101 protein-coding genes, 5 tRNA genes and 1 pseudogene (1 of these 107 running past the window's edge) are annotated in these 114,968 nt (G+C 70.5%); 55 read left to right on the top strand and 52 right to left on the bottom strand.

What is annotated here, in order from left to right:
- Positions 1-44 precede the first annotated feature (44 nt).
- Positions 45-1,178 carry an IS701 family transposase gene (locus BA062_RS24430; RefSeq protein WP_110337431.1) on the top strand — a complete coding sequence of 378 codons (1,134 nt, stop codon included), beginning with the start codon at positions 45-47 and terminating at the stop codon, positions 1,176-1,178.
- A 337-nt stretch (positions 1,179-1,515) separates the two neighbouring features.
- Here BA062_RS24430 and map read toward each other — a convergent pair whose 3' ends face one another.
- Positions 1,516-2,319, bottom strand: coding sequence for a type I methionyl aminopeptidase (map, locus tag BA062_RS24435; RefSeq protein WP_110340634.1), 804 nt, complete (start codon positions 2,317-2,319; stop codon positions 1,516-1,518).
- A 221-nt stretch (positions 2,320-2,540) separates the two neighbouring features.
- Here map and BA062_RS24440 point away from each other — a divergent pair, with 221 nt between their 5' ends.
- The 3 genes from BA062_RS24440 to BA062_RS24450 are packed head-to-tail and all read left to right on the top strand — an operon-like array spanning position 2,541 to position 7,450.
- Entirely contained in the window at positions 2,541-3,962 is a 1,422-nt protein-coding gene (locus BA062_RS24440) for a hypothetical protein (RefSeq protein ID WP_110340636.1), read from the top strand.
- The gene (locus BA062_RS24445; RefSeq protein WP_110340638.1) at positions 3,962-4,921 is read left to right on the top strand and encodes a glutamate ABC transporter substrate-binding protein; all 960 of its coding nucleotides are present in this window, start codon (positions 3,962-3,964) and stop codon (positions 4,919-4,921) included. The genes BA062_RS24440 and BA062_RS24445 overlap by 1 nt, the downstream gene beginning before the upstream one ends.
- 21 nt (positions 4,922-4,942) lie before the next feature.
- Positions 4,943-7,450 carry a serine/threonine-protein kinase gene (locus tag BA062_RS24450; protein WP_110340640.1) on the top strand — a complete coding sequence of 836 codons (2,508 nt, stop codon included), beginning with the start codon at positions 4,943-4,945 and terminating at the stop codon, positions 7,448-7,450.
- Here BA062_RS24450 and BA062_RS24455 read toward each other — a convergent pair.
- The 4 genes from BA062_RS24455 to BA062_RS24470 form a co-directional block, all read right to left on the bottom strand.
- Complete coding sequence (locus BA062_RS24455; RefSeq protein WP_110340642.1) at positions 7,443-8,600, bottom strand: metallophosphoesterase; 1,158 nt, start codon at positions 8,598-8,600, stop codon at positions 7,443-7,445. The genes BA062_RS24450 and BA062_RS24455 overlap by 8 nt on opposite strands.
- On the bottom strand, positions 8,600-9,178 hold the full coding sequence (locus BA062_RS24460) for a PaaI family thioesterase (RefSeq protein WP_210406985.1): 579 nt from the start codon (positions 9,176-9,178) through the stop codon (positions 8,600-8,602). The genes BA062_RS24455 and BA062_RS24460 overlap by 1 nt, the downstream gene beginning before the upstream one ends.
- A gap of 9 nt (positions 9,179-9,187) precedes the next feature.
- Positions 9,188-10,585 carry an MFS transporter gene (locus BA062_RS24465; RefSeq protein WP_110340646.1) on the bottom strand — a complete coding sequence of 466 codons (1,398 nt, stop codon included), beginning with the start codon at positions 10,583-10,585 and terminating at the stop codon, positions 9,188-9,190.
- Positions 10,586-10,727: 142 nt separating this feature from the next.
- Positions 10,728-11,942 (bottom strand): L,D-transpeptidase, encoded by a 1,215-nt coding sequence (locus BA062_RS24470; RefSeq protein WP_245959983.1) that lies wholly within the window; start codon positions 11,940-11,942, stop codon positions 10,728-10,730.
- Between the two features lie 454 nt (positions 11,943-12,396).
- Between BA062_RS24470 and BA062_RS24475 the strand changes: the two genes are divergently transcribed.
- The gene (locus tag BA062_RS24475) at positions 12,397-12,600 is read left to right on the top strand and encodes a cold-shock protein (protein ID WP_009156738.1); all 204 of its coding nucleotides are present in this window, start codon (positions 12,397-12,399) and stop codon (positions 12,598-12,600) included.
- 87 nt (positions 12,601-12,687) lie between these two features.
- On the opposite strand, the gene BA062_RS24480 is transcribed toward BA062_RS24475, so the two are convergent.
- Complete coding sequence (locus BA062_RS24480) at positions 12,688-13,131, bottom strand: hypothetical protein (RefSeq protein ID WP_110340648.1); 444 nt, start codon at positions 13,129-13,131, stop codon at positions 12,688-12,690.
- 489 nt (positions 13,132-13,620) lie between these two features.
- Between BA062_RS24480 and BA062_RS24485 the strand changes: the two genes are divergently transcribed.
- From BA062_RS24485 to BA062_RS24500, 4 genes are all read left to right on the top strand, one after another.
- A complete protein-coding gene (locus tag BA062_RS24485; RefSeq protein ID WP_110340650.1) occupies positions 13,621-13,869 on the top strand; it encodes a hypothetical protein in 249 nt (82 codons plus the stop codon).
- A 361-nt stretch (positions 13,870-14,230) separates the two neighbouring features.
- Positions 14,231-14,303, top strand: a tRNA-Glu gene (locus BA062_RS24490).
- Positions 14,304-14,316: 13 nt separating this feature from the next.
- Positions 14,317-14,393, top strand: a tRNA-Asp gene (locus BA062_RS24495).
- A 28-nt stretch (positions 14,394-14,421) separates the two neighbouring features.
- Positions 14,422-14,498: transfer RNA gene (locus BA062_RS24500), tRNA-Phe, on the top strand.
- A 112-nt stretch (positions 14,499-14,610) separates the two neighbouring features.
- Here BA062_RS24500 and BA062_RS24505 read toward each other — a convergent pair.
- Positions 14,611-15,333, bottom strand: coding sequence for a trypsin-like serine protease (locus BA062_RS24505; RefSeq protein ID WP_110340652.1), 723 nt, complete (start codon positions 15,331-15,333; stop codon positions 14,611-14,613).
- A gap of 251 nt (positions 15,334-15,584) precedes the next feature.
- Here BA062_RS24505 and BA062_RS24510 point away from each other — a divergent pair, with 251 nt between their 5' ends.
- The 3 genes and pseudogenes from BA062_RS24510 (at position 15,585) to BA062_RS24520 (ending at position 17,518) form a co-directional block, all read left to right on the top strand.
- The gene (locus tag BA062_RS24510) at positions 15,585-16,412 is read left to right on the top strand and encodes a maleylpyruvate isomerase family mycothiol-dependent enzyme (protein ID WP_110340654.1); all 828 of its coding nucleotides are present in this window, start codon (positions 15,585-15,587) and stop codon (positions 16,410-16,412) included.
- Positions 16,405-16,975: pseudogene (locus BA062_RS40605) on the top strand (sugar O-acetyltransferase). Before BA062_RS24510 ends, BA062_RS40605 begins: the two are co-directional and overlap by 8 nt.
- Positions 16,976-17,032: 57 nt before the next feature.
- Positions 17,033-17,518, top strand: coding sequence for a Pycsar system effector family protein (locus tag BA062_RS24520; protein WP_110340658.1), 486 nt, complete (start codon positions 17,033-17,035; stop codon positions 17,516-17,518).
- Here the strand turns inward: BA062_RS24520 and BA062_RS24525 are convergent.
- A complete protein-coding gene (locus tag BA062_RS24525) occupies positions 17,510-18,517 on the bottom strand; it encodes a LacI family DNA-binding transcriptional regulator (RefSeq protein ID WP_110340660.1) in 1,008 nt (335 codons plus the stop codon). The genes BA062_RS24520 and BA062_RS24525 overlap by 9 nt on opposite strands.
- Positions 18,518-18,697: 180 nt before the next feature.
- On the opposite strand from BA062_RS24525, the gene BA062_RS24530 reads away from it, so the two are divergent.
- A complete protein-coding gene (locus BA062_RS24530; protein ID WP_110340662.1) occupies positions 18,698-19,639 on the top strand; it encodes an alpha/beta hydrolase fold domain-containing protein in 942 nt (313 codons plus the stop codon).
- A gap of 117 nt (positions 19,640-19,756) precedes the next feature.
- Here the strand turns inward: BA062_RS24530 and BA062_RS24535 are convergent, their stop codons facing one another.
- Positions 19,757-20,764: a LacI family DNA-binding transcriptional regulator gene (locus BA062_RS24535; RefSeq protein WP_110340992.1), complete on the bottom strand. Its 1,008-nt coding sequence runs from the start codon at positions 20,762-20,764 to the stop codon at positions 19,757-19,759.
- Between the two features lie 225 nt (positions 20,765-20,989).
- On the opposite strand from BA062_RS24535, the gene BA062_RS24540 reads away from it, so the two are divergent.
- From BA062_RS24540 to BA062_RS24595, 12 genes are all read left to right on the top strand, one after another.
- Entirely contained in the window at positions 20,990-22,507 is a 1,518-nt protein-coding gene (locus BA062_RS24540) for a sugar ABC transporter ATP-binding protein (RefSeq protein ID WP_110340664.1), read from the top strand.
- Positions 22,504-23,505 (top strand): ABC transporter permease, encoded by a 1,002-nt coding sequence (locus BA062_RS24545; protein WP_110340666.1) that lies wholly within the window; start codon positions 22,504-22,506, stop codon positions 23,503-23,505. The genes BA062_RS24540 and BA062_RS24545 overlap by 4 nt, the downstream gene beginning before the upstream one ends.
- The gene (locus BA062_RS24550; protein ID WP_110340668.1) at positions 23,498-24,553 is read left to right on the top strand and encodes an ABC transporter permease; all 1,056 of its coding nucleotides are present in this window, start codon (positions 23,498-23,500) and stop codon (positions 24,551-24,553) included. Before BA062_RS24545 ends, BA062_RS24550 begins: the two co-directional genes overlap by 8 nt.
- Complete coding sequence (gene rhaS / locus BA062_RS24555) at positions 24,550-25,638, top strand: rhamnose ABC transporter substrate-binding protein (protein WP_110340670.1); 1,089 nt, start codon at positions 24,550-24,552, stop codon at positions 25,636-25,638. The genes BA062_RS24550 and rhaS overlap by 4 nt, the downstream gene beginning before the upstream one ends.
- Positions 25,638-25,967, top strand: a complete 330-nt coding sequence (locus BA062_RS24560; protein ID WP_110340672.1) for an L-rhamnose mutarotase — start codon at positions 25,638-25,640, stop codon at positions 25,965-25,967. The genes rhaS and BA062_RS24560 overlap by 1 nt, the downstream gene beginning before the upstream one ends.
- Before the next feature lie 25 nt (positions 25,968-25,992).
- On the top strand, positions 25,993-27,159 hold the full coding sequence (gene rhaI / locus BA062_RS24565; RefSeq protein ID WP_110340674.1) for an L-rhamnose isomerase: 1,167 nt from the start codon (positions 25,993-25,995) through the stop codon (positions 27,157-27,159).
- 1 nt (position 27,160) lies between these two features.
- Positions 27,161-29,197, top strand: a complete 2,037-nt coding sequence (locus BA062_RS24570) for a bifunctional aldolase/short-chain dehydrogenase (RefSeq protein ID WP_110340676.1) — start codon at positions 27,161-27,163, stop codon at positions 29,195-29,197.
- A 71-nt stretch (positions 29,198-29,268) separates the two neighbouring features.
- A complete protein-coding gene (locus tag BA062_RS24575) occupies positions 29,269-30,681 on the top strand; it encodes an L-fucose/L-arabinose isomerase family protein (RefSeq protein WP_110340678.1) in 1,413 nt (470 codons plus the stop codon).
- Complete coding sequence (locus tag BA062_RS24580) at positions 30,678-32,078, top strand: rhamnulokinase (RefSeq protein WP_110340681.1); 1,401 nt, start codon at positions 30,678-30,680, stop codon at positions 32,076-32,078. Before BA062_RS24575 ends, BA062_RS24580 begins: the two co-directional genes overlap by 4 nt.
- Positions 32,075-32,809 carry a (Fe-S)-binding protein gene (locus BA062_RS24585; RefSeq protein ID WP_110340994.1) on the top strand — a complete coding sequence of 245 codons (735 nt, stop codon included), beginning with the start codon at positions 32,075-32,077 and terminating at the stop codon, positions 32,807-32,809. Before BA062_RS24580 ends, BA062_RS24585 begins: the two co-directional genes overlap by 4 nt.
- Positions 32,788-34,224, top strand: a complete 1,437-nt coding sequence (locus tag BA062_RS24590; protein ID WP_110340683.1) for a LutB/LldF family L-lactate oxidation iron-sulfur protein — start codon at positions 32,788-32,790, stop codon at positions 34,222-34,224. The genes BA062_RS24585 and BA062_RS24590 overlap by 22 nt, the downstream gene beginning before the upstream one ends.
- Complete coding sequence (locus BA062_RS24595; protein WP_110340685.1) at positions 34,208-34,816, top strand: LutC/YkgG family protein; 609 nt, start codon at positions 34,208-34,210, stop codon at positions 34,814-34,816. Before BA062_RS24590 ends, BA062_RS24595 begins: the two co-directional genes overlap by 17 nt.
- Positions 34,817-34,884: 68 nt before the next feature.
- Here the strand turns inward: BA062_RS24595 and BA062_RS24600 are convergent, their stop codons facing one another.
- The 3 genes from BA062_RS24600 to BA062_RS24610 are packed head-to-tail and all read right to left on the bottom strand — an operon-like array spanning position 34,885 to position 38,326.
- Entirely contained in the window at positions 34,885-35,310 is a 426-nt protein-coding gene (locus BA062_RS24600) for a PIN domain-containing protein (protein WP_110340687.1), read from the bottom strand.
- Positions 35,307-35,516 (bottom strand): type II toxin-antitoxin system VapB family antitoxin, encoded by a 210-nt coding sequence (locus tag BA062_RS24605; protein WP_110340689.1) that lies wholly within the window; start codon positions 35,514-35,516, stop codon positions 35,307-35,309. The genes BA062_RS24600 and BA062_RS24605 overlap by 4 nt, the downstream gene beginning before the upstream one ends.
- Before the next feature lie 44 nt (positions 35,517-35,560).
- Positions 35,561-38,326, bottom strand: a complete 2,766-nt coding sequence (locus tag BA062_RS24610; RefSeq protein WP_110340691.1) for a sensor domain-containing protein — start codon at positions 38,324-38,326, stop codon at positions 35,561-35,563.
- A 208-nt stretch (positions 38,327-38,534) separates the two neighbouring features.
- Here BA062_RS24610 and BA062_RS24615 point away from each other — a divergent pair, with 208 nt between their 5' ends.
- On the top strand, positions 38,535-39,695 hold the full coding sequence (locus tag BA062_RS24615; protein ID WP_110340693.1) for a beta-ketoacyl synthase N-terminal-like domain-containing protein: 1,161 nt from the start codon (positions 38,535-38,537) through the stop codon (positions 39,693-39,695).
- Positions 39,696-39,745: 50 nt separating this feature from the next.
- On the opposite strand, the gene BA062_RS24620 is transcribed toward BA062_RS24615, so the two are convergent.
- Complete coding sequence (locus BA062_RS24620; RefSeq protein ID WP_110340695.1) at positions 39,746-40,177, bottom strand: OsmC family peroxiredoxin; 432 nt, start codon at positions 40,175-40,177, stop codon at positions 39,746-39,748.
- Positions 40,178-40,234: 57 nt separating this feature from the next.
- Positions 40,235-40,927: a TetR/AcrR family transcriptional regulator gene (locus BA062_RS24625; protein WP_110340697.1), complete on the bottom strand. Its 693-nt coding sequence runs from the start codon at positions 40,925-40,927 to the stop codon at positions 40,235-40,237.
- A gap of 126 nt (positions 40,928-41,053) precedes the next feature.
- On the opposite strand from BA062_RS24625, the gene BA062_RS24630 reads away from it, so the two are divergent.
- Complete coding sequence (locus BA062_RS24630) at positions 41,054-41,509, top strand: nitroreductase family deazaflavin-dependent oxidoreductase (RefSeq protein WP_110340699.1); 456 nt, start codon at positions 41,054-41,056, stop codon at positions 41,507-41,509.
- Positions 41,510-41,610: 101 nt separating this feature from the next.
- Here BA062_RS24630 and BA062_RS24635 read toward each other — a convergent pair whose 3' ends face one another.
- The 12 genes from BA062_RS24635 to BA062_RS24690 all read right to left on the bottom strand — a co-directional run bounded on the left by BA062_RS24635 (position 41,611) and on the right by BA062_RS24690 (position 55,002).
- Entirely contained in the window at positions 41,611-41,820 is a 210-nt protein-coding gene (locus tag BA062_RS24635) for a formate dehydrogenase subunit delta (protein WP_110340701.1), read from the bottom strand.
- An 8-nt stretch (positions 41,821-41,828) separates the two neighbouring features.
- Positions 41,829-44,639 carry a formate dehydrogenase subunit alpha gene (gene fdhF / locus BA062_RS24640; protein ID WP_110340703.1) on the bottom strand — a complete coding sequence of 937 codons (2,811 nt, stop codon included), beginning with the start codon at positions 44,637-44,639 and terminating at the stop codon, positions 41,829-41,831.
- A gap of 3 nt (positions 44,640-44,642) precedes the next feature.
- A complete protein-coding gene (locus tag BA062_RS24645; RefSeq protein ID WP_110340705.1) occupies positions 44,643-46,193 on the bottom strand; it encodes a formate dehydrogenase beta subunit in 1,551 nt (516 codons plus the stop codon).
- Entirely contained in the window at positions 46,190-46,684 is a 495-nt protein-coding gene (locus BA062_RS24650) for an NADH-quinone oxidoreductase subunit NuoE family protein (protein ID WP_110340707.1), read from the bottom strand. Before BA062_RS24650 ends, BA062_RS24645 begins: the two co-directional genes overlap by 4 nt.
- 101 nt (positions 46,685-46,785) lie before the next feature.
- A complete protein-coding gene (locus tag BA062_RS24655) occupies positions 46,786-47,565 on the bottom strand; it encodes an IclR family transcriptional regulator domain-containing protein (protein ID WP_110340709.1) in 780 nt (259 codons plus the stop codon).
- A complete protein-coding gene (locus BA062_RS24660; RefSeq protein ID WP_110340711.1) occupies positions 47,562-48,680 on the bottom strand; it encodes a muconate cycloisomerase family protein in 1,119 nt (372 codons plus the stop codon). Before BA062_RS24660 ends, BA062_RS24655 begins: the two co-directional genes overlap by 4 nt.
- Positions 48,680-49,459, bottom strand: a complete 780-nt coding sequence (locus tag BA062_RS24665) for a dioxygenase family protein (RefSeq protein WP_110340713.1) — start codon at positions 49,457-49,459, stop codon at positions 48,680-48,682. Before BA062_RS24665 ends, BA062_RS24660 begins: the two co-directional genes overlap by 1 nt.
- A gap of 2 nt (positions 49,460-49,461) precedes the next feature.
- Positions 49,462-50,970, bottom strand: coding sequence for a 4-hydroxyphenylacetate 3-hydroxylase family protein (locus tag BA062_RS24670; RefSeq protein WP_110340996.1), 1,509 nt, complete (start codon positions 50,968-50,970; stop codon positions 49,462-49,464).
- Between the two features lie 79 nt (positions 50,971-51,049).
- The gene (locus BA062_RS24675) at positions 51,050-51,583 is read right to left on the bottom strand and encodes a flavin reductase family protein (protein ID WP_110340715.1); all 534 of its coding nucleotides are present in this window, start codon (positions 51,581-51,583) and stop codon (positions 51,050-51,052) included.
- A 180-nt stretch (positions 51,584-51,763) separates the two neighbouring features.
- Positions 51,764-52,819 carry a 2,3-butanediol dehydrogenase gene (locus BA062_RS24680; protein ID WP_110340717.1) on the bottom strand — a complete coding sequence of 352 codons (1,056 nt, stop codon included), beginning with the start codon at positions 52,817-52,819 and terminating at the stop codon, positions 51,764-51,766.
- Between the two features lie 12 nt (positions 52,820-52,831).
- Positions 52,832-54,664: an NAD(P)/FAD-dependent oxidoreductase gene (locus BA062_RS24685; RefSeq protein ID WP_110340719.1), complete on the bottom strand. Its 1,833-nt coding sequence runs from the start codon at positions 54,662-54,664 to the stop codon at positions 52,832-52,834.
- A 71-nt stretch (positions 54,665-54,735) separates the two neighbouring features.
- Positions 54,736-55,002, bottom strand: a complete 267-nt coding sequence (locus tag BA062_RS24690; protein WP_110340998.1) for a glutaredoxin domain-containing protein — start codon at positions 55,000-55,002, stop codon at positions 54,736-54,738.
- Positions 55,003-55,066: 64 nt separating this feature from the next.
- Here BA062_RS24690 and BA062_RS24695 point away from each other — a divergent pair, with 64 nt between their 5' ends.
- Positions 55,067-55,960, top strand: coding sequence for a hypothetical protein (locus BA062_RS24695; protein WP_110340721.1), 894 nt, complete (start codon positions 55,067-55,069; stop codon positions 55,958-55,960).
- Positions 55,961-56,048: 88 nt separating this feature from the next.
- Here the strand turns inward: BA062_RS24695 and BA062_RS24700 are convergent, their stop codons facing one another.
- A complete protein-coding gene (locus tag BA062_RS24700) occupies positions 56,049-57,506 on the bottom strand; it encodes an NAD-dependent succinate-semialdehyde dehydrogenase (RefSeq protein ID WP_110340723.1) in 1,458 nt (485 codons plus the stop codon).
- A gap of 9 nt (positions 57,507-57,515) precedes the next feature.
- Positions 57,516-58,709, bottom strand: coding sequence for a winged helix DNA-binding domain-containing protein (locus BA062_RS24705; RefSeq protein ID WP_110340725.1), 1,194 nt, complete (start codon positions 58,707-58,709; stop codon positions 57,516-57,518).
- A gap of 56 nt (positions 58,710-58,765) precedes the next feature.
- Here BA062_RS24705 and BA062_RS24710 point away from each other — a divergent pair, with 56 nt between their 5' ends.
- A complete protein-coding gene (locus BA062_RS24710; protein WP_110341000.1) occupies positions 58,766-59,272 on the top strand; it encodes a hypothetical protein in 507 nt (168 codons plus the stop codon).
- Positions 59,273-59,276: 4 nt separating this feature from the next.
- On the opposite strand, the gene BA062_RS24715 is transcribed toward BA062_RS24710, so the two are convergent.
- The 3 genes from BA062_RS24715 to BA062_RS24725 form a co-directional block, all read right to left on the bottom strand.
- The gene (locus tag BA062_RS24715) at positions 59,277-59,879 is read right to left on the bottom strand and encodes a Uma2 family endonuclease (RefSeq protein WP_110340727.1); all 603 of its coding nucleotides are present in this window, start codon (positions 59,877-59,879) and stop codon (positions 59,277-59,279) included.
- Positions 59,880-60,059: 180 nt separating this feature from the next.
- On the bottom strand, positions 60,060-61,706 hold the full coding sequence (locus tag BA062_RS24720) for an ABC transporter permease (protein ID WP_110340729.1): 1,647 nt from the start codon (positions 61,704-61,706) through the stop codon (positions 60,060-60,062).
- Entirely contained in the window at positions 61,703-62,608 is a 906-nt protein-coding gene (locus tag BA062_RS24725) for an ABC transporter ATP-binding protein (RefSeq protein ID WP_110340731.1), read from the bottom strand. The genes BA062_RS24720 and BA062_RS24725 overlap by 4 nt, the downstream gene beginning before the upstream one ends.
- A 91-nt stretch (positions 62,609-62,699) precedes the next feature.
- Between BA062_RS24725 and BA062_RS24730 the strand changes: the two genes are divergently transcribed.
- The 7 genes from BA062_RS24730 to BA062_RS24760 all read left to right on the top strand — a co-directional run bounded on the left by BA062_RS24730 (position 62,700) and on the right by BA062_RS24760 (position 69,427).
- The gene (locus BA062_RS24730) at positions 62,700-63,221 is read left to right on the top strand and encodes a GbsR/MarR family transcriptional regulator (protein WP_110340733.1); all 522 of its coding nucleotides are present in this window, start codon (positions 62,700-62,702) and stop codon (positions 63,219-63,221) included.
- A gap of 130 nt (positions 63,222-63,351) precedes the next feature.
- Positions 63,352-64,503: a C1 family peptidase gene (locus BA062_RS24735; RefSeq protein WP_110340735.1), complete on the top strand. Its 1,152-nt coding sequence runs from the start codon at positions 63,352-63,354 to the stop codon at positions 64,501-64,503.
- A 19-nt stretch (positions 64,504-64,522) separates the two neighbouring features.
- Positions 64,523-65,185 carry a hypothetical protein gene (locus tag BA062_RS24740; protein ID WP_110340737.1) on the top strand — a complete coding sequence of 221 codons (663 nt, stop codon included), beginning with the start codon at positions 64,523-64,525 and terminating at the stop codon, positions 65,183-65,185.
- A gap of 156 nt (positions 65,186-65,341) precedes the next feature.
- Entirely contained in the window at positions 65,342-65,629 is a 288-nt protein-coding gene (locus BA062_RS24745; RefSeq protein ID WP_245959996.1) for a protease inhibitor I42 family protein, read from the top strand.
- A gap of 100 nt (positions 65,630-65,729) precedes the next feature.
- Positions 65,730-66,335, top strand: a complete 606-nt coding sequence (locus tag BA062_RS24750; RefSeq protein WP_110340741.1) for an RNA polymerase sigma factor — start codon at positions 65,730-65,732, stop codon at positions 66,333-66,335.
- Positions 66,332-66,796, top strand: coding sequence for a carboxypeptidase regulatory-like domain-containing protein (locus BA062_RS24755; RefSeq protein WP_110340743.1), 465 nt, complete (start codon positions 66,332-66,334; stop codon positions 66,794-66,796). Before BA062_RS24750 ends, BA062_RS24755 begins: the two co-directional genes overlap by 4 nt.
- Positions 66,797-66,934: 138 nt before the next feature.
- Positions 66,935-69,427, top strand: coding sequence for a CHAT domain-containing protein (locus BA062_RS24760; protein ID WP_110341002.1), 2,493 nt, complete (start codon positions 66,935-66,937; stop codon positions 69,425-69,427).
- A 59-nt stretch (positions 69,428-69,486) separates the two neighbouring features.
- On the opposite strand, the gene BA062_RS24765 is transcribed toward BA062_RS24760, so the two are convergent.
- A complete protein-coding gene (locus BA062_RS24765; RefSeq protein WP_110340745.1) occupies positions 69,487-69,939 on the bottom strand; it encodes an SRPBCC family protein in 453 nt (150 codons plus the stop codon).
- A 36-nt stretch (positions 69,940-69,975) separates the two neighbouring features.
- Between BA062_RS24765 and BA062_RS24770 the strand changes: the two genes are divergently transcribed.
- A complete protein-coding gene (locus BA062_RS24770) occupies positions 69,976-71,913 on the top strand; it encodes an FUSC family protein (RefSeq protein WP_110341004.1) in 1,938 nt (645 codons plus the stop codon).
- Positions 71,914-71,968: 55 nt separating this feature from the next.
- Positions 71,969-72,223 (top strand): antitoxin, encoded by a 255-nt coding sequence (locus tag BA062_RS24775; protein ID WP_110340747.1) that lies wholly within the window; start codon positions 71,969-71,971, stop codon positions 72,221-72,223.
- Between the two features lie 9 nt (positions 72,224-72,232).
- Here BA062_RS24775 and BA062_RS24780 read toward each other — a convergent pair whose 3' ends face one another.
- Together BA062_RS24780 and BA062_RS24785 are read right to left on the bottom strand one after the other, a co-directional pair.
- Positions 72,233-73,210, bottom strand: a complete 978-nt coding sequence (locus tag BA062_RS24780) for a prephenate dehydrogenase (protein WP_110340750.1) — start codon at positions 73,208-73,210, stop codon at positions 72,233-72,235.
- Between the two features lie 9 nt (positions 73,211-73,219).
- Entirely contained in the window at positions 73,220-74,449 is a 1,230-nt protein-coding gene (locus BA062_RS24785; protein WP_110340752.1) for a M20 metallopeptidase family protein, read from the bottom strand.
- Positions 74,450-74,522: 73 nt separating this feature from the next.
- Between BA062_RS24785 and BA062_RS24790 the strand changes: the two genes are divergently transcribed.
- From BA062_RS24790 to BA062_RS24805, 4 genes are all read left to right on the top strand, one after another.
- Positions 74,523-75,005, top strand: a complete 483-nt coding sequence (locus BA062_RS24790; protein ID WP_110340754.1) for a tRNA adenosine deaminase-associated protein — start codon at positions 74,523-74,525, stop codon at positions 75,003-75,005.
- Positions 75,002-75,487: a nucleoside deaminase gene (locus BA062_RS24795; RefSeq protein WP_110340756.1), complete on the top strand. Its 486-nt coding sequence runs from the start codon at positions 75,002-75,004 to the stop codon at positions 75,485-75,487. The genes BA062_RS24790 and BA062_RS24795 overlap by 4 nt, the downstream gene beginning before the upstream one ends.
- Positions 75,488-75,510: 23 nt before the next feature.
- A tRNA-Ser gene (locus tag BA062_RS24800) sits at positions 75,511-75,598 on the top strand.
- Between the two features lie 134 nt (positions 75,599-75,732).
- Positions 75,733-78,573, top strand: a complete 2,841-nt coding sequence (locus BA062_RS24805; protein WP_110340758.1) for a PQQ-dependent sugar dehydrogenase — start codon at positions 75,733-75,735, stop codon at positions 78,571-78,573.
- 52 nt (positions 78,574-78,625) lie between these two features.
- Here BA062_RS24805 and BA062_RS24810 read toward each other — a convergent pair whose 3' ends face one another.
- Positions 78,626-81,061: a helix-turn-helix transcriptional regulator gene (locus BA062_RS24810; RefSeq protein WP_245959986.1), complete on the bottom strand. Its 2,436-nt coding sequence runs from the start codon at positions 81,059-81,061 to the stop codon at positions 78,626-78,628.
- Complete coding sequence (locus BA062_RS24815; protein ID WP_110340760.1) at positions 81,058-82,293, bottom strand: Hsp70 family protein; 1,236 nt, start codon at positions 82,291-82,293, stop codon at positions 81,058-81,060. The genes BA062_RS24810 and BA062_RS24815 overlap by 4 nt, the downstream gene beginning before the upstream one ends.
- Positions 82,294-82,544: 251 nt before the next feature.
- On the opposite strand from BA062_RS24815, the gene BA062_RS24820 reads away from it, so the two are divergent.
- The 4 genes from BA062_RS24820 (at position 82,545) to BA062_RS24835 (ending at position 89,755) form a co-directional block, all read left to right on the top strand.
- Positions 82,545-83,954: an IniB N-terminal domain-containing protein gene (locus BA062_RS24820; protein ID WP_110340762.1), complete on the top strand. Its 1,410-nt coding sequence runs from the start codon at positions 82,545-82,547 to the stop codon at positions 83,952-83,954.
- A gap of 97 nt (positions 83,955-84,051) precedes the next feature.
- Positions 84,052-85,854 carry a dynamin family protein gene (locus BA062_RS24825; RefSeq protein ID WP_110340764.1) on the top strand — a complete coding sequence of 601 codons (1,803 nt, stop codon included), beginning with the start codon at positions 84,052-84,054 and terminating at the stop codon, positions 85,852-85,854.
- Positions 85,851-87,110, top strand: coding sequence for a GTPase (locus tag BA062_RS24830; protein ID WP_110340766.1), 1,260 nt, complete (start codon positions 85,851-85,853; stop codon positions 87,108-87,110). The genes BA062_RS24825 and BA062_RS24830 overlap by 4 nt, the downstream gene beginning before the upstream one ends.
- A gap of 260 nt (positions 87,111-87,370) precedes the next feature.
- Positions 87,371-89,755, top strand: a complete 2,385-nt coding sequence (locus tag BA062_RS24835; protein WP_245959987.1) for an endonuclease/exonuclease/phosphatase family protein — start codon at positions 87,371-87,373, stop codon at positions 89,753-89,755.
- A gap of 1 nt (position 89,756) precedes the next feature.
- Here BA062_RS24835 and BA062_RS24840 read toward each other — a convergent pair whose 3' ends face one another.
- From BA062_RS24840 to BA062_RS24900, 13 genes are all read right to left on the bottom strand, one after another.
- Entirely contained in the window at positions 89,757-90,122 is a 366-nt protein-coding gene (locus tag BA062_RS24840; RefSeq protein ID WP_110340768.1) for a hypothetical protein, read from the bottom strand.
- Positions 90,115-92,874: an FtsK/SpoIIIE domain-containing protein gene (locus BA062_RS24845; protein ID WP_110340770.1), complete on the bottom strand. Its 2,760-nt coding sequence runs from the start codon at positions 92,872-92,874 to the stop codon at positions 90,115-90,117. The genes BA062_RS24840 and BA062_RS24845 overlap by 8 nt, the downstream gene beginning before the upstream one ends.
- 7 nt (positions 92,875-92,881) lie before the next feature.
- Entirely contained in the window at positions 92,882-93,127 is a 246-nt protein-coding gene (locus tag BA062_RS24850; RefSeq protein WP_110340772.1) for a hypothetical protein, read from the bottom strand.
- Between the two features lie 2 nt (positions 93,128-93,129).
- A complete protein-coding gene (locus BA062_RS24855; protein ID WP_110340774.1) occupies positions 93,130-93,390 on the bottom strand; it encodes a hypothetical protein in 261 nt (86 codons plus the stop codon).
- 540 nt (positions 93,391-93,930) lie between these two features.
- Entirely contained in the window at positions 93,931-94,779 is an 849-nt protein-coding gene (locus tag BA062_RS24860; protein ID WP_110340776.1) for a DUF2182 domain-containing protein, read from the bottom strand.
- The gene (locus BA062_RS24865) at positions 94,755-95,411 is read right to left on the bottom strand and encodes a DUF1326 domain-containing protein (RefSeq protein ID WP_110341010.1); all 657 of its coding nucleotides are present in this window, start codon (positions 95,409-95,411) and stop codon (positions 94,755-94,757) included. Before BA062_RS24865 ends, BA062_RS24860 begins: the two co-directional genes overlap by 25 nt.
- A 633-nt stretch (positions 95,412-96,044) precedes the next feature.
- Positions 96,045-96,134, bottom strand: a tRNA-Ser gene (locus tag BA062_RS24870).
- A gap of 36 nt (positions 96,135-96,170) precedes the next feature.
- The gene (locus tag BA062_RS24875) at positions 96,171-96,830 is read right to left on the bottom strand and encodes a GNAT family N-acetyltransferase (protein ID WP_110340778.1); all 660 of its coding nucleotides are present in this window, start codon (positions 96,828-96,830) and stop codon (positions 96,171-96,173) included.
- Between the two features lie 31 nt (positions 96,831-96,861).
- Positions 96,862-98,223, bottom strand: coding sequence for an HNH endonuclease signature motif containing protein (locus BA062_RS24880; protein WP_168214086.1), 1,362 nt, complete (start codon positions 98,221-98,223; stop codon positions 96,862-96,864).
- A gap of 220 nt (positions 98,224-98,443) precedes the next feature.
- The gene (locus BA062_RS24885; RefSeq protein ID WP_110340782.1) at positions 98,444-99,007 is read right to left on the bottom strand and encodes a dihydrofolate reductase family protein; all 564 of its coding nucleotides are present in this window, start codon (positions 99,005-99,007) and stop codon (positions 98,444-98,446) included.
- A 193-nt stretch (positions 99,008-99,200) separates the two neighbouring features.
- Positions 99,201-100,082 carry a sigma-70 family RNA polymerase sigma factor gene (locus BA062_RS24890; protein WP_110340784.1) on the bottom strand — a complete coding sequence of 294 codons (882 nt, stop codon included), beginning with the start codon at positions 100,080-100,082 and terminating at the stop codon, positions 99,201-99,203.
- A gap of 85 nt (positions 100,083-100,167) precedes the next feature.
- On the bottom strand, positions 100,168-100,722 hold the full coding sequence (locus tag BA062_RS24895; RefSeq protein WP_110340786.1) for a TetR/AcrR family transcriptional regulator: 555 nt from the start codon (positions 100,720-100,722) through the stop codon (positions 100,168-100,170).
- A gap of 188 nt (positions 100,723-100,910) precedes the next feature.
- Positions 100,911-102,332, bottom strand: coding sequence for a selenium-binding family protein (locus BA062_RS24900; RefSeq protein ID WP_110340788.1), 1,422 nt, complete (start codon positions 102,330-102,332; stop codon positions 100,911-100,913).
- Positions 102,333-102,461: 129 nt separating this feature from the next.
- Here BA062_RS24900 and BA062_RS24905 point away from each other — a divergent pair, with 129 nt between their 5' ends.
- The gene (locus BA062_RS24905; RefSeq protein WP_110340790.1) at positions 102,462-104,309 is read left to right on the top strand and encodes a transketolase; all 1,848 of its coding nucleotides are present in this window, start codon (positions 102,462-102,464) and stop codon (positions 104,307-104,309) included.
- Between the two features lie 12 nt (positions 104,310-104,321).
- Here BA062_RS24905 and BA062_RS24910 read toward each other — a convergent pair whose 3' ends face one another.
- Complete coding sequence (locus BA062_RS24910) at positions 104,322-104,780, bottom strand: hypothetical protein (RefSeq protein ID WP_110340792.1); 459 nt, start codon at positions 104,778-104,780, stop codon at positions 104,322-104,324.
- 71 nt (positions 104,781-104,851) lie between these two features.
- Here BA062_RS24910 and BA062_RS24915 point away from each other — a divergent pair, with 71 nt between their 5' ends.
- The 8 genes from BA062_RS24915 (at position 104,852) to BA062_RS24950 (ending at position 112,936) form a co-directional block, all read left to right on the top strand.
- The gene (locus BA062_RS24915) at positions 104,852-106,027 is read left to right on the top strand and encodes a GAF domain-containing sensor histidine kinase (protein ID WP_110340794.1); all 1,176 of its coding nucleotides are present in this window, start codon (positions 104,852-104,854) and stop codon (positions 106,025-106,027) included.
- Between the two features lie 67 nt (positions 106,028-106,094).
- On the top strand, positions 106,095-106,715 hold the full coding sequence (locus BA062_RS24920) for a response regulator (RefSeq protein WP_168214087.1): 621 nt from the start codon (positions 106,095-106,097) through the stop codon (positions 106,713-106,715).
- Between the two features lie 151 nt (positions 106,716-106,866).
- Positions 106,867-107,676: an ABC transporter ATP-binding protein gene (locus BA062_RS24925; RefSeq protein ID WP_110340798.1), complete on the top strand. Its 810-nt coding sequence runs from the start codon at positions 106,867-106,869 to the stop codon at positions 107,674-107,676.
- A complete protein-coding gene (locus tag BA062_RS24930; protein ID WP_110340800.1) occupies positions 107,673-108,455 on the top strand; it encodes an ABC transporter ATP-binding protein in 783 nt (260 codons plus the stop codon). The genes BA062_RS24925 and BA062_RS24930 overlap by 4 nt, the downstream gene beginning before the upstream one ends.
- The gene (locus BA062_RS24935) at positions 108,455-109,333 is read left to right on the top strand and encodes a branched-chain amino acid ABC transporter permease (protein ID WP_110340802.1); all 879 of its coding nucleotides are present in this window, start codon (positions 108,455-108,457) and stop codon (positions 109,331-109,333) included. Before BA062_RS24930 ends, BA062_RS24935 begins: the two co-directional genes overlap by 1 nt.
- On the top strand, positions 109,326-110,489 hold the full coding sequence (locus BA062_RS24940) for a branched-chain amino acid ABC transporter permease (RefSeq protein ID WP_110340804.1): 1,164 nt from the start codon (positions 109,326-109,328) through the stop codon (positions 110,487-110,489). The genes BA062_RS24935 and BA062_RS24940 overlap by 8 nt, the downstream gene beginning before the upstream one ends.
- Positions 110,486-111,739: an ABC transporter substrate-binding protein gene (locus tag BA062_RS24945; RefSeq protein ID WP_110340806.1), complete on the top strand. Its 1,254-nt coding sequence runs from the start codon at positions 110,486-110,488 to the stop codon at positions 111,737-111,739. Before BA062_RS24940 ends, BA062_RS24945 begins: the two co-directional genes overlap by 4 nt.
- Positions 111,740-111,814: 75 nt before the next feature.
- On the top strand, positions 111,815-112,936 hold the full coding sequence (locus tag BA062_RS24950) for a 5-methyltetrahydropteroyltriglutamate--homocysteine S-methyltransferase (RefSeq protein ID WP_110340808.1): 1,122 nt from the start codon (positions 111,815-111,817) through the stop codon (positions 112,934-112,936).
- A gap of 4 nt (positions 112,937-112,940) precedes the next feature.
- Here BA062_RS24950 and BA062_RS24955 read toward each other — a convergent pair whose 3' ends face one another.
- Positions 112,941-113,606, bottom strand: a complete 666-nt coding sequence (locus BA062_RS24955) for a potassium channel family protein (protein WP_245959989.1) — start codon at positions 113,604-113,606, stop codon at positions 112,941-112,943.
- Positions 113,599-114,968, bottom strand: partial view of a TrkH family potassium uptake protein gene (locus BA062_RS24960; protein ID WP_342768952.1) — the 3' portion only. Its footprint extends 7 nt past the window's final position; only the last 1,370 of its 1,377 coding nucleotides appear in the window; its start codon lies beyond the right edge, outside the window; its stop codon occupies positions 113,599-113,601. The genes BA062_RS24955 and BA062_RS24960 overlap by 8 nt, the downstream gene beginning before the upstream one ends.

The raw sequence follows: 114,968 nt of genomic DNA on the forward strand, positions 1-114,968 counted from the left end.
TAGTACTGCAACGGCAGTTGGCGGTGTTGTGGTAGATCATCCCGGTGGTGGTCGATGTGGTGATGGATCAGCTGGACCGGGTGCACGAGCGGATCGCGGGCCGGTTCGGACGGTCTGAACCGCGGAATCGGGCTAGGGAGTACGTATCGGGCCTGGTCGCAGGGTTGGAGCGGAAGAACGGCTGGACGCTGGCCGAGCAGGCCGGGGAGGTGTCCCCGGATGGGATGCAGCGGCTGCTGCGCTGGGCGGACTGGGACATCGACGGGGTCCGGGACGACGTTCGCGACTATGTCATCGAGCACCTCGGCGAGCCCGGTGGCGTGCTGATCGTGGACGACACCGGGTTCCTGAAGAAGGGCACGCGCTCGGCCGGGGTGCAGCGGCAGTACTCGGGAACAGCCGGTCGGATCGAGAACTGCCAGATCGGCACGTTTCTTGCCTATGCCTCGTCTCGTGGGCATGCGCTGATCGACCGGGAGCTGTATCTGCCCGAGCCGTGGATCGCCGACCAGGACCGGTGCCGGCGGGCAGCGATCCCGGAGGGCACCGAGTTCGAGACCAAGCCGCGTCAAGCCATGGCGATGCTGGCGCGGGCGTTCGCCGCGAAGGTGCCGTTCGCGTGGATCACTGCTGATGAGGCGTATGGGCAGGTCAAGTACCTGCGGTTGTGGCTGGAAGCCCACGATGCCGCGCACGTGCTGGCCACCAAGGTCAACGACACCCTGGTCACCACCGGCGGTGGCGAGGCCCGAGCCGATGAGCTGATCGCGGAGTTGCCCGCTCGGGCGTGGCGGCGGTTGTCGGTCGGGGCCGGGGCACACGGGCCACGAGAGTATGACTGGGCGCGGGTGCCGATCCGGATCGGCTGGCAGGCCGGGCGCGGGCACTGGCTGCTCGCCCGCCGCTCGCTCTCGGACCCGACCGAGATCGCCTACTACGTCTGCTACGGACCCCGCCGCTCCACCCTGCTGGATCTGGCCTGGATCGCCGGAGCTCGCTGGCGGATCGAGGAGTGCTTCCAGCAAGCCAAGAACGAAGCTGGACTCGATCAATATCAGGTCCGGTCCTGGCGAGCGTGGTATGCCCACATCACCCTGTCGATGCTCGCCCACGCCTGGCTCGCCGTCTCCCGATCCCTCGCCACAAAAGGGGAGCTGACGTCGCTGAGCCGGGCATGATCGGGTTCACGCTACCGGAGATCCGGCGCCTGCTCACCAAGTTGGTCTTGCGTGTCACCGACACCGCTCACCACGTCTGGGCCTGGTCCCGCTGGCGCCGCCGACGACAACACCAAGCCCGGCTCAGCCACTACAAACGCCGCGGCCACCCACTCACCTAACTGCCGTTGCAGTATTAGGCCGCGTCTGACAATCCCGTCGCCGGCTGCGCGGGCACCCGCGCCCGGGGCATGCGTTGGAGGAAGGCCCGAGTACGACCCGGTACGAGGGCTTCCCTCCGCCTTACGAGCCACCACGCTGATCCACGCTCGCACGGCAGAGGATTGTCAGACACGACCTAGCCGTCTGTTGTGGAGGGACGCGCGGCGGACTCCGCTTCCCGCCGCGTGAGCACCAAGGGGCCGTCCTCGGTGATGGCGACCGTGTGCTCGGAGTGGGCCGTGCGTGAGCCGTCGGCCGACCGGATGGTCCAGCCGTCGGGGTCGTAGACGATCCGGTCGGTCGTGCGGGCGAACCAGGGTTCGAGCGCGAGCGTGAGCCCCGGCCGGAGCTTCAGGCCGCGGCCTGCCTTGCCCTTGTTGGGGACGTGGAGGTCCTCGTGCATGGTGCGGCCGATGGCGTGCCCGCCGAACTCGGTGTTCACCGGATAGCCGTGGTCGCGGGCCACCGCCCAGATCGCCGCGGAGATGTCACCGAGGCGGTTGCCGGGGCGCGCCACCTCGATCGCCGCCTCCAGGGCTTCCTCGGTGGCGCGGATGAGCCGCAGGTCCTCCTCGGCGGCGGTCCCGACGACGATCGTGCGCGCCGAGTCGGCGACCCAGCCGTCGATGCTCACCGCGAGGTCCGCGCTGAGCACGTCACCGTCGCGCAGTGTGTAGTCGTGGGGCAGGCCGTGCAGGACGGCGTCGTTGACGGAAAGGCAGATGACGTTGCGGAACGGGCCCTTGCCGAAGGACGGCGCGTAGTCCCAGTAGCACGACTCCGCGCCGCGTCGTTTGATCATGCCGCGCACGTGGTGCTCGAGGTCGAGGAGGTTGACGCCGACGTCGGCGCGCCTGCCGACCTCGGAGAGGACCTCGGCGACGAAGCGCCCTGCCACGTGCATGCGTTCGATTTCCGCGGGCGTCTTCAGTTCGATCACGGATACCTCGCGTCACAGGGTGTCGGTATTACTATACCGGCACACTAGCACCTGTTGGTATAGTAATACCAGTCGGCTGTCTCGCTGAGGCGCTCCGCCCTCCGCCGCGGGCGCTCGATTACAGCCCCGCCACGATCTTGGTCCGTTCGTGGAGTCCGTGGTTCTCGTTGCCGGGACTCGGCTACGGTCATGCGGGTGCTGGAACTGGGTGGAGGAACGCGATGACGAGCACCGTGACCCCTCGCGGTCCGGGTGTGCCCGCACCCCCTGCGCAGCCCGTGCCCCCGGTGCCCCCGGAGGAGCCGCGTGGTGCGCGCTCGGGGCTCGCCTGGCTGCTCGAACTGCCGGGCAACGCGGTCCGCGGCATCACCCGCTCTGCCGCGACCACCCCCGGCAGGCTCTCGCTCATCGCGACCGGACTCATCGTGCTGGCCCTGCTCACGGGCGTGATCGGCACGGTGTCCGTGCAGAACCGCGCGAACACGATCGACGATCTGATCCACCACAGGGAGCCGCTCGCGGCGTCCGCGCAGGAGGTCTACCGGTCGCTGTCCGACGCCGACGCCACGGCGGCGAGCGCGTTCCTCTCCACCGGCTCGGAGCCGCCCGAGCTGCGGGAGCGCTACGCACTGGACATCGCCAAGGCGGGCGCGGCGCTCGCGAGGGCGGCGTCGGACTCTGGCGGGGTCGCCGAGGCGGCGAGGCAGGTCGAGATCCTCAGCCAGCAGCTGCCGGTCTACACCGGGCTGGTCGAGACCGCGCGTGCCAACAACCGGCAGGGCTTCCCCGCAGGCGCGGCGTACCTGCGGGAGGCGTCCGAGCTGATGCGGGCGAAGATCCTGCCGGCCGCGCAGGAACTGTACGAGATCGACACCGACCGGCTCGCCGAGGAGCAGGACGACGCCACCGGCGTCCCGTGGCTCACCGCCCTGCTCGTGCTCGGCCTGCTCGGCGCGCTCATCGGCACGCAGATCCACCTCAAGCGCAAGACCAACCGCGTCTTCAACGTCGGCCTCGTGGTGGCCACGGTCGCCGTGGGCATCGCGATCCTGTGGAGCGCCGCGGCGCTCACCGTGCAGAGCGTCCTCGTCAGCAGCGGCGGCAGCGACGGCACCGAACAGTCCGATCTGCTCGTGCGCGCCAGGATCGCCGCGCTGCAGGCCCGCGCGGACGAGACGCTGACGCTCGTCGCGCGCGGCGGTGGCGAGTCGTACCAGGAGGAGTACACGCAGCTGATGGGGCGGCTCGTGGGTGAGGACGGCAACGGCGGCCTGCTCGGCGAGGCGGCGGACCGTTCGGAGGGCCTGCCCTCGGCTGGGCACGTCGACTCGGCCATCACGCACGCGACCGCGTGGCGCGAGGCCCACGCCGAGCTGCGCGAACTGGACGGCTCCGGCAACTACGACGGCGCGGTGCAGATGGCGATCGACGGCTCGCAGGACCGCACCGCGGCCGCCGCGTTCAACCGCCTCGACCAGGAGCTGGCCGCCGCGATCGAATCGGGGCGGCAGTCCTTCCTCGACGACACGACCAACGCCTCGCGCGCGCTGGTGCTGCTGGCGCCGGGCTTCGCGGTTCTCGCCGTGATCGCCGCGCTGGGTATCACGCTGGGCATCCGGGAAAGGCTGCGGGAGTACCGCTGATGACACCTACGAAACGACTTGGCGTCGCGCTGTCGGCGCTCGCGCTGCTGATCGCGGGCTGCGGGTCGCCGGGTGCGCCCGTGGATCCGGCTCCCGTCGGTTCCGTCGAGCGGCCCCAGCCCGCCAACGCCGCCGTGGAGAACGACGTCGAGGGCGGGGGCGCAGGCGACACCAGCTGCGACCCGACCGCGAGCCTCCCGCCGAACGGGGCCATCGAGTCCGGGTCCACGATGGACGAGATCCGCGATCGCGGCTACCTCAGCGTCGGCGTCGACCAGAACACCTTCCTCTTCGGCTTCCGCAACCCCACCACGGGCGCGCTGGAGGGCTTCGACATCGACATCGCCAGGGAGGTCGCGCGCGAGATCTTCGGCGACCCCAACGCCGTGCAGTTCCGGGCGATCACCTCGGCCCAGCGCATTCCCGCGCTGCAGAACGGCGACGTCGACATCGTCGTGCGCACGTTCTCGATCACGTGCGAGCGACTCGAGGACATCTCCTTCTCCACCGTGTACTACATCGCCGGGCAGAAAGTGCTCGTCGACAAACACTCCACCGTGAAGGGCATCCAGGACCTCGGCGGCAAGCGCGTGTGCGCCGCCAAGGAGTCCACGTCGCTGAAGAACATCGCCGCGGCCGACCCGAAGCCGGTCCCGGTGTCGGTGGACGACTGGTCCGACTGCCTGGTGATGTTGCAGCAGGGCCAGGTCGAGGCGGTGTCCACGGACGACACCATTCTCGCCGGGATGGCCGAGCAGGACCCCACGGTCAAGATCGTCGGCGAGCGCTTCACCGACGAGCTCTACGGCATCGGCGTGCCGAAGGAGAACGAGGACATGGTCCGCTTCGTCAACGCCGTGCTGGAGCGGGTGCGCGGCGGCGCGTGGCAGCAGAGCTACAACAGGTGGCTGCTGGAACGCCTCGGCCCCGCAGGCCCGCCCGCCCCCAACTATCAGTGACAGCTCCCGGAGGTAGCAGCAGTGTCGGATGAGCCACGCCGTCCTCGGCACGCCGCGCCGGACGACGAGCCGGAGAGCAGCGGCTGGACGCAGCCACCGGAGGTCCTCACCGGCTCGCAGCCGTCCCCGGCCGAGCCGCCCGCGCGGCCCGCGGCGCCACCGCCCGTGCCGGTCGCGCCGAACACGCAGGTCATGACTCCGCACTGGCAGGGCAACAGCGAGCCGCAGCCCACGAGCGTGCTCGCGGCGCCCGCGCCCGCGACGGAGAGCATCACGCCACCCGCGCCGCCGCCGGAGCCGTCCGGACCGGGCACGCTACCCGACCCCGGCACGGAGAGCGTCCTGCCGCCGAGCACCAGCGGCGGCATCGTCCCCGGAACCGGTGCGGGCACGGGCCCCGGCACCGGATCGGGCGCGTTCCCCGGCACGTCCCGTCGCACGGGCTCGCGCACGGCCCGCCGCGGCAGGCTCGGCGCGGGCCTGGTCGAGGTGCCGCAGGTGCCCTACCGCGACCCGGCGTCGGCGGTGCTGACGAACCCGATGGTCTCCGAGGAGAAGCGGTTCTGCGGCAACTGCGGCGCCAAGGTCGGCCGCGGCCGCGACGGCGAGCCCGGCAACCCACAGGGCGTGTGCGAGAAATGCGGCACGCGGTTCTCGTTCGTGCCGAAGCTCCAGCCGCACGAGCTGGTCGGCGGGCAGTACGAGGTACTCGGCGCGCTCGCCTACGGCGGGCTCGGCTGGATCTACCTCGCGCAGGACCATAACGTCAACGACCGGTGGGTCGTCCTCAAAGGACTGATCGACACCGGGGACGCCACCGCGATGGCGGCCGCCGTCAACGAGACCCGCTTCCTCGCCGAGGTCGAGCACGCCAACATCGTCCGCATCTACAACTTCGTGCAGCACCCCGATCCCGACACGGGCACGTCCGTCGGCTACATCGTGATGGAGTACGTCGGAGGGCAGTCGCTGCGGCAGCTCGCACTCGCCCACCACCGGGAGACCGGGCGGGCCGAGCCGCTGCCGATCGGGCAGGTGATCGCCTACGGGCTGGAGATCCTGCCCGCGCTGGGCTACCTGCACTCGCAGGGCCTGCTCTACTGCGACCTCAAGCCCGACAACGTGATCCAGACCCACGAGCAGCTGAAGCTCATCGACCTCGGTGCCGTGCGCCGCATGGACGACTATTCGAGCCCGCTGTTCTTCACCACCGGTTACAGCGCCCCCGAGCTGCCGACGCGCGGCGCGTCGGTGGCCTCCGACCTGTTCACGGTCGGCCGGACGCTCGCGGTGCTGAGCTTCGAGTTCACGGGCTACACCACGAAGTACAAGACGACCCTGCCGAGCCAGGACGACGTCCCGTTGTTCAAGCTGTTCGGCTCCTACTACCGGTTCCTGCGCCGCGCGACGCACGCGGACCCGGACCGCCGGTTCGTCTCCGCCGAGGACATGGCCGACCAGCTCACCGGCGTGCTGCGCGAGATCATGTCGCTGGGCACCCGCAAGCAGCGGCCCGCACCGTCCAATGTGTATGGTCCGGAGACCAACACGTTCGGCGTCGACATGGTGGTGCCCGAGCCGGGACAGAGCGTGCCGCTGCCCGACCCCGCCGAGGTGGTCGCCGGGCTGCCGATCCCGCAGGTGCACACCGACGACGCCGGTGCGGGCGTGCTCGCCACCACGGCGTCGGCCGACCCGAGGACGGCCATCGAGGCGCTCGCGGGCGCGCCCCGGGAGTCGATCGAGGTGCGGCTGCGCATCGTGCGCGCCCGCATCGAGCTCGGCGAGCTGGCCGAGGCGAACCGGCAGCTGCAGGCCGCGCAGTACCTCGCGATCAAGGCCGGGTACCCGCACGACTGGCGCATCGACTGGTACCGGGGGCTCATCGAGCTCGCGGGCGGCAGGCCCCGCGTCGCGCACGTGGCGTTCGACTCGGTGTACGACGAGCTGCCCGGCGAGATCGCGCCGAAGCTCGCGATGGCGTTCAGCGCGGAGAGCGTGGGCGACTACTTCAACGCCTCCCGGCTCTACGAGCTGGTGTGGCGCACCGACCGCTCCTACGTGAGCGCCGCGTTCGGGCTCGCGAGGGTGTACCTCGCGCAGGGGGCCCGCGCGAGCGCGATCGAGGTGCTGGAGTCGGTGCCGTCGTCGTCGACGCACCACGTCGCCGCACAGGTCGCCGCCATCAAGATCAAGACGAGGATCACGGGCGGCGGCGCGCAGGACACGAGGGAACGCGACATCGTCGACGCGGGCGCCAGGCTGGAGCGTCTCGCGCTCGACGCCGAGCGCCGCACGAGGCTGTCGGCCGAGGTGCTGGAGGCCGCCTTCCACTGGGTCTCCTCCGGCGGCTCCGGCAACGGGCGGGCGCAGGGCGCGAAGGTGCTCGGCTGCGACCTCTCCGAGCGGGAGCTGCGGTTCGGCCTCGAACGCTGCTACCGCGCGCTGGCGAGGCTGGCGGGCAGCGCGGAGCAGCGGATCGAGCTGGTCGACAAGGCCAACGCGATCCGCCCCCGCACGCTCACTTAGTGAGCTCCACGATCGTGATGTCGGGCGGAGCGCCGACCCGCACCGGCGGGCCCCAGAAGCCTGCGCCGCGCGTGACGTACATCTTCGTGTCGCCGAACGTGTAGGACCCGGCGACGGCGCCCTGCTGGAGGCTCACCGCGAGCTCGAACGGCGACAGCTGCCCGCCGTGGGTGTGCCCGGCGAGCATCAGGTCCACGTCGTGGTCGACGGCGCCCGGCACGTCGCGCGGCTGGTGCGCGAGCATCACCACGGCACGGTCGGGGTCCCTGCCCTCCACGGCACGGGCGACGTCGCCGGGATCCTGCCACTGGTAGCCGGTGTGGTCGTTGATGCCGGCCAGCTGGAACACCCCGCCGTTGTGCTCGATGTCGACGTGCTCGTTGCGCAGCGGCCGTACGCCCAGCGACGGCAGGTGGTCCACCCACTGGCGATAGCCCGAGTAGTACTCGTGGTTGCCGGTCACGTAGAACGTGCCGTGCGTGCTCCGCAGGTCCGCAAGCGGAGCCGCGGCCTCCGCGAGGTGCTCCACGTCGCCGTCCACGAGGTCGCCCGCGATGGCGACCAGGTCGGGACGCTCGGCGTTGATCAGCTCCACGATCCGCTCGGTGAACGAGCGGCCGACGATCGGCCCGAGGTGCACGTCGCTGATCAGCGCGATGCGGCAGCCCGCCGCGCGCGGGTCGAGCCTGCGCAGCGAGATCGGCACCCGCGTCACCGTCGGCGCTCCCGTCGCGACCGTGACGCCATAGCCGACGAAGCCCGTGGCCACCACGCCAGCCACCGCCGCGCTGCCCCTGGCCAGCACCACGCGCCTGCTGACGCCCTTCGGCCCGTCGGTCTCCGGTTGCGGCTCCCCACGCACCCAGCGGCGCAGGAACAGCCGGGGGATCTCCAGCACCAGCAGTGCCAGCAGCAGGTAGAAGAACAGTGCCAGCCACAGGTAGCCGGGCCAGGCGAACCACTGCGCGATCGCCGGGTCGATGGTCGTGCCCAGCGTGAGCGCGGCGACCATCAGCAGCATCAGCATCACGAGCGCCGCCGTGCCGATGCGGCGGGCGCGCGTGCCGCGGCCGGTGGTGTCGGCCACCAGACGCTTCCACAGATACAGGTGTACGACGGCGAGCAGGGCGCTCGCCACGAGGATGAACATCAGGGGTTGATGTCCCATTCCTCGCGTCTGCGACGAGCCGACGCGGCGAGCTTCTCGAGTGCGTCCTTGTCACCGTGCGTCGTGAAGTGCTCGACCCCCACCGTGACGAACAGGCCGCGCGCGCGGACCGCGACCGGGCCGTCGCCCGCGTCGAGCCTGCCGTCGGCACTCGCGTAGGTCTTGCGGCCCGCGACACCGTCAAGCCTGGCCGTGATGAACAGCGTCGAGCCGACCGGCACCGGGCGCACGAAGTCGGTCTCCAGCTTGGCGGTCACCGCGGGCTTGCGCAGCAGGTTGCCGACCGCCGCGCCGAGCGCCTCGTCGAACGCGCAGGCCAGCAGCCCGCCGTGCGCCAGCCCCGGTGCGCCCTGGTGGGCCTCGGTGACGGCGAACTCCGACACCACCTCGGGGCCGTCGGTGACCGACGACTGGAGGTGTAGACCTACCTCCACCTCGTCCCCGCAGCCGAAGCAGTGCGAGTAGTGCACACCCAGCTTGCTGCCCGGCTGCGGGGCCTTCGGGTGGGGAACCGCCGGCTCGGTCTCCACCGGCGGCCAGCTCTGTCCAGCGTTGCTCACCCGGCCAAGTTAGCCGGTTGCCGGTGCGGACGGCGTGGTGGTGGTGCTCTCGCACTGGCGCGAGCTGACGATCCCGCGCATCGAGACGCCGTTGGTCTCCGGCAGGAGCAACACCGGGACCGTCGCGATCGCGGCGGCTCCCATCAGGTAGAACGCGGGCCACAGGGTGTTGCCGGTCGCGTCGACGAGCGAGCCGACGACATAGGGCGCGGTTCCGGCGAACAGCGCCGTCGACACGTTGTAGCCGATGGAGAAGGCGCCGTAGCGGACCTGTGTGGGGAACATCGCAGGCAGCGTGGACGCGACGACGGCGAGGAACAGCACCAGGCAGGCGCCGATCATCGCGAGGCCGCCGACGAGCATGGCCGCGTTGACGCTGCCGTTCTCGCCCACGCTGTTCTCCATGAGCGTGAACGCCGGGATCGGGAGCAGCAGGAAGCCCGCACAGCAGGCGATGAGGATCGGCTTGCGGCCGATGCGGTCGGAGAGGCTGCCGATCGGCACGATCACCACGAGCATCGCGAGGATCACGCCCATCACGATCAGCAGCGGCGCGTCGCCCTTCATGCCGAGCACGTCCTTCAGGTACGTCTCGACGTAGGCGAGCATGATCCAGTCGCCGACGTTGAGCAGGATCACCAGGCCGATGAGGTGCAGGATCGACTTCCAGTGCTGGGTGAGCAGCTCCTTCAGCGGAGACTTGGAGACCTTCTTCTGGTTCTCGATCTCGCGGAACACCGGGGTGTCCTCGAGCTTGTTCCGCAGGTACAGACCGACGAGGCCGAGGGGGCCCGCGATCAGGAACGGGATGCGCCAGCCCCACTGCTGCATGGTCTCCTCGCCGAGGAGCACGGTCGAGAGCGTCACCACGCCCGCGCCGAGGAAGAACCCGACGAGGGTGCCGAACTCCAGCCAGCTGCCGAGGAAGCCGCGCCGCTTGTTGGGCGCGTACTCGGCGATGAACGTGGCCGCGCCGCCGTACTCGCCGCCTGCGGAGAAGCCCTGGAGGGCCCGCAGCAGGATCACGAGCACCGCGGCGGCGGGACCGATCTGTTCCCACGAGGGCAGGAGGCCGATCGCGAACGTGGAGCCCGACATGAGGATGACGGTCAGCGCGAGCACCCGCTGCCTGCCGAGCTTGTCGCCGAGCGGGCCGAGCACGAAGCTGCCGAACGGTCGAATGACGAACGTCACCGCGAGCACCGCGAAGGTCGCGAGTGCGCCTTCCGACGTGCTGCCCGCGTTGAAGAAGACCTGGCCGAGGATGGCAGGCATGAAGCCGAAGACACCGAAGTCGTACCACTCGATGCAGTTGCCCATCGCCGAGCCTGCGACGGCCTTGCGGACATCTTTCGGATCAGGTTCGTAGGTCGCACCCTGTGTCTGGGGTGCTGCGTCCTCCGGCATTGGGGACCTCCCGGCACTGGCTTGCGTTGTTCAATCAGTGTCGGAAAATTTCAAGCATGGTGCCACTTGGGCAACGGCTTTTGTCCGGAACATGACGAGGCGCCGGGAGATCTGGGTCTCCCGGCGCCCTTCGACCCGTTCGTCAGCCGTTCAGCGCCGACATGGAGGTCCACTCCTCCCAGGAGTAGGTCCAGTCGTGGTAGTCGCCGTCCTTCGGGCCCAGCTGCTGGGTGCTGCCCTCGATCTCCACCGGGTCGCCGATGAGCGCGCTGTCGAAGTACTCCTTGGCGTTGGCGTCGGACAGGTTGATACAGCCGTGTGAGACGTTGTTCGACCCCTGGTCGCCGACCGACCACGGCGCCGCGTGCGTGAACTCCCCGTTGTTCGAGATCCGCACGGCCCAGCTCACCTCGAAGTCCTCGTAGCCGTAGCCCGGGTTGTTCATGAAGTACGTCGAGTGCTTGCTCATCACGACGTGCGTGCCGCTGCGCGTGACCCGGCCGGGATCGGAGTCGAGCCCGAAGCTCGCGGGGTAGTCGGCTACGAGCTGCCCGTCGCGGTACACCCGCATCCGGTGGGTCTGCGTGTTGGCCTTCACGACCTGCGAGCGGCCGATGGTGAAGTTGGAGGTCAGGTCGGCCTCTCCGTAGGCGCCGTCGCCCATGGGCACCCCGTAGATCAGCGCCTTGACCGCGACCTGCGTGCCCGGCTGCCAGTACTCCTTGGGCCGCCAGTGCACCGACGTGTCGCCCTCCAGCCACGCCCACGAGCCCTCGGTCTTCGGCGTGGTCTCCACCGAGAGGGCCCGCTCGACGGCCGCCTTGTCGGTGACCGGGCTGTCGAAGGTCAGCGTGATCGGCATGGCGACGCCGTAGGTCTTGCCGTCGCCGACGTTCAGCCGCCCGCCCATGGTCGCCGAGGGTGACACCGTGGTGAACGAGCCCGCGATCGGCGTCGGCTCGCCCTCTGAGTTCACGGCGGTCCCGGACCACGTGTAGGTCTTGTCGTACCCGAGCGGCTCGGTGACCGACCAGCTCCGCTTGTCGGCGGCGAGTTCGCCCGCGACCTCCTTGCCCTCCGGGTTCTTCAGCGCGACCGTCTCGATGGTGCCGTCGGTGACCGAGACCTTCACGGCGTCCCGCGGTGCGACGCCCTGCGCTCCGTCGGCGGGCTGCGCGACGACCTTGGCCGCCGGAGCCGACTGGTCGCCGGGCTCTCCTTGCTGCTGGGGGCTTTCCCCTCCGCCGCCCTCACCCGAGCACGCGGTGAGTGCCAGTAGGAACGCCAGTACGAGCGCCAGCAGCCCGCCGGTGCGCCCGCCGCGTCCGAACCGCGGCCCCCGGTGTTGGTGTGTCACGTTCACTGCCCCTTTGATCTCCCCGTGTACCCCCACTGACGCCCGGTGAAAGCCGTTCGTTGCATCGCGAGAAATGTGACCGCGACCACAGCAGCGGGTTGTAGTTCAGCTGTGCGGGCGACGGCGCGGTTCCGCTCCGTGAGTGGAAGCCGGGCTGCTGGGCGCGACCGTCACCCCACTGGGAAGGTTGATCGGCGGAGCCGCGGATTATGCAACCTCTCCGGGAAGAGTCCGCCCAGTTGGACCAACCTGCGGTTGCGGGGTTCGCAAACGGCCATCAGCCGGTAGGCTGCCTGGTGGCCGTCGTTTTGCGTGTTAGTGGCTTCACACTCGCGGAACTTCTGACGCGAGCCCTGAGCCGCCGCGCTCTTTGCTCGTCTCGTTGGAACCGCCCGGGACGGCCAGGGCATCGCTTCGGCGGTGTTCATGCGGAACAGCAACGAGGAGTAAAACGGTGGCGCAAGGCACTGTGAAGTGGTTCAACGCCGAGAAGGGCTTCGGCTTCATCGCCCAGGACGGCGGCGAGGGCGACGTGTTCGTCCACTACTCGGAGATCGAGGGTCGCGGCTTCCGCACGCTCGAGGAGAACCAGCGAGTGGAGTTCGAGGTCGGCCAGGGTCAGAAGGGGCCGCAGGCTCAGAAGGTTCGCGCTCTCTAAGGGCGTCACCCCCTGACTGCATCGAGCCCCCGGCGGAGTTTCCGCCGGGGGCTCGATCGTTTTCGCGTCGGTGTCGGTCAGCGTCCGTCAGCCGAGGCTGCCGCGAAGGGGCTGGTCCCACTGCTGATGGTCGAAGACGTACTGGTCGGTCTGCGGTTCGCGCTCGGGCGTCTGCGCGCGGTGCGGCTGGCGGAGGTCGGACCCGGCCTGCGCCTCCCAGGCGAGGCGCTCCAGCACCCATTCCTGGGCGAGGGCCTGCGGCGAGGTGCCGCGCTCGATGGCGAGGTCCTTGAGCTGCTGGCTGGCGATGAGGTTCATGCGGAGCTGGTAGACCTGCGCGTCGCCGAAGCGCCTGCCGGACCCGGTGCTCTCCGGGTCGGTCTCGGGCGCCAGCGCCGCGAGGTAGCTCGTCAGCTCGTGGTCCTCGGCGGCGGGGTCCGCGTCCTGTGTGGTGGCGCCGCTGTGCCGGCCGCCGTTCACTGCCTTGAGGTTGGTGCGGCTGCTGAGCCGTCCGAATGAGGGAAAAGGCACCCGGACACGATAACGGTTGTGTCTCGGCCGCGATATGCCTGTGACCGTACCCACACCGCGTGTCGCGCTCTTTTTCGCCAAGTTGTGCCATCTGGAGTAGCGGCTTACTCGCCTGGCCCAGCAGGTGAATGCATTCCGTAGCCGAGAGTCGTTTCCCGGCGGGCAAGATCGAATTGGTACGGAAATGGAGAGGCCCCCGCGCCAGGGGGAGGAACGCGGGGGCCGGAGGGGATCTCCACAGGCGCTGACCGGGGGTGTGTCAGCACGTTGATTGTTACATGACTGGGCCGGGCCCCGCGAGGGTTGCGTCCGAAAAAGGGCTCCGACCTGTCATTTCTCCGTTGCCGGAACGACATTTCCGAACTGTCCCCGAATGGCCGCTCAAGTCCACGCAGCGTGCTTGGAGCTTCACTCTGCGGGGGGCTGTCGAGGGGTTCCCCCGCTGGCTAGCCTCGCGGCCAAGGTGATCCAGAAGCCCTTGGAGGAACCATGAGCGGGTCTGTGGAAGTGCGGCAGTTCCTCCTTCGTTACGAGGGAGAAGGGCAGGGTGCCGGGCTCGGCGGCGTGCCGGCGCAGCGGGCCGGACAGGCCGACGCTCCGCGGGTCTCCGACGACCAGGTGCGAAGGGCGAGGCTCGCCGTGGCGCGAGGAGCCCGTGGGATCGAAGACTGCGCCCAGCTGCTGGACATGCTGGGACTCAAGCCGGACGAGGACGGCAACGCGCCGGTGCAACGCTAGGCGTGGTGTGCTGGGCCCCCAGACTGCCCAGGTGCACACCCCCTGGTCGTGCACCTGGGCAGCACGAGGCTCAAGTTACTGGTCCAGACCCTCCTGAGGCAATCGATTGCCGGTGGCGACAGCGTTTCGCCACAGGGTCTTTCGCTTTCGTAAACATGACGACAAGGTTTTCGTAACGCTGTTGTCCGCGGTGGCGACCCGCGGGCGCTCGTCGGCGACCGGTCCGGCCCGAAGGAGGGTTTGTGCAGGTCAGAGTGGATGGGGTACCCGCTGTTAATGGGGTTGTGGGGGTGTCCTAGACTAGTCATCGCTCCCAGGGAAGACCTGAGAGCGCGGTCGGTCGGTTCGCCGAACTGGCCGGGCTCCCATCGTCTAGTGGCCTAGGACTCCGCCCTTTCAAGGCGGCAACGCGGGTTCGAATCCCGTTGGGAGTACGCAACACAGTAAGGCCCTGTGGCGCAGTTGGTTAGCGCGTCGCCCTGTCACGGCGAAGGTCGCGGGTTCGAGTCCCGTCAGGGTCGCCAGAGCGTTCGGCTCCCAGCCGGCGTATCCGGCCAGGTAGCTCAGTTGGTACGAGCGTCCGCCTGAAAAGCGGAAGGTCGCCGGTTCGACCCCGGCCCTGGCCACCACCGTCAGAACCGCCCAGACAGAGGTCAGGGCGGTTTTTTCGTGTTCGAGACCGATCCGGCGCCGCCGCGTGTGATCACGTCGGCGGCGCCGGGCTCGTTCGTCCCGCTACGGCTACCGGATGTGCTCCATGATCCAGCCGCGGAGCACGTCGGACCGTGCGGCGCCCTCCTCCTCCGCGTGCGGGCAGTCCGGGCCGCCGACCTCGGTGGCGACGAGCTCGTATGTGCCGTCCTCGGACTCGGAGAAGAACGGGGCGCCCGAGTCGTATGGGCACGCGCTCACGTCGCGCTGCGGTGCGTGCCCCGTGACGTTGACGCCGAGCTCGTCGAAGCCGGTCACGGTGAACTGGCCGGTCTGCATGCGGTCGGGCCGGTGGCTGAGGTCGGCGGTCGCGTCGGCCGAGCCCCAGCCGACGAGGCGCACGATGTCGTCCTTGGCGGGTGCGCTGTCGCTGACCCTCAGCGGCTCGATGCCGGCGACCGGCTCGGCGAGCCTGGCGATGGCGACGTCCGCGTTCTCGCCCTGCACGACGTCGACGACGTCAACCTTGACGCCGTCATCGCCCGACAGCGTGGCCTGGCCGATGGTCGCGGTGACCTGATAGCGCGGCGGACCGCTGACGCGGTTGCGGTCGCCGTCGTGGAAGCAGTGACCCGCGGTGATGATCCACTGCTCGGAGATGAGCGCGCCGGAGCACGCGCTGGCGTAGGTGGTGCCGTCGCCCCTGGTGATCTCGGGCATCGACAGCGCGGTGGAGAACGTGTACTCGCCGTCGGCGACGTTCTCGCCGTTGGCGATGGCGTTCGCGGGAGCCGCCTGCAAGAGTGAGAGCATCGTCAGACCGGCAACGGCGGTCCCGATGCGGAAAGATCGGTACAAAGTTCATCCCCAGTTGGTGACTTGCTGACGTTCGCCACCCTATCGGGTGTTGTTCGGCGGGCCGAGGCGGTCGACGCCGAGTCGTCCGATGTGGACTGATCGGCCTCGACGACCTCGACACCGAACCACCCGAACTGGTGCCCAGTACCCGTGACGTCGGTTAATCGGTTGAGCCCGCTGGGTGCGGCGCGATACGACTCGAAGGCATGACCGACTTCGCCTGGCTCGGTGAGCCGATCGACGCACGCAAGCTGTTCCAGCCCGAACGTGCCGAACTCCTGGCGCTCCTGGGTGGGCTCGAGGCCGAGGACTGGACGCGCACCGCCGTGCCTGGATGGAGTGTGCGCGACCTCGCGGCCCATCTGCTCGGCGACGACTACGGGCGCCTTGCCCGTGATCGCGACGGGCACGGCGGGCCGGGGCCACGGGACGGCGAGGGCCTCGCGGGCTTCATCCACCGCATCAACCAGGAGTGGGTCGACGCCTGCGCCCGGCTCAGTCCACGCTGCCTGATCGACACGCTCACCCTGACCGGCGAGCAGATCGCCGCGCTCTGGCAGGGCAGCGATCCCGACGGGCGCAGCCTCGGCGTCTCGTGGGCCGGGGCCGATCCCGCGCCGCTGTGGCTGGACTGCGCCCGCGACCTCACCGAGTACTGGGTGCACCGGCAGCAGATCCGCGAGGCGGTCGGCCTGCGGCCCGACCTCGGCGAGCCGTTCCTGCTGCCCGTGCTCGACACGTTTCTGCGCGCGCTGCCGTTCACGCTGCGCGACATCGCTGCCGAGCCTGGGACGCGCCTGGACGTGAGTGCGGCAGGCCGCACGTGGACCGTCACGGCCACGGCGAGCGGCTGGTCGCTTGGCGCGCCGGCCACGGGGGAGCCCGCCGCGGTGGTGCAAGCCGACCCCGACACCCTCTGGCGGCTGTGCACGCGCGGTATCGAGCCGGACGAGGCCGTCGCGCGGAGCCGGATCGAGGGCGACGAGCGGCTCGGCAGGGCGGCGTGCCGGATGGTGTCGATCATCCATGAGTGAGCAGAAGGACCGCATGCTGCGCGGCGAGTGGTACCGGGACAGCGATCCGCAGCTCGTGGCCGAGCGGCGGCGTTGCCAGGACCTGCTCGACCGCTTCAACGCGACCTCCTCCGGGGAGTCCTCGCGGCGTCGGGAGCTACTTCGCGAGCTGCTCGGTGAGCTCGGCGACGGCTCCTGGGTCATGCCTCGTTTCCAGTGCGACTACGGCTACCTCATTCGCATCGGGCCGAACAGCTTCCTCAACTACGACGCCATCCTGATGGACTGCGCGCCCATCACGATCGGCGCCGACGTCTCGATCGGGCCGCGCGCGCAGCTGCTCACCGCGCTGCATCCGCTGGACGATCACGAGCTGCGCCGCGAGCGCTGGGAACGGGCCGAGCCAATCGTGGTCGGCGACAACGTGTGGTTCGGCGGCGGTGTGATCGTGTGCGCCCGGGGTGACCGTCGGCGACAACACCGTGGTCGGCGCGGGCAGTGTCGTCACCAGGGACCTACCCTCCGGCGTGCTCGCGGCGGGCAACCCCGCGCGGGTGGTACGGAAGCTGGATCGGTCCACCTGAGGGAGACGTTAGCCCGGTCCCGCCCCGTGCGGCTCCGAACCTCGGCATGATGCGGTGATGACGGAAGTTCGGGAAGGGCTCGACCCCGCGAAACTGGAGGATTTCCTGCGGGAGGAGCTGGCCCGGGGCGACGCGGCGATGGCCCGCACGGAGACCAAGGCGAGCATGCTCCTCGCGGTGTTCAGCCCCATCGTCACCGTGGGCGTCGCCGTGCTGCCAGGCGCCACCACCCCGCTGCCGGCCCTCCTCGCGTTCTGGGCGGCGCTGTCGTTGCTGGCCACCGCCCTGCTGCTGTTGCTGTGGAGCGTGCGGCCGCGGCTGGGCGGCAGTGGTTTCGCCGTCTACGGGTCGATGTCCGACGCCGAGCTCGCCGAGCGCATCACCGAGCTCGCGGGGGATCCGCAGCGCTGGCATCGGGAACGGCTGCTCGTGGTGGTGCGACTGGGTGCCAAGAAGTTCCGCCTGCTGCGGGCGGCGACCAACCTGATCATCGCCGCGCTGCTGTGCGCTGTCGCGGCCGGTGTCGTCGCCGCGTCAGTGTGACCTGGTGAGGCTGGTCGAGGCCCGCACCACCAGCTCGGGTTCGAACACCACCGTCTGGCGTGCCACCGGCTCGTCGCCGTCCGCGGTCTCGGCGATGAGCAGCTCGGCAGCCGCCCGGCCGAGCCGCCGGGCCGGCTGGCGCACCGACGTGAGTGGTACCGCGGCGGCGCCGGCGAACTCGATGTCGTCGTAGCCCACGATCGCCAGCTCGTCCGGAACGCGGACGCCCGCCGCCACCATGCCCTGCAGCACGCCCAGCGCCAGCAGGTCGTTCGCGCAGAACACCGCTGTCGGCCTCGGGCTCATGCCGAGCAGGCGGGACGCGGCGTCGCGGCCGGAAGCCACGTCCAGCTCGGAGGTCTCCAGCACCGACAGCCGCGCCGAGGAGGCGTCGAGCACGGAGCGCACGCCCGCCTCGCGGTCGCGGCACTGGGCGAGAATCGACGGTCCGTTGACGAAGGCGACCTCGGTGTGCCCTGTCTCGACGAGGTGACGTGCCGCGAGCGCTCCACCGGTGACGTCGTCGACGGACACGGAGCTGGCCTCGTCGGCGGGCACCCTGCGGTCGACGAACACGTACGGGATCTCGCTGCGCCGGAACGTCTCCAGCGCGGCGCCCGAGGTGTCGACGGGGCTGAGCAGCACACCCCTCACGCGCTGCTCAGCCAGCATCGACAGGTACGAGACCTCGCGGTCGGCCCGGTGGCCGCTGTCGCACGTGATGACGTGCAGACCCTCGTCCTGTGCGGTCTCCTCCGCGCCGCGCGCGATGTCGACGAAGAACGGGTTGCCGAGGTCGAGCACGAGCAGCGCCATGATCCGGCTGCGGCCCGCCCGCAGCTGCCGGGCGGACTCGTCGCGCACGTACCCGAGTTCCTGGATCGCCGAGAGCACCCTGGCCCTGGTGCTCGCCGATACCATGTGCGGGCGGTTGACGACGTTGGAGACCGTGCCGATCGAGACCCCGGCGCGTCGCGCCACGTCCTTGATCCCGACCATGTGTCCCCTCGGTTCTCGCCTCGCCGGAGCCTATCATTCGCGTGAAACGATTCATGAGTCAATGGCCCGGTATGCCCTGCTCGAGTGGCCGGGAGCACCGTTGCGGTTGCCGACGCGGCCCCGATTCCTAATACGTTTCAACGACGTTTCCGCGTCGGTGCGAACGGGTAGCCGGGCGCCGTGTTCAGGGGTACGAGTCTGCGCGCCCGCCTGTTCATCGCACGGTTGTGGCTCACGCGGGCGAAGAAGACGTATGCCGATGTCGGCGCGCTGCATCGCAGCATCGAGCAGAGCCAGGGGCCCGGCGCGGCGCAGCCGCCCGCCACGTTGTGGCGGAGGCTGTCGGTGAGGTGCCGCGAGGTCGACGGCAGGCCGTGCTACACGCTCGCACCGAAGGCGCCGACGAGCAGCAAGCACGTGCTCTACTTCCACGGCGGCGCCTACGTCCACCAGATCCAGAAGGATCACTGGTCGTTCTTCGAGCGGCTCATCGAGCGCACCGGCTGCACGGTGACGGTGCCGATCTACCCGCTCGCGCCGGACCACAAGTCCGACGAGACCGTGCGCATGATCAAGGACGCCTACAACGAGCTGCTCGGCGACACCGACCCGGGCGACCGGGTGATCATGGGCGACTCGGCGGGCGGGGCGCTCGCGCTCGTGCTCTCGGAGGCGCTGGAGGAGGCACACGAGCCGCAGCCGAAGGAGCTCGTGCTGATCTGCCCGTGGCTCGACATCACCATGACCGATCCCGCGCTGCCTGAGCTCGACCGCATCGATCCGTATCTCGCCGTCGCGGGTTTGCGTGAGGCGGGCCGCCTGTACGCCGGCGACCTCGACAAGCGTGACCCGCTCGTGAGCCCGCTGTTCGGGCCACTGTCCAATCTGGGCCGGGTCAGCGTCTTCGTCGGTACGCGCGACGTGCTGCTCGTCGACGCGCGCCGCCTCCGCGATCGCGCGCGGGACGTGGGCGTCGGGCTGGAGTACCACGAGTACCCCGGCATGTTCCACGCCTGGCTCCTCGCCGACATCCCCGAGGGGCACGACGCGCTGAAGCGCATCGCGACGGTGGTCGGCCGCGTGCGCGAGTTCCCCCACGAGACCCGCGAGTCCCCCGCCTGAGCCCGCGAGTCTCCCGCTCGGGCACGCGAGTTGCCCGCCCGGGGCGAGCGGGAACGCACAACTCGGCGTCCTGAACGCACGACTCGCGGGCTAGAGTGCACGACTCGCGGGTGCGGGTCAGGGTTGGGTCGAGTCTCTGGTCACCAGTTCCGGTTTGAACATGACCTGCTGGTGGGCGTGGGTGTCCGGGTTGTCGCACTCCTCCACGAGGAGCTGGGCGGCGGCCCTGCCGATCTGTTGCGTGGGCTGGCGGATGGACGTGAGCGGTACTGCCGCGTCGGCGGCGAACTCGATGTCGTCGTAGCCGACGATCGCCAGGTCGCCGGGCACCCGCCTGCCCGTGGACAGTGCTGCGCGCAGCACGCCGAGCGCCATGAGGTCGTTGGCGCAGAACGCCGCCGTAGCGGGCTCGCCCTGTTCGAACCGGGCGCGGGCGACGTCGTGAGTGCTGCGCGCGTTCATCACGGGGATCTCCACCACCTCGATCGCGGCGTCCGGATCGAGGCCTGCCGCCGCGACGGACCGGCGCAGGCCGGTGAGGCGGTCGGCGCACTGGCTCAGCCCGAGCGGCCCGGAGAAGTAGACGATCCGCTCGTGGCCCTGCGTCACCAGGTGCGCCCCCGCCAGCTCTCCGCCCACGACGTCGTCCACGGCCACCGAGCAGCAGTTGACCCTCGGGTCGTGCCGGTCGACGAGCACCGTGGGCGTGCCCCGTTTGCGCAGCGCGTCGAGCCGGTCGGAGCTGACCTCGATCGGCGTGATCAGCACCCCGCGCACGCGCTGCTCCTCCAGCACCTGGAGGTACCGGTTCTCGCGCGAGGTCTGGTCGTCGGAGTTGCACAGCACCACGGCGTAGCCGAGCTCGTCGGCGACCTGCTCCACCCCGCGGGCCACGTCGTGGAAGAACGGGTTGGCGAGGTCGAGCACGATGAGCCCGATCGAGCGGCTGGTGCCCGCCCGTAGCTGCGCCGCGGAGGAGTTGCGGACGAAGCCGAGCGCCGCGATCGCCGACTGCACGGCGGCCCTGGTGGGCTCGGCGACGCGCTCGGGGTGGTTCAGGACGTTGGACACGGTGCCGACCGAGACGCCCGCGTGCACCGCGACGTCCTTGATGCTCGGCGACATCGGGGACATACCCTGCCTCGCTCTGTGCTGAAACGTTCAACCGATCGGTTGGACGCCAGGGATTCTTCGATGGGAAGCAAGCTAACACGAGCCGACGCGGCCGGCCCCGCCGGATCGTTATCAAAGAGCACGTCAACCAGGGTCTTGACGGCGCGCTCGGAACGGCCTAACTTGAGCGCCACTCGTGAATGAAACGTTTCACGATCTCCAACGAAGGAGGACATCGTGGCAGCACCGGAACACACCGGCGTGCCGCTACTCGAGCTCCGCGACGTCACCAAGTCGTTCCAGGCGGTCCGCGCCCTGCGCGGTGTCTCCATCGCGCTCCGCGCCGGGGAGGTGCACGCGCTGGCGGGCGAGAACGGCGCGGGCAAGTCGACCGTCGTCCGGATCATCGGCGGTGAGCACCAGCCCGACAGCGGCGAGGTCCTCCTCGACGGGGAGCCCGTGCGCTTCTCCTCGCCGCGCGAGGCGCAGCAGCGCGGCGTCGCCGTCATCCACCAGGAACCCATCCAGTTCCCCGACCTCTCCGTCGCCGAGAACGTGTTCATGGGGCGCCAGCCGCTGCGGCCAGGCCGCCGCATCGACCGCAGGGCCATGCACCGCGGGGCCTCCGAGGTGTTCGAGGAGCTCGGCGTGCCGATCGATCCGGCCCGCCAGACGCGCGGCCTCTCCATCGCCGACCAGCAGATCATCGAGATCGCCAAGGCGCTGGTCGCCGACGCGCGGATCATCGTGATGGACGAGCCGACCGCCGCACTGTCCGCGGTGGAGGCCGAGCGGCTGTTCCGCGTCGCTCGCGGCCTCGCCGAACGCGGGGCCGCACTGCTGTTCATCTCCCACCGCCTCGACGAGATGTACGCGCTGTGCGACCGGGTCACCGTGCTGCGCGACGGCTCCTTCGTCGTCACCGAGCGCATGGACGACATCGACCACGACACGCTCGTGCGGCGCATGGTGGGCCGCTCCGTCGAGCAGCTGTTCCCCAAGCGCGACACCGAGGTCGGCGACGAGGTGCTGGTGGTCGACGGCCTCACGAGGGCGGGCGTCTACCGCGACATCTCCTTCTCCGTGCGGCGCGGCGAGATCGTCGGGCTAGCCGGGCTGGTCGGCTCCGGCCGGTCCGAAGTGGTCAGAGCCGTCTTCGGCGTCGACGACCGCGACTCGGGAACCGTGACGGTGAACGGGAAGCCGCTGCCGAAGAGCAAGCCCCGCACAGCGATCGAGCAGGGCATCGCGCTCGTTCCGGAGGACCGCAGGGAACAGGGGCTCGTGCTGGAGCTCTCCATCGAGCGCAACGCGAGCCTCGCGCGCCTGAAGCAGGTCTCGCCAGGTGGGCTCACCCGTCAGTCGAGGGAACGCGAGCTCGCGCGCACCTGGGGCGAGCGGCTGTCGCTCAAGTTCGGCAGGCTCTCCGACCCCGCAGCCACGCTCTCCGGCGGCAACCAGCAGAAGGTCGTGCTCGGCAAGTGGCTCGCCACCGAGCCGTCGGTGCTGATCGTCGACGAACCGACCCGCGGCATCGACATCGGCGCCAAGGTCGAGGTCCACGCGTTGCTGTCCGATCTCGCCGCCGAGGGCATGGCGGTGCTGCTGATCTCCTCCGAGCTGCCCGAGGTGCTCGGCATGGCCGACCGCGTGCTCGTGATGCACGAGGGCCGGATCACCGCCGAGCTGTCCCGCGACGAGGCCACCGAGGAGTCCGTCATGTACGCCGCGACAGGCAACGGGAGTGCCGCATGAACCGACTTCGCGCGTTGCTCTCCGGACGTGAGCTGAGCATCGTCGTCGCGCTCGTCGCCGTCGTGGGCGTGACCACGGCGACCAATCCGTCGTTCCTGAGCGCGCAGGGCATCCACGACCTGTTCCTCAACGCGTCGATCATCGCGCTGCTCGCCATCGGGCAGACGCTGCTGGTGATCACGCGCAACATCGACCTCTCGGTGGGCTCCGTGATGGGCCTGACGGCCTACATGTCGGGCCAGCTGTTCATCGCCGACCACGACACGCCCACGATCCTCGTGGTGCTCGCGGGCATGGCGCTCGGCGCGGCGTGCGGCGCGTTCAACGGCGCGCTCGTGGCCATCGCGAAGGTGCCCGCGCTCGTGGTGACGCTCGGAACGCTGTACGTCTTCCGCGGCATCGACTACGGCTGGGCGAGCGCGACGGGCGTGCACCAGATCAACGCAGACCAGATGTCGCAGGGCTTTCTCGCGTTCGGCAGCGGCTCGATCCTGGGCATCCCGCACCTCACGCTGATCGCGCTCGCCGCGCTCGTGATCGCCGCGTACGCGCTGCACAACTGGCGCTCCGGTCGCGAGCTGTACGCCATCGGCTCCAACCCGCAGGCCGCGCGCCTCGCCGGCATCCCCGCGGGCAAGCGGGTGTTCACCGCGTTCGTGGTGTCCGGTGCGCTCGTCGGGCTCGCCGGTGTGCTGCACGCGTCGTACTTCGGCACGATCAACGCCTCGGTCGGGACCGGCCGCGAGCTCGCCGTGGTCGCGGCCGTGGTGGTGGGCGGGGTCGCCATCTTCGGAGGCAGCGGCACCGTGCTCGGCGCCGTGCTCGGTGCCCTGCTGCTGACCACGATCACGAGCGCGCTGCCCATCCTCGGCGTGCCGGCCTTCTGGCAGCGCGCCGTCGACGGCGCCGCGCTGCTGCTCGCGATCTCGCTGGACCGGGCGGTGATGGTGCGACTAGCCGAGCGCCTCCGTAAGGAAAGGAGCCTGCGCCGTGCGTGAGAAACTGCTCCGCTGGGAGTCGATACTCCTGCTGCTGTGCATCCTCGTGTTCGTGTGGGGCTCGGCGAGCACGCCCGGCTTCGCCGAGACCGACAACATCAGCTTCCTGCTGCTGGACTACACCGAGGTCGCGCTGCTCGCGCTGGCGCTGCTGCCGATCATCCTCACCGGCGAGATCGACCTTTCGGTTGCGTCGATCCTCGGCTTCTGCTCCGCCCTCACGGGCGTGCTGTGGGACGCGGGCATGTCGTTCGAGACGATCGTGCCCATCGTGCTCGTCGCGGGCGCGGTGCTCGGCTCGCTCAACGCGACGCTGATCGTGAAGTTCGCCCTGCCCGCGCTCGCGGTCACCATCGGCACGCTCGGCCTCTACCGGGGGCTCGCGTACGTGGTGCTCGGCGACGGCGCGGTCACGGGTTTCCCCGACGTCTACCGTCCGATCGCGACGGACACGATCCCCGGCACGTTCCTGCCGTACGCGACACTGGTGGTGCTGGTGCTCGGCGTGCTCGTCGCCGTGGTCGTGCACTACACCCCGGTGGGCCGCTCGCTCTACGCGATCGGACTCGGCGAGCAGACGGCGCGGTTCTCCGGAATCCGCGTGCAGCGCATCAAGTTCGTGCTCTACATCGTGTCGGGCATTCTCTGTGCGCTCGCGTCGCTCGTCTACACGTTGCGCTACAACAGCGCCCGCGCCGACAACGCCAACGGCATGGAGCTGATCGCGGTCGCGGCCGTGCTGCTCGGCGGGGTGTCGATCTTCGGCGGCCGGGGCACGGTCGTCGGCGTCGCGAGCGCCCTGCTGCTGATGGCCGGGTTGCGCAACGTGCTGTTCCTCAACGACGTGACCAACGAGATCCAGAACGTGATCAACGGCCTGCTGCTGATCGTCTCGGTTCTGGTGCCCGTGGTCGCGAACCTGGTGCGCAGGCGGCGAACACCGGCCGCGGCGGCGACACCGGGAGCACCACCACCGCAGGAAACCCTGCCAGACCCCGTGGGGGCGACCGCCGCCCCGCACGGCACCCCCGAGGAGGACCAAAGATGATCCACCAACGATGGAGCGGGAAGCGGGCGCTGCTCGCGGTGACCAGCATGGGCCTCGCGGCCGCGCTGGTGGCCGGTTGTGGCGGCACGACCAAGGACAACGCCGAGTCCGGTAGTGGATCCGGCGCGAACTCCGAGAAGGTCGCCGACCCCAACGCCCCGATCAAGGAGGGGCTGCAGATCGCCTTCCTGCCGAAGGAGATCGACAACCCCTACGAGAACATCGTCGACGAGGGTGGCATCGCGGCGGTCACCGAGCTCAAGGGCACCGGCAAGGAGGTCGGCCCTTCGGACGCCTCGGCGTCGTCGCAGGTCTCCTACATCAACACGCTGGTGCAGCAGAACCAGGACGCGATCGTGATCGCGGCCAACGACCCCAACGCCGTCGCGCCCGCGCTCAAGGACGCGATGGAGAAGGGCATCGCGGTCGTCAGCTACGACTCCGACGCCGCGGTGGACGCCCGTCAGGTGTTCGTCAACCAGGCCGACTCCGAGTCGATCGGCCGCTCCCAGATCCAGATGGTCTCGGAGCAGATCGGAGGCAAGGGCAAGATCGCGATCCTGTCCGCGACTCCGAACGCGACGAACCAGAACACCTGGATCGAGTTCATGAAGGACGAGCTGAAGAAGCCGGAGTACAAGGACATCGAGCTGGTCACCGTCGCCTACGGGGACGACGACGACCAGAAGTCCTTCCAGGAGACGCAGGCGCTGCTCTCGTCCAACCCGGACCTGAAGGCGATCGTCTCACCCACCACGGTGGGCATCTCGGCCGCGGCGCGCTACATCTCGTCGTCGCCGTACAAGGGCAAGGTGGTGCTCACCGGTCTCGGCACCCCGAACCAGATGCGCCAGTTCATCAAGGACGGCACGGTGAAGGAGTTCGCGCTGTGGGACCCCGAGCAGCTCGGGTACCTCGCGGGCTACGCCGCCGCCGCGCTGGCCTCCGGCCAGATCACCGGCAAGGAAGGTGAGGTCCTCAAGGCAGGCAAGCTCGGCGAGCGCAAGATCGGCAAGAACGGCGAGATCATCCTCGGCCCGCCGACGACGTTCAACGCCGACAACATCGACGACTACGACTTCTGATGGCCACCGGACCTCGGCGTGTCTGCTTCCTACTCAGGGTGAAGCCGGACCGCATGGACGAGTACCGGCGCAGACACGCCGAGGTCTGGCCGGAGATGCGGGCGGCGTTGCGGGAGACCGGCTGGGGCAACTACTCGTTGTTCCTCGCCCCCGACGGTCTGCTCGTCGGCTACTTCGAGACCGACGACCTCGACGCCGCACTCGAAGGCATGGCAGCTAAGGAAGTCAACGCCAGGTGGCAGGCCGAGATGGCCGAGTTCTTCGAGAACCTCGACGGCGCGCCCGACGAAGGGATCGTGCCGCTGTCCGAGGTCTTCCATCTCGACTGATCCACAGCACAAGAGGGAGGGCTCCATGTCCGACTACTCCGCCGTCAAAGCCGCGCTGCGCGAGCAGCGCATCGAGACCCCCTCGTGGGCCTTCGGCAACTCCGGCACGCGGTTCAAGGTGTTCGCGCAGGAGGGGATCCCGCGCGACGCCTACGAGAAGATCGCCGACGCGGCGACCGTGCACCGGTTCACCGGTGTCGCGCCGAGCGTCGCGGTGCACATCCCCTGGGACAGGGTCGACGACTACGCCGACCTCGCCAAGCACGCCGAGAACCTGGGCGTGCGCATCGGGGCCGTCAACCCCAACGTGTTCCAGGACGACGACTACCGGCTCGGCAGCGTCTGCAACCCGGACCCGGCCGTGCGGAAGAAGGCGCTCGGGCACCTACTCGAGTGCGTCGACATCATGGACGTCACCGGTTCGCGGGACCTGTCGATCTGGCTGGCCGACGGGCTCAACTACCCGGGCCAGGACTCCATCGCCGAACGGCAGGCGCGGCTGGAGGAGGCGCTCGCCGCGGTGTACGAGCGGCTCGGCGAGAACCAGCGGATGCTGCTGGAGTACAAGTTCTTCGAGCCCGCCTTCTACGCCACGGACGTGCCCGACTGGGGCACCAGCTACGCGCACTGCCTCGAACTCGGCGAGAAGGCGCAGGTGCTCGTGGACACGGGACACCACGCGCCTGGCACCAACATCGAGTTCATCGTCGCGTTCCTGCTGCGCAAGCGCAGGCTCGGCGGCTTCCACTTCAACTCGCGGTTCTACGCCGACGACGATCTGATGGTCGGCGCCGCGGACCCGTACCAGCTGTTCCGGATCATGGTCGAGATCGTGCTCGGCGGCGGGCTCGACGCGGCGTCGGGTGTGGCGTTCATGCTCGACCAGTGCCACAACATCGAGCCGAAGGTACCCGCGCTGATCCGCTCGGTGCTGAACGTCCAGGAGGCCACGGCGAAGGCCCTGCTCGTGGACGCCGGCGAGCTGCGGAAGCTGCAGCGGGCCGGGGACGTGCTCGGCGCCAACGCGGTGCTCACCGACGCCTTCGCCACCGACGTGCGCCCGCTGCTCGCCGAGCTGCGTGACGAGATGGGCCTCGACCCCGACCCGATCGCCGCGTACCGGCGCAGCGGCTACGCGGAGCGGATCGTGGCCGAGCGCGTGGGCGGCACCGCCGCCGGATGGGGAGCGTGACATGACCAACCAGGCCGTGACCGATCTGCTCGCGCGCTCGCACGCGCTCGGCGCCGACCGGCGCAATACGAACTACGCGGGCGGCAACGCCTCCGCGAAGGGCGCCGACCTCGACCCGGCGACCAACGCCGAGGTGGAGCTGATGTGGGTCAAGGGCTCCGGCGGCGACCTCGGCACGCTCACCGAGGCGGGCCTCGCGGTACTGCGGCTCGACCGGATGCGCGCGCTCGTGGACGTCTACCCCGGCGAGGAGCGCGAGGACGAGATGGTCGCCGCGTTCGACTACTGCCTGCACGGCAAGGGCGGCGCGGCCCCGAGCATCGACACCGCGATGCACGGCCTCGTCGACGCCCCGCACGTGGACCATCTGCACCCCGACTCCGGCATCGCCATCGCCACCGCGGCGGACGGCGAGGAGCTGACCCGCAAGGTGTTCGGCGACCGCGTCGTGTGGGTGCCGTGGCGGCGGCCCGGTTTCCAGCTCGGCCTCGACATCGCGGCCATCAAGCAGGCCAATCCGCAGGCCATCGGCTGTGTACTCGGCGGGCACGGCATCACGGCGTGGGGTGACACGAGCGAGCAGTGCCAGGCGCACTCGCTGGAGATCATCCGCACCGCGGAGGCGTACCTCGCCGAGCACGGCGACCCGGAGCCGTTCGGCAAGGCACTGCCCGGCTACGAGCCGCTGCCCGAAGAAGAGCGGCGAGCCCGCGCCGCACTGTTGTTCCCCGTGCTGCGCGGGCTCGCGTCCACCGACTCGCCGCAGCTGGGGCACTTCACCGACAGCCCCGAGGTGCTGGAGTTCCTCGCCCGCGAGAAGCACCCCGCGCTCGCGGCGCTCGGCACGTCGTGCCCGGACCACTTCCTGCGCACCAAGGTCGCGCCGCTCGTGGTGGATCTGCCCGGCGGCGCGCCGATCGACGACGTCATCGACCGCGTGAAGGAGCTGCACGCCGCCTACCGCGAGGACTATGCCGCCTACTACCGGCGGCACGCGACGCCGGACTCGCCGCCGATGCGCGGCGCCGACCCGGCGATCGTGCTGGTGCCCGGTGTCGGCATGTTCAGCTTCGGCCGCGACAAGCAGACCGCGCGCGTGGCGGGCGAGTTCTACGTCAACGCGATCAACGTGATGCGCGGCGCCGAGTCGGTGTCGGCGTACGCGCCGATTCCGGAGTCGGAGAAGTTCCGCATCGAGTACTGGGAGCTGGAGGAGGCCAAGCTGCGGCGGATGCCGAAGCCGAAACCGCTCGCGACCAGGATCGCGCTCGTCACCGGCGGCGGCTCCGGCATCGGCAGGGCGATCGCGCACCGGCTCGCCGCCGAGGGCGCGTGCGTGGCCGTGGCCGACCGCGACCTCGCGGCGGCGACCTCCGTGGCCGAGGAGATCGGCAACGCCGACCGCGCCGTGGCCGTCGCCGTGGACGTCACCGACGAGGACGGCATCGCCGCCGCGATGGCGGCCACGTCGCTCGCGTTCGGCGGCGTGGACCTGGTGGTGAACAACGCCGGGCTGTCGGTGTCGAAACCGCTCATGGAGACCAGCGCGAAGGACTGGGACCTGCAGCACGACGTGATGGCGCGCGGCTCGTTCCTCGTCTCGCGCGAGGCGGCGCGCGTGATGGTGGCGCAGGGCATGGGCGGCGACATCGTCTACATCGTCAGCAAGAACGGCGTCTTCGCGGGCCCGAACAACATCGCCTACGGCGCCACGAAGGCCGACCAGGCGCACCAGGTGCGGCTGCTCGCGGCGGAGCTCGGCGAGCACGGCATCCGCGTCAACGGCGTCAACCCCGACGGCGTCGTGCGGGGCTCGGGCATCTTCGCCTCCGGCTGGGGAGCGCAGCGCGCGGCCGTCTACGGGGTACCGGAGGAGGAGCTGGGTGCCTTCTACGCGAAGCGGACCCTGCTGAAGCGGGAGGTGCTGCCCGAGCACGTCGCCAATGCGGTGTTCGTGCTGACCGCGGGCGACCTTTCCCACACCACCGGCCTGCACATCCCGGTCGACGCCGGCGTCGCGGCCGCGTTCCTGAGGTGACCGCCCCCAAGGCCACCTTTGTTGCGTTCAACGCAACAAAGGTGGCCTTGGGGGCCGACAGAGGAGGCTCCATGAGCAAGGCCAAGCGCAGACCGAAGATCGGGCTGGTCGCGGGCGGGCTGGGCGCTTACTGGCCGCAGTTTCCCGACCTGCTGCCCACGCTCAGGCAATCGTCGGCGTACGTGAGCGAGCGCATCACCGGATTCGATGCCGAGATCGTGGACGTCGGGTTCATCTCCGACGCACAGGAGGGCGCCGCCGCGGCCGAGAAGCTGCGCGCGGCGGGCTGCGACCTGATCGTCGGGTTCCTCACGACGTACATGACGGCCACGATGCTGATGCCGATCGCGCAGCGCAGCGGCTCACCGGTGCTGCTGATCAACCTGCAGCCCACCGAGTCGATGGACCACGCCACGTTCGACACCGGGCAGTGGCTCGCCTACTGCGGCGCGTGCCCGCTGCCGGAGATGGCGAACGCGTTCCGCCGCGCCGGCGTGGAGTTCCGCAGCGTGTCCGGGTATCTGCGGGACGAGCGCGCGTGGGCGAAGATCGGGCGCTGGATCTCGGCGGCCTCGGTGCGCAAGGTGCTGCGCCACGGCAGGCACGGGCTCATGGGGCACCTGTACCCCGGCATGTACGACGTCTCCACCGACCTCACGATGGTCAACGCCCACTTCGGCGGGCACGTCGAGGTGCTGGAGTTCGACGACCTGCGCGTGCGCGTCGAGCAGGTCACCGACGCCGACGTGGCCGCCAAGGTCGCCGAGGCGGAGTCGGTCTTCGAGCTGGACGCCTCGGTGAACCGCGAGGACCTCGAATGGGGCGCGAAGGTGGCGGTGGGTCTCGACCGGCTCGTCGCCGACTTCGACCTCGACAGCCTCGCCTACTACCACCGCGGCCTCGACGGGGAGACCCACGAGCGGCTCGGCGCCGGGATGATCCTCGGCGCGAGCCTGCTCACCGCGCGCGGCATCCCGGCCGCCGGGGAGTACGAGCTCCGCACGAGCCTCGCGATGCTGATCATGGACGTGCTCGGCGCGGGCGGGTCGTTCACGGAGCTGCAGGCGCTCGACTTCGAGCGCGGGCACGTCGAGATGGGCCACGACGGCCCCGCGCACCTGGCGATCAGCGCGAAGAAGCCGCTGCTGCGCGGCCTCGGCGTCTACCACGGCAAGCGCGGGTGGGGCGTGTCGGTCGAGTTCGACGTCGCGCACGGTCCGGTGACACTGTGCGGCATGGGCCAGGACCGCGAGGGCCGGTACTCGCTGATCGTGTCCGAGGGCGAGGTGGTGGACGGCCCGCTCATGCGCATCGGCAACACCACGAGCCGCGTCGACTTCGGCCGTGACCCCGGCGAGTGGACCGACGAGTGGTCCGCGAGCGGCGTCGCCCACCACTGGGCGCTCGGCGTCGGGCACCGGGCCGCCGAGCTGCGTGCCGTGGCGAGCCTGCTGGGCGTCCCGCTGGTCGAGGTAGGCCGGTGACCGCTTTCGTCGCCGTCGACCTCGGTGCCACGAGCGGTCGCGTCATGCTCGGCCGGGTGCGCGAGGGGACCATCGACCTCACGGAGCTGCGCCGCTTTCGCACCGGGCCCCGCGAGCGCCCCGGCGGCGGGCTGCGCTGGGACGTCGACGAGATGTACGGCGAGATCCTCGCCGGCCTGCGGCAGGCCGGGGACGCGGAGCCGGTGTCGGTCGGCATCGACTCGTGGGCCGTCGACTACGGCCTGCTCGACGAGGACGGCAAGCTCGACGGCGACGTGCGCTGCTATCGCGACCCGCGCACCGAGGGCATGGCGGACGTACTGCGCGACCGGGTCGACGACGAGACGCTGTACCGCATCACGGGCCTGCAGTACCTGCCGTTCAACACGATCTACCAGCTGCTCGCCGAGCCGCGGGAGCGGCTGGTGGACAAGACGATGCTGCTGCTGCCCGACCTCATCGGCTACCGGCTCACCGGCGAGCTCGGCGCCGAGGTGACCAACGCGTCCACCACGGCGCTGCTCGACGCCACCACGCGCCAGTGGTCCACGGAACTCGCGGACAAGGTGGGTCTGCCCGCCGGGCTGCTGCCCCCGCTGCGGCAACCCGGCGACCCGATCGGCACGGGCCCCGGCGGGGTTCCCGTGGTGGCGGTGGCCTCGCACGACACGGCCTCGGCCGTGGCCGCCGTGCCCGCTCTCGGCGAGCGGTTCGGCTACGTCTCCTGCGGCACGTGGTCGCTCGCCGGGCTCGTGCTGCCCGCGCCCGTGCTGACCGACGAGGCGCGCACAGCGAACTTCACCAACGAGGCCGGCATCGACGGCACGGTGCGGTTCCTGCGCAACACGATGGGGCTGTGGCTGCTGAGCGAGTCGATGCGGGTGTGGCGGGAGCAGGGGCGCGACATTAGGCTCGACGACGTGCTGAAGGCGGCGATGCGGGAACCGGCGTTCAAGTCCATTGTGGACGCCGATCACCCGGTTTTCCTGACCCCCGGTGACATGCCGGCGCGCATCGCGACGCTGTGCCGCGAGTCGGGACAGCCCGTGCCGGAGACACCGCCCGCCGTGGTGCGCACGATCCTGGAGTCGCTCGCGCTCGCGCACGCCAGGTCGCTGCACACGGCCGCGCGGCTCGCCGACCGCGAGCTGGACGTCGTGCACCTGGTGGGCGGTGGCGCGCTCAACGAACCGCTGTGCCGGCTGACCGCCGACGCGTGCGGCCTGCCGGTACTCGCGGGCCCGGTGGAGGCGAGCGCGCTCGGCAACGTGTTCGTGCAGGCCAGGGCGGCCGGAGCGCTCGCGGACGTGCCGCCGAGCGCGCCACTGGCCCGCTACGAGCCGAGCGGTGAGCAGGCGGCGTGGCGTGGCGCGGCGGAGCGGGCGGGGCTGGCATGAGCTCGCCACGCGTGGCGCTGTTCGCCACCTGCCTCACCGACACGCTCTATCCGGAGACCGGCAAGGCCGTGGTGAGTCTGCTGGAGCGGCTCGGCTGCGACGTGGACTTCCCGCTCGCGCAGACGTGCTGCGGGCAGCTGCACTACAACACCGGCTACCAGGAGCACGCCCGCTCGCTCGCCCGCGACTACGCGACCGTGTTCGACGGCTACGACTACGTGGTGGCACCGTCCGGTTCGTGCGGCGGGATGGTGCGGGAGATCCATCCGGGCCTGTGCGGCACCAGCCCGGCCGTGGAGCGCACCTACGAGCTGAGCGAGTTCCTGGTGGACGTGCTCGGCGTGACCGACGTCGGCGCGTACTTCCCGCACCGCGTCACCTACCACCCGACGTGCCATTCGCTGCGGATGCTCGGTGTCGGCGACAAGCCGCTCAGCCTGTTGCGCGCGGTGAAGGGGCTGGAGCTGGTGGAGCTGCCGCAGGCCGAGCAGTGCTGCGGCTTCGGCGGCACGTTCGCGCTCAAGAACGCGGAGACGTCCACGGCGATGCTGGCCGACAAGATGCGGTGCGTGCAGGACACCAGCGCGCAGGTGCTCAGCGCCGGCGACAACTCGTGTCTCATGCACATCGGCGGCGGGCTGTCGCGGCTGCGCACGGGCGTGCGGACGGTGCACCTGGCGGAGATACTGGCGAGCACGGAGGAGGAGCCATGGGCGGCCGCAACCCGGTGACGTGGCTGGGGAGCCCGGCGTTCCCCAAGGCCGCGCACGAGGCGCTCGCGGACACGCAGCTGCGCCGCAACCTGCGCAAGGCCACCACCACCATCCGCACGAAGCGCGCGGGCGTCGTCGCCGAGCTGGACGACTGGGAGCGGCTGCGGCGGGCGGGCGAGGCCATCAAGGACGACGTGCTCGCCAACCTCGACACCTACCTGGTGCGGCTGGAGGAGGCCGTCACCGCACGCGGCGGCGTCGTGCACTGGGCGCGCGACGCGGAGGAGGCCAACCGGATCGTGCTCGACCTCGTGCGCACGGAGGGCGCCGACGAGGTCGTGAAGGTCAAGTCCATGGCCACCGCGGAGATCGGCCTCAACGAGGCGCTCGAGGCCGGCGGCGTGCACGCGGTGGAGACCGACCTCGCCGAGCTGATCGTGCAGCTCGGCGACGACCGGCCCTCCCACATCCTCGTGCCCGCGATCCACCGCAACCGCGCGGAGATCCGCGACGTCTTCCGCAGGGGCATGGCCGAGGAGCCCGCCTCCGACGAGCCGCGCGACCTCGCCGAGGCGGCCCGCAGGCACCTGCGCCGGAAGTTCCTCTCCGCCAAGGTCGCCATCTCCGGCGCGAACTTCGCCGTCGCCGACACCGGCTCGATCGTGGTGGTGGAGTCCGAGGGCAACGGCCGCATGTGCCTGACGCTGCCCGAAACGCTGATCACCGTGATGGGCATCGAAAAGCTGGTGCCGAGCTGGCAGGACCTCGAGGTGTTCCTGCAGCTGTTGCCGCGATCGTCCACAGCGGAGCGAATGAACCCCTACACCTCGGTGTGGTCGGGGGTGACGCCGGCCGACGGGCCGCGGAAGTTCCACCTCGTGCTGCTGGACAACGGGCGCACGGCCACGCTCGCCGACCAGGTGGGCAGGCAGGCGCTGCGGTGCATCCGCTGCTCGGCGTGCCTCAACGTGTGCCCGGTGTACGAGCGCACGGGCGGGCAGGCCTACGGCTCGGTGTACCCGGGCCCGATCGGCGCGATCCTCGCCCCACAGCTCGCCGGGGACCTGCACGACGAGCAGGCGGCGTCGCTGCCGTACGCGTCGTCGCTGTGCGGCGCGTGCTACGAGGTGTGTCCCGTGCGGATCAACATCCCCGAGGTGCTCACCCACCTGCGGGCGGAAGCCGTGCAGGCCAAGGGAAAACGTACCCCGGAGGCGCTGGCGATGGCCGCGGCGGCGTGGGTGTTCGCCGACCCGAAGCGGTACGAGGCAGCGCAGAAGGCGGGGTCGCTCTCGCAGCTGCTGGCCCGCGACGGGCGGATCAAACGCCTGCCAGGGCCCGGTGCGAAGTGGACGGACTCGCGCGACGCGCCCGCGGTGCCGAAGGAGTCTTTCCGTGCGTGGTGGAGGAAGAACCGTGTTCAGCGCCCGTGACGAGATCCTGGCCCGCATCCGCGCCGTGAACCGCCCGTCGCCGGTGCCGATCCCGAGGGACTACGAGCGCACGCGCACGGTGCCCGACGTGCTGGCGTTGCTGGACGAACGGGTCGCCGACTACAAGGCGATCGTGCACCGGGTCGCCGAGGCGGAGGTGCCGGACCGGATCGCCGACTGCCTCGCGCGGCGTTCGGCCTCGACCGTCGCCGTGCCCGCCGATGTGCCTGCTTCGTGGCGGGTACCCGCCGTGACGTGGCTGCCAGACTCGCCGCCGCTACCGTTGGCCGAACTGGACACTGTGGACGGTGTGCTGACGGGCTGTGCCGTGGCGATCGCCGAGACGGGCACGATCGTGCTCGACGCGGGAGAGGCGCAGGGCCGCCGGATGCTGAGCCTGGTGCCCGACTACCACCTGTGTGTGGTGCGGGCCGGGCAGGTGGTGACGAGCGTGCCGGAGGCGCTGACGCGATTGGAGCCGGGGCGTCCATTGACGTTCATCAGCGGACCGTCGGCGACGAGCGACATCGAGCTCGACCGCGTGGAAGGCGTCCACGGCCCCCGCACACTGGAAGTCCTGATCGCCACCTGACCAGCCGACCGCAGTGAAGGTGGCCTTCACTGCATTGAGGCAAACCTCCGCGGAGCCTCTGCTGACCGTCAGCTGATCGAGCCCGGCGGCGCGAGCCACGCCACGGGCTGGCCGGTGACCTCGGCAATCTGCTCGAAGTCGTGGTCGTAGTGCACGAGCGTGAGGTCGGCCAGCTCAGCGGTCGCCGCGAGCAGCAGGTCCACGGTACCGGCCGAGCGGTGGGTGCCCGCGGCCGTCAGCGCGTCCTGCATCTCGAAGGCGCGTCGGAAGACCTCGTCGGGAACCGGGAGCGACGTGAATGCCGCGCCGATCAGCTCCACGAGCTGGTCGCGGTCCACCTTCGATCGAGCCGTGTGCAGGAACTCCAGTTCGACCAGGGGACACGTCGCCACCAGCCCCGCCTCGATCTGCTGCTCCCAGCCCGCCCGCGCCCGCGCGTCGCGCAGCACGCGCACCAGCGCGCTCGTGTCGAACAGGTAGCGGGCCGCGATCACCGGCGGTAGGACTCCTTGTCGAGCAGCTCGTCAAACGCCCCGGACTCGCCCAGCTCGGCCAGCCTGGCCAGTGCCTTGGCACGGCGTATGCGCTGCGTGGTCTCCCTCAAGGCGGTGTTGACCGTGTCCTTCTTCGTCTTGGTACCCAGGAGCTTCGAGGCTTCGGCCAGTGCCTCGTCGTCGATGTCGATCAGTACCTTCGCCACGAACGCCTCCCGGTATATACGGTGACGTCGCTCAGTATATACGTCTACCCGGGCAGGCTCGGGAACAGTTCCTCGGCGCTCATCGGCTTGCCGAAGCGATAGCCCTGCGCCTGGTCGCAGTTCAGCTCCCTCAGCACCTCGATCTGCTCGTCGGTCTCCACGCCCTCCGCGATCACGGTGAGCCCCATGCTGTGAGCCATCGTCACGATGCCCCTGATGATCGCCTCGGCCTCCGACTTGCCCGGCCTGCCGATTCCCGCGACGAACGAGCGGTCGATCTTGAGGGTGTCCAGCGGCAGCCGCCAGAGCTGGGCGAGCGAGGAGTAGCCGGTACCGAAGTCGTCGATCGCGAGCCGCACACCCAGCGCCCGCAGCGCCGACAGCACCTCCCCTGCTGCCTCCGGGTCCCGCATGAGCGCGCTCTCGGTGATCTCCAGGCACAGCGTCCGCGGCGGCAGCCCGGTGCGGCGCAGCGCCTCCTCCACGGTCGGCACCAGTGCGGCGTCGTCGAGCTGGCGGGCGGAGAGGTTCACCGTCAGCCGGGTGTCGAGGTCGCGCGCGGCACGACGGCTCGCGATCTCCTCCGTGGTGGTCCTGAGCATGTAGTCGCCGATGAGGTTGATCAGGTCGCTCTCCTCGGCGAGCGGGATGAACTCGACCGGCGAGATCGCGCCGTGCGTCGGGTGGTGCCAGCGCATGAGGCCCTCGACGGCCACGGTCCGGCACGTCCGCAGGTCCACCACCGGCTGGTAGGCCATCCACAGCTGGCCGTCCACCACCGCCTCGCGCAGGTCCTGCTCCAGCCGAAGCTGCCGCTGGACGCGTTCCCGCAGTTCGACGTCGAAGAACTCGTACCGGCTGCGCCCCCGCGTCTTGGCCTCGTACATCGCCACGTCGGCGTCGCGGATGAGGTCCTCGGCCGAGCGCGTGTCGCCGGGCTCCGCGGTGACGATGCCGACGCTCGCGTCCACCCGCAGCTGCCTCCCGTCGAGGCCGATCGGCTTGGTCAGCGACGCCCGCAGGTGTGCGATGAGCGAGCGGATGCCGGTGTCGCCGGAGACGTCGAAGGTCACCACGGCGAACTCGTCCCCGCCGAGCCTGCCGACCAGGTCGGTCGCGCGCACGCAGTGGCGCAGGCGCTGGCCGACGACCCGGAGCACCTGGTCACCGGTGCTGTGCCCGAGCGAGTCGTTGATCAGCTTGAACTTGTCGAGGTCGATGAACAGCACGCACGCGAGTCCCTCCCGGTCGGCCTCGGCGAGCGCGCCGTCGAGCCGCTGCAGCACGAGGGTCCGGTTGGCCAGGCCCGTGAGCGGGTCGTGCGTGGCGTCGTGCTCGAGCCGCTCGCCGATGGCCCTGCGCTCGGTGATGTCGGTGAACGACGTGACCACCGTCGAAGGGGGTGTGGCGTCGGGGTCGAGCGGCCGGCAGCTCATGGACAGCCATACGTAGGTGCCGTCGGGCCGCTGTAGCCGTAGCACGCGCCCGTTCTGCGGCCGCCCGGTGGCCAGGACCTCGGCGAACGGGTACTCCGGCGCGGCGAGTCTCGCCCCGGACTCGCCGTAGAGCGGGAACCTCGTCGGTGACGACTCCCTGAGCGCCGTGTCGGGCATGCCGAGGATCCTGGCTGCCGCCGGGTTGGCGGACTCGATCATCCCGTCGGGGCCGATCACCACCACGCCCTCGTCGAGCGCGGCGACGACCGTGCTGTAGCGCCGCTCGGCCTGCCGCCGGGGCGTCTCGTCGGCGCACACGAGCACGTAGCCGTCGTGCATCTCGGCCGAGGACACGCGGATGGCCAGCGTGGTGCCGTCGGCCCTGCGGTGGTTGGCGTCGGCGACGCCGCCCGCCGCCACCACCTGTTCCGGGTCGAGCGGGGCGCCGACGAGCTCGCCGACGTCCCTGCCGATGGCCTCGGTGCGGGACCGCCCGTACACGGCCTCGGCGGCGGGGTTCCAGCTGGTCACGGTGCCGTCGGCGGTGGTGGCGATGATCGCGTCGCTGACGTGGGACACGAGCGCCGCCTGGTAGTGCAGCGTCGCCTCGGCGGCCTTCTGTGCCGTGATGTCGCGCATGATGACCTGGAAGGCGGGTCTGCCCTGCCAGGTCGTGCGCACGGACACCGACTCGACGAGCATCGAGTCGCCGTCGAAGCGCTTGAGCTGCACCTCGGTGGGCTCCGAGGTGGCGCCGGGGGTGGTCAGGCCCTCGATGCGGTCCAGCATCGCGGGGACCGAGGCCGGGTCGACGAAGTCGATGATGGGCCTGCCGAGCAGTTCCTCGGCCGAGTCCACCGCGGCGAACCGCAGCGCCGCCGGGTTGACGTAGACGAGATTGCCGTTTTCGTGGACGCAGATCGCGTCCGGGCTGAGCTCGACCAGCAGCCGGTACCGGTCGGCCAGGTCGGCGAGCGCCTGCTCGCTGCCATGCCGTTCAGTCACGTCCGTTGCAATCCCGAGAAGTCCGGCCTGGATGCCGCCGGGTCGAGGCCGGGCCAGGAATCTGATCCATCTGACGTCGCCTTCCGGCGTCTCGAGGCTCTGCTCGAGTTCGAAATTATCCCACGACGGAACGTTCCGCAGCGTCACGTCGATCGGCGAGATCAATTCCAGGAGCGTGCGCCGGATGTCGGCCTCGGCGTCCTCGGGCAGCCCGAACATCGGGCCGAGCCCTGCCGACCAGGTAACGGCACCGTCGCCGGGACCGACCGACCACATGGCCGAAGAACCGGCCGCGAGGGCGAGGTCGGCGACTGTCTCGTGGTCAGGGCCGGTGCCGGTGGTCACACCTCCGTGGGTCCGCGCCTCCATGTCCCGTCCATCCGCGTGTGCTGGGAACCCTGATTAGAGCACGGTTTCGCCGCTAGGCGAACAGGAGGATTCGGCAGCGACTTCGCGTTACCGGCATCCCGGGCGTGGCCCTTCGCCCTCAAAACAGTAGGCGGACTTTTTGCCCTGTGCGGTGCGAAGGCCGCCTATCCGCGAAACGAAAGGAAGAAAGTTGAGTAAGGAGAAGGACATGTCGCGTGGAATCGAAATATGCGGCATCGGTGCGGTCACCGGTTATGGCTGGGGCCGCGAAATACTGTGGGACGGCCTGGTTTCCGGTAAGCCCGCGGCCGTGCTGACCGGGGGTTTCGGCCGCAACCGGGACGAGTCCGTCTGGATCGCCACGGTGCCGGAAGGCGGTGACCCCGCTGACGGACGGGGCCGTTTCGCCCGTGCCATGCGTGCTTCCGCACGCGAGGCCATCGAGGACGCGAAGGGCAGAGGGTGGACGCCGGGCAGGCGGGTGGGCCTGCTGCACGCCGTCGTGATCGGAGAGGCGTATCTGTGGAAGGACTTCTACGTCACCGACAAAGGAAAACTGCGACTGCGGGATTACCTGGCGCTCATGCCGTCCACTCCGATGTCGACGTTCATGCAGGAGTACGGATTCCACGGGCCCGCCATGAACGTGTCGGCGATGTGCGCTTCGGGAAACGCGGGGCTGCTCACGGCGAAGGCGTGGCTGGACGCGGGGATCGTGGACGACGTCGTGCTCGTCGCCACGGACCTGTCCCTGACGCCGGAGAACGTGCTGCATTTCACGCGGTTGGGCGTCGCGGTGGCGAACCGGGAGCCGCTCGACGGCTGCAGGCCCTTCCAGGAGGGCAGCCGCGGTTTCGTGATGGGTGAGGCGTCGGTGGGGATGGTGCTTTCCAACCGTTCCGACAGGCCGTACGCGGTCACCCTCGGTGGCGCCATGTCCCACGACGCGTACCACGTGACGTCGATCGACCCGGCGTTTCCCGAGGTGCGGCGCTGTTTCGTGGAGGCGCTCGACAACGCGCGGGTGCCCGCGGAGGAGGTCCGCTACGTCAACGCGCACGGCCCCGGCACGAAGCAGTGCGACAAGGTCGAGGCGGCGATCCTGGAGGAGCTGTTCCGTCCGGATACCGGGATCTACTCGGTCAAGCCGCTGGCGGGGCACTGCCAGGGCGCGGCCTCGGCGGTGGAGGTCGCGGTGGCGGCGCTCGGCTACGAACGCGGCGTGATCCCGGCCCCACCGTGTGTGGCCGAGGCGCACCCGCAGCTGCTGCACGGTGAGTTCGGCGTGGACGGCGGGCTGACCGTGAAGTCGTCGCTGGGCATGGGCGGCCACAACTCCGTGGTCGTGCTGGGGCCGGCCAGGGCGTGAGCGACGCCGGTGACCGGCATACTGCTCGATGCCGGTCACCGGTCCCCGCGCTATGCGAGCGAGGCGTCGAGGTTGATCGTGGTGCCCGCGAGGGCCTTGCTCACCGGGCACGTGTCCTTGGCGGTCTTTGCCAGCTCCTGGAACTTCTGCTCGTCGACGCCGTCGACGTCGGCGCGCAGGGTGATGTCGACGGCGGTGATGGTGAGGCCGCCGTCGGAGGGGCTCACGGTCACCTCGGCGCTGACGTCGATCGTCTTCGGCGAGAGCCCCGCCTTCTCCAGCACGCCGGAGAGGTTCATCGCCAGGCACGACGACTGCGCCGCCGCGATCAGCTCCTCGGGGCTGGTCGTGCCCTCGGGCTCGCCGATCCGGCGAGGGAACGTGACCTCGAACTGTCCGCTGTTGGACGAGTCGAGCGTGACGGTGCCCTTGCCCGAGTTGAGTCCGCCGGTCCAATGCGTGGTGGAGTCGCGGCTGGCCATGTCGGATCCCTTCGTGGCGTGGTCCTGGTCTCCTCCGACGATAGGCCGGTTGGGGGCCTAACCGAGACCCACGAACAGCGTCAGCTGCTCAACGGTGTGGGTGAAGAACTCGTCGGCGGGGTCGACGGTGTTCGCGAACTGCCCGCCCAGCTCGAAGCCGACCATGCCGAACAGCTGGACCCACGCGATGAAGGCCCGCGCGAGGATCTCCTCCGGCAGGTCGGGCGCCAGCTGGTCGCGGATGCCGCGCAGTTGTTCGCGCAGCTCGGGCGACATTTCCGGGCCCTCGAAGGGCGGCTTTGTCTCGCCTGCCCGCCACGCGTCTCGGACGGCGCCGATGAACACGGCCGGCACGCGCGTGGCCGGCGTGACCGTGTCCAGGGGAGCCCGGTAGCCGGGGATCGGCGTGCCGTAGAGCAGGGAGTACTCGTGGCGGTTGGCGAGCGCCCACGCGCGCAGGCCGTGGCACGCGGCGCGCCAGCGTTCGCGCGGCGTTTCGTGGCCGGCGGCGGCCTTCTCCACGGCGTCGCCCAGCGCGTTGTAGGCGTCGATGATCAGCGCGGTGAGCAGGTCGTCGCGACTGGGGAAGTAGCGGTACAGAGCCGAGGAGACCATGCCGAGCTCCCTGGCGACCGCGCGCAGGGAGAGCCCGTCGGCGCCCTGTTTTCCGAGCTGGCTGCGGGCCTCGTCCTTGATCGCGGCCGTCAGCTCGGCGCGGGCACGTTCTCTCGCTGTCCGATGGGCTGGCATGCCGCTCAGTGTGCCATCGGCGAGATCGGTGCACAAATTCGAGAGCACTGCTCTTGACTTGCCGTCGGAAGGAGTGTTCACTGATCTCAACAGAGAGCACCGCTCTCGGAACAAAGGGAGATCCTCATGGCCACCCGGTACGACGAGAACCGTTACCTCCGCCCGAAGGCCGCGACCAGCGTTTTCAACCGCGTCGTGCAACTGCTGACCCGGCTCGGCGTGAGCCTGTGGGGCAGCAGGGTGCTCTACGTCCGCGGGCGCAAGAGCGGCGAGCTGCGGTCGACGCCCGTGAATCTGCTGACGTTCGAGGGAGAGCGGTACCTCGTCGCGCCGAGGGGGCACACGCAGTGGGTGCGCAACCTGCGCGTCGCGGGTGAGGCCGAGTTGCGCGTGGGCAGGCGCGCCGAGGTGATCAGGCCGGTCGAGCTGTCCGACGACGAGAAGCCGCCCGTGATCCGCGCGTACCTGAAGAAGTGGGCCTGGGAGACCGGCGCCTTCTTCGAGGACATCACCGCGAAGACCCCGCAGGACGAGCTGCGCCGGGTGGCCCCTGGCTTCCCGGTGTTCCGCATCCCCCGTTGACCAGCACCCCCCGTCGCGAACGGAGCCCTCACCCGCGCCCCAACCAGGAGCAAGGGAGCTTTACTCCCGCGAAACGAGAGTAAAGCTCCCTTGCTCCCTGATCAGACTTGCTTTGCGGCGGTGAGGGCTACCGGGTCGAAGGAGGTGGGGTCCTCCTCGACCAGGCGGCGCAGTTCCGACTTCATCCTCGGGTCCCAGAACATCCGGATGTGGTTGGCGATCGCCTTCGCCGCCTCCTCCAGCGGCAGGTGCCGGAACTGCACGGCGATGTCGTTGGCCATCCGCACCTGGGGCGAGATCGTGCTCGTCATACCTCTCCCTAATCCGCCAGAGCCGGTTCCTCGTCGCGGGCCGTGTCGCGCCGGTCCACCGCGTGCTTGAGGCCCACCTGCACCGCCGTCACCTTGTACTCGGGACAGTTCGTGGCCCAGTCGGAGTTCTCCGTGGTCACCACGTTCGCGCCGGTCACGGGGTGGTGGAACGTCGTGTACACGACGCCCACCGGCATCCGGTCGGCGATCAGCGCGCGCAGCGTGGTGGTGCCCACCCGGCTGGACAGCGTCACCTCGTCGCCGTCCTCGATGCCCCGCACCTCGGCGTCATGCGGGTGGATCTCCAGCACGTCCTCCGGGTGCCACGCGACGTTGGCGGTACGCCTGGTCTGCGCGCCCACGTTGTACTGAGACAGGATGCGGCCCGTCGTGAGGATCAGCGGGTACTTGCGCGTGCTGCGCTCCCGCGTCGCCACGAACGGCGTCTGCACGAACCGGCCCTTGCCGCGCACGAAGGAGTCCACGTGCATGGTCGGCGTGCCCTCGGGCGCGGCGTCGTTGCACGGCCACTGCACGCTGCCGAGCTTGTCGAGCTTCTCGAACGACACCCCGGCGAACGTCGGCGTCACCGCCGCGATCTCGGCCATGATCTCGCGCGGGTGCTCGTAGCTCATGTCGTAGCCCATCGCCTGCGCGATCTCACACGCCACGCGCCACTCGTCCTTGCCCGTCTTCGGCGCCATGACCGGGCGCACGCGGTTGATGCGCCGCTCGGCGTTGGTGAACGTGCCGTCCTTCTCCAAGAACGACGTGCCGGGCAGGAACACGTGCGCGAACTTCGCCGTCTCGTTGAGGAACAGGTCCTGCACCACCACCAGTTCCATCGCCGACAGCGCGGCGTTGACGTGCTGGGTGTTGGGGTCGGACTGCGCGATGTCCTCGCCCTGTACGAACAGGCCGAGGAACGTGCCGTCCACGGCGGCGTCGAACATGTTCGGGATCCGCAGGCCCGGCTCCGGGATGATCGGCCGCTCCCACAGCTTCTCGAACACCTCGCGCACGGCGTCGTCGGACACGTGCCGGTAGCCGGACAGCTCGTGCGGGAAGGAGCCCATGTCGCACGAGCCCTGCACGTTGTTCTGCCCGCGCAGCGGGTTCACGCCCACGCCCTCGCGGCCGATGTTGCCCGTGGCCATCGCGAGGTTGGCCATGCCCATCACCATCGTGGAGCCCTGGCTGTGCTCGGTCACACCGAGGCCGTAGTAGATGGCGCCGTTGCCCGCGGTCGCGTAGAGGCGTGCCGCGGCGCGCACCTGCTCGGCGGGCACACCGGTGATCGACTCGGTGGCCTCGGGGCTGTTCTCCTCGCGGGCGATGAACGAGGCCCACTCGTCGAACTCCTCGCAACGGTCGGCCACGAACGACTCGTCGACGAGGCCCTCGGTGACCACGACGTGCGCCATCGCGTTGGCGATCGCGACATTGGTGCCGGGTGCGAGCTGCAGGTGGTGCTCCGCCTCGATGTACGGCGAGCGCACGAGGTCGATCCGCCTCGGGTCCACCACGATCAGCTTGGCGCCCTCCCGCAGCCTGCGCTTCATGCGGGAGGCGAACACCGGGTGCCCGTCGGTCGGGTTCGCACCGATCACCATGATCACGTCGGCCTCGGCGACCGAGCGGAAGTCCTGCGTGCCCGCCGAGGTTCCGAACGTCTGCTTGAGGCCGTAGCCGGTGGGCGAGTGGCACACGCGGGCGCACGTGTCGACGTTGTTGTTGCCGAACGCCGCGCGCACCAGCTTCTGCACCACGTAGACCTCTTCGTTGGTGCAGCGCGACGACGTGATGCCGCCGATGGAGCCCGCGCCGTGGCGGGCCTGGATGTCGCGGAATTTCTCGGCGACGTACGAGATCGCGGTCTCCCAGTCGACCTCGCGCCACTCGTCGGTGATCTTCTCGCGGATCATCGGGTTGAGCTTGCGGTCGGGGTGGGTGGCGTAGCCGAACGCGAACCGGCCCTTGACGCACGAGTGGCCCTCGTTGGCGCCGCCGTCCTTGTACGGCACCATGCGCACGAGCTCGTCGCCGCGCAGCTCGGCCTTGAACGAGCAGCCCACACCGCAGTAGGCGCACGTGGTGAGCACGGTCCGTGTCGGCATGCCGAGGTCCACCACGGACTTCTCCTGCAGCGTCGCGGTCGGGCACGCCTGTACGCACGCGCCGCACGAGACGCATTCGGAGTCCATGAACAGCTCGGCGGCGCCCGGCGACACCTTGGAGTCGAAGCCGCGACCCTCGATGGTGAGCGCGAACGTGCCCTGCACCTCGCCGCACGCGCGTACACACCGGGAGCACACGATGCACTTGGACGCGTCGAAGTCGAAGTACGGGTTGCTGGTGTCCTTCGGCGCGTCGAGGTGGTTCTCGCCCTCGTAGCCGTAGCGGACCTGCCGCAGCCCGACGACGCCGGACATGTCCTGCAGCTCGCAGTCGCCGTTGGCCGCGCAGGTGAGGCAGTCGAGCGGGTGATCGGAGATGTAGAGCTCCATCACGCCCTGCCGCAGCTTCTCCAGCTTCGGCGTCTGCGTGCGCACCTTCATGCCCTCGGCCACGGGCGTGGTGCACGAGGCGGGCGTGCCCTTCTTGCCGTCGATCTCCACGAGACACAGCCGGCACGAGCCGAACGCCTCGAGGCTGTCGGTGGCGCACAGCTTCGGGATGTCCGTGCCGGTCTCCGCCGCCGCGCGCATGATCGACGTGCCCTCCGGCACGGTCACGGGCACGCCGTCGATCTCGACGGTCACGGTCGCCGGGCCCGGCTTGGCCGGGGTGCCGAAGTCGTGTTCCTTCAACAGACCCATGGTCTACTTCGCCTCCTCGTGGCGGGCGCTGTTCGTCATGAAGTCGTCGGGAAAATGGGTCAGCGCACTGCGCACCGGGTTGGGGGTCAGCCCGCCCATCGCACACAGCGACCCGTCGGTCATCAGCTCGCAGAGGTCGTTCAACAGCGCGAGGTTGCCGTCGCGGTCCTCCCCGCCGGTGATCTTGTCGATCACCTCGACGCCGCGCACGGCACCGACCCGGCACGGCGTGCACTTGCCGCACGACTCCTCCGCGCAGAATTCCATCGCGAAGCGCGCCATCACCGCCATGTCCACGGTGTCGTCGAACACCACCACCCCGCCGTGGCCGAGCATCGCGTCGGCCGCCGCGAACGCCTCGTAGTCCATCGGCAGCCCGAACTGCGAGGTCGGTACGTACGAGCCGAGCGGGCCGCCGACCTGCACCGCCCGCACCGGGCGGCCGGAGCGCGTGCCGCCGCCGTAGCCGTTGACGAGCTCTCCGAGCGTGATGCCGAACGCGGTCTCGAACACGCCGCCGCGCGCGATGTTGCCCGCCAGCTGGAACACCTGCGTGCCACGGGAACGTTCGACGCCGAGGCCGGCGTAGGCCTGCGGACCGTCGGCGAGGATCGTCGGCACGCTCGCCAGCGTCAGCACGTTGTTCACCACGGTCGGCTTGCCGAACAGTCCGGTGATCGCGGGGATCGGTGGCTTCGAGCGGACCATGCCGCGCTTGCCCTCCAGGCTCTCCAGCATGGAGGTCTCCTCGCCGCAGATGTAGGCGCCGGCGCCCACGCGCACGAAGAGGTCGAACTTCAGCCCGGAGCCGAGCACGTTCTCGCCGAGCCAGCCGTGCGCGTAGGCGATGTCGATGGCCCTGCGCATCGTGTTCACGGCGTCCGGGTACTCGGAGCGGATGTAGAGGTAGCCCTCGCTCGCGCCCACCGCGTGCGCGGCGATCGTCATGCCCTCGATGAGGCAGAACGGGTCGCCCTCCATGAGCATGCGGTCGGCGAACGTGCCGCTGTCGCCCTCGTCGGCGTTGCAGCACACGAACTTCAGCTCGCCCTCGGTGCTGCGCACCGTGTTCCACTTGATGCCGGCCGGGAAGCCCGCACCGCCCCGGCCGCGCAGGCCCGACTCGGTCACCTGCGTGACCACGTCCGCGGGGTCGAGCTCCAATGCCCTGCGCAGTCCCGCGAGCCCGCCGTTCGCCTCGTAATCCGTTGTGGACAGTGGGTCGGTGACGCCGACCCTGGCGAAGCACAGGCGCTGCTGGTCGCGCATCCACGACAGCTCCTCGACCACGCCCTGGCACAGCTCGTGCGGCGCGCCCTCGAACAACCCGGCCTCGACCAGCCCGGGCACGGCCTCCGGGGACACCGGCCCGTAGCCCACGCGGCCCCGGTCGGTCTCCACCTCCACGAACGGTTCGAGCCAGAGCATCCCGCGTGAGCCGTTGCGCACGATCCGCACCGGCTCGGCGCCTGCCTCGCGCTGGATCGCGGCGGCGACCTCGTTGGCACCCACCGAGACGGCGGCCGAATCCCTCGGCACGTAGACGGTGATCATGCGGTCTCCTCGCCACCTTCCGCGCGTACCAGCAGCTCCACCAGCCGCGCCCGGTCCATGCGCCCGTACATCCGGCCGTTGATCTGTGCGGCGGGGCCGAGCGCGCAGTTGCCGAGGCAGAAGACCTGCCCGAGCGTCACCGAACCGTCCGGTGTCGTCTGCCCCACCTTCACGCCGAACACCTGCTCGGCATCCGCGACCAGCCGTTCCGCGCCCACCGACTGGCATGCCTCCGCGCGGCACAGCCGCACCGTGGTGGTGCCTGCCGGTTCGGCCAGGAAGTCGGAGTAGAAGGTGATCACGCCGTGCACGTCGGCGCGGCTCATGTTCAGCTCGCTCGCCAGCATCGGAACCACTTCCGGGGCGATGTGGCCGAACTCGGCCTGTATGCCGTGCAGGATCGGGAGCAGGGCTCCTCGCTCGCCCTTGTGCGCCTCGATCACGGCTCGAACGCGTTCCGCGACCGACGTACCGGCGCTTTCCACCGCCATACCGCAACCTCCTTGATGTATACGGTATACATCAGCGATGGTACCCGTGCGGTGACGCAGACAACAAGGGTACGTTCCGCCCGGAGGATGTGGAACGTTCGTCAGCCGCTGGCCGGAGCGCCGAGCTGCTTGCTGATCTCCCGCGCCGCCTCGACGATCACGGGCAGCGTCTCGGCCTCGATCTCGGCCACGCCCACGTCCCCGGCCGGCACCGACATGCTCAGGGACGCGATGGCGCGGCCCCCTGAGTCGAGCACCGGCGCGGAGAACGAGCGAACGCCCTCCTCGAACTCCTGGTCCACCAGCGCCCAGCCCCGCGCGCGCACCTCGCGCAGGATCTCGCGCAGCCGGTCCGGGTCGGTCACCGTCCGCGCCGTGATCCTCGGCAGCGGCGCGTGGCGCAGGAACTCCTCGATCTCGTGCTCGGGCAGCCAGGCCAGCAGCACCCGGCCCATCGACGTCGCGAACGCGGGCAGGCGCGTGCCCGTGGTGAGCGTGTGCCGCATGACCCGGCGCGAGGGCACGCGCGTGAGGAACACGGCGTCCTCGCCGTCGAGCGCGGCCAGCGAGCACGTGTGCCCGGTGACCTTGGTGACGTCCTCCATGTAGGGCTGGGCCACCTCGGTGAGGTTGAGTGAGGACAGGTAGGCGTTGCCCAGCGCGAGGACGTGCGGCGTGAGCACGTACCGCCTGCCCTCGGCGCGGACGTAGCCCAGCCGCTCCAGCGTGAGCACGAGCCTGCGCACGGTCGGCCGCGACAGGCCGGTCAGCTCGGACAGCTCCGAGAGCGTCAGCCGCGGACGGCGGTCGGAGAACGCGAGGATCACCGAAAGACCGCGTTCGAGCGACTGGACGTAGTCCTTCTCCTCGGGTGGCTTCATCGCGCGAACCTGGCCAGCTTCTCCTCGTCGAGCGTCACGCCGAGGCCCGGCCCGCTGGGCACGCGCAACGCACCGTCGGCGTAGGTCAGCGGCTCGGTGACCAGGTCCTCGGCGAGCAACAGCGGCCCGAACAGCTCGCAGCCGAACGTCACGCCCCTGATGGCCGCGTAGGCGTGTGCCGCGGCGGCGGTGCCGATGGAGCTCTCGATGCTCGACCCGCCGTGGCAGGGCACACCGGCCGCCTCGGCGACCGCGGCGACGCGCCTCGTCGCCGACAGCCCGCCGTGCTTGTGCACCTTCAGCGAGAAGATGTCCGCAGCCTCCTGGCCGACCAGCCGCAGCGCGTCGTGCGGCGTCAGCAGGCTCTCGTCGGCCATCACCGGGATCGTCAGCCGTGCGGCGAGCCTGCGCAGTGCATCGACGTTCCACCCCGGCACGGGCTGCTCGACCAGGTCGACGCCCGCCTCCTCGAGCACCGGCAGCCAGCGCGCCGACGTCGGCTCGTCCCACGCCGCGTTGAGATCGACGCGCACGCTGGCCTTGTCGCCGAGCGCCCTGGCCACCGAGGCGACGCGTGCCGTGTCCGCGGCCGGGTCGAGCGCACCCATCTTGAGCTTGAACGACGAGTGCAGGCCCGAGGACAGTTTCTCCTCGGCCTCGGCGAACACCACCTCAGAGTCGTCGGCGCCGAGTGCCCACGTCACCGGGATCGACTCGCGGTACAGCCCGCCGAGCAGCTGGTACACCGGCACGCCCAGCGCGCGGCCCCACGCGTCGAACATCGCCATCTCCACCGCCGCCTTGGCGAAGGAGTTGCGCGCGGCCACGCGGTCGAGCCGGTCCATCACGAGGTCCACGCGCGAGACGTCGGCACCGGTGAGCTGCGGGGCGAGATACTCGTCGACCATCACCTTCATCGACTCGACGCTCTCCCCGCCCCACCAGGGTCCGCCGGGCACCACGGCCTCGCCGACCCCCTCCGCGCCGCCCTCGGTCCGCAGCCGCACCACCAGGTAGCTCTGCCTGGTCGCGCTCATCGACTTGAACCGGTGCGGGCGGCGCAGCGGCAGGTCGACCACCACCGTGCGGACCGAGGCGACGGACAGCTCTGCCATCACGCGGGATCCAGTCTGAAGTCGTACTCCGCCGAGTAGCGCCCGTCGCCGAGGCGGCCCAGTTCCAGCGTCAGCTCCGGCTTCACCGCGCTCGCGATGTCCTCGTCGACGTACTTGCCGCCCGCGAAGAACAGCTGGCTCGTCAGCGTCCGGCGGCCCGGCGCTCGCACCATCATGTGCAGGTGTGCCGGCCGCCAGTGGTGCCAGCCCGCCGCCCTGATCATCTGCCCAGTCGGGCCGTCCTTCGGGATCTCGTACGGCGCCGGGACGACCGTCGTGATCTCGAACCCGCCCCGCTCGTCGGTGGTGACGTTGGCGCGGAGGTTCCACTGTGGAGGGTCGGGGTGGAACTGGGAGTAGAAGCCGTGCGCGTCGGCCTGCCAGATGTCCACCACCGAGCCCGGCAGCGGGTTGCCGTCGAGGTCGCCGACGGTGCCGGTGAACACCAGCACGTCACCCGGCTCGTCCGGCCGCTGCGGCAGCGTCGCCGGCGACGACAGCTCGGGCGCACCCGGTACGTAGTACGGGCCCTCGATGCACCCGGAGCTGCCTTCTCGCCGCTCGGACGCGAGCTTCTCGATCGTGTGCTCGAAGAACACGTCGAGCAGCAGCGGCCACTCCCCGGCCTCGCCGATCCGGATCAGCCACGCCTTGGCCGCCTGGTACTCGGGATAGGTCACCGAGTGCCGCACCAGCCGCTCGTTGATCACGCCGAAGATGTCGGCCACCACCTCCGCCGTGCGCTGCTGGGTGGGGTTCACCGGTGCGGTCGTTGTCATGACTACCTCCTCCGGAGGCTGACGTCGTCGGGGTTGACGAGATCGGGAACTGTCCAGCCGTCGAGGTCGTACTCGGCCATGCACTGTTCGGCGAAGCCCTTCATGGCGTCGGCGGCACCGGACTGCTGCGCGGCGAAGAGCAGCTCCGCCCGCACGCCCTCGTGGTTGCCGGAGTAGTTGCGCTCGTAGAGCTCGTGCCTGCCACCGAACTCGCTGCCGATGGAGTCCCAGATCAGCTTCATCAGCTTCACGCGCTCGACGGCCTCCATGCCGTTGGAGCCACGCACGTACTGGTCGAGATAGGGCCTGATCTCCGGGGACTGGAAGTCCATCGCGTGCGACGGCAGGTAGATGAGCCCGCTGCCGAGGTCCTGCATGATGATCTCGCGTACGCGCGGGTAGCCGATGGTCATGAACCAGCGGTAGGCCAGGCCGTAGTCGAGGTGTGGCAGCACCGCGCCGTCGATCCACTCGTCGGGCCTCGCGGCCATCGCGTCGGACAGCGCCCAGAACATGTTGCGCCAGCCGATGACCTCGCCGACGCGGGTCTGGATGCCGCGGAAGTCCTTGGTGCCGGTGGCCTCCACGCCCTTCATCAGCAGCCCGGCGATGAAGTCGAGCTTCACGGCGAGGCGGGTGACGCCGTGGAAGGTGAAGCGGTGCAGGAAGCCCGAACCGGGGAAGAACGTGCTCGCCTTCTCCGGGTCACCGAAGATGAAGACGTTCTCCCACGGGATCTTCACCTTGTCGAGGATGAAGATCGTGTCGTTCTCGTCGAAACGCGATGAGAGCGGATAGTCGAACGGGCTCGCCATCACGTCGGCGGTGTTGGCGTAGGAATGCCTGCAGATGAGCTTCATGCCGGGCGCGCCCATCGGCACGGTGCAGACGAGGGCGAACTCGCGCTTCTTGATCGGCAGGCCGTAGTGGGCGATGAAGTTGTAGTGGGTGATGGCCGAACCGGTGGCCACCACCTTCGCGCCGGAGACGATCAGCCCGTCGTCGCGTTCCTCCTCCACGTGCATGAAGACGTCGGCGACCTCGTCGGGATCGCGGTCGCGGTCCACCGGCGGGTTGATGATCGCGTGGTTCCAGTACAGGACCTTTTCCTGTGACTCGGTGTACCAGCGGCGGGCGTTGTCGGCGAAGGGTTCGTAGAAGTCGGCGTTGGCGCCGAGTGTGCCGAGGAACGCGGCCTTGTAGTCGGGGCTGCGGCCCATCCAGCCGTAGGTCATCTTCGCCCACTCGGCGATCGCGTCGCGGTCGGCGAGCAGGTCCTCGCGGCTGCGGGGGGTGCGGAAGAACGGATGTGTGAACCCGCTGCTGCCCGTGTCGGTGGGTGCGGTCAGCACGCGCTGCTTGTCCGGGTCGTGCAGCGCGTCGTAGAGCCGCGCGGTCATGCGCACCGAGTTGCGGAACGCCGGGTGAGTGGTGACGTCGTCGACCTTGTCGCCGTAGATGAAGATCTCCCGGCCGTCACGCAGGCTCTCGATGTACTCCTCGCCGGTCATCGGGCGCGTCGTGCGCGGGCCTCCGGTGCCGGTGGAGGTTTCCTGCTGTGCGGTCACTTTCTGCTCCTAATCAGTTCTTTCAGCCGGCGGGGAACCACGACAGGCTGGGGCAGTCGCCGGACTCCAGCCACGGGACCGTGCCCACGGCCTTGCCGAGGTGGCGGAACTTCCCGGCGTAGAACACCAGTGGATCGCCGTCGTCGAAGTCGATCTCGCGGATCTCGCCCAGGTAGAGCACGTGGTCGCCGCCGTCGTAGCTGCGCCAGGGCGCACACGCGATCGTGGCGAGCGCGCCGGCGAGCCGAGGGGCGAGGTCGCCACCGGGGTGCTCCCACTCCGGCTCCTCGGCCATCGGTTTGCCCGCGAAGTGCAGCGCGAGGTCCTGTTGCGGCTCGCGCAGGACGTTGATCGTGAAGGGTTTGCCGTCGAGGTACTTGCACGCCTTCGTGTTGCGGTCCAGCGACACGAGAACGAGCGGAGGCTCGAGCGACACGGCGGTGAAGGAGTTCACGGTCGCGCCGTGTGCCGCGCTGTCGCCCTCGCACGTCACCACCGTGACCCCGGTCGCGAAGCGGCTGAGGCACGTCCGCAGCGTTCGCGGATCTGTTCGCACGGCGCCTCCTCATCGAGTGCGGTCGAGCGTGTACGTAATGCGTACGCTTTGGCCGCTATCCGGTTATGGTTAACTGTGGCCCCCGTCACACTCGGCTGTCAACCGGGGTCTTTTTTGCGCGCAGGGCAGTGCCGCTGCCCGGTGGTGTTCCGGGGGCAGCGGCACGCCGTCTGTGGGTTTTCAGGGGTGGACGAGGATCTTGACGTTGGTCTCCTTGTGGTCGATGAGCTCGCGGAAGCCGCGGTCGACGATGTCGTCGAGGGCGATGCGGCCGGTGATGAACTGTTCGACGTCGACCACGCCGTCCTGGACGAGGCGGATGGTGTCGGGGTGGCGGTTGGCGTAGGCGAGTGAGCCGATGAGGCTGATCTCCGAGAGCACGAGCGAGTTGACGTCGAGCGTCGCGGGATGTCCCCAGATCGACACGTTCACGCACGTGCCGCCCGGTTTGGTCGAGGCGATGGCCGAGGCCAGCACCGCGTCGATGCCCGCGCACTCGAACGTCACGTCCGCACCCGCACCGCCCGTGAGATCGCGGATCGCCTCCCCAACGTCCACTTCGGACGGATCAAGCACCGTGTGCGCACCGGCTCCGGGCGCCTTGGCCTTCCGCGCAGCCGCCGGTTCGACCACGATCACCTGCCCCGCGCCGATGGCCCTGAGCGCGGCGGCGGTGACCAGGCCGATCGGGCCGGACCCGAACACCGCCGCTGTCTCCCCCTCGCGCAGGCCGGAGAGCTTCGCCGCGTGGTAGCCCACCGAAAGCGGCTCGATGAGCGCGCCCTGCTCCGTGGTCAGGTTCCCGATGGGATGCACCCACCGCTGGTCGACAACGGCCTTCTCCGCGAACCCGCCCTGGTCGCCGTCGAGCCCGATGAACCCGAGCGAGCGGCAGATGTTGTACCGCCCCGCCTTGCACGCGACGCAGTGCCCGCACACGTCGTAGGGCTCCACCACCACGCGGTCGCCCTCCCGCAACCCGGTTACGCCGCTGCCCAGTTCGGCGACGACCCCGGAGAACTCGTGTCCGAGCGTGATCGGCACCGCCCCACCGGTCAGCGGATGCGGCGCGTCCGGCGTCGGCGCGAAGATCGGGCCGTCCAGGTACTCGTGCAGGTCGGTGCCGCAGATGCCGCACCACTCCACCGCGATCTGCACCTGACCCGGCCCCGGATGCGGCTCGGGCAGGTCGTCGATCCGGATGTCACCCCGCCCGTGGAACCGTGCTGCCTTCACGGGGACTCCTCCTCAGGACGTGTGGTGGGAGGCCTGCAGGCCGTAGACCGGGGTCGGGATGCCCTCGGCGCGGGCCTTGAGCTGCAGCGCGAGGTAGAGCGAGTAGTGCCGCGACTGGTGCAGGTTGCCGCCGTGAAACCACAGCGCCTTCTGCTGCGTGGGTTTCCACATGTTGCGCTGCTCACCCTCCCACGGGCCGGGGTCCTTGGTGGTGCCGGAGCCGAGGCCCCACACCTTGCCGACCCGATCGGCCATCTCCTGGCCGATGATGTCGGCGGCAAGGCCGTTCATCGACCGGAACCCCGTGGCATAGACGACGAGATCGGCTTCGAGGCGGGTGCCGTCGTCGAGCACCACCTCGCGCTCGGTCAGCTCGGTCACCTGGCCCTTCGCGAGCTTCACGCTGCCGTCGGCGACGAGCTGAGCGGCGCCGACGTCGATGTAGTAGCCGGAACCCCGGCGCAGGTACTTCATGAACAGGCCCGAGTCGTCGTCGCCGAAGTCGAGGTCGAACCCGGCGCGCTCCAGCTTCTCGTAGAAGTCGGCGTCCTGCTCGCGAATGGTGTCGTACACCGGTTTCTGGAAGTCGGCCATGATCCGGTACGGCAGCGAGGCGAAGACCAGGTCCGCGGTGCGAGTGTCCACACCGGACGCGACGGCCTGCTCGGAGTACAGCGGGCCGAGCCCGTGCTCCATCAGCGAGTCCGACTTGATCACGCACGTCGAGGACCGCTGCACCATCGTGACGTCGGCCCCGGCCTCCCACAGCGCGCCGCAGATGTCGTGCGCCGAGTTGTTGGAGCCGATCACCACGGCCTTCTTGCCCGCGTACGCGTCGGCGCCGGGGTGCTGCGACGAGTGGTGCTGGTCGCCGAGGAACCGGTCGTGGCCGGGAAACACCGGCACGTTCGGCTTGCCCGACACCCCGAGCGCGAACACGAGCTGGCGCGGCCGCAGCGTCACCTCCTCACCCGCGCGGTCGACCACGACCTCCCACTGCTGGGCCTTCTCGTCGTAGGTGGCGCTGCGGGCGGTGGTGGAGCCCCAGTAGTTGAGCTCCATGACCTTCGTGTACATCTCCAGCCAGTCGCCGATCTTGTCCTTCGGCGCGAAGACGGGCCAGTTGTCCGGGAACGGCAGGTACGGCAGGTGGTCGTACCAGACGGGGTCGTGCAGTGCGAGGGACTTGTACCGCTTGCGCCAGGAGTCGCCGGGCCGTTCGTTGCGCTCGACGATGATCGTGGGCACGCCGAGCTGCCGCAGCCGCGCGCCGAGCGCGATGCCGCCCTGGCCGCCGCCGATCACCACCACCTCGGGCTGCCGGGCGTGGCCGAGCTCGGCCTGCTCGGCCTCGCGCTGCTCCAGCCAGGTCACGCGGTCGCGGTTGGCGCCGTGCTCGGTGCCCTTCGGCCGCCGTTGCTTGCGGGGCTCCTCGTGTCCCTTGAGCTCGTCGAGGGTGGTCAGCAGCGTCCACGCCTTGCCGTCGGCCAGGCGCAGGTGCCCGGTGCCGCGGCCGGTCGCCGTCTCGAAGCTCAGCCACGCCTCGGTGACGCCGTCGGCCTCGGACGGTTCGCCGGTGATCGTGAAGTTCCGGGGGTCGGTGTGCTCGAGGGTGCCCCTGAGCAGGTCGGCGACGCCGTCCCTGCCCTCGACCGTCAGCAGGTTCCAGGTGAACGAGACGAGGTCACGCCAGTAGCACTCGTCGGCGAAGAGCGAGGCTGCTCGCTCGACGTCGCGCGCGCTGAGTGCGTCCTGGAAAGCGGTGAGCCAGGTGTCCGCGCGGGTGGTGGCCTCGGCGGGGTGGTCGATCGTCAACGGAGCCTCCGATCCAGCAATTCGCCACATTGCGAGCTGTGCGGGCTCCACTGTCGGCGCGCCACGGCGCGCGCGACAAGGGTTGCAGGGGGTTGCAGCCCCTACTTCTCGAGCAGGTGAGGGGCTTCCGCGCGGACCAGCGCGAGCAGCTCCTTCATGCTGGGGTTGACGAGCGCATGCTCCCCGACGAACACGGTCGGCACCGTCTCGTTGCCGTTCGCGACCGACCGCACGCGGGCCGCGGCGTCCGGCTCCTCCCAGATGTTCACATGGCGAACGGGCAGGCCGCTGCCGTCCAGCAGCTGGCGCAGCATGGCGCAGAACCCGCAGCCGGGCCGCCAGTAGAACTCGATCTCCGTCACTCCCACGTCACCCACCCTAATCGCCCTCTCGCCCCACCACGGCCGCCGCCGAAGGGGCAGGCTGGAGGGCATGGATTTCGAGTCGGTCGCCGATGAGCTGTACGAGCTGGACCGGGACGAGTTCACCACGGCCCGCGACCGGCGGGCCTCGGAGGCCCGCAAGGCGGGTGACAAGGACCTCGCGGCCAGGATCAAGGGGCTGCGCAAGCCGACGAGCGCGGCGTGGCTGGTCAACCGGCTCGCGCGCGGCCGCCCCGAGGACGTCGCCGAGCTGGCCCGGCTCGGCGACGACCTGCGCAGGGCCCACTCCGAGCTGGCCGGTGAGGACCTGCGTGCCCTGTCCCGGCGCAGGCACGAGCTCGTGCAGTCGCTCACCGACCGCGCCGCGAAGCTGGGCGACGGCAAGCCCGGCGAGTCCGTGGTCAGGGAGGTCTACGACACCCTCGACGCCGCACTCACCGATCCCGGGTCGGCCAGGGCCGTCACCGAGGGCAGGCTCACGTCGGCGCTGCGGCCGGGTGACGCCTTCGCCGGCGACTGGATGGCCGTCGGCCCCGCACCGGCACGGCCCGTGGAGAAGCCGGAACCGAAGCCCCGGCCGAAGAAGCCGGAACCGAGGGCGGAGCCGAAAAGGCCGGAACAAGCCGAGCCGAAGCGGGCCGAGCCGAAGCGGGCCGAGCCGAAGCGGGCCGAGCCGAGGAAGACGCCACCGGAGCCGGAGGAACCCGAGCGGGAGGAACCGCGGCGGGACGACGAGGCGCGCCGCCTGCGGGAGGAACGGCACCGGGCCCGCGACGCCCTCTCGAAGGCCCGCGCCGCCCGCAACGACGCCGCGCGCGAGCTTCGCCTCGCCGAGGAGGCGGAAGCCAAGGCACGCAAGCGAACCATGGAGGCCCGCAAGCGGTTCGAGGCCGCCGACGAACGCGTGGACGACGCCGAGGCCGTGCTGTCCGAGCTGCTCTAGGAGTGTGCCGAACGACCCCCCGTAGCGAGCGGCGATCGAGGCGCCGTCTGGGCGTCGCGCAGCAGGGCAGCGGTTGTTCAGCGCGCTCCTAGTGCGCCCCGACGGCGACCGCCAGGTACTTCGTGTCGAGGTACTCGTCGATGCCCTCGTGCCCGCCCTCGCGGCCGAAACCCGACGCCTTCACCCCGCCGAACGGCGCGGCCGGGTTGGACACCAGGCCAGTGTTGATCCCGACCATGCCGGTCGGCAGGGCCTCGCCGACCCGGATCGCGCGGTCGAGGTCCCGCGTGAAGAGGTAGCCGACGAGCCCGAACTCGGTGTCGCCCGCCAGCGCGACGGCCTCGTCCTCATCGGTGAACGTCGTGATCGGAGCGACCGGGCCGAACACCTCCTCCCGCAGGATCCGCGCGCCCTCCGGCACCCCGGAGAGAACCGTCGGCCGGTAGAAGAAACCCTTGCCGTCCAACGGCTCGCCGCCGGTGGTCGCGGTGGCGCCGCGGTCGCGCGCGTCGCCGACCAGCTCGATCACCTTGTCCCGCTGGCCGTCGCTGATCAACGGACCCACCGACACGCCCTCCTCGGTGCCGTGGCCGATCCGCAGCCCGGCCATCTTCTCGGTGAGCCGCCGCGTGAACTCCTCGGCGACCGGCTCGGCGACGTGGAACCGGTTCGCCGCCACGCACGACTCGCCGTTGTTGCGCATCTTCGCCGTGACGGCCCCCTGCACCGCGGCGTCGAGGTCGGCGTCGGCGAACACCAGGAACGGCGCGTTGCCGCCCAGCTCCATCGACATCCGCTGAAGGTTCGGCGCGCACTGCTCCACGAGCTTGCGACCGACCTCCGTCGAGCCGGTGAACGACATCTTCCGCACCCGCGCGTCGCCGAGCACCGGGTTGACGATCCGCGTCGCCGAGGTGCTGGACACGACGTTCAGCACGCCATCGGGCAGCCCTGCCTCGGTGAGCAGCGCGGCCAGGTTGAGCATCGACAACGGCGTGAGCTGCGGCGGTTTCACGATCATCGTGCAGCCCGCGGCCACCGCCGGACCGATCTTGCGCGTCCCCATCGCCAGCGGGAAGTTCCACGGCGTCACCAGCAGGCACGGGCCCACCGGCTGCCGGGTGACGATCGTCCGCCCGCCACCCGCCGGGTTGGGCGAGTAGCGGCCGTCGATGCGCACCGCCTCCTCCGAGAACCACCGGAAGAACTCGGCCGCATAGATCACCTCGGCCCGCGACTCCTTGAGGCTCTTGCCCATCTCGAGCGTCATGAGCAGAGCCAGCTCGTCGGCGCGTTCCGTCATCAGCTCGAAGGCCCGCCGCAGGATCTCGCCGCGCTCGCGCGGTGGCGTGCGCGCCCAGCTCTCCTGCGCGGTGACCGCGGCCTCGACCGCGGCCTCCGCATCGGCGGACTGCCCGTCGGCGATCTCGCACAGGCGTTGCTCGTTGCCCGGATCGTCGACGCCGAACGTGCTCCCGTCGGCCGAGTCCTGCCACTTGCCGTCGATGAACAGCTGCTTGGGAATGCGTCCGATCACGTCGTCCATGCCGCTGGGCTACCCCGGCGAGGTCACCGTGACACGCGCGTCCCTGGCACCCCGGAACGGGGCCAGCGTCTCGGCTTCCCGGGTTATCGCCTCCTTCACCGCGTCGTCGAGCGGACCGAACCCCTCGACGCCGATCGTCACCGTGTTCCCCTTCTTGCTGGGCCGCCAGAGCGCGACGACCTCGCCGTCGGCGAGCACCACGCCCGGGTTGCCCTGGCTGCGCCAGACCTGCCTGCGAGCCCGGTCGCCGGGGACCAGCGCCGCGCGGTCCCTCGTCGCCAGCAGCGGATCGTGCGGCGGCAACAGCCGCACGCCCCGCACCGGGGGCGGGTTGCGCAGCGTGGGCAGGTCCTCGGTGAGCGCCCACGCCGAGCCGTCCCGGTAACCCACCTCGGTGAGCTCACCGGCCACCAGCTCCCACGACGCCGCCGCGAACGCGGGCGCCGTGCCCGACCACGCCGCGAACTCCGCCGAGGTGGACGGACCGTGGCAGCGCAGGTACCGCCGCACCAGCTCCGCCCGCGCCCGGCGCGCGTCCCACGACGGCAACCGCCGGCCCAGCCACTGCTCCGCCAACGCGAACCGCGCGTTGCCCCTGGGCTCGGAGGCGATGCACAGCACGCCGTGCAGGGACACCACGTACAGCGCGTACCGCACGACGCTCTGCCCGTAGGTGCTGGAACCGAGCCCGTCCGGCTCCGTCCACGCGCCACGCAGCCGACGGGGCAGGCGCCTGCCCACCTGCTCGGCGAGCGCGACCCCCAGTTCGTCCTTGCTCAGCTGGCGCCCGTCGAGTGCACCGGGCAGCGCCTCACACGTGTACTCCACGGCTTCCACGGCGCCGAGGCCGAAGCGGGCCAGGTGGTCGGTCGCGCCGTGGATGAAATGCAGGCACGCCTCCTCGCCGTCCGGAAGCAGCCCGGTCGTGTACACCGCCGCGTCCTCGACCGGCACCAGATGCGGTGCCCCACGCATCGCCCAGAGCTGCACGAGCCTCCTGCCGGTCTCCACCTCCGCCTTGAGCCCGCGCGGGGTGAGCCCCGCGAGCCGGGCGTGCAGTGCCTGCCCCGCCGAGCCGGGCGGCGTGTTCTGCACGGCCAGCGCACCGGCGACGGCCACCAGCTCACTCTTCGGTGACCGCTCGCCGAGCGACTGCCCGGCGAGCCGGAACCGGAGTGCGTGCGTCCGATCCGTGGTCTCCATTCGAAAACGGTAGCCAGGCGTGCAACCGGATGCCGGGCTTCGACCGTCTTCGCGGCATGCGAAGACTTTCCCTGCTCGCGCTCCTGCTCGTCACCGGATGCGGTACCTCGGCGGGCACCGGCGGTGGTCAGGTCGCGTGCACCGAGATCGGCGCCCCTCGCGGCGTGAGCGTCGACCTCGCACCGGGCCCGGCCGCCGCGGCGGCGAGCACGGCGGCACTCGAAGCCTGCTGGGCCGGGAAGTGCCGGACCTACCCGGTGGAGCTCTCGCCCTCGACGGAGGCGGTCGACAGCGGCTGCGACGGCGACCAGCCCGACGCCGTCTGTTCCGCCGAGGTACGGGAGACCGGGGGAAAGCACGGCTTCGCGACGATCGACGACCTGCCCGAGTTGCCGGTGCGCGTCACGCTCACGATCACCGGTGACGACGGCGCGGAGACATCCCGTCAGACGTTGGACATCACCCCCGAACCTGTGCACCCCAACGGTCCGCACTGTCCCGGCATGGGACCGCAGGCGAAGCTCACCGTGGGCGCCGACGGAGCGGTCCGCGACGGCACGTGAGCGCTCATGGTTCCAGCAGCTCCGCGGGATCGACGTCGAACGCGAACGGTTCCGCGAACCGGAACCGTTCGCCGGAGCCGGCCGCCGCCCGTTCCTCGTAGCGCCCGTCGACGAGCTCGCTCAGCCGCAGGTAGACCGACCTGGCCGGGTAGTCGATCTCCACCCGCAGGTACCACGGGACACCGGCGTGGGCGCACAGCTCCGGTTTGTCGATCCGGTGCTGCCCGTGCCGCTCGCCCTCCGCGAACTCGACGAGCAGCAGCACCTGATCCGGCGACACCCACGTGACCCCGCCGGCGGGCTCGCGCAGCACCGCCAGCTCCGGCTGGATCCACGTGTCGTCGGCGAACCGCAGGTTCACGGTGCCGTACGGGACCAACCCGGCCGCGCGGACCGGCCCGTCCAGCAACGCCGCGAGCCGGAACTCCCCGTAGGAGTTGGCGGAACCGGCATGCGGGCTCGTGGTCAGATAGCCCCCCAGGCATTCGTACTTGGCCGCACGAGCCAGGGGGAGCGGCAGGCAGTCCTCGGCACGCCCGGTGTTCCAGCTGCCGTAGAACTCGACCAGCGGGTCGAGCGGCGACGGAAGGCTCATCGGCGCCGACATCGCACTCCTCCTCTCCGAACACAACGTCTGGGGAACGTGCCTTCGAGTGTGCTCCCCGAACCCGCCACAAGGCCAGTGATCTGCGCGAACGGAGCCCTCACTGCACCCTCGCGCGACCGTCCACACGCGAGTCGAGCCCGGGTCCCCCGACGGAACCCGGGCTCGACTCACCCCGTGCCGCTAGCCGATGTCCCGGCGGCGGAACCCGGCGAGGCCGACGCCGACGAGAACCACCGCGAGCGCGGTGAGCCACACCAGCGGCGTCGCCGTGAACTCCGCGCTCGGCAGCTTCGGGATGTGCTGGAACGGCGAGACGTTCAGCACCGCCTGGCTCATGTTGGCGACGGGGCCGAACATGCTGATGAGCAGGAACAGCGTCGCCACCGCCCACGCCGCCGTGGTGAGCTTGGGCAGCAGGCCCAACAGGACCGCGGTCACCCCGGCCACGAGCCACACGGCGGGCAGCTGGGCCATCGCCGCACCGAGCACGGCGGGCAGTTGGCCACCGAGATCGTTCACGCGCAGCCCGTGCAGCAGCCCGGTCGCGAACCCGGCGACGGCCAGCAGCGCCGCGCTGCCTGCCAGCGGGAACACGAGGTGGCTCGCCGCCAGGCCGAGCCTGCTCACCCGCGTGGCCAGCAGGGGCTCGACGCGCATGGCCGTCTCCTCGGCCCGCAGCCGCAGCGTGGCCTGCACGACGTAGAGCGAGGCGATCATCGCCATGATCCCGGCCATCGAGGCGAGGAAGGCGTCGACCATGCTCTGCGAACCGCCCAGTCGCGCCATCATCTGCTGCGCCTGCGCGCTGTCGCCGAGCAGGTCGCCGACCCCCGCCGCGAGCGAGCCGAACAGCGCGCCGAAGACCGCGAACCCGACCGCCCAGCCGAGCAGCACCCCGCGCTGCAGCCGCCACGCGAGGGCGAACGGCGTGCGCAGGCCGGAAGCCGCCTGCGGGGGACCCGGCCGCGCCGGGATCAGGCTCATACCCACGTCCCTCATGGGCAGCAGCCGGTAGCCGATCGCCCCCAGCGCGAGGGCGGTGACGGCCAGCAGGCCGAGCACCCACCACCGTTCGTCGGCGAACGCCCTGACCTGCGTGGCCCAACCGATCGGCGACAGCCAGGACAGCCAGCTCGCGTCCACCGCGGCGTCACCGACGGCGCGGATCAGGAACGTCACCCCGAGCACCGCCGAGGCGATGCCGTTCGCCGTGCGTGAGTACTCCGCGACCTGAGCGGTGATCGCGGCGACGCCGGTGAACACGAGCCCGGTGAGCGCCATGCTCCCGCCGAAGGCGAACGAGCCGGTGGCGGGCAGGCCGACGCCGATCAGGCTGACGGCCATGAGCACGCCGGTGAGCACCGCGCCGAGCGCGGCGACGAGCACCGCGGCGGTCAGTGCGGCGTAACGACCCACCACCGTCGAGGAGAGCAGCTCCTGCCTGCCGGTGTCCTCCTCCTGCCTGGTGTGGCGCGTGACCGTGAAGATGCAGGCCAGCGCGACGAACAGGGAGAGGATGGCGCCGTAGCGCCATGCGGCGAACCCGCCCGCCGTGCTCAGGTCGAAGGCGGGACCGTAGAGCAGCGTCAGCGAGGGGTTGGCACCCATCGTGGCGGTCAGCGCGGCCCGTTCCGCCTGCGTCGGGTAGAGGGCCTCGTACGAGCCGGCGCCCGCGGAGGCCATCACCCCGAGCACCACGACCCAGATCGGCAGCACGACGCGGTCGCGGCGCAGGGCCAGCCGCACGAGGTGCCCAGTGCCCGCGAGGTGGTCGCCCCTGCCGGAGACCGCGTGGGCGGCTCCCTGGCGTTCCAACGTCCTGGTCATGATGCCGAGCCCGCCTTCGCGTCCTCCGTGTAGTGCCGCAGGAAGAGCTCCTCGAGCGTCGGCGGCTGGCTGGTCAGGCTGCGTACGCCGATGCTGGTGAGGCTGCGCAGTGCTTCGTCGAGGGAGTGGGTCTCGACGTCGAACTGCACCCGGTTGCCCTCGATCCGCAGGTCGTGGACGTTCTCCAGCTTGGAGAGTCCGTTGGGGTGCCCGGCCAGCTCGGCGGAGATCGAGGTGCGGGTGAGGTGACGCAGGTCGGCGAGCGTGCCGGTCTCGACGGTGCGCCCGTTGCGGATGATGCTCACGCGGTCGCACAGCGCCTCGACCTCGGCGAGGATGTGGCTCGACAGCAGCACCGTGCGGCCCTGCTCGCGCTCCTCCTGGATGGCGTACTGGAACGTGGCCTCCATGAGCGGGTCCAGGCCAGAGGTCGGCTCGTCCAGCAGCAGCAGCTCCACGTTGGACGCGAGCGCGGCGACGATGGCGACCTTCTGCCGGTTGCCCTTGGAGTAGGTGCGGCCCTTCTTCTTCGGGTCGAGATCGAAGCGCTCGATGAGCTCCTTGCGGCGCCGCTGGTCGAGGCCGCCCCTCAGCCTGCCGAGCAGGTCGATCACCTCGCCCCCGGAGAGGTTGGGCCACAGGCTGACGTCGCCGGGCACGTAGGCGAGCCGCCGGTGCAGGCTCGCCGCGTCGCGCCAGGGGTCGCCGCCGAGCAGGCGCACCGTGCCCTTGTCGGCGCGCATGAGCCCCAGCAGCACGCGGATGGTGGTCGACTTGCCCGATCCGTTCGGGCCGAGGAAGCCGTGAACCTCCCCGGTCGCGACGGACAGGTCGAGTCCGTCGAGGGCCACGGTCGACCCGAACGACTTGCGCAGGCCACTGACGGAGATGGCGTTTTCCATGCAACCGAAGCTACAGTTACTTCACAAAGTTGTGAAGTTAAGAAAACGTATGGATTGGGTGATCGACCAGACCTCGGGAAGGATGGTTCACATGTCGAGCAGACCGCAGTCGCAGCGTGACCCGGCCGGAGACCGTGACGAGGAGCGAGTTCGCACCTACGTCGAGAACCTCGCGCTGACCCTGTCGCAGCTGGGCTTCCCCCGAATGCCAGCCAGGGTCTTCTCGGCGCTGACGGTCTCGGACACCGGCCGGATGAGCGCCGCCGACCTGGCAGGCATGCTCTCCGTCAGCCCGGCAGCGATCTCGGGCGCGGTGCGCTACCTCGAACAGGTCGGCCTCATCAGCAAAGAACGTCAGCCCGGCGAACGCCGTGACCACTACCGGCTCTATGACGACTTCTGGTTCGCCTCGTTCCTCAAACGCGATCGCATGCTCCGGATGTGGCTGGACGCGACCCTCGAAGGCGTCGACGCCGTCGGCCCGGAGACCCCGGCCGGGGTACGCCTGACCCGCATGGCCGACTTCCTGGACTTCATCGTCAAGGAGATCCCCGCGCTGTTCGACCGCTGGCACCGGGAGCGGACCCAGCGCGAGCGCGGCGCCGGAGCGTGACGCAGTCCCCCGCTTCCTCACCCGGCCTAACGCCTCGACATGAAAAAAGTCTTACCCGGGGTGTATCTGAGAGGGGTCACGCCGCGTCCTATGGGCGACGGCACGTTCCACCGCTCTCTGGAGGACCCACATGAGCCCCGACCACCCCTGCGTGGCCGAGATCGCGGGCATCCGCGACTCGCTCGCCGCGCTGGGCGACCCGTGGCACTGCGGTGAGACGCGGCTGAGCAGGCTGTCGAGGGACGCGCGCAGGGCGAGGCTCGGCGTTCCTCCACCCGCAGCGGAGGAGCTGAGCGCGAGGTCGGACCTGCCGGGCCGGATGGCGGAGGCCGCGCTGGCGGTGTCCCGCGAGCCCGAGGACCTGGAGCACGAACCGACACCGCACCTGCCGAGGAGCTTCGACCTGCGCGACGTCGAAGGGTGCGCCTACGTCACCGACGTCAAGGACCAGGGTGAGATCGGCTCCTGCAGCGCGTTCGGCACCATCGCCGCGCTGGAGACCACCGCGGCCTACACGCGCAGGGCGCCGGGGCTGCGGCTGAACCTCTCCGAGGCACACCTGTTCTTCGGGCACGCGGCGGCGCGCGAGGCGATCACGCCCGACGGCACGTGGCCGGACGAGCTGTTCGTCGACTGCCAGCGGATCGGCGTGACCTTCGACGACCACTACCCGTACTACGACGACGACTCAGGGGCGCTCAACCCCGGGTGGCGCGACCGGCTGGCGAAGGCCGAGGGCGTCGTGGACCTCAGCCAGGATCCGGCCGCGATCAAGCAGCACCTCTACACGTACGGAGCGGTCACCGCCTGCCTCGTCGTCTACGACGACCTGTTCCACTACACCGGCGGCGTGTACCGGCACACCACCGAGGAGACCAGCGGCGGACACTGCGTCGCGCTCATCGGCTGGGACGACGACGCGGGCTGCTGGATCGCCAAGAACTCGTGGGGTCCCGACTGGGGCGAGAACGGGTTCCTCCGCATCGCCTACGGCGAGGCCTACATCGAGGACTACCCCGAGCCGAGGCCGACCACCCTCGGCTGCACCGGGGTGAACCTGCGCGCGTGGCTGCCCGCGCAGCGCGCGCTCGGTCTGTTCGCCACCGCGCACGACGCGAACGGCTGGGCCTACCTGGAGAACCTGGGCTGGACCCGGCTCTCCGGCGGGCCGGACGGCACCACCAGCACGCTCGCCCAGCTCAGCACCGCGAGGGCCAGCGGGAGAGCGTTCGTGCCGTTCATCGACAACGACGAGCTCAGCATGATCCACCCCGCCCACTGACGAACCACGGAGAAGGCCGATGACCGACGACACGGTGACCGAGAACCAGCAGGACCAGCCTGCCGAACCGGTCGAGGACACCCCGACCCAGACGCCGCCGCCCGCGCCGCCGACCGGCTGGGACCCGTACGCTCCGCCTGCGTCCGCTCCGGCGCCGATGGGCTGGGACCCTTACGCGCCGCCGCGCCCGGCTCCCGCGCCGATGGGCTGGGACCCCTACGCGCCGCCGCGCCCGGCTCCCGCGCCGATGGGCTGGGACCCCTACGCGCCGCCGCGCCCCGCTCCGGCTCCGATGGGGTGGGATCCCTACAGCCCGCCGCCCGCGCCTGCCGGCTGGGACCCGTACACGCCGCCGCCCGCACCGGCTCCCGCGCCGATGGGCTGGGATCCCTACGCGCCGCCCGTGAACGGCTCGGGGCAGCAGCGGCCCGCGCCCGTGCAGAACGGGCAGAACCCGCCGACCGGCTGGGTCACCGGCAGGGCGGTGCTGCACCTCTGGTCGGCGAGCGGGTCGCCGGGGGTGTGGATCGCGGTGCAGGGCATCGGCTGGAAGCGGCTCTCGCCCGCTTCGGAGTCCGGCCACAGTCACCTGACGCTGCTCGCGCTGCTGGCGAAGAACTACCGGCTGCCGGTGTCGTACCACGAAGACGCTCGCGGGGAGGTCGACCAGCTGGTCGTCTGAGGTCCACGCGAGGAAAGCAGGTGGTGGCCGGCAGTCGAGGGGGCCGTCGGCCACCACCGCCGCAGGGGGAGAAGAGGAACGGGAGGAGCGGTGGCACTGGTCCGGCTCGCGCAGTCCGATGCGGGGAAAACAGCGGAACTGTGTGTCGGGGACACCGTGGAGCTTCGGCTTCCGGAGACCCGGACGTCGGGTTTTCAGTGGTCACTGCGCCTGCCGGAGGGGGTCCGGCTGGTCGTCGACGAGTACGTCCGTGGGGGTGTCGGCCATCCGGCCCGGGGGTCTCAGGGGGAGGGGCCGCCGGGACAAGGTGGGGTCCGCCGGCTGGCGTTCGACGTCGTCGACGCCGGCCGGCACCTCATTGAGGCCGAGTTGGCACGGCCGTGGGAGGACAGGCCGCGTCGCTCGGTCACTTTCGTCGTAACCGCTACTACTCCAAACGAGTGACCTCATGTATCTGACGGCCATCACCCCTCTCCTCTCTTCTCGCGAGACCGAGATACTGCCTGCGCCGACTTGAAGAGTCCGACAGCGAAGGGCGGGTGCGGTGACCGACGCGAGAACCGCCGAGGCGGACCCTCCGTGGGAGGGGCTGCACGGCCACGAGCTCTACGCGGCGTGCATGCACGAGGCACGCGCAGGCAACCGGCTGGCCATGAACCGTCTGGTCACCGAGTTGACGCCGCTCGTGTGGCAGGTCGCGAGGGGCAACGGGCTCGATCGCCACACCGCCGAGGACGTGGTGCAGACGGTGTGGCTCGCACTGTTCCGTCACCTCGACCGGCTCGCCGACCCCCGCGCGCTCGCCGCGTGGCTGATCACCACGGCCCGCCGGGAGTCGCAGCGAGCCGGTGGCCGCAAACCGCCGCCGGTGCCGCTCACCGACGAGCTCGCCGAGACCGTGCCGAGCACGCAGCCCGCGCCCGAGGCCGAGGTCCTGCGGGCCGAACGCGATCGCAGGCTGTGGGCCGCGTTCGCCCAGCTTCCGCAGCGGTGCCAGGAGCTGCTGCGGCTGACCGTGCTCGCGGGACGCGTCGAGTACCGGCTCGTCGCGGACGTGCTCCGCATGCCGCACGGCAGCATCGGCCCCACGCGGGGCCGGTGCCTGCAACGCATGCGGGGACTGCTTGACGCTCAAGGGGGCAGCGCATGAACGAAGGCAGCACCTTCCCGGACGACCAGACGCTGCTCGTGGAGCTCGACCGGCTCGTGCACGAACTCGATCCCCCACCGGAGGGGCTTGTCGAGCGGGTGCGGTTCGCGCTGGAACTGGAGAACCTCGACGTCGAGGTCGCCCGCTGGGAGCGCGCCGACGAGCTGGCCGGCGTCCGCAGCGTCGCGCAGGGCACCATCACGTTCACGGTCAGCGACCTGACCGTGATGATCAACCTGACCAAGGTCGGCAGGGGGCACCGCATCGACGGCTGGCTGGTGCCCGAGGGCGAGTACGGCGTCGAGGTCCGCGTGGCCGGGCACGACTCGGTCTCGACGGTCGCGGACGACGGTGGACGGTTCGTCCTGCACGACGTTCCTCGCGGAACCACCCAGATAGTGGTGTACATCGACGGGAATTCGTGCCGTCGAACCGTTGTCACTCCGGCGGTTGTGCTGTAAGGGATCCAGCTTGCGTCGCCACGCGGTGGATGTGCTCCTATAGACCCCGTGCGTGGCGATCGACAACAGAATCGAGCCCTCGCCGCCGTTCTCGCCGTGCACCGGCGAGCCAACGACGCGGCGGGCAGCGCGCACAACATGGAGGCCATCCGGCTACTGCGCCAGGCGTTACGGGCGCTCGAGGAGGGCGGAGAGGGGCCCGAATGGATCGGCGCGCGCGTTCGCGTGCTGATCAGCCTCGCGCTGGCCACGGCCGAGGTCGGCTCCACAGTGGAGGGCTTCCGCGGGCTCAAACGCGCACAGGCACAACTGGACCTGCTGCCCGACGGCGCGCGCAGGCAGGAACTGCAGGCCGTGGTGTCCGGACAGCGTGCGCTGCTGCTCTTCCGCGTCGGCCGCCTCGCCGAGTCGCTGGCCCTCTTCGACGCGATCATCCCCACGCTGGAACGCCTCGACGAGGGCGACGGGCTGCTGCTCGCGCGCACCGTGCTCAACCGCGCGCAGATCCACGCCGAGATGAGCAACCTCGACGCCGCGTCGCGGGACTTCGACCGCGCGATCAAGCTCGCCGCCGAGCACGACCACACCCGCCTTGAGGGCAAGGCCCGGCACGGGCTCGGTGACCTCGCGCAGCTCGCCGGCGACATCCCCGGCGCGCTGCGCCACTACGACGAGGCCACCCGCATCCTCGAATCTGCCGCACCGGGCTGGCTGGCGAGGGTGCGCATCGACCAGGCAAGGGCGCTGCTCGTCGCGGGGCTCGCCGAGGAGGCCGCCCGGCACCTCGACGAGGCGCTGCCCGAGCTGCGCCGCAACCGCGTGATCCAGGACGTCGCCGAGGCCGAGGTCGCCAGGGCCGCCGCCGCGCTGCTGGAGGGTGACATCGCGCTGGCCCGCAAGCTCGCCGTCACCGCGCGCCGCCGGTTCCTGCGCCGCGGCAACGCGCCGTGGGCGGAGGTCGCGGCGCTCACCCGGCACCGGGCCGACGCGATGGAAGCGCTGGAGTCCGGCGCCCGCCCGCCCGCGCGCCTGCCCTCTGGCCTCGTCCGGCTCGCGGAACGGCTCGCCGGGCTGGGTCTGCGCGACGAGGCGGCCGCCGCCCGGCTGCTGGCCGTGCGGCTGCTGCTGCGCCGCGGTGAGGTCGACGCCGCGGCCGCACAGCTCGCCCGGGTGCCGAGGCCCCGGCGCACGACGCCCGTCGACCACCGCATGCTGCTGCGGCTGTGCCGGGCGGAGCTGGCCGTCGCGACCGGGCGCACGCGCTCGGCGCTCGCGCAGGCGAGAGGAGGCCTGACCGAGCTGGGCTGGGCCCGCGACCGCATGGGCGGGCTCGACCTGCTGTGCGGCACCGCCGTGCACGGCCAGGAGCTCGGCGCGCTCGCCGTCGGGCTCGTGCTCGACACCGCCACCGGCGAGGGCGGGGCACGCAGGCTCTTCGCGTGGCAGGAGCGCACCCGGGCGCAGGTCTACCGCTATGAGCCGATGCCTGCCATCGACGACCCGGTGCTGGCCAAGCACATCACCGAGATGCGGCACGTCCAGCGCACAGTGCAGCAGCACCGGCTCGCGGGCCGCTCCGTCGCCGCGCTCGAACAGCGCTACGCCTGGCTGCAGCGCGAGGCCAGCAGGCTCGGCTGGTACACGAGCCGCTGGGGCAGGCCCCGGCCCGTGAGTTCGCCGGAGGAGGTCGCGGACACGCTCGGGCACCGAGTGCTGGTGAGCCTCGTCGGCCACGGCGACGCGCTCGCGGCCGTGGTGGTGCGTGACGGGCGGTTCCGGCTCGTGCGGCTCGGTTCCCTCGGTGAGGCCGAGGAGACCGCGCAGCAGCTGCACGCCGACCTCGACGCGCTCGCGCCCGACCACCTGCCCGCCGCGCTGGCCACCGCCGTGACGGCGTCGGCGCGGCGCAGGGCCGCCGCGCTCGACGACCTGCTGATCCGGCCGCTGCGCGGTGTGCTCGGCGACCGGGAGCTGGTGATCATTCCGACCGGTTCGCTGCACGCGCTGCCGTGGGGTGCGCTGCCGACGCTGCGCGGGCGGGCGCTGTCGATCGCTCCTTCCGCGACGGCGTGGGTGGCCGCGGCCAGCAACCCCGGGCCCGAGTCGGTGGTGCTCGTCGGCGGACCGGGCGTGCCGGGTGCGGTCGGTGAGGTGCGGCAGCTGCGCTCGGTGTACCCGAACGCGAGCATCGTCGACGGCGAGCTGGCGACCAGCGCGAACGTGCTCTCCGCTCTGGACGGTTCCGGGGTCGCGCATCTGGTGGCGCATGGCGCGCACGAGCCGGCGAACGCCTTGTTCTCGCGGCTCGACCTCGTCGACGGCCCGCTGTTCGCCCACGAGGCGGCGAGGCTGGCCAAGCCTCCGGAGCGGGTCGTGCTGGCGGCGTGCGAGCTGGCGCTCAGCCACATCCGGCCCGGCGAGGAGGCACTCGGTTTCGCGGGTGCCTTGCTGGCCAGCGGCTCGCGCACGGTGGTCGGCGCGGTCGCACGGGTCGGTGACGGCGCCGCGGCGGAGGCGATGGCCGACCTGCACCGGCAGCTGGCGGCGGGCACCTCACCCGCCGTCGCGCTCGCGGAGGCCACCGCCGCGGACCCCTTGCGCCGCCCGTTCCTCTGCCTCGGTGCCGGCTGAACTGCCCCCCAAGGCCACCTTTGTTGCGTTCAACGCAACAAAGGTGGCCTTGGGGGCGGTCATGCGCGCTCGGCGGCGGCGGTCAGGCGGGTGGCGAGGAAGCGGACCGCCGTGTGCAGGGCGGTGCGCAGCAGCGGGCCCGTGCCGGGGACGCGTTCGGTGAAGGAGCCTCGCCAGGTGAGGTCGGTCCCACCTGCGTCGTTCGGCGTGAACAGCACCTCGGCGCGGTAGTCGCGCACGGGTGCGCTCGCGTCGGCGAACGTGTAGACGTGCCTGTGGGGCGGCTCGTAGACCACGGTCTGCTCGCCGAGCAGCACCGGCCACAACCCCACCCTGCGCACGGCGCCCACCCCGCCCGGCGCCTGCTCGCCGCGACGGGCCCAGCTCGACTGCAGCACCAGCGGGCGTGCCCAGCTCGACCACCGCTCGCCGTCGGTCTCCAGCCGGAACAGGGTCTCCGGCGCCGCGGTGCTGGTGCGCCGCACCTCGAACGCGAACGTCTTGCCAACCATCGCAGCGAAGATACGGGAATGGGCGAAGATGACGGGGTGAGCTCGACCCGTGCCGACCTGCCCGCGCCGCGCTGGCTCGTTCACCTCCTCCGCTCGACCCCCGCTCCGATCCCGTGGGCGAGAGCGGTGCGCGCGGCACTCGCGCTGGCGGTGCCGATCGCGGTGGGCTTCGCGTTCGACGAGCTCCAGCTCGGTGCGCTCGTCTCCAGCGGCGCCCTGCCGACCGTGCTCGCCGACGCCGCGGGCCCCTACCGCTACCGCGCGGTGCGGCTGTGCGGAGCGGCGGCGGCCGCGGTCATCGGGTTCTCGCTCGGCCTGCTCACCGGTGGCGAGCTGGCCCTGTCGATCCCGCTCGTCGTGGTCGTCTCGGCCGTGTCGGCGCTGATCAGCGCGGCGGGCAACAATGCGTCCATCGCGGCCCTGCAGCTGTTCGTGTTCACCGTGCTCGGCACCGGTCAGCACACCGTCGGCACGGAGGCAGAGGCGGCGCTCGCGTGCTTCGTCGGCGGTGCGGCGTGGGGACTGGTCGTGGCGCTCGCGGGCTGGACGGTGCACGCCACGTCGCCCGAGCGGCACGCCGTCGCCCAGGTCTACATCGAGCTGGCCGCGCTGCACTCCGCGCAGGACGAGGCGACCTCGCTCGCCTCGCGCCAGCAGCTCACGGCCGCCATGAACACCGCCTACGACCGGCTGCTCTCCGCCCGGTCGTGGCTGTCAGGGCGCGACGTCACCTACCGCAAGCTCCTGAACCTGCTCTCCGCCAGCACGCCCGCCGTCGAGGCCTCGGTGGCGATGGTCAACGCGGGCGCACGCGCGCCGAGGGACGTCATCGAGCACTTCACCGACCTGGCCACGGCCGTGCTCGCGGATGCTCCGCTGCCCGAGCCGCCCCGCAGCGAACACCCCGACCCCGCCGTCGCCGCGCTGTACCACGCCCTCGGCAAGATCAGCACCGAGCAGGAGCGCCAGCGCAGGGACCGCGTACCCGCGCGCACGCGCATCAGCGAGTGGCTGAGCCTCTTGGCCTCCGGTCCGCTCACGTGGATCGCCGCGCTGCGGTTGACGCTGTGCGTGGCACTGGCCGAGCTCGTCAGCCTGCTCGTGCCGGTCGAGCGCTCCTACTGGATCACGCTCACCGTCGGCATCGTGCTGAAACCCGACTTCGGCTCGGTATTCGGCAGGGCGATCCTGCGCGGACTCGGCACGGTGGTCGGTGTTGGCATCGGCGCCGCCGTGCTGGGCATCGGCACGAGCGGACTGGGGCTGGTGGTGCTCGTCGCGCTGTTCGCGGCCGGCGCGGCCATCGGCAAGGTCCGCAACTACGGCATCCTCAGCGCGTTCGTGACACCGCTGATCATCGTCCAGATGGACCTGACCGCGGGTGGGGACTGGCCGCTCGTGCTCGCGAGGCTCGTCGACACCGTCATCGGCTGCGCCATAGTCCTCGTGTTCGGCTACCTGTTGTGGCCGGGCAGCAGGAAGCCGCGCGTCGGCGGGCGCCTGGCCGAGGTCGCCGACACGGTCGCGCTCTACGTCGAGTACGGGCTCCGGGCGGCCGAGACACCGCAGGAACGGGCCGAGCGGTCGAGGCGGCGGCGCCGGGCGTATCGCGGGCTCGCCGACCTGCGGACGGCGTTCCAGCAGCTCGTGGTGGAGCCCTCCCCGGCGGGGCGCCAGGCCGCGGCGTGGTGGCCCGCGATCGTGGCGCTGGAGCAGCTCACCGACGCCGTCACGGCGGTGCTGGTGACGATCGAGCACGGCGCCGAACCACCCGCCGAGAAGGACGTCCGCCTGCTCGTCGAGGGGCTGGATGAGCTGGCCGCCGCAGTGCGCGAGCAGCGCGAACCCGCCGATGTCGACCTGCCCGGAGACGAGGAACTGTCCGGCATCGCCGACCAGCTCGAAAACGCGCTCGACGCCGTCCGGGGGCCGGATTTCACCAGGTCACGCTTCACTTTCCGGCGCCGAGGGTGACCACGAAGGGAGTCCTCCCGTTGCGCTCGGCCCTGGATGCTGGTGGATTGGGTACATGGGCATCAACTTCAACGAGCTCAAGAAGAAGGCTCAGGACGCACTGAGCAAGAACAGCGACAAGGTCGAACAGGGTCTCGACAAGGCGAGCGGCTTCGCCAAGTCGAAGTTCGGCAACAAGTCCGACCAGATCGACAACGCGACCAAGAAGGCCAAGGAGTTCCTGCACAAGAACGCGGGCGGCGAAGGCGGCGGCCAGCCGGGCCAGGGCGGTCCGCAGACCCCGCCTCCGAACCCGCCGCAGAACCCGTAACCGCTGGAGTCAGCCCACCTCACCGGTCAGGACGTCGCCGTCCAGGCCGGTGATCCGGCCACCACGCTCGCCGAGCGCGAGCAGCCCGTCGCGAGCGTCGGGCGCACCGAGATCGACGCGGACCCCGGTGCGTGGGGCCGTCCTGTGCTTGTCGAGCCTCTGCAGGCCCTCGTGCCCGGCGTCGATGGTCGCCGCGAGCCCGCCCGTCGACGCGAGTGACCCGCGCGCGGCGCCGAGCTTGCCGAGCGCCTCGTCGAGCACGGGCAGCAACGCCGCGCGGTTGCCCTCGGTCATGGCCCGCACCAGCTCGGGCCGGGTGCCCGCCACGCGGGTGCCGTCGGCGAACGAACCGGCGGCGAGCGCGGCCGCGAGCGGACCGCCGTAGGCGCCGACGGACGCGAGCACCGCCGCGAGCAGGTGCGGCAGGTGCGAGATCCGGGCCACCACCTCGTCGTGCGCGGCGGCGCGCAGCGGCACCACGTGCGCACCCGCGTCGAGCGCGAGCGCGGCGACCTCCCGCCACGCGCCGAGCTCGGTGTCCTCCTCCACGCAGGCCACCCACGCGGCACCGGAGAACAGCGTCGGCGTGCCGGCCGCCCAGCCCGACCGCGCCGTGCCCGCCATCGGATGCCCACCGCAGTACCGAGCCCGAGGCGCGAGCCTGCGGACCGCGTCGAGCACGGGCAGTTTCACGCTCGTCACGTCGGTGAGCAGGCAACCCGGTGCGTGCTCACCGACGAGGGCCAGCACGTCGTCGACGGCCGGCAGCGGCACCGCGAGCACCACGAGCGCGTCGCGTTCCCCCGCTCTGCGCAGGGCTGCCACCACGTCGATGGTCGCGTCGTAGCCGTCTGCCACCGCCGCCTCGACGTCCACAGTGGACCGCGTTGCTCCCCATGCGGTCCTGCCTGCCGCCGAGGCGGCCCGCAGCACGGAACCGCCGATGAGCCCGAGTCCGATCACGCACACGTCACGCACGGCGCCCATCCTGCCGTATCAGCGCAAGGCGTCCAGTGCGAAGGCCGCGTACATGGCCACGCCGTTCGCCATCGCGGCCTCGTCGTAGTGGACCCGGTTCGAGTGGTTGGGCGCGGCCTCCTCCGGCGCGGTGTCCGGCGGGCACGCGCCGAGGAACGCGAACGCGCCCGGCACCCGTTGCAGCACGTAGGAGAAGTCCTCCGCGCCCATGATCGGGTCGGCCATCTCCACGACGTTGTCCGCGCCGAGCACCTCGCCGGCCAGCTCCAGCACCCGGGCGGCCTCGCCGGCGTCGTTGACCGTGGTCGGGTAGCCGGGCTCGATGTCGGGCAGCACGCGGCAGCCGTGCGCTGCCGCGACGCCCTCGCACACCTTGTGCAGCTCGGCGTGCACCAGCGAGCGCGTGCGCTCCGACAGCGTGCGGATGGTGCCCTCCAGCACCGCGGTCTCCGGGATGACGTTGGTGGTGGTGCCCGCCTCGATCCTGGTGACCGACAGCACCGCGGGGTCGAAGACGCCGATCCGGCGCGTGATCATCGTCTGCAGTGCACCCACCATCGCGGCCGCCGCCGGCACGGGGTCCACGGCGTTCTGCGGCATCGAGCCGTGCCCGCCCCTGCCGGTGACCTTCACGTGGAAGCTGTCCGCCGACGCCATGATCGGACCCGGCCTCGTGGCGAGTCGCCCGCTCGGCAGGTTGGCGAAGATGTGCAGCCCCAGTGCGCGTTCCACCCGCGTTCCCGCCGCGTCGAGCACACCCTCGTGGATCATGTGCCGGGCTCCGTGATAACCCTCCTCGCCCGGCTGGAACATGAACACCACCGAGCCGGCCAGCTCCTCGGTGCGGCCCGCGAGCAGCCGCGCCGCCGAGGCGAGCATCGCGACGTGCGTGTCGTGACCGCACGCGTGCATCGCACCGGCTACTTCGGACGCGTACTCCGCGCCGGTGTCCTCCGGCATCGGCAGCGCGTCCATGTCCCCGCGCAGCAGCACGGCGGGTCCCGGCCGCGCGCCGCGCAGCACGGCCGTGACCGAGGTGGTCGAGCGCCCGCGCGTGATCTCCAGCGGCAGGTCGCCGATGGCCTCCAGCACCGCTTCCTGCGAGCGGGGCAGGCTCAGCCCGATCTCCGGATGCCGGTGCAGCCGCCTGCGCAGGGCGATCGTCGTCAGTTGGAGGGCTTCGGCCTCGGCGCGCAGCCCGGCGAAGCGGGCGTCGGGCAGGGAGGGCAACTCGGTGGGTCCCGTCATGGCTCGATATTGACACGGACCCGGTTGTGGTTTCGGCGATCGGCGAGGGGGTCCGCGGGTATACGGTGGGCGCATGGCGGTGAAGGAGCCGATCACGGGGTTCGCGGTGGCCGTCGTGCGCGAGGACGGCAAGTGGCGATGCAGCCCGCTCGACACGGCCGCGCTCAGCGAACTGGACGCCGCGATCACGGAGCTGCGGAAGTTGCGCTCGACCGGTGCGGTCTTCGGCCTGCTCGCCGTCGACGACGAGTTCTTCGTCATCGTCCGGCCGACACCTGGCGGTGCGTCGTTGCTGTTGTCCGACGCTGCGGCCGCACTGGACTACGACATCGCGGCCGACGTGCTGGACCTGTTGCGCGTAGAACCACCCGACGAGGACGACGACGTGATCTGGCCCGAGGGCGACCTCGAGGTGCTGGCCGATCTCGGCATGCCCGGCCCCGAGCTGGAGGTCATCGTCAACGAGGTCGAGCTGTACCCGGACGAGCAGCTGCAGATGATCGCCCAGCGCTGCGGGTTCGCCGACGAGTTCGGCAAGCTGCTCGACGACCTGTGAGGCCGGGCGACACCGACGCCGTGCGGGCGGCCATCCGCGCGGCGCGGCGCGCGACCGGCACCGAGGACGTCCCGATCGGCGCGGTGGTTCTCGCTCCCGACGGCACCGAGCTGGCCAGCGCGCACAACGCCCGCGAGGAGCTCGGTGATCCCACGGCACATGCGGAGGTGCTGGCGCTGCGGGCGGCGGCGAGCCGCTTCGGTGACGGCTGGCGGCTGGAGGGCTGCACGCTCGCGGTGACGGTGGAGCCGTGCACGATGTGCGCGGGCGCGCTGGTGCTCGCGCGCGTCGCGCGGCTGGTGTTCGGGGCGTGGGAGCCGAGGACGGGCGCGGTCGGCTCGCTGTGGGACGTGGTGCGCGACCGGCGGCTGAACCACCGGCCGGAGGTGGTCGGCGGGGTGCTGGCCGGGGAGTGTTCGGCGCTGCTGGAGGATTTCTTCGCTGGCAGGCGCGGACCTGGTGACCCGTTCGAAGCGCGCTGAGCCGATGCAGTATCGTATCCGGCGGTAGCGTGTCCGAGCGGCCGAAGGAGCACGACTCGAAATCGTGTGACGGGTGATCCCCGTCCGTGGGTTCAAATCCCACCGCTACCGCTCTCGATCGGGGCGGGCATTCCACGTGGATGCCCGCCCCGATCGCATTCCAGGGTTTTACGCACTGTGGTCACAGTCGAATTACTTCACTCAATCGGGTGAAACATTCTCACTCGATCTAGCGAAAAGCGGGCATGTCGTCCGCATGGAAGCGTTCGTTCTCGCGCGCGTTTGCGCTGTTCGGGGTCACCCTCATGGCCCTGGGCCTGCTGGTCGGGCTGCCACCCCGACAGGCCGCCGCCGTGCCCGCCCTGCCCGACGGGTTCGTGCTGAGGGACCAGCAGAGCGGCCAGGAAGCCTTCGACCTCACCGACTTCGCCTACCTGCCCGACGGCAGCGTGCTCACCACCGGCAAGCGCGGCAAGCTCGCCTGGGTCTCGGCCGACGGCACCCGCACCAGGACGGTCGCCACGCTCGCCGTGGAGACAGTTCAGGACATGGGCCTCGTCGGCCTCGCCGTCGCGCCCGACTACGAGACCTCCCGCAAGATCTACCTGGCCCGCTCGGTACCCACCGGCGGCGGCGCCTACAACATCCGCCTCGCCGCCTGGACCGTCACCGGTACCGGTGAGCCGACGGGCATCACCGGCGAGACCACGCTGCTGCAGGTGCCCGGCGACGCCACCGTGCACGGCATCACGGGCATCATCCCCGCCGACGACGGCACGCTCTGGGTCTCGATCGGCGACATCGCCCACTTCGTCGGCACCGACACCAAGGCGCTGCGCGCACTCGACATCGACGCGGTGCAGGGCAAGATCCTGCACATCCTGCCGAACGGCAACGGTGTCCCCGGCAACCCGTACTACGACGCCGCGAACCCCGGTTCGGCCAGGAGCAAGGTGTTCGCCAGCGGCTTCCGCAGCCCGTTCCGGTTCTCCCTCGACCCCCGCACCGGCCTGCCCGTGGTCGGCGACGTCGGCTACCAGACGTGGGAAGAGGTCGACCTCGTCAAGCCCGGCTTGAGCTACGGCTGGCCGTGCTGGGAGGGCAACTCGCGCACACCCGGCTACAGCAACCTCGCCGCGTGCACGGGCGTCGGCAACACCGCGCCGCTCGTGGCCTACCACCACGGCGGCGACATCGACCAGGGCAACAGCGTCACCGGCGGCATCTTCTACACCGGCACGTCCTATCCGGAGCAGTACCGGAACACGTACTTCTTCGGTGACTACGTCGGCAAGAAGCTGTGGACGATGCAGTTCACGCCGCAGGGCACGGTCACGAGGCCGAGGGAAAACCCGCCCTTCGGCACCGACATCGGCGGCCCGGTGAAGTTCGCGACCGGACCCGGTGGTGACATCGTCTACGCCGACATCATGTCGGGGCGGCTGCGCAGGCTGAGCTACGTGCCGGGTAACTCCGAGCCCGTGGCGAAGGCGTCCACCAGCACCGACCCGGCCACCCGCACGGTGACCTTCGACGCGTCCGAGTCCATCGACTACGACGGCGACCGGCTCACATACGAGTGGGACTTCGGCGACGGCACCACCGGCACCGGCGTGACCGCGACCCACACCTACCCGGCGGCACCGGAGACGTTCACCGCCCGGCTGACCGTGACCGACCCGCTGGGGCTCGCCGCGAGCATCGACATCACCGTGGTTCCGGGCAACTACGCCCCCGTGATCACACCCGTGACACCGGAGGGCCTCGACTTCGCCGTCGGCGAGCAGGTCGAGGTGACGGTGAACGCGACCGACGCCGAGGACGGCCCCCTCGCCGTGGAGTGGACCAGCGCCGTGGTGCACTGCGCCGAGGAGGACACCTGCCACGCGCACAGCGGTCCCGCCGGCGAAGGCCCCACGGTGAGCATGCCGTTCACCGACCACCCGGACTCGCGGATGGAGTTCACGGCCAGGGCGACCGACAGCGACGGGGTGTCCACGACCTACACCTACGTGGCCGCGCCGAGGGAACACCGCGTGACACTCACCAGCAACGTGCCGACCGCCCTGGAGATGCCCGACGAGGGCGTCGGCGGCAGCACCGCGATGGTCACCGAGGGTGCGCTGCTGAAGATCGAGGCCGCGGGCACCGCCAGCGACGGGCTCTCGACGTTCGCGCGGTGGACCGACGGACCGACCACGGCGACGCGCACGATCACGATGGGCGAGAGCGACCTGACGCTCAACGCCGAGTACGCGACCCCGGTGCAGCAGCGCTACGACTCCGATCCCGGGTTGCGCTCGGTGCTCGGCTCGCCGGTGGGACCCGAGGTGATCGAGGGCGGCGTGTACTACCGCACCTACGCGAACGGGCGGCTCTACTGGTCGGCGCCGACGGGCACGAAGGCCGTGATGGGCGCCATCTACGACCGCTACCTCGCGCTCGGCGCGCACCGCACGCTCGGCCCGCCGACGATCGACGAGACGGCGACCCCTGACGGCGTCGGCCGGTACAACCACTTCGCAGGCCTGCCCGGCGGCGGGCCGGCGTCGGTCTACTGGACGCCGAGCACCGGTGCACATGGCATCTGGGGCGAGATCCGCAAGAAGTGGGCGGCGCTGGGCTGGGAGAAAGGTCCGCTCGGCTACCCGACCACGGACGAGACGGCGACGCCGGACCGGGTCGGCCGGTACAACCATTTCTCGAAGACCGGCTCGATCTACTGGACCCCGGCCACGGGTACGCACGGCATCTGGGGCGAGATCCGGAAGCGGTGGGCGGCGCTGGGCTGGGAGAACGGTCCGCTCGGCTACCCGACCACCGACGAAGGGAAGACCCCCGACGGCCGCGGCCGGTACAACCACTTCTCCAAGACCGGTTCGATCTACTGGACCGCCGGCACCGGCGCCCGGGACATCTACGGTGCGATCCGGACTCGCTGGGCCTCGCTCGGCTGGGAACGCTCCTACCTCGGCTATCCGACGAGCGGCGAGTTCGCCATCACGGGCGGCCGCAGGAACAACTTCCAGCACGGCTACATCCAGTGGACCGCCGCGACGGGAGCCGTGATCGACCGGAGGTACTAGCCGACTGCAGTGAAGGCCACCTTCACTGCGTTCAACGCAGGCAAGGTGGCCTTCACTGCGTTGGGCGAGAGGTGAGCAGGGCGCGGAGCTGGGCCAGCAGGTCGCTGCGGCTCGTGGCTCCGAGGCGCTGGCGCATGCGGGCCATGTGGTGCTCCACGGTCTTCGCCGAGATGAACAGCTGGTCGCCGACCTGCTTGTACGTCATGCCGGACACCACCAGCTCGGCGACCTGGGCTTCGCGCTCGCTCAGCCTCGGGGTGCCGCCCGCGTCGGTCACCGCCTCGCCGGGCTCCCGGCCTCGCAGCTCACGGGCGCAGTCCAACAGCGACACCATCGCGGAGCGGTCGGTGGTGCGGATCGCCGCCTGGCCCGCGAGCCGCGCGGCGTCCCAGCGCAGCCCGTTGTCGTAAAGGCCCCGCGCCGCCGCATCGACCCGCTCGGCGTCGACCTCGCCCGCGATCACGTGCAGCCAGCAGTCCGCGGCCGCGGCCACTACGGCGTGGAACGCGCTGTGCCCCGCCGCCGAGCTCAGGGCGGTGACGTGTTCGCGCGCCTCCTCGGGCTGCTCGGCCATGATCGCGGCGTGCAAACCGCTCCAGTGCAGCGGCGATGTCCACAGTGGAGGGTCGCCCAACGAGTCGAGCAGCCGCCACGCCTGGCGCAGGTGGTGGGCGAGCCGCTCGCGGTCGCCGAGCCGCGCGGCCGCGACCGCGAGCTCGCCGAAGGGCAGCAGCGTGAACAGGTCGACGGGATGCCTGATGACCGCGTCGCACGCCTCGCCCCAGACGGTGCGCAGGCCGGTGAGGTCGCTCGTCCGGCGCGCGAGTGCGGCCCGCAGGCCCGCGGCGAACAGCCAGTCTCGTGGCGAAAGGTTGGTGCCCGCCGTGGCGAGCCGCTCCGCCGCGAGGTCGGTGTTGCCACGCAACACCGAGATCCAGCCGAGCAGCAACCGGTGGCGCGGGGCCAGTGCAGCACCTCCGGACTCCGCCGCGACGGCCCGCTCCAGCAACGTCTCCGCGATCCCCAGCTCACCGCAGTTGATGCCGACGAGCGCGCCGAGCGCGGAAGGGCTGTCGGGCAGCAGCGCCGAGCGGCCGACGGGTTCCAGCATCTCCGCCGAGCTGACCAAGGTGGACAATGCCGCGGCGGGCGGCCCCGACACCGATTCGAGCACGCCCTGTGCCGCGGCGGTCATGGCGCCGGAGAGCAGCGTCGGCGGCTCGTCGGCGTCGGCGGGCGGGTCGAGTGCCCGCTCCGCGTCGGCGAGACGCCCGTTGCCGAGCAACCCGATGGCGGCGTACACAGTGGACAGCCGCGTGCCGGACCAGCGGAACAGCTCCGCGCTGCGGGCCAGCTGACCGAGGTGCACGAGCGCGGTGCCCGCCACCCGTGCGCCCTCCCTGCGATCGCGTGCCTTCGCGTCGGCGATCACCTGGTCGGCCAGCCGCGCCGCCGTGGTGAGGTCGCCGGCCCGCGCGGATGCCTCGGCCCAGCGCGTGCCGACGTCGGTGAGGGGCAGGCCCGCGGACACGGCGGCGTCGAAAAGACGCGCGGCCAGTGCGGGATCGGTCTCGGCCGCCTCGTCGGCCGCCGCCTCGAACGCGGCCGCCGGGTCCGGTCCGGTGAGCCCGCTGCCGAGCAGAGGCCGCACGAGGGAGAGCACGGGGCCGCGCCGGTCGAGCTGAAGCCGCACGAGCCGCTGGTAGACGGTGAGCCTCCGGTCGGAGGGAACGAGCGCGGCGAGCGCGCGCCTCGCGATGGGCAGCAGAGTGCCGTCGGGGCCGAGCAGCCCGGTCGAGCGGGCGGCGTCGACGGCACCGGCGACCTCGTTCTCGGTCCTGCCGAGCAGGCCCGACAGCAGTGCGGCGTCGAGCCCGGCGCCCGCCTCGGCGGCGAGCAGGACCACGAGGGTCTCGGGCGCGAGCCGGTCGAGTTCGGGCCGGAACTCCGCGAGCGCGGCCGAGGGAACCTCCGCCTCGGGTTCCAGGACACCCGCGAGGCGGGTGACGAACCCGGGTACGCCCGCGGTCTCGGTGTGCACGAACTCGGCGAGCCCGGCGTGTGCCCGCCCGAGCAGGGCCGCGATCCGGCGACGGTCCAGCGGACGCAGGACGATCTGCCCGCGCAGCCGGGCGAGTGCCGCGTCGAGCACGGGCGACCTCGGCCACGGGCGGGCCGCGATCACGAGCCCGGTGCGGTCGTCGGCCGCCAGCTCGCTCAGCTCGGCGAGGCCGGTGTCGCCCAGTTCGTGGGCGTCGTCCACCAGCACCAGCTCCGCGCCGCCGGTGTGCTCGCCGAAACGGGCGACCGGCAGGCCCGAGCGGGTGCGGGCACCGGCGAGATGGTCGAGCAACGCGGTCTTGCCGTAGCCGCCGGGCGCGACGATCGCCAGCCGCGCCGGCGCGAGCCGCCCGCTCGCGACGGCCGCGCACAGCTCGCGCGTCGGCTCGTCGAGCAGGAGTGCGGTCCTGATCCCGGTAAGGCTCACCGTTCCTCGTCCCGGTTGGTGGTCGAAGCGGCCTTGCGGGCCAGCGAGAACCGGCGCTTCGGCGGCTCGAGCGGCGTGATCTCCACGGGCGGTCGTTCCGGTGGCGGTTCGATGTCGTCGAGGTCGTCGCCGCGGTACACCACGGGCAGCTCGTACGAACCCGAGACGAGCGACGTCGACGTGCTCTCCTTCGCGGGTTCCGGCTCCGGCACTGGCCGGGCGGCGAGCGCCGCGCCCCGGCACAGGGCAGTACCGGGGTCGTGGTCGACCGCGACCGGGCACGACAGCATCGTCTCCGCGAGCTCCGCCGCGAGGGGGGTCCGCGCCGTGCCGCCCACCAGCACCGCCGCGGCGAGATCCCCGGACGGCACCGTGGCGGCGAGCCGCTCCAGCGACGCGATCGCCGAGGCCAGCGCGGGCCGCGCCAGCTCGTCGAACTCGGCGCGGGTGAGGGGCACGTCGTCGAGCACCATCGTCTCGGGCACCTGCGAGAGCCGCTCCTTGGCCGCAGTGCACGCAGCGCGCAGCCGCGCCATCGCGGCCGGGTCCGTCTCGTCGGCTCCCGCCGCGCGCACGAGCCGCCGGACCAGCAGGTCGTCCAGGTGTGCGCCCGCGGCGTGCTCGGGACCCTCCGTGTGGGCGAGCAACTCGAAGCCGCGCGGGCCCCTGCGCAGCAGCGCCGCCTCGGTGCCCTCCCCGCCGATGCGGCAGACCGCCAGTGTCGCGCCCACCTCCACGTGCTCACGGGCGTGGTGACTCTCCGCGGCCGCGATCGGGCTCGGCAGCGCCAGCACCGCGGGCAGCTGGGCGGCGTCGAGCGCCTCGTGCAGCGCCCCGCGCCGGTGCCCTGACCAGCCGGGCGGATGGGTCACCACGATCCGCTCGGGATCGGTGCCCTCGGCGTCGGCGACGCGGTCGGCCACCCAGCCGATCAGCGCGGCGGCGAGCGTCTCGGCCGGATACGACCTGTCACCGAGCACGAACGGAACGGCGTCGCCGGTGCGGCGAAGCGGGCCACGGGCGATCCGGTCGGGCTCCGTCGCCGCCCGCCGCAACGCGGCCTGACCGGTGAGGACGTCACCGTTCGGCCCGACGTGCAACACCGAGTCGAGCCACGGGAACCCACCCCCGAGGGGGACCACCTCGGGGCGCCCCCAGTGGGCTCCGCCGGACCTGCAGACGGCCGCGGTGGTGCGCGTGGTGCCGAGATGGACACCCAGGACATAGCGCATTTTCCGCGGTTTCCTCACGTTCTTGTCTGGTGGCCGGGCCGGACGTGCGTCCTTTCGTACCAAAGCCCTGCGGCCGAATGACACCCCCCGCCCGGCCGGGCGCCGATCCCCTAATCCCCTAACGGATCCCCCCATCCGTGGCGTGGACAACAGGGAGTGATCCCCGATGACCTCCCCGTGGCCGACGCATAACTTGCTCGGGTCGGCGTCCCCGAGCGCCCAGAACATCCCCCCACGAATTGGAGATCTAGTTGTCCATCCACGAGGAGCAGACGCTGCACGACTTCGTGCTCGGCCTGCTGAACGACCCCACCTCGCGGCTCGAGTTCACCCAGGACCCGACGCACGTGCTCGAATGCGCGGGCCTCGGTGACATCACCGCGCAGGACGTGCAGGAAGTCGTCCCGCTCGTCATGGACTACAGCGGCCGGCTGCCCGGCGCCGACGCGCTCGGTGGCGACCTCCCCGTCGACGTCGCCGGTCTCGACGGCGCGATCGCGCAGCTGCGCACCGTCGCCGACGCCGCGGGCCAGGGCCGTTCCGACGACAGCCTCGACCTGGGCGGGTTCGACGCCAACCTGGGCGGCACCGCCGACGGCATCGCCGGTTCGGGCGAGCTGTTCACCGACCAGCTCGACGCCGTCGGCGCCGCCACCGCCTCCCTCGAGGGTGGCGCGGTCGCCTCGGCCGTCGACTCCGACGCCGGTTCCGGCGAGCTCGCCGGTGAGGCCAGCGAGGACGGCGCGAGCTTCGCCTCCAGCTCCGACTCGATCGTCGGCCACTTCGCGGGCATCGGTGGCGCCGGCCTGGAGAGCGCGGGCGGCGCACTGGCCTACGAGGGCGACGCGGCGACCGGCAGCGGCATGGTCGACGCGAGCCTCGAGGGCGTGACCGGTGACCTGTCGTTCGTCACCGAGCAGGGTGGCGTCGCGGGCTTCGCCCAGGGCAGCACCGACGGTGCCGCCGGTGGCGTGGCGCTTGAGAGCGAGGCCGTCGAGGCTGAAGGCATCGCCGGCGGTTCGACCGACGAGTTCGCCGCCGGTGGCGAGCTGGAGTCGTCGCTGGGCACCTACGGTCTCGAGTTCACCGGCGAGCCCGCCGACGCGCCGCTGCCGGACTTCGCCACCACTGGCGACCTCGCCGGCGCCCTGGACTCCGACAGCCTGACCCGCGGCGCCGAGCCGACCGCCAGCGCGCTCGCCACCTACGTCACCTCGGACGGCGCCGCCCTCGGCGGTCTCGCCCCGGTGCAGCTGCCCGCCGCCGGCCAGCTCCCCGCCGAGCTGCCCGAGGCCCGCGGCGACCTGCCGGCCGACGCCGGTGACCTGCCGGTCGACGTGCCGGGCGCCGCCGTCCCGTCGCTGCCGGACCCCGGCTCGCTTCCCGTGGACGTGCCCGCTGACCTGCCGGCCGGTCTCCCGGCCGACCTGCCCGCGGACCTGCCCGCCGGTCTCCCGGCCGACCTGCCCACCGAGCTGCCGGAGCTGCCGGTCGCCAACCCGCTGCCCGCGGGCCGCGCGGACCTCCCGGCCGACGTTCCCAACCCGGTCGACACGGTCACGGAGGGCGTCGGTTCGAGCCCGGTTAGTGACGCCACGAACGCCACCGACGCGCTGCCTGCTGACCTGCCGAGCACCGGTGACCTGGACCTCGGTCTCTGAGGACAGAACTGATATCGGAGTGGTAACGAGCTGGGCTCGGGCGAATCACGGGCCCAGCTTCCACTGCGGAGAGTGACCGAGGCACACTCTTCGTCCGATGATGGCTTCGCCCTGGCTCGGCGTCCTGGATGACACCATCCAGGCGTGCGGAGCACACGCACGACCGGACCTGGTCGAGCGCCTTCGGTCCCGCCGCGCAGAGCTGGCGGGACCGAAGGTGCGCGTGCTCGTGCTCGGCGAGTCGGGCCAGGGCAAAAGCCAGCTGATCAACGGCCTCGTCAACGCCCCGGTGTGCGCCGTCGGCGACGACGTCACCACCTCGGTCCCCGCCGTCGTCCAGCACGCCGAGGCCCCGGCCGCCGCGATCGTCACCGGCGACGAGGGCCGCAGCCTCGAAGGTCCCGGCCGGGTCCCCGCCCCCGTCGAGTCGGTGACCGCAAGGGCCAACCGCGACAGCGGCGCCGTGCGGGCCGAGATCGGCCTGCCGCGCAAGCTCCTCGAGACGGGCCTCGCACTCGTCGACTCCCCGCCCATCGGCTCCCCGGCCTCGCAGCACACCCACCGCACACTCGCGGTGCTCCCGCAGGCCGACGCGGCGCTGCTCGTCTCCGACGCGACGAAGGAACTCTCCCCCTCGGAGCTCGACCTCATCGGCAGGGTGCAGCGGTTCTGCCCCACCGTCGCCGTCGTGCTCACCAAGACCGACCTCGTGCCCGGCTGGCGCCGCGTCGCCGAACGCAACCGCGCCCGCCTCGAACAGGACGGACTCGCCGCGCCCGTGATCCCGGTGTCGGCGTCGCTGCGCCTCGCCGCCGCGAAGAGCGGAGACAAGGCCCTCAACGAGGAGTCCGGCTACGGCGCACTCGTCCGGTACCTGCACCAGGACCTCATGGGCCACGTCGACCTGCTGCGCAGGCGTTCGGTCGCCGCGCTGATCCACATGACCGTCGAGCAGCTCGGCGCGCCCCTGCGGGAGCGGCTCGCCGAGCTGCGTGAGGGCGGGACCGACGAGCTGACGGCACGCTGGCGGGCCGCGGGCAACCGCCTGGAGGAGCTGCAACGCGAGTCGGCGCGCTGGCAGACCGTGCTCTCCGACGAGGTCGCCGACCTCATCGCCGACCTCGACTTCGACCTGCGCGAACGCACGCGCCGGATCCTGCGCGAGGCCGAGGAGTACTTCGAGGTCGCCGATCCGGCGAAGGACTGGCCCGAGTTCGAGGAGTGGCTCAGGGACAACCTGAGATCGGTCGCGGAGACGAACTCGAACTGGCTGCTCGACCGGTTCGAGTGGATCGCCCGCAAGATCGCCAGGCAGGTCGCGCCCCGCACCGGCGACGTCCTGCCGGAAGCCCTGCTGGGCGCGGAGTCCCGCGACCACATCGGCGACCTGCGGATGCCGAACGTCGAGCGGTTCGGCCTCGGGCAGAAGCTGTTCGTCGGCATGCGCGGCTCCTACAGCGGCCTGCTCATGTTCGGGCTGGCGACGACGTTGGCCGGCATGCCGCTCATCAACCCGATTTCGCTCGGCGCCGGTGCCGCGTTCGGTGCGAAGAGCATCTTCGAGGAGCGGGGCAACCGGCTCAAGCGGCGTCAGGCCGCGGCGAAAACGGCCGCGCACCGGCACGTGGACGACTTCTTCCTCACCTACGGCAAGCAGAGCAAGGACACGGTCCGCCTCATCCACCGCGAGCTGCGCGACCGCTGCACGACCGTCGCGCACGAGCTGCGAACCGAGATCGCCGACACGGCCAAGCGCATCAAGCAGGTCATCGACGCCGACACCGCCGAGCGCGGGGCCAGCGCGCGGGAACTGGCCCGCGCGATCGAGCAGCTGAACCTGCTGTACCGGCGAGGGCACGCGCTCGCGACCACTCACGCCGTCCGAGGGCTGACGGCGTGAACCTGCCGGAGCTGACCTGGTCGCTGCTCAACCGGGCGCTGGACGCGTACGCGGACAGCCCGAGGGCCACGAACTGGCTGCGCGGCCACCTCGCGCGGTTCACGGAACCGCTGCGGCTGGCTGTGACCGGACCGCACAAATCCGGCCGCTCGACGTTGGTGAACGCGCTTGCGGGCCAGGTCGTGGCGAACGGGCCGGAGCCGACGCGGCATCACGTGCCCGCGACCCGCTCGCAACCGGCGCTGATGCTGATCGACACCCCGCCGGTGGACGCCGAGGCCGCCGAACCGGGCTCCCTCGAGCGGATCTGCCTGGAAGCCGACGCGGTGCTGTACCTGATCGGCCACCCGCACAACGCCGACCCGTCGTTCCTGCGGACGGTGCAGGATCACCCGGTCGCCAGAGCGGCCCCGGTGAACGCGCTCGTGGTCCTCTCCCGTGCCGACGAACTCGGCGGGGGCCGGGTCGACGCGCTCATCTCGGCGCGGCAGGTGGCGCGCCGCTACCGCAGGGAGACCGAGCTGGCCGGCCTGTGCCAGGACATCGTGCCGGTGGCCGGTCTCGCGGCACAGGCGGGCCGCACCATGACCGAAACCGAGTTCGAGACGTTCGCGGCGCTCGCCGCCGTTCCGAAGGCCGAGCTGGAGCCGCTGTTGCTGTCCGCCGACCGGTTCTCCGCCGAGGAGGCGCGCGCGGCGTTGCTCTCGAGGTTCGGGCTGTTCGGCGTCCGGCTCGCGGCCACCCTGGTCCGTGGCGGTGTCGACAGTCAGGCCGGGCTCGCCGCGCAGCTGCTCCAGCGCACCGGGCTTTCCGAACTGCGCGACGCGATAGCGCGGTACTTCACCGACCGGGTGGGGGTGCTCAAGGCTCGATCGGCGCTGATCGGGCTCGAGGTGGTGCTGCGGATGGAGCCCCGGCCCGCCGCGGCGCCGCTGGTGACGGAGCTGGAACGGCTGCTCGCGGGGGCGCACGAGTTCGCCGAGCTGCGGATGCTCGCGGCGTTGCGTACGGGTCGCGCGCGGCTGCCGGAGGAGCTCAAGGAGGAGGCGTTGCGGCTGATCGGCGGCTACGGCGACGACCCGCCCACCCGGCTGGGGGTGGCCGGCCCGGAACCGCAGCTGCGGCAGGCGGCCTTCGGCGCGTTGCGGCTGTGGCAGCAGTACGCCGAGAACCCGGTGCTCGGCGCGGCGGAGCGCAGGGCGGCGCTGACCGTCGTCCGAAGCTGCGAGGCGATGGCGATGGCACCCGGCCTGTAGCCGCGCGGCGTGCTGGCGCTGCTCACCGATCGCATGGGCGGAAGCCGCCGTTCGACCTCGCCGAGCTCGATCCCACGGTGTTCGGGCTGCTGGCCAACGAGCTCGACGAGCGCACGAACGTCGAAGCGCCCGCCGAGGAGACGACGGCCCACCTCGAATTCAGGGCGAAGGCCGCGGAACGGGGACAGCGGTCGAGACCGATTCCTGATCCGTACCCGGAAGTCCTTCCGCCGTTCACCCGACTGGGTAAAGATCTCCCGGTGACCACACTCTTCCGCCGCGCGACCGTCGTCGCCACCGTGGCGGGCTTGGCCGTGATCGCCGCGCCCGCCACCGCAGTCCCCAGTTCAGGCCCGGTGATCGCCGAGGTCTACGGCGGGGGCGGCAACTCCGGCGCCACCCTGACCAACGACTTCGTGGAGCTGGCGACCGTGGGGACGGCGCCCGCGAGCCTGGACGGGCTGAGCGTTCAGTACCTGCCGGGTTCGCCGAGCGCTTCGAGCCGCTGGCAGGCGACCGCGCTGAGCGGCGCCGTCGAGCCGGGCGCGCGCTACCTGGTGGCACAGGCCAAGGGCTCGGGCGGCACGGTCGCGCTGCCCGAGGCCGACGCGGTGGGCTCGATCGCGATGGCGGCCGGGTCCGGCACCGTCGCGCTCGTGACGGGCACGACGCCGCTGACGTGCCTGACGGCCGCGGACTGCGCGGCCGACTCCCGGATCGTCGACCTCGTCGGCTACGGCAGCGCGGTGGTGCGGGAGACCGGCCCGGCGCCCTCGGCGAGCAACACCACGTCCGTCGCGCGCGGAACACTGGCCGACACCGACGACAACTCGGCCGACTTCGCCGCGGGCGATCCGACGCCGGTCAACGCGGCCGGCGAGACGCCCGGCGGTGGCGGCCCGGAGCCCACCGACGCGCGCATCCACGACGTGCAGGGCACCACGCGGCTGTCGCCGCTGACCGGCGAGACCGTACGGGTGCCCGGCATCGTCACCGCGACGCGGACCTTCGGCTCCGCGCGCGGTTTCTGGCTGCAGGACCCCGAACCCGACGACGACCCCCGCACCAGCGAGGGGATCTTCGTCTTCACCGGCTCGAGCACACCCTCGGTCGCGCCCGGTGACGCGGTGACCGTCACCGGCCGGGCCGCCGAGTACTACCCGGCATCGGGCGCGCAGTCGCTCACCCAGCTGACCGGTGCCACGTGGACGGTCGGGTCCCGCGGCAACGAGGTTCCCGAACCGCTGGCCATCACCGAGGGCACGCTCCCCGGCGAGCTCGCCCCGCAACCGGGCGGCAACATCGAGGGCCTGCCGCTGGAGCCCGAGCGGTACTCGCTGGACTTCTGGGAGGCGCACGAGGGCGAACTCGTGAGCGTCACCGACGTGCGGGCGGTCAGCCGCAGCACCGACTACAACGAGCTGTACGTGACGACCAAACCGGACGAGAACCCGAGCGCGCGCGGCGGCGCGCTGTACCTCGGCTACGACCGGCCCAACACCGGCATCATCAAGATCGAGTCGCTGATTCCCTTCTCGCAGCGGCCGTTTCCGCAGGCCAACACCGGCGACACGCTCGCGGGTGTGACCTCGGGCCCGGTGGAGTACGACAGCTTCGGCGGCTACACGCTCATGGCCAACGTGCTCGGCGAGGTCAAGGACAACGGACTCGAGCGCGAGGTCACGCGAAAGCAGCGGGCCGGTGAGCTCGCCGTGGCGACCTACAACGTCGAGAACCTGTCGGCCCTCGACGACCAGGCCAAGTTCGACGCGCTCGCCCGCGGTGTCGTGGAGAACCTGGCGGCGCCGGACATCGTGACCCTGGAGGAGATCCAGGACAACAACGGTGCCGAAGGGGTCGACGACGGCGTGATCGCGGCCGACCAGACGCTCGCCCGGTTCGTCGACGCCATCGTGGCCGCGGGAGGCCCCCGCTACGAGTGGCGGCAGATCGATCCCCAGGACATGACCGATGGCGGCGAGCCTGGCGGCAACATCCGCGTTGGCTTCCTGTTCAACCCCAAGCGGGTGTCCTTTGTGGATCGCCCTGGCGGGGACGCCACGACAGCCGTGAAGGTCGTCCGCAAGGCCGTCCGGGCACAGCTGTCGATCTCGCCCGGCCGCATCGACCCGGGCAACGCCGCGTGGGAGGACAGCCGCAAGCCGCTCGCCGGTGAGTTCCGGTTCCGCGGCCAGACGGTCTTCGTGGTCGCGAACCACTTCGCGTCCAAGGGCGGCGACCAGCCGACGCACGGTGTCAGCCAACCGCCGGTCCGCGGCTCCGAGGTGCAGCGACTGCGGCAGACCGAGGTGTTGCGCGGCTTCGTGGACGAACTCCTGGCCGCCGACCGCTGGGCGAACGTCGTGGTGGCGGGCGATCTGAACGACTTCCAGTTCTCCCCGACGATCGGCAAGCTCCGCGGCCCGCTGGAGGTCCTCATCGACACCCTGCCGAAGCGCGAGCGCTACAGCTACGTCTACGACGGCAACTCCCAGGTGCTCGACCACATGCTGATCTCGCGGGCGCCGTACGGCGTCGACTACGACGTTGTGCACATCAACGCCGAGTTCGCCGAGCAGGCCAGCGACCACGACCCGCAGGTGGTGCGCTTCCGCCCGGGCGACTGGTGGTCGTGGTGGCTGTGAGCTACCGGGCGCGCCAGCCGAGCTTCAGGATGGCCTGCGTCAGCTCGTGGTAGGCGGGGCGGACGTCCTCGGCGTAGCGGTCGAGCCATTCACCGCGCGCCGAGGCCGCCGGCTCCGGCGGTGCACCCACTTCGAGCCAGGACAGCCGGGACACGTTGTCCTTCGCCATGCGCCACCAGCGGTTCGCCCGATCGGTCATCGCACGTTCACGGTCGGCCGCCGCCGTGACGGCCTCCGCCTTGGCCGCGATCTCGCCGTTCAGCTGCTCCGCCCTGGCGAGTTCCCAGGTGCGGAGGTCCTCGGCCGCCTTGCGGGCGAGGCCGATGATCTCCTTGTACCGCATCGCGGCGGTCGGTTCGTCACTCATCGGACGCCTCCGTGCGGTGGAAGGGGATGATCACTTCGGGCGACGAGTGCGTGGTCCGGTCGAAGAACAGTGCCCGGTCCTGCCGTGGCGACCAGTGCACCACCTGTCCGGCACAGAACGGCGCCAGCTCGTTGCCTTGCACGTCCAGCGCGGCCCACGCCCCGATGTCGTCGGTGCCAGCGAAGCCGAGGGTGTCCTTGAGCCGGGCGACACCCCGCCACCAGCCCAGGACGTGCAACCCCCGGCCCGGTCCCTGCTTGAGCAGCGTGCGCAGGTGGTCGAGGCCGCTCTGCTTGCCGGGCTCCTTGTGCTCCAGTGCGGGCAGGGCGGCATCCACGCCGTAGAGCACCAGGATGCGCGGCGTCTCCAGGCCGGCCAGTGCGGCCGCGGACGTGGTCACCACCTCGGTGAGGTCGTCGGCGGCGACGAGGCCCGCCTTGTGCCCCTCCGCCACGAGCCGGTCGGTCAGCTCCCTGACCGCGGGCAGGCACCGGTCGACCAGGCAGCACAGCACGAACTCCACGTCACCCTGCCGGTACTGCCTGGCCAGCGAACGAGTCGCGGAATCCAGAATCGACAGCGCCTCCTTGGCGCTCGTACCGAGCACCGCGAGGTTGCGGCCGGGTGCGGCGGACAGCTCCACGCTGTGCGCGGCGTCGGCGACATCGATCGACTGACCCACGAGCGCGCGTGGCCGCTCCGCGGGAGCGAGCGAGGTGAACGCCGCCGAATCCTCCAGCGCCGGAGCGTGCGCGCCGTCGAAGAGCCGTGGCTGCCCATGCCCGGCGTAGGCCTGCCACAGTTCCCGTTGCAGCGCGGGGAACACGCCCTTTCCGCTGGCGTCGGGCACATGTGCGAGCTGGTTGCCGTGCGCGATGCCGGAGTCGTGGTTGACCACCGCGTGCCATTTCGGTGCGGCGACGGCGGCCTGGTTGGTGTCCGCGAGCACGCGGCGCGCCTTCGGCATCGCGATGCGTAGCGTGCACTGCTCGAACACCGCGGGCTTGCCCCAGAAGGCATCGATGCCCGCGATGTCCTGGCTGGCCAGGATCAGGTGGATCCCCTGAGAGCGGCCCCGGCGGGCGAGGTCCTCCAGCAGCGACGTGGCGAGCGCGGTGACGGTGTCGCGCTCGGCGAAGAGGTACTGGAACTCGTCGATCACCGCCACGATGCGCGGCCAGTGACCCTCGGGGTCCTGCTCGCGCAGCTCCTCGAGGTTGGTCACCTCGTGTTCCTTGGCCGCGGCCGAGCGCCTGCGCAGTTCCTCGGCGAGGAACCGCAGCAGTGCGAGGCCGAACTCGCGGTCGGTGTTGACGTTCACGCCCACCAGCCGGGCGTGCGGCAGCCAGCTCTCGTCCTTGCGCCCCGGCGCCAGGCCCGCGAACGACACGCCTTCCTTGAAGTCCAGCAGGTACAGGGCGAGCTCGTCCGGCGAGTAGCGGGCGGTGAGGCTGCCGAGCAGCGCGTACAGGAAGTTGGTCTTCCCGGATCCGCTGGGCCCGCCGATCAGCGCGTGTGGTGTGGCGTCGCCGATCACCACCTCCACCGGTTCGCCCTGGAAGAAGCCGACGGGAGCGCGCAGCTCACGCGCCGAGCTCTCGCGGCCGTACTCGGTCGGCAGCAGGTCGGCGAACGAGCGTGGGCCGCCCTGCTTGGCGACGAGGGCCTCGGCGATACGACCGGCGGCGGTGGTGACCTGGCCGGACGGCAGCGGCGGATCGAGCGTGACCACGAGATCGGAGCCCGTCATGCTCGTGAGCGCGTGCCGCTCGTCGAGCATGCTGATCGTTTCCACGGAGCCACCGAGAACGGTGGGCACGTCCACCAGGATGAGTGAGATCCCGGCGTCGAGCGCGCCGCTCGCCACCCGTTTGAGGTCGCGGATCTGCTCCGGGTGCAGGTCCTCCCCGTTGCCGTACAGCACTGCGATGCGCCACGGCTCCGCCCGCTTGCCGGTCGCGGCGCGCAACGCGCGCAGTGACGGGTAGCCGGCCTGCATGGTGTAGCTGTGGATGCGGCGAATGTGCCCGGCGAACTCGTCGAGCAGGTCGACGAGCCGGGTGGGGTCGTGGACCGTGACCGCGCTGGTGCGGGTCAGCGCATAGAAACTCGGCAGCACGGCGGTGAGCTGGCCGACGTCCCACAGGTGGATCTTCACCGCGCCGGGTTCGAACGTGCTGAGCACCCGCATCAGCAGGTTCTCGACGATCGCGTCGACGGCCGGTCTGGTGTTCGGCGCCGACGTGATCGCGAGATGGGACTCGTCCAGCAGGGGAACGGCGACGTCAAAGGTCAGTTCCGTACCCGGGGTCCGTCCCGCGGCCGAGCCGTCCACTGTGGAAGATCCGATGCGCCAGAGCTGCGGTGCCGAGACGCCAGACGACGAGCCGACGCGACCGAGCCAATCACCGGGCGGACGCCCGGCCGGGCCCGGCGCGCTCGCGGCGACGATCTCGCGAAGCCGGTTCGGCCCGTCGGCCCACTCCCGGTAGAACTCGCTGCGAACGCTGCGGAGCCAGGACAGGACCTCCGCCATCGCGGGTTCGTTGGCGCGTTCGGTGATGTGCGAGTCGTGGGCGGCACGCTCCAGCCCGGTCCGCACGACGAGCTGTTCGAGCTGGAGCCTGGCCAGCTCGTACTCCGCCGTTTCCCGGGCGTTGCGGGCCGCTCCGAGGGCCAGTCCGATCTGCTGTCGCAGGTGATCGAGCGCTGTCGTCACCCGCGCGCGTTGCTCGCCGGCCTTCCTGCCCATGTGTCGCCTACAGCCTCGCCTCGTAGTTGCTCAGCAGCTCGCCGGCGCCGGCGAGCCGGCCGGTGTCGGTCTCGAGCTGTTCCAGCGCACGGCCCAGCTGGGGCGGAAGCCACGGCTGGGCCTGCACCTGCGCGTCGACCATGACCCGGCGATATTCCTCCAGCAGTTCCTTCGCCCGATCGGTGTGCGCGCGGGCATCGGAGAGCCCGCTGTGGACCTCGGCGAGCGACTGGCGCAGCTGGTCGAAGGACATCGCTAGAGCCGCGCGGAATAGTTCTCGGCGGACGAGATGCAGGCCTGGATGGTGCTCTGGGTGCCGTTGATGCCCTGCAGCGCCTCGGCCAGCAGGCCGTGAGCCTGGTTCACCTCTTGCTGAGTGCTGCCGGATGTCGCCATCGCCAGCGTCTGCTGGGCTTCTTCGAGAGACTGGGCGGCCTGCTGCAGGGCGGCAATGCCAGCGGAAGCCTTCTCGTTCGCGAGGGCGATCCCCGCGCGGATCTCTTCCACACCGGGCATGGGGCGGACTCCTTGATGAAGTCGGGTCTATCGGTATCAAACTTAGCGTGACCGATCGACTCCGGACAGATGAAGGTGGGGGACGTGCTGGTTACTCTGTGCGCCCGCCTACGACAGAACGCCGGAGCCCAGGAGGGGTTCCGGCGTTCTGCTCAGCGCGCGGAGGATACGGGGTTCGAACCCGTGAGGGCTGTTACACCCAACACGATTTCCGGTTCCGCATCCAGGTGCCCACACTGACTCCGGCTTCGCTGAACTGGAGTCCGTGCGACGGCAGAGACACTAGTAGACCGGTGGTACGGGCATGAACTGAGCCCCGCCCCGCCGCGGAAGGTCTGTTGTGATCGGGCTCGACCCGTGTCTGTGGGCCGCCCCTGGACGTGGTCGCTACCTCGGCTTTCGAGGCAACGCAAGACTGCTGCACGCGCTGGCACTGGCTCGCCCAGACTATGGCGGTCCACGGCAAGCCCTGGTGGAAGCCCCTGGCCGGGGTGGCGGGCACTCAGCCGAGACGAGGGCCTCGGGCCGGCCACCGGCGATTCAGGTCAACAGGGCCGGGTGCGCCAGGAGGACGATCGCCGTGACGATGAGCAGGCCGCCGACCACCCGACTGACCAGTTCGCCGTGGCGGGTGACCTTCTCCAGCGCGACGACCACCGCGAACACGGCCATCCAAACCAGGTTCATCATCCCGGCGGCGACCAGCACCGCCATCAGCGCCCAGCAGCATCCCAGGCAGTACGCGCCATGACTGAGCCCCACCCGGAGGACACCGAAGCGGCCGTGCAGCGCCGTCTTGCTGTGTTCGAGCAGCAGCGCCATAGGCGATCGACAGTGCCGCAGGCACACCCGCTTCAACGGGGTCAACTGATAGACACCAGCGACCAGCAGCACCATTCCCCCGACCCGCACGGCGGTCAGGCTGGGCCCGGTCACGACTGTCTCCAGCCCTCGCACGAACGCGAACGCCGCGGTCCCCGCTGCGGCCCACACGACGAAATAGCCGACGAACAGGCCGTCGCCGCGCACGCCGCGGCTCCGCAGGAGACGGCGCATGCCCAGGCTGAACGGCACGATGCTCGGCAGCATCATGGCCGCCATCATCACGACCCACACTCCGAGGAACAGTGCCGCTTCCCAGGGCCAGGGCCGCATCGCGACGTCCATCTCGCTCATCGCGGGCCCGCCGGTCAGGACCCCGATACGCATGTCCGCGGTCGCGAGCCGGCTCGTGAGTACCCAGGCGGTGGCCGCCAGCGCCAGCAGCACGACCACCAGCAGAACCTCGGTGCGCGACCACTGCCGCATCAAGTCCGCGCGTGACGTGCCACCGCCCGCCGCGCCATCCGGGCCCGGTCGCGCGGTCATGCCGCGTCCGGTCCGCTCCACTCAAATGGGATGAGCTTGCTGGAGTTGCCGCTGCGCTCCCAGCGGAAGCCGAACGCGTCCGCGAATTCCTCGGTGACCCGGCCCCACACCGCTGGCGGTTGCCCAGGACCCACCTCGGCGCCCGGAAGGTTGTGGACCTCCACTCGTGCGCCCTGCTCGCTCGTGGGTCCGGTCAGCGCCGCGACCCGCGCGGTCGCCTTGCCGGGGATGCTGACGCTCCAGTCGGAATAGTCATCGGCGATCGACGCCTGGATCGCGGCGAACTCCATGCCGCGCATTTCACCGCCGAACATCTCGTTGAATTCAGCGGGCCAGCCGCCTGCCTGGCCGCCGAAGATCGTCTGCAGCGCCCCGCGCTGCGCCTCGTCGGCTCGTTCATCCAGAAATATTGCGCCGTAGGCATCACTGTGTTCGCCCCACACGTTGCCAACGAAGGACGCAAGCATCACGACGTTCAATCCGTCGAGTCGCATGTCGCCGTAATTGCCCTCGCGGACGTGCCACAAAAGGACACCGTCGCAATCGCCATAGGTCGGGGGCTGAGCGAATGAACACGGGCACGGAATGGTGCATTTGCACGCGTCAAACCACACTCCACGCAAGCGCCACGGCTGCACAGATCGATCAGTCATCGCCACCCTCCCTCCAGGAAGCAAGCTACGTTGCACCAGTGTCTCTCCCGCCCCCTGCCTGAACAAGCGACGGTCCGGCCGCGAAAACAATTCGCCAAACACATGGTGGATCGATTATTTTTGACGCTCGGAACAATTCGACTATTACTGGCGAGCGACAATCGGACAATCAATCAAGAGTATCCGCCAGCGGAAGCCGCCCGGACATGAGCCCCGGCCTTGGAGTGTGATGGAGAAGCGGCGGCCTAGCCTCGCAGTACCTATCCATCTCGTACCAGGGTCACGTGGGTGGCCCTCCAGCGTCGGTCACGCTGAGGGATCCTGCATGCCATCCACACTTGCGAGGCCTCGTGACACCAGTGATCACGGCACAGCTCGGCCCGACGGCTTCTTGGCGCCAACGCTGCTTCGCAGCCGGCGCGTGCCTCACGGAGCGGGGTCCTGCGGTGGAGATGGGTTCGGCGGTGTGCCCAATCTCGCGGTACACGCGATGGTCAGGCCTCCCGGTATGGGGGACCCCGGCTTGACGTGCTCGTGGCGGCGTTGCCGCCCGACCTCGCCCCAAAACTGAGCCCCATGTGAAACGCCGGGCGACCCGACTGTGGCGGGTGCCCGGCGTGTCGCCTGCCCAACTGGCGGAGGATACGGGATTCGAACCCGTGAGGGCTGTTACACCCAACACGATTTCCAATCGTGCGCCTTAGGCCGCTCGGCCAATCCTCCGCGGAAGAGGGTAGCAGGGCTGCCGTTGACCAGCGGTTACCGGGTCTGAGCTGCGGTGATCCCAAGTAGGGGTAGGCAGGGCTCAAGTCCCTCCACGCTCACCGGCACCCGCCGGTGCCGCTCCCAGTCCGCCCGGGTCAGGCGCATCTTGTGCTCGACCGACAGGTTGCCCCTGATCGCGCACCGCTTGGTGCCGTTGGGCCGGTAGCCCAGCTTGCGAGAGACGGCCAGCGACGAGACGTTGTGCTCGAACGCTCCCGACGTCGCCTCCTCGGCGCCCAGCCCGGCGAACGCCAGGTGCAGAACCGCGGCACGCATCTCGGTACCGATTCCCTTGCCCTGGTGCGCTTTCCCGAGCCAAGATCCAGTGCTCACCTCGCGAGTGACGCCGAAGTCGTGACCATTCACCGTCTGCTGGCCGACTGGGACCGCGTCGCGGAACACGACGAGGTTCAGGGACCAGTCCTGCGGTACCCAGTCGCCGAGTCGTAGCCAGTGGTACTGGATGACCGAGCGCGCCACCGCTTCGGGGGCCTGGTCGGTCCAAGGGACGATGAATGGCATCAGGCTGGGGTCGTGCACGCCCTTGGCCGCGAGTTCGCCCAGTTCGGCGAGCTCGTCCGGCGATGGAAGCCGCAGTTCGAGCCGCGGCGTCGTCAGTCGCAGCCCGACGAGTGGGAAGTGCTTGGCCAGCATGTGACCATCTTCGGCGCGTCCCGATGCCGCGTCATGTCCTTTTTCGCTCTGTAGTTGTCTGCCCGCTTTTGCCGGTTGCCTTGTGTTTGCCCGACGCTCGCTGGTGGCACCTGATCCGCCGCGACGGCCCCGCGCGTCTGGTCGACACGCGGTGAACGGTGTTGCGCAGGGGGCGTCGACGAGGGTCTCGCCAGGTCGGCGGGATGAACTCCGGCTGTCCGTCACGCCTGTTGATCCGCACCTGCCAGTCGGTGTGATGCAGCATGCGGTGATGTCGGCCGCAGACCAGCACCATCGAGTCGATGTCGGTCGAGACGTCGCCACGCGGCCACCGGTCGACGTGATGGGGAGCGCACCATTTGGGGCTCCGGGTGCATCCGGGGAAAGCGCACCCTCGGTCTCGCAGGGCCAGCGCTCGCCGCTGTGCCTTGGTGGCGTGCGGGCTGGAGCGGCCGAGGTAGAGCACCTCCCCCCGTGCGCCGAAGATCGCCGGTACGACGTGTGCCTCACAGGCGAGGCGGCGTAGCTCGTCGAGCGACGTGATGCCCGGCACGTCGAAGATCGCCCGGTAGGTGCGGTCTTCGAGTTCCCGTAGCGAGATGGTGGTGGTGAGCACGGCCCGTTCGCCGCCCTGGACGGCCAGCTCGTCGGCACGGGCCGCGGTGTCGATGATCTCGGCCAGTGCATCGCCCCGGCGGCGGCTCACGCTCCTGGGGTCACGGTTGCCGTGCTCGTCTCGTGGCCGCGGTTTGGCGAGTGGCGCGAACAAGCCTTCGAGGGTCGCCGCGGTCTCCCCGTCGAGGGAGCCGGAGAACTCCATGCGACCCGTACTCGAGTAGCGGTAACGGAACTCGCGTCGTGGCGACGCCAGGTCCTCCGGCGACATGACCGTGGTTCGCGTGGCCCAGGAGGCCAGCAGCTCGCGTCCGGATTTCCGGACCGCCTCCGGTGTGGTCTGGGCCGCGAGCGCGAGCAGGCTGCGTTCGGCCTCGATGCGCTCGCCGACGGTCAGCTCCGCGGGTGCCTTCGACAACACGGTCGTGATGTCCCGGAGGTGCTCCCGGCTGATCCGGGCGGTAGCTAGAGCGGCGCCGGTCGCGGCGAGTGGTGCCGGCCGGACTTCGCCGGTGATCGCGCGGAGCGGTTCGGTCGCCGCGGTCTCCCGAAGTCTGGCGTGGGCATCGCGTGTGGACAGGCGAAGTTCCTCCTTGAGGAAGGCGAAAAGGCCGCGATAGCCGAGTTTTCGCGCCATGTTCCTGCGCTCCGCCTCGCCGAGCATCGTCAACATTCGCGAGTACTGGCGACGAAGCGCGGCCTCGCCTTCGACGAGTTCCGCCGCGAGCTCGGCGTCCGTGAACCGGTTCGCTGCGGTGAGGGCGGTTGTCGTGTCCACGTGCTCGACGATAGCGCAAAGAATCGAACATGTGTTCGACACCTTCGAGTGAAGGGGTCGCGGACGTTTGTGGCAGGGTCCGAAGTTGGCTGGTCGCGAAGGGCGTCTGGGTGAGCAGATCGCAGCAGCCGTCCCGGCAGGTGTCCGTGGACGAGAGAGTGCAAGGAGCTGAGGCTGGCGTTGGCGGAGGTGAAGCCGGCGCCGACGCGAGGTCGGGTACTCAGCGCTTGGTCACGTACCGTGTCAGGAGCACGCCGTCGGGAAACGTCCGGGTCTCCACCAGGTTCAGGTTCACCCAGGTGTCCAGGGCCGTAAAGAATGGTGTACCGCTGCCCAGCAAGACCGGTGCGGTGACCAGCACGTACTCGTCGATCAGCCCGGCCCGCATGGCCACTGCGGCGAGTGTGGCGCCGCCGATGTCCATGGGGCCGCCGTCCTCGGCCTTGAGCCGGGTGATCTCGGTGACCGCGTCGCCGGTGACCAGGCGGGTGTTCCAGTCGACCGTGCTGGTCGTCGAGGAGAACACCACCTTCGGCATGTCCCGCCAGCGGCGGGCGAACTCGATCTCCGCCGGTGTGGCGCCAGGCTGCTGGTCGGCGGTCGGCCAGTGGGAGCTCATCGTCTCCCACAGTTTGCGCCCGTACAGCGCCAGGCCCGTCGCCGCCACCCGGTCGGACCACCACTGGAACAGCTCGTCGCTCGGCACACTCCAGCCGAGGTCGTCGCCGGGCGCGGCGATGTAGCCGTCCAGGCTCAGGTTCATGCCGAAGGTCAGTTTCCGCATGGCGTCAGCCTCCCGTGGGTCGGTACTCGGCGTACAGACCAGCGCGGCACGGAAAAATCATCGGTCAGGCCACCGAGGCCCGCCATGACCTTGACCTGCGGTGTTGCGGATACCCCGCACACGTAGTGATCCAGTAAAACCAAGATCCAACCCTGCCAACTCCTTCACGCATGACAGAGTGAAAGCGTCGGACTCAGTCGAGTACGGAGAGATCGAGGCTGTGCAGACGCTCCGGGTCCGCGATCACGTCGATCTCCGCGATTTTCCCGTTCGCGACGGTGAACGCGAGGACCAGTGAGAGTCGGCCACGGGGAGCCATTGCCAGTCCGACGGCGCCGTTGACCAGTACCGGCTGGGAGAGCTTGGCTCGCTCGGACGCAAGCCGCGCGCCCTTCGCGACGTTGTGGGCGCCCCGCATGACGATGGCTTCCGTTGTCGGCCCTGCCTGCCGGTCGGCGTGGAACACCACATCGGGGTCGAGCACCGCCACCAGCCCTTCCAGGTCGCCGCTGCGGGAAGCGGCCAGGAATGCTTCGACGACGCGCCGCTGGTCGGCCACATCGGCATCATGCGTCACGCCGCCACCCTTCACCCGGCGACGTGCGCGGCTCGCGAGCTGTCTCGCGGCAGCCGGAGTGCGCTCGATCATGGGGCCGATCTCATCGAAGGGCACGGCGAACATGTCGTGCAGCACGAACGCCAGTCGTTCGGCCGGGGACAAGGTGTCCAGCACGACCAGCATCGCCATTCCGACCGAGTCGGCAAGCACTGCCTCTTGTTCGGGATCCCGGGCCTCGTCGGTCCGCGCGACCTGGTCGGGCGTGTGCAGCTCGAGACTCTCCTCCCGGCGCGAGCGGCGGCTGCGCAACATGTTGAGGCACACGCGTGTGACCACGGTGGTCAACCACGCGTCCAGGTTCTCGACCCCCTCGGAGTCCGTTCGGTTGAGGCGCAGCCAGGTCTCCTGAACGGCGTCGTCGGCCTCGCTGACGGAGCCGAGCATGCGGAAAGCCACCCCGCGCAGCCGGCCCCGTTGCGCGTCGAATCGTTCCGTCAGCCAGGTGCCCTCGTCCATCGGTCGCTGTCCTCCTTCTCGGGGTATCTCAATGTGGTAGACCCCGCTGAGCGCTCGGACGTGACCGGCGATGGGATCGCGCTGCTCAGCACTGCTGAGGGACGCTCGCGAGCAGCTCTTCGACGAGGTGTCGTCCGTACCCGTCCGGGACGGCTAGACCGAGCAGTGTGCGCAGTGTCAACGGGGCGAGCACGCGGTCGAGTACCTGTTCGGGTGTCGGCGGCACCTCGCCCCGTTGCTGGGCGCGGTCGAGCACGGTCGTGACATCACCGAAATGGTGTAGGACATCTCGCGCGTGCCCGGGGTGGTCCTCGGCGGTCGCGAGGGTACGGAGCAGCGCGCGGCCCTCAGGTGTGACCAGGTTGTGTTCGATCTCCACGACCCAGTCAACAAGGTCCCCGCGGAGTGAGCCCGTGTCCGGCGTCGGCGAGTTCCTGCGCAGGTGGGCCGCCGTGGCGTCGAGTACGAGTTGGTCCCGCGTGCCCCATCTCCGGTAGATGCTGGTGGGATTCACGCCCGCCTCGTGGGCTACGTGGCTGATCGTGATGTCCAGATCGCCGCGGGAGATGAGGTCGACGACCGCCCGGTGCACCGATGCGACCACTCGCGCACTGCGTCCACCTGGGCGTGGGGCTGACATGTGGTCAGCTTAAAGCAAGAGATGTTGCCTTTGTCGGTGCGGCGCGCTAGCCTCCCCTTAAAGCAAAGACTCTTGCTTTAAGGGGAGGCGAAGGTGACTGAGTGGCAAGTGGGCGAGGTTTCGTGCCCGCACCGCGTTCCGGTTGTATCCGCGCGTTCCGGGCGAGCCGTTCCTCCCTGAGTTCGTGATCAGCGGAAGCAGTAGGAGTCGGACGACGCGTCGCCGCCCTGCAGTCGCACCTGATGTGCGCGCAGGCCACGGAACTCGTTGCCGTGTGGGAAGAACCGGTCATCGACGGTCAAACCACCGCCGCTGTCCGGGTCGGTGTCGATCTTGGCGAACCAGGCGCCGACGCCGGCCGGGTAGAACTGGTCGTCCCACGAGCCGTACAGCGAGTTGGTGACGTAGATCCGGCGCCCGTCGCGGCTGACCTCGACCATCTGCGGGCCGCCCGCGAGCGGTTCGTCCTTTGCGGACGGATGTGGAACACGTCCGACGATGCCGCCGAGCCGGATGGACCCGGCTTCGCGCGGGTTCTCGGGATCGGTGACGTCGTACTGCTTCAGCTCACCGGTGCCCCAGCACGACACGTAGAGGAACCGGTCGTCGACGGACAAGTTGATGTCCGAGACGAGCGGGGGCACGGCCCCGAAGGGCTTCAGGGCGGGCGGGAGCAGTTCGGGATCGGCCGGTTCCGCCGGGATCGTGATCACCTTGTCGGCGCGCCATGTGCCGCCGTCGAGGTGCCACCGCCAGACGGACGCCGACAGGTCCTCGGTGCTGACGACCACGCCGGCGAAGCCCCACGTCGCCTCGGGGTCGTGGGAGGGCCGCAGTTCCAACACCATCTGGTGCTGCGCGCCGAGGTCGACCTCCTGGATGTGAGTGCCTTTGGCAAGGTCCCAGAAGTGCAGACAGTGGCCGTATTTGTTGCCCAGCAACAGATCCGGATTGATGCCGTCCTCGATCATGGACGGCGTGCCCCATTCGGAGGTGATGGCGATGTTCTGATTGAGGTGCCACCACGCGTCGTAGGCCAGATACTGCGGGCCGCGATCTGTTTCCCACGCGCGCAACACGTCGAAGGTGTCGTGGTCGAGCAGTGCGATCCCACCGGGACCGTCGGCTCCGTTGGCGCCGCCGAGGCAGGAAAGGAAGATGCCGTCCGGGCCGCAGTGCAGGGTGTGCGGTCGGGAATAGCCGGCCTTGTCGGCAAGCTCGCCGGCTTCGACCGTGCGAACCAGGGTCGGTTGCCTGGGGTCGGGCTTCGTGTCGAACACGTGGACATTGGATGAGCGAAGACCGGGAAGGAGGAGATACCGGCGTTCCAGTCCGTCCGTGTGGTGACCCGCGTGCGCGAACGCACTACTGCAGGCATTCCAGCCGAAATGGTGCAGCTCGTCACCGCGGGTGGGCAGGTCGGCCCAGCCGATGATCTCGCCGTACGTACCGGAATCCGGGTCGGTGTCGATCACGGTCAATGCGTCCGGTCGCTCCGCCGTCCGGTCGAACGCGACGACGTAGGCGAGGCGCTCGGGTGGTGCCGCGATGGCTTCGGCCGGGCTGCGATAGAAGGTCGGGTCGATGTCGTGACCGTTGGCATGAGGCATGGCTCGCCTCCTCGCTGAGACGTCGAAAGCTCAAGCCTCTCTACGCGCGAGGCCGCTGTCCAGGGCGGTGCAAAACTTGCTCCCGCTTGGGTGGCGTTTTCCCTCCTTCGGCTCGGGTACTCGCGGGCCATGGCGGTGGCGACCCTCGATGTGGAGCAGTTGACCGAACTCGGCCGGCAACTTCGCGTGGACGCGGTGAGAGCCGCCGCGGCGGCCGGCTCCGGGCATCCGACGTCATCGATGTCGGCGGCGGACCTGATGGCGGTGCTACTGGGCAGACATCTGCGTTACGACTTCGCGGAAACCCAGAACCCGGACAACGATCATCTGATCTTGTCGAAGGGGCACGCTTCTCCGCTGCTGTACGCGATGTACGTCGCCGCGGGGGCCATCTCCGACGAGGAGTTGCTGACCTACCGCACGGCGGGCAGCAGGCTCGAGGGGCACCCGACGCCGCAGCTGCCCTGGGTCGACGTGGCGACCGGGTCGCTCGGGCAGGGACTGCCCATCGGTGTGGGGCTCGCCATCTCTGGCCGTCACCTCGAGCGGCGCGGCTATCGAGTTTGGGTGCTGTGCGGAGACAGCGAGCTCGCCGAGGGGTCGATGTGGGAGGCGTTCGAACACGCCGGCCACGCTGGGCTCGGCAACCTCGTGGCGATCGTCGACGTCAACCGGCTCGGGCAACGCGGGCCGACCCGGCACGGCTGGGACACGCAGGCCTACGCGCGAAGGATCGGGTCGTTCGGCTGGCACACGATCGAGATCGACGGCCACGACATCGACCAGATCGATCGTGCCTATGCCGAGGCGATCGGCACGTCGCGGCCCACGGCGATCCTTGCCCGAACGCGAAAGGGCAGCGGTGTTGAGGCCGTCGAGGACAAGGAGGGGCAACACGGGAAACCGGTGCCGGACTCCGAGGCGGCGATCGCGGAGCTTGGCGGCAGGCGGTCGATACGGGTGGAGGTGGCCGCGCCGGATGGGGAGCCGGAGCGGTTGAGGCCGGACACGGGATCGTTGCGGCTGCCGGTGTACGAGCAGGGCGACGAGGTAGCCACTCGCACCGCGTTCGGCGAGGCGCTCGCAGCGCTGGGGGAGGCCCGCTCCGATGTCGTTGCGTTGGACGGCGAGGTCGGGGATTCCACCCGCAGTAGGTACTTCGAGGAGGTGCGACCGGAGAGATTCATCCAGTGCTACATCGCCGAACAGCAGATGGTCGCGGCTGCGGTCGGTCTGCAGGTGCGGGGATGGACGCCGTACGTGTCGACGTTCGCGGCGTTCCTGAGCCGCGCGGCTGACTTCCTCCGGATGGCGACGGTCAGCGGGGCGAGGCTGTGCGTGGTGGGTTCGCACGCCGGGGTGTCGATCGGACCCGACGGTCCTTCGCAGATGGGCCTCGAGGACCTGGCGTTCTTCCGCGCGTTGTGGCGGAGCACGGTGCTGTACCCGTGCGATGCGAACCAGGCGGCGCACCTGACGGCTGCGATGGCCGACCTGTCCGGGATCAGCTATCTCCGCACCACGCGTGGGGAGACGCCGGTGCTTTACGGGCCGACGGAGTCGTTCCCGGTCGGCGGTAGCAAGGTTCTGCGATCGTCACCCGGTGATCGGCTGACGATCGTGGCCGCAGGGGTCACGGTGCACGAGGCGTTGGCAGCCGCTGACCGGCTTGCCGATCTCGGGATGGCGGTGCGGGTGATCGACCTGTACTCGGTCAAGCCCGTGGATGTCGCCACGCTGCATCGGGCGGCGGCGGAGACGGGCCACGTCCTGACCGTGGAGGACCACTGGCCGCAGGGCGGGCTCGGTGACGCCGTCTTCGACGCCTTCACGCGCGTCACCTGTGTGCCCCGGCTGGCGAAGCTCGGTGTGCTGGCGATGCCGGGGTCGGCCTCGCCCGCGGAACAGCGGCAGCACGCGGGCATCGACTCGACGGCCATCGTCGAAGCGGCGCACGAACTGCTGCTGGACAGCTGACGGGTGCGGTGACTACTCCGTGGCGTGGAAGGTGGCGGCGGTGACGACGCCGTAGGCCACGTGCGGGATGACGTCGCTGAGCCAGTCGTCGGCAGTCCAGCGGCGAGGGTCGGTGATGCCGAGGACGGTCATGGGGCCGGCCGCGGCGACCATGGCCGCTCCGGTGGGGGCGAGCGCACCGACCAGTACCGGGGGACGCCAGCCGAGTCCGCGCAGGACACCGTAGGCCGCTCCGACCGTGGTGCCGGTCAGGGCACCCAGCAGGGCGCCGAGGCCCGACAGTCGGCTCTGCCGTGTCGCGCCGGTGCCGGGCACCCGCACACCGACGGTCGAGGCCAGCTTCTCGACGGACTGCTCCGGTGTGCTGCTGGCCTGCCGGCCACGTACCGCCATGTCCACGTAGGTGGCGGCGTTGAGCGCGGTGACTCCGGCGGCGCCTGCGGCGACTCCGCGCGCGATGGACATCAACATGCGTGCCGGATACCCGAGGTGGGCGTCCGGTAACAGGGCTGGGAGGTGGTTTCCCGACATATAGTTGCCTCGTGGCTGCGGAGCAGCGGAGCGCGAGGGAGCGGGTCGTCGAGCAGAGCAACGCGCTCGACGGGCTTCTTCGCAAGCGCGATGGCCTGCTCACCGTGCTAGACCGCGTGGTCGCGTTGCACGGCACCGCGCGGCTCATCCGGGAGCGGCTCGGCGCGGACTTCGGTTTCGTGGCCGACCTGGACGGGCCCGACCAGGCCGTGATCCGGTGGCTCGCGGGTAACCGGACCGACCAGCTGCACAACCTGATCGTGCCGGTCGGCCAGGGCATCGGTGGCCGGGTGCTCGCGTTGGCGCGGCCCGTGCGCGTGAACGACTACGTCAGCTCCCCCACGATCACGCACCAGTTCGACGCCCAGGTTCGGGGTGAGGGGCTCGGCGGGATGCTCGCGGTGCCGGTGATCAGCAGGTTCGGGGACAAGGAGAAGACGGTCGCCGTCGCCTACGCCGCGATGCGCAAGGCCGCCGACTTCGGGGACGTGGCCGTGCTCAAGCTGGAAGGCATCGCCGACCGAGCCGCCACGGCGCTGCACATCGCGGGTCTGGCCGAGTCGACCACGGAGGACGCGGTCACGGCCGAGCGGCAGCGGATGCAGAGCGCGCTGCACGACTCCGTGGGTGCGCTGCTGTTCTCGATCGGCGTGCAGGTGAGGGACCTGCACGAGGCGATCCGGGACAACCCGGCCCTCGACCTGCGACTGCAGCGGCTGGAGTCCGACGTGTCCGCCGCGTCGAGCGCCCTGCGCGAGTCGTTGCTCGCGCTCGCCGACACCACGCCTGAACGGGCGCTGCCGGTCGAGCTCGCCGAGTACACCCGGTCGTTCGAGGCCCGTACCGGTGTGCCTGCGCGGTTCGTCCAGCTGGCGCCCGTGCCGCCGATGGACGCCGAGCGCACCGCGCTGCTCGTCGCCGTGGTGCGGGAGGGCCTGCTCAACGTGGAGAAACACGCCAGGGCGTTCTCGGTGGTGGTGAGCCTGGGGCCGTGCGACGGCGGTGTGCAGGTGGTAGTGGCCGACGACGGTACGGGCGAGCCTGCGGAGCCGGGTACCAGCACCGGTATGGGTGTGCGGTCGCTCGCGGAGCGGGCCGCGAGGGCGGGCGGCCGGGTGAGCCTCGTCCGGGACGAGGACGGTGGGTGCACGCTGCGTGCCTGGCTGCCGGATGTGGAGGCACGGTGAGCGACCATCGCGAAGCTCCGGCCGGTGCCGGCCGGCCGCGGGTGTCCGGCGAGGCGCGGGAGGCGCGGTGAGCGCCACCGTACTGGTGGTCGACGACCACCCCGTCGTACGTGACGGCGTCACGATGCTGCTGCGGTCGGATCCGTCGCTGGCGATCGTCGGCTCCGCCGAGTCGGGGCACGCGGCGATCGAGCGCGTCGCCGAGTTGTGTCCCGACCTCGTGCTGCTCGACCTGCGGTTGCCCGACATGCTCGCGCCGGAGGTGATCGCCGGGCTCCGGCGGGCGCATCCGCGCGCCAAGATCGTCGTCTTCACCGCGCACGGCGATCACCAGGGGGTGGTCGCGGCTCTCGAGGCCGGGGCGAACGGCGGGCTGCTCAAGGACGTCGCGGGCACCGATCTCGCCGCGGCGTTGCGCCGGGTGCTGCACGGCGAGCGGGTGGTCGATCCCCGGATCATGCCCGACGACGGCGCGCGGTCCAACGCGCTCGCCCGCAGCGGGCTCACTCGCCGTGAGTACGAGGTGCTCCGCCTGGCAGCACAGGGCAAGACCAACCCGGAGATCGCGCAGGCGACCGGGCTGACGCGTAACACGGTCAAGACCTACCTTCAGTCCGCGCTGCACAAGCTCGGTGCGCGCAACCGTGTCGAGGCGATCGGGAAGGCCAGCGAAGCCGGTCTCTTGTGACCAGGCTGTATCCGGTTCGTTGCTGTTTACCTCTCCAGGTGGGGGTGTGCGTTTCAAACCGGCCCACGCAGGATAGCCGCCACTGGTAGTGACCTGAGTCACACAACCGGAGGTCCTCGATGGGCAACGACGCCCCGAAGCTGGACACGCCGTGTTGACCGTGCGTGACCTCACGGTTCGTTACGGCCGTTCGGTCGCCGCGTTGCACGGCGTCGATCTCGACGTTTCCGATGACGGCGTGCTGGCCGTGCTCGGCGGCAACGGCGCCGGGAAGTCCACCCTGCTGCGGACCATCTCCGGCACGCTGCGGATGCACCGCGGCACCGTCGCCGGGGGCGAGGTGCGCTACGGCAGCCGCCGCATCGACCAACTGGATCCGGCCGCGATCGTCCGCCTGGGCGTGGTCGGGGTTCCCGAGGGCAGGCAGGTCTTCGCCAGGATGACCGTCGCCGAGAACCTGCGCGCGGGGGCGATCGGCGCACCGGCGTCGGCGCGGGCGGAGGGCCAGCGCCGGGTGCACGAGCTGTTCCCCGTCCTCGCCGAACGCGCGAGCCAGCGCGCGGGCCTGCTCTCCGGCGGCGAGCAGCAGATGCTCGCCATCGGCAGGGCCCTCATGTCCGGCCCCCGCCTGCTGCTGCTCGACGAGCCGTCACTCGGGCTCGCACCGAAGATCGTCGAGCGCATCGGAGCGACCATCCGCGAAATCCACGCGCAGGGCACCGCCGTGGTCCTCGTTGAGCAGAACGCCGTGATGGCGCTCGCCGTCGCCGACCACGCCGTGGTGCTCGAGGTCGGCGGTGTCGCCCTCGCGGGCACCGCGGCCGAACTGTCGGCGAGCGAGGACGTGCAGCGGCTCTACCTCGGCGGGCACGCCGAATCGGACGCCGCCGCCGAGCGGCAGGCCGCCGAGGCACGCAGCCAGCGCGCCGGTGTCCGCCGATTGACGAGGTGGGGCCGATGACGGTACCGGAACTGAGCGTGCGGGACGTGACGCTCCGCTTCGGCGGGCTCTACGCACTCGACGACGTGTCCCTCACGGTCGAGCCGGGCTCCCTGCACGCGCTGATCGGTCCCAACGGCGCCGGGAAGTCCAGCTGCTTCAACGTCATCAGCGGGCTCTACCGCGCCAACGAGGGCACTGTGACCTTCGGCGACCATGACCTGACCCGCACGCGCCCGCACCGGCTCGCCCGCATGGGCATCGGCCGGTCGTTCCAGAACGCCGCGCTGTCGCCGCACTCGACGGTGCTCGACAACGTCATGCTCGGCCGCTTCGCGCTCACCCACGGCGGTTTCCTCTCCTGCGGGCTGCGCCTGCCCTGGACGCGGCGCGAGGAGCGCAAGCACGCCGAGCGGGCCGCCGAGATCTGCGACTTCCTCGGCATCGGCGCGGAACTGCACGCGCCCGTCGGCTCCCTGCCGTACGGCGCCGTGAAGCGCGTGGATCTGGCGCGGGCGCTGGCCGTCGAGCCGTCCCTGCTGCTGCTCGACGAGCCCGCCGCCGGGACGAACGCGGCCGAGACCGCCGAGCTGGCCAGCACCATCCACGACATCCGCGACGAGCTGGGCATCTCGATCCTGCTCGTCGAGCACGACATGGGCCTGGTGATGGGCATCGCCGACCGCGTCACCGTGCTCGACTTCGGCCGGGTCATCGCGGACGGACCGCCCGCCGACGTGCAGGCCGATCCGGAGGTCGTCAGGGCCTATCTGGGCAGTGAGAACGCGGAGGCCGGCTAGTGGAGACATTCGTCCAGCTCGTCGTGAACGGCCTCGGCAAGGGCGCCGTGTTCGCGCTGCTCGCGCTCGGCTTCGTGATCATCTTCAAGGCCACCGAGGTGGTGAACTTCGCGCACGGCTCACTCGTGTTGTTCGGCGGCTACCTGGTGGTGACGCTGCGGGACAGCATCGGCTGGGCCGGGGCGGCGATCGTCGGCGTCGTCGGAGCCGGGCTGCTCGCGCTCGTGGTCGAGCGGCTGCTGCTGTCCCGTTCGAAGCTCGCCGACCCGTTCAGCCTCGCCCTGCTGACCATCGGCGTCGACGTGATCGTCACCGAGGAGATCGTCCGCAGGCTCGGTGTGTCGCTGCCGTTCATCGGCGACGCCTGGGACGCCAAGCCGATCCAGGTCGGCGGCATCACGCTGTTCCGCACGCACCTCGTGGCGCTCGTCGTCGCGACCGTGTTGATCACGCTCTTCTTCCTCGCGTTCCGGTACTCGAACTGGGGCATCGCGATGCGTGCACAGGCGGAGAACAAGGAGGCTGCCGCGCTCGTGGGCATCCGCAGCGGGCGGGTCACGGCGACGGCCTGGCTCGTGGCCGGGCTGCTCGCCGGTGTCGCGGTGCTGTTCATCGCCACGCAGGACTTCTCGGGAGCGGGCCTGTCGAGGGGAACGCACTCGATCGCGCTGGCCGCGTTCCCCGCCGCCATTCTCGGTGGGCTCGACTCCACGGCGGGCGCCGTGGCCGGTGGCATCACCGTCGGGCTCGTCGACGCGCTCGCGACGCACTACGTGTCCTTCGCGTTCGCCAAGAGCGCCGTGTTCCTGGTGATGCTCGTCGTGCTCGTCGTGCGGCCGTCCGGCCTGTTCGGGACGAGGGAGACCACCCGTGTCTGAGATCGCGACCAAGTCGCCACCCGAGGCACCCGAGCGGGCGCCGAGCCCGAAGCCGCGCCGTGACGCGCTCTGGTGGGTCCGCAAGGCGCTGTGGCTCGTGGTGCTGCTCGTGGCGCTCGCCCTGCCGCTCTACCTGGAGGCCGAATGGCTCAAGGCCGGCCAGTACATGATGGTCGGCGCTGTCGGCGCGATCGGGCTGACACTGCTCACCGGGCAGGCTGGCCAGCTGTCGCTGGCCCACGCGTTCTTCCTGCTCGCCGGTGCCACGGCGTACACGGTGCTGTCCGGACCGACCGGGGATCCGGAACTGCTCGGCTTCGGCCTCGACCCGCTCCTCGCGCTGCTCGGCGCGGTCGCGATCTCCGCGGTGCTCGGCCTCGCCTTCGCGCCCGTCGCGGGCCGCCTGCGCGGGATCTACCTCGGTGTGGCCTCCCTGTCACTGGTGTTCCTCGGGCTGTACTTCGGGCAGGCCGCCGAGAACCTCACCGGCGGCACGTCCACGGGCCGCCCGCCTGCCGAGTTCTCGTTGTTCGGCTTCCCGTTCTCCAACGAGGGCGACCTGGAAATCCTCGGCGTGCCCATCCGCGAGACCGAACGGGTCTGGTACCTCTTCCTCGCCCTCACCGTGATCGCGTTCCTGCTGGCGCGCGGCGCGGTCGGCGGCCGGGTCGGCCGCGCGTGGCGCGCGGTGCGGGACAACGAGCCGGCCGCCGCCGTGATGGGCGTGAGCGTGTGGCGGGCCAAGGCGGGCGCGTTCGCGGTGTCCTCGGCCTACGCCGGGCTGGCCGGCGTGATGACCGTGCTCTGGTTCGACCTGCTCAAACCCGACGAGAGCGAGTTCGGCACCTATGGGATCAACGTCTCTATCGCCTACCTCGCCATGATCATCATCGGCGGGCTGGGCTCCGTTCCCGGCGCCCTCGTCGGCGCCTTGCTCGTGAACGGCCTGCCGCAGGTGCTCGCCCTCTACTCGACCGAGCTCGGCTGGTCGACGGGCACCGGCGAGCACGCGTTCACACCCATCCTGATCAGTTCTTTCGTCTACGGCGCGGCGATCATCCTCGTCGTGCTCTTCGAGCCCGGGGGACTCGCCGCGATCGGCCGCAGAATCGCCGGTCGCCTGAGTGGGAAACAGCGGGAAAGGAATGGCTCATGAAGCGAATACTCGCGTTGGCGTGCGCCTCGGCGCTGGCACTGGCCGCCTGCGGCACCAAGGGTGGTGGATCGGAGGAGACCGGCGAGGGCGCGGGCGGCGTGCAGGCCGGGGTCGGCGTGACCGACTCCGACATCACGCTCGGCGTCATGACCGACCAGACCGGCCCGTTCAAGAACCTCTCGACGGGCATCACGCACGGTAACGAGCTGTGGGTGAAGGACGTGAACGCCTCCGGCGGCGTCTGCGGCAGGGACGTCAAGCTGGAGATCGTCGACCACGGCTACAAGGCCGACACCGCGAAGACCCTCTACCCGCAGATCGAGCCCAAGGTCGCCGGGTTCGTCCAGGTCGTCGGCTCGCCGATCATGGCGGCGCTGAGCAGCGACCTGGAGTCCGACGAGGCGACCGTGACACCCGCGTCCTGGTCGTCCGAGCTGCTCGGCAATCCCTACGTGATGGTGGTGGGCACGACCTACGACGTCGAGATGATCGACGGCCTTTCCTACCTGCAGGAACAGGGCAAGATCAAGGACGGTGACACGGTCGGGCACATCTACATCGACGGCGAGTACGGGGCCAACGGTCTGCGCGGCTCGCGGTACTACGCGGAGCAGCACAACCTCAACCTGCGCGAGGTCAAGATCACTTCCAGCGATACCGACCTCACCAACATCGTCACCGGATTCAAGGGCGCCGGGGTGAAGGCGATCCTGCTGACCACCACGCCGACCCAGACCGGTTCGGTCGCCGCCGCGAACGAGGCGCTCGGGCTCAACGTGCCGATCCTGGGCAACAACCCGACGTTCGACCCGCTGCTGCACGACAGCCCCGCCGCGGGCGCGCTCGACAAGCTCTACGTGGTGGCGAGCAGCGTGCCCTTCTCCGCCGACATCCCGAAGATGAAGGAGGTCGCGGGCAAGTACGAGAAGGCGGGCTACAGCGAGCCGCCGAACGCCGGTGTGCCGTACGGCTACGCCGTCGCCGAGGTGTGGGGCGCGGTGCTGCGCAAGGCGTGTGAGAACAAGGACCTCACGCGCGCCGGTATCCACAAGGCACTGCAGGAGACCACGTCCGCCGACACCGGCGACCTCGTGGCGAAGCTGGACTTCTCGCAGCCGGGAGCCCCGGCGACGCGGCAGGTGTACGTCGCGCAGCCGGACGCCTCGGTGCCGGGCGGTATGAAGTACGTCAAGCCGCTCTTCGAGTCCCCGGAGGCCAAGGAGTACCAGGCCCCGCACCAGGGAGGCTGACCCACCCGTTCCGTTCGATGGAAAGGGGCTCGTCCGGCTGTTGATGGGGTCGGCGCGACATGTGAGGATTCGGCAATGAGTCAGCGTTCGATTCCTCCGTTTCGCGCCGACCACGTGGGCAGCCTGTTGCGGCCCGCCGAGCTGCACCGCGCTCGCGAGCAGGCCGCGCAGGGCGCCATCACCCGCGACGAGCTCAAGGCCGTCGAGGACGACGCGATCCGTCGCGTGGTCGACCTCCAGCGCAAGGTGGGCCTGCGGTCGGCCACCGACGGTGAGTTCCGGCGTGCCTCGTGGCACATGGACTTCATCTACCAGCTCGACGGCATCTCCCAGAGCGACGAGCGCCTGCACGTCAAGTTCCACAACGCCGCGGGGGACCTGGAGTTCAGCCCGCCCGGCCTGCAGGTGGACGGCAAGGTCGGACTGAGCGGGACGATCTTCGGTGAGCACTTCTCGTACCTGAAGTCCATTGTGGACCCCGAGGTGACGCCGAAGCTGACCATCCCTTCGCCCAGTATGGTCTACTACCGCGGCGGCAGGCACGCCGTCGACGAGCATGTTTATCCCGACCTGGAGGACTTCTTCACCGACCTCGGCAACGCCTACGCCGCACAGGTCAAGGGCGTCGGGGAGCTCGGTTGCACCTACCTGCAGCTCGACGACACGAGCCTCGCCTACCTCAACGACCCCAAGCAGCGCGAGCTCGTCGCGCGCATGGGCGCCGATCCGGAGACCCTGCACCTGCGCAACATCAAGACGATGAACGCGGCCATCGCGGGCAAGCCGGAGGGCATGACGATCACGACGCACCTGTGCCGGGGCAACTTCCGCTCGTCGTGGGCGGCGGAGGGTAGCTACGACTTCGTCGCCGAGGCGCTGTTCAACGAGCTGAACGTGGACGGCTACTTCCTGGAGTTCGACGACGAGCGCTCCGGCGGGTTCGAGCCGTTGCGGTTCCTGCCGAAGGGCAAGTACGTCGTGCTGGGCCTGGTGACCACCAAGCGCGGCGAGCTGGAGCCGATGGAGTCGCTGGAGCGGCGCATCGAGCAGGCGGCGAAGTTCGTCGACATCGACCAGCTGTGCCTCTCGCCGCAGTGCGGGTTCTCCTCCACGGAGGAGGGCAACGACCTCACCGAGGAACAGGAGATCCGCAAGCTGGAGCGGATCGTGGAGACCGCCGCGAAGGTGTGGGGCTGACCTCTCACGTCAGGTCGGCAAACGTCTCCACGTCCTCGCGGCGGCCCGACACCACCAGGATGTCCTGCGGGCGGACGACCGTCTCCGGTGTGGCGTAGGTGAACTCGCTGCCGGGTCGCTTGATGCCGACGACGGTGACGCCGTACTTGTTGCGCACCCTCGTCTCGCCGAGCGGCTTGCCGATCGCCTCCGTCGGAGCGGTCGTCTTCACGATCGCGTAGTCGTCCTCGAACTCGATGTAGTCCAGCATCCGCCCGGTCACCAGGTGCGCCACCCGCTCGCCCATGTCGTGTTCCGGCAGCACGACGTGGTGGGCGCCGACGCGCTCGAGGATCCGTCCGTGCTGGCGGCTGATGGCCTTGGCCCAGATGTGCGGGATGCCGAAGTCGGCCAGCAGCGACGTCGTGAGGATGCTCGCCTCGATCTCGGAGCCGATCCCCACGACGGCGCGCTCGAACTCGGGCACGCCGAGCTGCGTCATCGCTTCCACGTCGGTGGTGTCGGCCACGGCGGCGTGGGTGAGCTCGTCGGCGTGTTTCTGCACGAGCTTGGGGTCCCTGTCGATGCCGAGCACCTCGCAGCCACCACTGACGAGCTCCCTCGCGAGTGAGCTGCCGAACCGGCCGAGCCCGATGACGACCACGCGGCGGCCCTGGTTGCGGTTACCCAACGATCGGCCTTTCTTCCGGTAGTTCGTAGCGCCGAGCGCGCTCACGCAGCGCGAGCGCCGACGCGAGCGTGATCGGCCCGACGCGGCCGAGGAACATCAGCAGCACGAGCACCAGGTGGCCTGCCGAGCCCACGTCCGCGGTGATCCCGGTCGACAACCCCACCGTGGCGAACGCCGAGATCACCTCGAAGAGTACGACCTCCAGCCGGTACTGCGTGAGCGTGAGCAGCACGAGCGTGCCGACCACGACGGCGCCGACGCTGAGCAGCGCGACGGCGAGCGCCTGCCGCTGCGTACTGGCCGCGAGTTTGCGCCCCATGACGTGAACGGAGGGCTCACCGCGGATCTCGGCGTAGATCACGAACGCCAGCAACGCGAACGTGGTGACCTTGATGCCGCCCGCGGTGCCGGCGCTGCCGCCGCCGATGAACATGAGAATGTCGTTGACGAGCAGTGTCCCCGACTCCAGCTCGCCGATGTCGATGCTGTTGAAGCCGGCCGTGCGGGGCATGACGCCGTGGAAGAAGCCGGCGACCAGCTTGCCGCCGGGACCGAACCGGCCCAGCGTTTCCGGGTTGTTCCACTCGGCGATGGTGATCACGACGAAGCCGACGAGCAGCAGCAGGCCCGAGGTGACCACGGTGATCTTGGCGTGGAGCGACCAGCGCCGCTTGGCGGGGCCGCGGCGCCGGTGGCGCCAGATCTCCAGCCACACCGGGAAGCCCAGCCCGCCCGCGAGCACCGCGATCGCGATCGGAAGGCAGATCCAGGCGTCGGTGGCGAACGGGACGAGGTTGTCGGTGTAGAGCGCGAACCCGGCGTTGTTGAAGGCCGACACCGCGTGGAACACGCCGTGGTAGAGAGCCCTGCCCGGGCCGTAGTCGTAGCCGATCGCGAACCGTGCGGCGAGCACGAGGCTGGTCACCAGCTCGAACGCCAGGCTCACGAGCACGACGCCGCGCACGACGCGCCGCACGTCACCGAGGTCGAGCGCCTTCGTCTCGGCCTGCGCGGTGAGCTGCATCCGGAGCCCGAACCGCCGCGACACCAGCAGCCCGAGCAGCGAGGCGATGGTCATGATGCCGAGGCCGCCCGCCTGGATGAGGCCGAGGATCACCCGCTCGCCGAACGCGGACCAGTGCGTGGGCGTGTCCACCACCGCGAGGCCCGTCACGCATGTCGCCGAGGTCGCGGTGAACAACGCGGTGACGAACGCGGTGCGAGTGCCGTCCTCGGCGGCGACCGGCAGCATGAGCAGCACGGTGCCCACCGACACCACGGCCGCGAACGCCAGCACCACGATCCGCGCGGGATGCCGCCACGTCGGCAGGAACCGGCGCACCAGCCCCCGAGCCGCGACTC

It is taken from the genome of Prauserella flavalba (assembly GCF_003202235.1).
Taxonomy (GTDB): Bacteria; Actinomycetota; Actinomycetes; order Mycobacteriales; family Pseudonocardiaceae; genus Prauserella_A; species Prauserella_A flavalba.

Bases quoted from the DNA above. Each gene is read 5' to 3' on its own strand.
- BA062_RS24760 (WP_110341002.1), top strand. From the start codon at position 66,935: ATGGAGGCCATCCGGCTACTGCGCCAGGCGTTACGGGCGCTCGAGGAG.
- BA062_RS24905 (WP_110340790.1), top strand. From the start codon at position 102,462: ATGGCGGTGGCGACCCTCGATGTGGAGCAGTTGACCGAACTCGGCCGG.
- BA062_RS24575 (WP_110340678.1), top strand. From the start codon at position 29,269: ATGAGCAAGGCCAAGCGCAGACCGAAGATCGGGCTGGTCGCGGGCGGG.
- BA062_RS24710 (WP_110341000.1), top strand. From the start codon at position 58,766: ATGCGAAGACTTTCCCTGCTCGCGCTCCTGCTCGTCACCGGATGCGGT.
- BA062_RS24585 (WP_110340994.1), top strand. From the start codon at position 32,075: ATGAGCTCGCCACGCGTGGCGCTGTTCGCCACCTGCCTCACCGACACG.
- BA062_RS24720 (WP_110340729.1), bottom strand. From the start codon at position 61,706: ATGACCAGGACGTTGGAACGCCAGGGAGCCGCCCACGCGGTCTCCGGC.
- BA062_RS24735 (WP_110340735.1), top strand. From the start codon at position 63,352: ATGAGCCCCGACCACCCCTGCGTGGCCGAGATCGCGGGCATCCGCGAC.
- BA062_RS24615 (WP_110340693.1), top strand. From the start codon at position 38,535: ATGTCGCGTGGAATCGAAATATGCGGCATCGGTGCGGTCACCGGTTAT.
- BA062_RS24950 (WP_110340808.1), top strand. From the start codon at position 111,815: ATGAGTCAGCGTTCGATTCCTCCGTTTCGCGCCGACCACGTGGGCAGC.
- BA062_RS24670 (WP_110340996.1), bottom strand. From the start codon at position 50,970: ATGACCGGCGAGGAGTACATCGAGAGCCTGCGTGACGGCCGGGAGATC.
- BA062_RS24850 (WP_110340772.1), bottom strand. From the start codon at position 93,127: ATGTCCTTCGACCAGCTGCGCCAGTCGCTCGCCGAGGTCCACAGCGGG.
- BA062_RS24440 (WP_110340636.1), top strand. From the start codon at position 2,541: ATGACGAGCACCGTGACCCCTCGCGGTCCGGGTGTGCCCGCACCCCCT.
- BA062_RS24630 (WP_110340699.1), top strand. From the start codon at position 41,054: ATGGCCACCCGGTACGACGAGAACCGTTACCTCCGCCCGAAGGCCGCG.
- BA062_RS24725 (WP_110340731.1), bottom strand. From the start codon at position 62,608: ATGGAAAACGCCATCTCCGTCAGTGGCCTGCGCAAGTCGTTCGGGTCG.
- BA062_RS24785 (WP_110340752.1), bottom strand. From the start codon at position 74,449: ATGACGGGACCCACCGAGTTGCCCTCCCTGCCCGACGCCCGCTTCGCC.
- BA062_RS24930 (WP_110340800.1), top strand. From the start codon at position 107,673: ATGACGGTACCGGAACTGAGCGTGCGGGACGTGACGCTCCGCTTCGGC.
- rhaI (WP_110340674.1), top strand. From the start codon at position 25,993: ATGTCCGACTACTCCGCCGTCAAAGCCGCGCTGCGCGAGCAGCGCATC.
- BA062_RS24485 (WP_110340650.1), top strand. From the start codon at position 13,621: ATGAGCGGGTCTGTGGAAGTGCGGCAGTTCCTCCTTCGTTACGAGGGA.
- BA062_RS24875 (WP_110340778.1), bottom strand. From the start codon at position 96,830: ATGCTGGCCAAGCACTTCCCACTCGTCGGGCTGCGACTGACGACGCCG.
- BA062_RS24805 (WP_110340758.1), top strand. From the start codon at position 75,733: ATGTCGTCCGCATGGAAGCGTTCGTTCTCGCGCGCGTTTGCGCTGTTC.
- BA062_RS24790 (WP_110340754.1), top strand. From the start codon at position 74,523: ATGGCGGTGAAGGAGCCGATCACGGGGTTCGCGGTGGCCGTCGTGCGC.
- BA062_RS24590 (WP_110340683.1), top strand. From the start codon at position 32,788: ATGGGCGGCCGCAACCCGGTGACGTGGCTGGGGAGCCCGGCGTTCCCC.
- BA062_RS24840 (WP_110340768.1), bottom strand. From the start codon at position 90,122: ATGAGTGACGAACCGACCGCCGCGATGCGGTACAAGGAGATCATCGGC.
- BA062_RS24845 (WP_110340770.1), bottom strand. From the start codon at position 92,874: ATGGGCAGGAAGGCCGGCGAGCAACGCGCGCGGGTGACGACAGCGCTC.
- BA062_RS24525 (WP_110340660.1), bottom strand. From the start codon at position 18,517: ATGGTCGGGATCAAGGACGTGGCGCGACGCGCCGGGGTCTCGATCGGC.
- BA062_RS24695 (WP_110340721.1), top strand. From the start codon at position 55,067: ATGGATTTCGAGTCGGTCGCCGATGAGCTGTACGAGCTGGACCGGGAC.
- BA062_RS24510 (WP_110340654.1), top strand. From the start codon at position 15,585: ATGACCGACTTCGCCTGGCTCGGTGAGCCGATCGACGCACGCAAGCTG.
- fdhF (WP_110340703.1), bottom strand. From the start codon at position 44,639: ATGGGTCTGTTGAAGGAACACGACTTCGGCACCCCGGCCAAGCCGGGC.
- BA062_RS24765 (WP_110340745.1), bottom strand. From the start codon at position 69,939: ATGGTTGGCAAGACGTTCGCGTTCGAGGTGCGGCGCACCAGCACCGCG.
- BA062_RS24890 (WP_110340784.1), bottom strand. From the start codon at position 100,082: ATGGACGAGGGCACCTGGCTGACGGAACGATTCGACGCGCAACGGGGC.
- BA062_RS24780 (WP_110340750.1), bottom strand. From the start codon at position 73,210: ATGGGCGCCGTGCGTGACGTGTGCGTGATCGGACTCGGGCTCATCGGC.
- BA062_RS24560 (WP_110340672.1), top strand. From the start codon at position 25,638: ATGGCCACCGGACCTCGGCGTGTCTGCTTCCTACTCAGGGTGAAGCCG.
- BA062_RS24755 (WP_110340743.1), top strand. From the start codon at position 66,332: ATGAACGAAGGCAGCACCTTCCCGGACGACCAGACGCTGCTCGTGGAG.
- BA062_RS24730 (WP_110340733.1), top strand. From the start codon at position 62,700: ATGTCGAGCAGACCGCAGTCGCAGCGTGACCCGGCCGGAGACCGTGAC.
- BA062_RS24945 (WP_110340806.1), top strand. From the start codon at position 110,486: ATGAAGCGAATACTCGCGTTGGCGTGCGCCTCGGCGCTGGCACTGGCC.
- BA062_RS24505 (WP_110340652.1), bottom strand. From the start codon at position 15,333: ATGCTCTCACTCTTGCAGGCGGCTCCCGCGAACGCCATCGCCAACGGC.
- BA062_RS24910 (WP_110340792.1), bottom strand. From the start codon at position 104,780: ATGTTGATGTCCATCGCGCGCGGAGTCGCCGCAGGCGCCGCCGGAGTC.
- BA062_RS24740 (WP_110340737.1), top strand. From the start codon at position 64,523: ATGACCGACGACACGGTGACCGAGAACCAGCAGGACCAGCCTGCCGAA.
- BA062_RS24535 (WP_110340992.1), bottom strand. From the start codon at position 20,764: ATGTCGCCGAGCATCAAGGACGTCGCGGTGCACGCGGGCGTCTCGGTC.
- BA062_RS24625 (WP_110340697.1), bottom strand. From the start codon at position 40,927: ATGCCAGCCCATCGGACAGCGAGAGAACGTGCCCGCGCCGAGCTGACG.
- BA062_RS24545 (WP_110340666.1), top strand. From the start codon at position 22,504: ATGAACCGACTTCGCGCGTTGCTCTCCGGACGTGAGCTGAGCATCGTC.
- BA062_RS24705 (WP_110340725.1), bottom strand. From the start codon at position 58,709: ATGGAGACCACGGATCGGACGCACGCACTCCGGTTCCGGCTCGCCGGG.
- BA062_RS24700 (WP_110340723.1), bottom strand. From the start codon at position 57,506: ATGGACGACGTGATCGGACGCATTCCCAAGCAGCTGTTCATCGACGGC.
- BA062_RS24620 (WP_110340695.1), bottom strand. From the start codon at position 40,177: ATGGCCAGCCGCGACTCCACCACGCATTGGACCGGCGGACTCAACTCG.
- BA062_RS24885 (WP_110340782.1), bottom strand. From the start codon at position 99,007: ATGCGGAAACTGACCTTCGGCATGAACCTGAGCCTGGACGGCTACATC.
- BA062_RS24610 (WP_110340691.1), bottom strand. From the start codon at position 38,326: ATGGAGGCGCGGACCCACGGAGGTGTGACCACCGGCACCGGCCCTGAC.
- BA062_RS24685 (WP_110340719.1), bottom strand. From the start codon at position 54,664: ATGTGGCGAATTGCTGGATCGGAGGCTCCGTTGACGATCGACCACCCC.
- BA062_RS24775 (WP_110340747.1), top strand. From the start codon at position 71,969: ATGGGCATCAACTTCAACGAGCTCAAGAAGAAGGCTCAGGACGCACTG.
- BA062_RS24825 (WP_110340764.1), top strand. From the start codon at position 84,052: ATGATGGCTTCGCCCTGGCTCGGCGTCCTGGATGACACCATCCAGGCG.
- BA062_RS24715 (WP_110340727.1), bottom strand. From the start codon at position 59,879: ATGTCGGCGCCGATGAGCCTTCCGTCGCCGCTCGACCCGCTGGTCGAG.
- BA062_RS24660 (WP_110340711.1), bottom strand. From the start codon at position 48,680: ATGGCAGAGCTGTCCGTCGCCTCGGTCCGCACGGTGGTGGTCGACCTG.
- BA062_RS24650 (WP_110340707.1), bottom strand. From the start codon at position 46,684: ATGGCGGTGGAAAGCGCCGGTACGTCGGTCGCGGAACGCGTTCGAGCC.
- BA062_RS24900 (WP_110340788.1), bottom strand. From the start codon at position 102,332: ATGCCTCATGCCAACGGTCACGACATCGACCCGACCTTCTATCGCAGC.
- BA062_RS24520 (WP_110340658.1), top strand. From the start codon at position 17,033: ATGACGGAAGTTCGGGAAGGGCTCGACCCCGCGAAACTGGAGGATTTC.
- BA062_RS24635 (WP_110340701.1), bottom strand. From the start codon at position 41,820: ATGACGAGCACGATCTCGCCCCAGGTGCGGATGGCCAACGACATCGCC.
- BA062_RS24455 (WP_110340642.1), bottom strand. From the start codon at position 8,600: ATGTTCATCCTCGTGGCGAGCGCCCTGCTCGCCGTCGTACACCTGTAT.
- rhaS (WP_110340670.1), top strand. From the start codon at position 24,550: ATGATCCACCAACGATGGAGCGGGAAGCGGGCGCTGCTCGCGGTGACC.
- BA062_RS24665 (WP_110340713.1), bottom strand. From the start codon at position 49,459: ATGACAACGACCGCACCGGTGAACCCCACCCAGCAGCGCACGGCGGAG.
- BA062_RS24570 (WP_110340676.1), top strand. From the start codon at position 27,161: ATGACCAACCAGGCCGTGACCGATCTGCTCGCGCGCTCGCACGCGCTC.
- BA062_RS24645 (WP_110340705.1), bottom strand. From the start codon at position 46,193: ATGATCACCGTCTACGTGCCGAGGGATTCGGCCGCCGTCTCGGTGGGT.
- BA062_RS24465 (WP_110340646.1), bottom strand. From the start codon at position 10,585: ATGCCGGAGGACGCAGCACCCCAGACACAGGGTGCGACCTACGAACCT.
- BA062_RS24815 (WP_110340760.1), bottom strand. From the start codon at position 82,293: ATGCGCTATGTCCTGGGTGTCCATCTCGGCACCACGCGCACCACCGCG.
- BA062_RS24855 (WP_110340774.1), bottom strand. From the start codon at position 93,390: ATGCCCGGTGTGGAAGAGATCCGCGCGGGGATCGCCCTCGCGAACGAG.
- BA062_RS24865 (WP_110341010.1), bottom strand. From the start codon at position 95,411: ATGACTGATCGATCTGTGCAGCCGTGGCGCTTGCGTGGAGTGTGGTTT.
- BA062_RS24895 (WP_110340786.1), bottom strand. From the start codon at position 100,722: ATGTCAGCCCCACGCCCAGGTGGACGCAGTGCGCGAGTGGTCGCATCG.
- BA062_RS24655 (WP_110340709.1), bottom strand. From the start codon at position 47,565: ATGAAGCCACCCGAGGAGAAGGACTACGTCCAGTCGCTCGAACGCGGT.
- BA062_RS24445 (WP_110340638.1), top strand. From the start codon at position 3,962: ATGACACCTACGAAACGACTTGGCGTCGCGCTGTCGGCGCTCGCGCTG.